Origin of the sequence: Scytonema hofmannii PCC 7110 (assembly GCF_000346485.2) — a bacterium.
GTDB lineage: Bacteria > Cyanobacteriota > Cyanobacteriia > Cyanobacteriales > Nostocaceae > Scytonema > Scytonema hofmannii.
In genome coordinates, this window is record NZ_KQ976354.1 from 10,658,423 (window position 1) to 10,773,765 (window position 115,343).

97 protein-coding genes, 1 tRNA gene and 1 pseudogene (2 of these 99 running past the window's edge) are annotated in these 115,343 nt (G+C 40.4%); 56 read left to right on the forward strand and 43 right to left on the reverse strand.

Annotated features, from left to right (window positions below; translation table 11 throughout):
- Positions 1-1,459, reverse strand: the 5' portion of a protein-coding gene (locus tag WA1_RS44930) for a sucrose synthase (protein WP_017744074.1). 962 nt of this gene lie to the left of the window's left edge; 1,459 of the gene's 2,421 nt are visible here — the first part of the coding sequence; it begins with the start codon at positions 1,457-1,459; its stop codon lies off the left edge, out of view.
- Positions 1,460-2,224: 765 nt separating this feature from the next.
- Positions 2,225-2,297, reverse strand: a tRNA-His gene (locus tag WA1_RS44935).
- A gap of 112 nt (positions 2,298-2,409) precedes the next feature.
- Between WA1_RS44935 and WA1_RS44940 the strand changes: the two genes are divergently transcribed.
- From WA1_RS44940 to cobA, 4 genes are all read left to right on the forward strand, one after another.
- Entirely contained in the window at positions 2,410-2,790 is a 381-nt protein-coding gene (locus WA1_RS44940; RefSeq protein ID WP_017744075.1) for a DUF4359 domain-containing protein, read from the forward strand.
- A gap of 203 nt (positions 2,791-2,993) precedes the next feature.
- Complete coding sequence (locus WA1_RS44945; protein ID WP_017744076.1) at positions 2,994-3,674, forward strand: manganese catalase family protein; 681 nt, start codon at positions 2,994-2,996, stop codon at positions 3,672-3,674.
- 114 nt (positions 3,675-3,788) lie between these two features.
- On the forward strand, positions 3,789-4,544 hold the full coding sequence (locus WA1_RS44950) for a sirohydrochlorin chelatase (protein WP_026134723.1): 756 nt from the start codon (positions 3,789-3,791) through the stop codon (positions 4,542-4,544).
- On the forward strand, positions 4,541-5,326 hold the full coding sequence (gene cobA / locus WA1_RS44955) for a uroporphyrinogen-III C-methyltransferase (protein ID WP_017744078.1): 786 nt from the start codon (positions 4,541-4,543) through the stop codon (positions 5,324-5,326). The genes WA1_RS44950 and cobA overlap by 4 nt, the downstream gene beginning before the upstream one ends.
- Positions 5,327-5,378: 52 nt before the next feature.
- On the opposite strand, the gene WA1_RS44960 is transcribed toward cobA, so the two are convergent.
- From WA1_RS44960 to WA1_RS44985, 7 genes are all read right to left on the reverse strand, one after another.
- Positions 5,379-7,262, reverse strand: coding sequence for a chemotaxis protein CheA (locus WA1_RS44960; protein WP_017744079.1), 1,884 nt, complete (start codon positions 7,260-7,262; stop codon positions 5,379-5,381).
- Between the two features lie 310 nt (positions 7,263-7,572).
- Entirely contained in the window at positions 7,573-8,463 is an 891-nt protein-coding gene (gene ylqF / locus WA1_RS44965; protein ID WP_017744080.1) for a ribosome biogenesis GTPase YlqF, read from the reverse strand.
- Between the two features lie 274 nt (positions 8,464-8,737).
- Positions 8,738-9,046, reverse strand: coding sequence for a hypothetical protein (locus WA1_RS54165; RefSeq protein ID WP_272819363.1), 309 nt, complete (start codon positions 9,044-9,046; stop codon positions 8,738-8,740).
- 173 nt (positions 9,047-9,219) lie between these two features.
- Positions 9,220-9,519, reverse strand: a complete 300-nt coding sequence (locus WA1_RS44975) for an ArsR/SmtB family transcription factor (RefSeq protein WP_017744082.1) — start codon at positions 9,517-9,519, stop codon at positions 9,220-9,222.
- Between the two features lie 95 nt (positions 9,520-9,614).
- Complete coding sequence (locus WA1_RS44980; protein ID WP_017744083.1) at positions 9,615-10,529, reverse strand: DUF1338 domain-containing protein; 915 nt, start codon at positions 10,527-10,529, stop codon at positions 9,615-9,617.
- 36 nt (positions 10,530-10,565) lie between these two features.
- Positions 10,566-10,766 carry a hypothetical protein gene (locus tag WA1_RS56225; RefSeq protein ID WP_148662896.1) on the reverse strand — a complete coding sequence of 67 codons (201 nt, stop codon included), beginning with the start codon at positions 10,764-10,766 and terminating at the stop codon, positions 10,566-10,568.
- Positions 10,767-10,823: 57 nt separating this feature from the next.
- Positions 10,824-12,182, reverse strand: coding sequence for an acetyl ornithine aminotransferase family protein (locus WA1_RS44985; protein ID WP_017744084.1), 1,359 nt, complete (start codon positions 12,180-12,182; stop codon positions 10,824-10,826).
- Positions 12,183-12,760: 578 nt separating this feature from the next.
- Here WA1_RS44985 and WA1_RS44990 point away from each other — a divergent pair.
- The 4 genes from WA1_RS44990 (at position 12,761) to WA1_RS45005 (ending at position 18,063) form a co-directional block, all read left to right on the forward strand.
- Positions 12,761-13,447, forward strand: a complete 687-nt coding sequence (locus tag WA1_RS44990) for a TetR/AcrR family transcriptional regulator (RefSeq protein ID WP_017744085.1) — start codon at positions 12,761-12,763, stop codon at positions 13,445-13,447.
- Between the two features lie 91 nt (positions 13,448-13,538).
- Entirely contained in the window at positions 13,539-14,801 is a 1,263-nt protein-coding gene (locus tag WA1_RS44995; RefSeq protein ID WP_017744086.1) for an HlyD family secretion protein, read from the forward strand.
- A gap of 93 nt (positions 14,802-14,894) precedes the next feature.
- Positions 14,895-16,904, forward strand: a complete 2,010-nt coding sequence (locus WA1_RS45000) for an ATP-binding cassette domain-containing protein (RefSeq protein WP_033335421.1) — start codon at positions 14,895-14,897, stop codon at positions 16,902-16,904.
- 58 nt (positions 16,905-16,962) lie between these two features.
- The gene (locus tag WA1_RS45005) at positions 16,963-18,063 is read left to right on the forward strand and encodes an ABC transporter permease (RefSeq protein WP_017744088.1); all 1,101 of its coding nucleotides are present in this window, start codon (positions 16,963-16,965) and stop codon (positions 18,061-18,063) included.
- A gap of 10 nt (positions 18,064-18,073) precedes the next feature.
- Here WA1_RS45005 and WA1_RS45010 read toward each other — a convergent pair whose 3' ends face one another.
- Both WA1_RS45010 and WA1_RS45015 read right to left on the reverse strand, forming a co-directional pair.
- Positions 18,074-18,328 (reverse strand): CopG family antitoxin, encoded by a 255-nt coding sequence (locus WA1_RS45010; RefSeq protein ID WP_026134725.1) that lies wholly within the window; start codon positions 18,326-18,328, stop codon positions 18,074-18,076.
- Positions 18,297-18,545, reverse strand: a pseudogene (locus WA1_RS45015) (BrnT family toxin); the annotation flags it as partial. The gene WA1_RS45010 and the pseudogene WA1_RS45015, both read right to left, overlap by 32 nt.
- A 149-nt stretch (positions 18,546-18,694) precedes the next feature.
- Between WA1_RS45015 and WA1_RS45020 the strand changes: the two are divergent.
- From WA1_RS45020 to WA1_RS45035, 4 genes are all read left to right on the forward strand, one after another.
- Positions 18,695-19,831 (forward strand): ABC transporter permease, encoded by a 1,137-nt coding sequence (locus WA1_RS45020; RefSeq protein WP_017744091.1) that lies wholly within the window; start codon positions 18,695-18,697, stop codon positions 19,829-19,831.
- A 265-nt stretch (positions 19,832-20,096) separates the two neighbouring features.
- Positions 20,097-20,294, forward strand: coding sequence for a hypothetical protein (locus WA1_RS45025; protein WP_017744092.1), 198 nt, complete (start codon positions 20,097-20,099; stop codon positions 20,292-20,294).
- A 9-nt stretch (positions 20,295-20,303) separates the two neighbouring features.
- Positions 20,304-20,726, forward strand: a complete 423-nt coding sequence (locus WA1_RS45030; RefSeq protein WP_017744093.1) for a hypothetical protein — start codon at positions 20,304-20,306, stop codon at positions 20,724-20,726.
- Positions 20,727-20,946: 220 nt separating this feature from the next.
- Positions 20,947-21,309 (forward strand): peptidase, encoded by a 363-nt coding sequence (locus WA1_RS45035; protein ID WP_148662897.1) that lies wholly within the window; start codon positions 20,947-20,949, stop codon positions 21,307-21,309.
- 37 nt (positions 21,310-21,346) lie between these two features.
- On the opposite strand, the gene WA1_RS45040 is transcribed toward WA1_RS45035, so the two are convergent.
- Entirely contained in the window at positions 21,347-21,979 is a 633-nt protein-coding gene (locus WA1_RS45040; RefSeq protein ID WP_017744095.1) for a type I restriction endonuclease, read from the reverse strand.
- A gap of 115 nt (positions 21,980-22,094) precedes the next feature.
- Here WA1_RS45040 and WA1_RS45045 point away from each other — a divergent pair, with 115 nt between their 5' ends.
- The 27 genes from WA1_RS45045 to WA1_RS45175 all read left to right on the forward strand — a co-directional run bounded on the left by WA1_RS45045 (position 22,095) and on the right by WA1_RS45175 (position 56,573).
- Complete coding sequence (locus tag WA1_RS45045) at positions 22,095-22,421, forward strand: hypothetical protein (RefSeq protein WP_017744096.1); 327 nt, start codon at positions 22,095-22,097, stop codon at positions 22,419-22,421.
- A 161-nt stretch (positions 22,422-22,582) separates the two neighbouring features.
- Complete coding sequence (locus WA1_RS45050) at positions 22,583-23,092, forward strand: hypothetical protein (protein WP_017744097.1); 510 nt, start codon at positions 22,583-22,585, stop codon at positions 23,090-23,092.
- A gap of 450 nt (positions 23,093-23,542) precedes the next feature.
- Complete coding sequence (locus WA1_RS45055) at positions 23,543-26,803, forward strand: putative Ig domain-containing protein (protein ID WP_066613282.1); 3,261 nt, start codon at positions 23,543-23,545, stop codon at positions 26,801-26,803.
- Between the two features lie 149 nt (positions 26,804-26,952).
- A complete protein-coding gene (locus WA1_RS45060) occupies positions 26,953-28,125 on the forward strand; it encodes an acyltransferase family protein (protein WP_017744099.1) in 1,173 nt (390 codons plus the stop codon).
- A gap of 1,472 nt (positions 28,126-29,597) precedes the next feature.
- On the forward strand, positions 29,598-30,908 hold the full coding sequence (locus tag WA1_RS45065; protein ID WP_017744101.1) for a glycosyltransferase family 4 protein: 1,311 nt from the start codon (positions 29,598-29,600) through the stop codon (positions 30,906-30,908).
- 247 nt (positions 30,909-31,155) lie between these two features.
- Positions 31,156-32,013 (forward strand): ABC transporter permease, encoded by an 858-nt coding sequence (locus tag WA1_RS45070; protein WP_017744102.1) that lies wholly within the window; start codon positions 31,156-31,158, stop codon positions 32,011-32,013.
- A 15-nt stretch (positions 32,014-32,028) separates the two neighbouring features.
- Entirely contained in the window at positions 32,029-33,285 is a 1,257-nt protein-coding gene (locus WA1_RS45075; RefSeq protein WP_017744103.1) for an ABC transporter ATP-binding protein, read from the forward strand.
- A gap of 68 nt (positions 33,286-33,353) precedes the next feature.
- Positions 33,354-34,136, forward strand: coding sequence for a class I SAM-dependent methyltransferase (locus WA1_RS45080; RefSeq protein ID WP_017744104.1), 783 nt, complete (start codon positions 33,354-33,356; stop codon positions 34,134-34,136).
- 18 nt (positions 34,137-34,154) lie between these two features.
- Positions 34,155-36,461, forward strand: a complete 2,307-nt coding sequence (locus WA1_RS45085; RefSeq protein ID WP_017744105.1) for a polysaccharide pyruvyl transferase family protein — start codon at positions 34,155-34,157, stop codon at positions 36,459-36,461.
- A 16-nt stretch (positions 36,462-36,477) separates the two neighbouring features.
- The gene (locus tag WA1_RS45090; RefSeq protein ID WP_017744106.1) at positions 36,478-37,773 is read left to right on the forward strand and encodes a glycosyltransferase family 4 protein; all 1,296 of its coding nucleotides are present in this window, start codon (positions 36,478-36,480) and stop codon (positions 37,771-37,773) included.
- Between the two features lie 73 nt (positions 37,774-37,846).
- Positions 37,847-38,884 (forward strand): glycosyltransferase family 2 protein, encoded by a 1,038-nt coding sequence (locus WA1_RS45095; RefSeq protein ID WP_017744107.1) that lies wholly within the window; start codon positions 37,847-37,849, stop codon positions 38,882-38,884.
- 42 nt (positions 38,885-38,926) lie between these two features.
- Positions 38,927-39,916 carry a glycosyltransferase family 2 protein gene (locus WA1_RS45100; protein ID WP_017744108.1) on the forward strand — a complete coding sequence of 330 codons (990 nt, stop codon included), beginning with the start codon at positions 38,927-38,929 and terminating at the stop codon, positions 39,914-39,916.
- 23 nt (positions 39,917-39,939) lie between these two features.
- Entirely contained in the window at positions 39,940-41,289 is a 1,350-nt protein-coding gene (locus tag WA1_RS45105; RefSeq protein WP_017744109.1) for a glycosyltransferase family 4 protein, read from the forward strand.
- A 14-nt stretch (positions 41,290-41,303) separates the two neighbouring features.
- Positions 41,304-42,152, forward strand: a complete 849-nt coding sequence (locus WA1_RS45110) for an FkbM family methyltransferase (protein ID WP_017744110.1) — start codon at positions 41,304-41,306, stop codon at positions 42,150-42,152.
- Positions 42,153-42,171: 19 nt separating this feature from the next.
- A complete protein-coding gene (locus WA1_RS45115; RefSeq protein ID WP_148663056.1) occupies positions 42,172-43,362 on the forward strand; it encodes a glycosyltransferase in 1,191 nt (396 codons plus the stop codon).
- Positions 43,363-43,619: 257 nt separating this feature from the next.
- Entirely contained in the window at positions 43,620-44,720 is a 1,101-nt protein-coding gene (locus WA1_RS45120; protein WP_017744112.1) for a glycosyltransferase family 2 protein, read from the forward strand.
- Complete coding sequence (locus tag WA1_RS45125; protein ID WP_017744113.1) at positions 44,717-45,403, forward strand: class I SAM-dependent methyltransferase; 687 nt, start codon at positions 44,717-44,719, stop codon at positions 45,401-45,403. The genes WA1_RS45120 and WA1_RS45125 overlap by 4 nt, the downstream gene beginning before the upstream one ends.
- A 19-nt stretch (positions 45,404-45,422) precedes the next feature.
- Complete coding sequence (locus tag WA1_RS45130; protein WP_017744114.1) at positions 45,423-46,454, forward strand: CgeB family protein; 1,032 nt, start codon at positions 45,423-45,425, stop codon at positions 46,452-46,454.
- A complete protein-coding gene (locus tag WA1_RS45135) occupies positions 46,451-47,632 on the forward strand; it encodes a glycosyltransferase family 4 protein (RefSeq protein WP_017744115.1) in 1,182 nt (393 codons plus the stop codon). The genes WA1_RS45130 and WA1_RS45135 overlap by 4 nt, the downstream gene beginning before the upstream one ends.
- 346 nt (positions 47,633-47,978) lie before the next feature.
- Positions 47,979-49,343, forward strand: coding sequence for a hypothetical protein (locus WA1_RS45140; protein WP_017744116.1), 1,365 nt, complete (start codon positions 47,979-47,981; stop codon positions 49,341-49,343).
- Between the two features lie 44 nt (positions 49,344-49,387).
- Positions 49,388-50,545: a glycosyltransferase gene (locus WA1_RS45145; RefSeq protein WP_017744117.1), complete on the forward strand. Its 1,158-nt coding sequence runs from the start codon at positions 49,388-49,390 to the stop codon at positions 50,543-50,545.
- 5 nt (positions 50,546-50,550) lie between these two features.
- A complete protein-coding gene (gene asnB / locus WA1_RS45150) occupies positions 50,551-52,350 on the forward strand; it encodes an asparagine synthase (glutamine-hydrolyzing) (protein ID WP_017744118.1) in 1,800 nt (599 codons plus the stop codon).
- Complete coding sequence (locus tag WA1_RS45155; protein WP_017744119.1) at positions 52,347-53,540, forward strand: glycosyltransferase; 1,194 nt, start codon at positions 52,347-52,349, stop codon at positions 53,538-53,540. The genes asnB and WA1_RS45155 overlap by 4 nt, the downstream gene beginning before the upstream one ends.
- Positions 53,541-53,573: 33 nt before the next feature.
- Entirely contained in the window at positions 53,574-54,374 is an 801-nt protein-coding gene (locus WA1_RS45160; protein WP_017744120.1) for a glycosyltransferase family 2 protein, read from the forward strand.
- A 48-nt stretch (positions 54,375-54,422) separates the two neighbouring features.
- Complete coding sequence (locus WA1_RS45165; RefSeq protein ID WP_017744121.1) at positions 54,423-55,019, forward strand: YdcF family protein; 597 nt, start codon at positions 54,423-54,425, stop codon at positions 55,017-55,019.
- A complete protein-coding gene (locus tag WA1_RS45170; protein WP_017744122.1) occupies positions 55,006-55,566 on the forward strand; it encodes a WcaF family extracellular polysaccharide biosynthesis acetyltransferase in 561 nt (186 codons plus the stop codon). The genes WA1_RS45165 and WA1_RS45170 overlap by 14 nt, the downstream gene beginning before the upstream one ends.
- Before the next feature lie 122 nt (positions 55,567-55,688).
- Complete coding sequence (locus WA1_RS45175; protein ID WP_017744123.1) at positions 55,689-56,573, forward strand: FkbM family methyltransferase; 885 nt, start codon at positions 55,689-55,691, stop codon at positions 56,571-56,573.
- A 245-nt stretch (positions 56,574-56,818) separates the two neighbouring features.
- On the opposite strand, the gene WA1_RS45180 is transcribed toward WA1_RS45175, so the two are convergent.
- From WA1_RS45180 to WA1_RS45205, 5 genes are all read right to left on the reverse strand, one after another.
- Positions 56,819-57,907, reverse strand: a complete 1,089-nt coding sequence (locus WA1_RS45180; RefSeq protein WP_017744124.1) for a glycosyltransferase family 4 protein — start codon at positions 57,905-57,907, stop codon at positions 56,819-56,821.
- A 653-nt stretch (positions 57,908-58,560) separates the two neighbouring features.
- On the reverse strand, positions 58,561-58,893 hold the full coding sequence (locus tag WA1_RS45185) for a hypothetical protein (protein WP_017744125.1): 333 nt from the start codon (positions 58,891-58,893) through the stop codon (positions 58,561-58,563).
- Positions 58,894-59,007: 114 nt separating this feature from the next.
- Positions 59,008-61,107 carry a GumC family protein gene (locus WA1_RS45190; protein WP_017744126.1) on the reverse strand — a complete coding sequence of 700 codons (2,100 nt, stop codon included), beginning with the start codon at positions 61,105-61,107 and terminating at the stop codon, positions 59,008-59,010.
- A 584-nt stretch (positions 61,108-61,691) separates the two neighbouring features.
- Positions 61,692-66,071 carry a DUF4347 domain-containing protein gene (locus WA1_RS45195; protein WP_017744127.1) on the reverse strand — a complete coding sequence of 1,460 codons (4,380 nt, stop codon included), beginning with the start codon at positions 66,069-66,071 and terminating at the stop codon, positions 61,692-61,694.
- A gap of 1,078 nt (positions 66,072-67,149) precedes the next feature.
- The gene (locus tag WA1_RS45205) at positions 67,150-67,617 is read right to left on the reverse strand and encodes a hypothetical protein (protein ID WP_017744129.1); all 468 of its coding nucleotides are present in this window, start codon (positions 67,615-67,617) and stop codon (positions 67,150-67,152) included.
- Positions 67,618-67,824: 207 nt separating this feature from the next.
- Here WA1_RS45205 and WA1_RS45210 point away from each other — a divergent pair, with 207 nt between their 5' ends.
- The 4 genes from WA1_RS45210 to WA1_RS45225 all read left to right on the forward strand — a co-directional run bounded on the left by WA1_RS45210 (position 67,825) and on the right by WA1_RS45225 (position 69,605).
- The gene (locus WA1_RS45210; RefSeq protein WP_017744130.1) at positions 67,825-68,361 is read left to right on the forward strand and encodes a DoxX family protein; all 537 of its coding nucleotides are present in this window, start codon (positions 67,825-67,827) and stop codon (positions 68,359-68,361) included.
- 231 nt (positions 68,362-68,592) lie between these two features.
- Positions 68,593-68,949, forward strand: a complete 357-nt coding sequence (locus WA1_RS45215) for a hypothetical protein (protein WP_201789167.1) — start codon at positions 68,593-68,595, stop codon at positions 68,947-68,949.
- Positions 68,950-69,075: 126 nt separating this feature from the next.
- Positions 69,076-69,312, forward strand: a complete 237-nt coding sequence (locus tag WA1_RS45220) for an addiction module protein (protein WP_017744132.1) — start codon at positions 69,076-69,078, stop codon at positions 69,310-69,312.
- Between the two features lie 2 nt (positions 69,313-69,314).
- Entirely contained in the window at positions 69,315-69,605 is a 291-nt protein-coding gene (locus WA1_RS45225) for a type II toxin-antitoxin system RelE/ParE family toxin (RefSeq protein WP_017744133.1), read from the forward strand.
- A gap of 9 nt (positions 69,606-69,614) precedes the next feature.
- Here the strand turns inward: WA1_RS45225 and WA1_RS45230 are convergent, their stop codons facing one another.
- The 5 genes from WA1_RS45230 to WA1_RS45250 are packed head-to-tail and all read right to left on the reverse strand — an operon-like array spanning position 69,615 to position 74,128.
- Positions 69,615-70,265 (reverse strand): Uma2 family endonuclease, encoded by a 651-nt coding sequence (locus tag WA1_RS45230; protein WP_017744134.1) that lies wholly within the window; start codon positions 70,263-70,265, stop codon positions 69,615-69,617.
- Positions 70,266-70,289: 24 nt separating this feature from the next.
- On the reverse strand, positions 70,290-70,499 hold the full coding sequence (locus WA1_RS45235; RefSeq protein WP_017744135.1) for a hypothetical protein: 210 nt from the start codon (positions 70,497-70,499) through the stop codon (positions 70,290-70,292).
- A complete protein-coding gene (locus WA1_RS45240) occupies positions 70,480-70,929 on the reverse strand; it encodes a type II toxin-antitoxin system VapC family toxin (RefSeq protein ID WP_017744136.1) in 450 nt (149 codons plus the stop codon). The genes WA1_RS45235 and WA1_RS45240 overlap by 20 nt, the downstream gene beginning before the upstream one ends.
- 49 nt (positions 70,930-70,978) lie before the next feature.
- Positions 70,979-71,272, reverse strand: a complete 294-nt coding sequence (locus tag WA1_RS45245) for a hypothetical protein (RefSeq protein ID WP_017744137.1) — start codon at positions 71,270-71,272, stop codon at positions 70,979-70,981.
- Between the two features lie 57 nt (positions 71,273-71,329).
- Complete coding sequence (locus tag WA1_RS45250) at positions 71,330-74,128, reverse strand: MHYT domain-containing protein (protein ID WP_148662898.1); 2,799 nt, start codon at positions 74,126-74,128, stop codon at positions 71,330-71,332.
- 919 nt (positions 74,129-75,047) lie between these two features.
- Here WA1_RS45250 and WA1_RS45255 point away from each other — a divergent pair.
- The 6 genes from WA1_RS45255 (at position 75,048) to WA1_RS45280 (ending at position 82,548) form a co-directional block, all read left to right on the forward strand.
- Complete coding sequence (locus WA1_RS45255) at positions 75,048-75,350, forward strand: type II toxin-antitoxin system TacA family antitoxin (RefSeq protein ID WP_017744139.1); 303 nt, start codon at positions 75,048-75,050, stop codon at positions 75,348-75,350.
- On the forward strand, positions 75,334-75,846 hold the full coding sequence (locus WA1_RS45260; RefSeq protein WP_017744140.1) for a GNAT family N-acetyltransferase: 513 nt from the start codon (positions 75,334-75,336) through the stop codon (positions 75,844-75,846). The genes WA1_RS45255 and WA1_RS45260 overlap by 17 nt, the downstream gene beginning before the upstream one ends.
- Positions 75,847-76,065: 219 nt before the next feature.
- Positions 76,066-77,460, forward strand: a complete 1,395-nt coding sequence (locus tag WA1_RS45265) for a 3' terminal RNA ribose 2'-O-methyltransferase Hen1 (RefSeq protein ID WP_017744141.1) — start codon at positions 76,066-76,068, stop codon at positions 77,458-77,460.
- A gap of 57 nt (positions 77,461-77,517) precedes the next feature.
- Positions 77,518-78,282 carry a tRNA(His) guanylyltransferase Thg1 family protein gene (locus WA1_RS45270; RefSeq protein ID WP_017744142.1) on the forward strand — a complete coding sequence of 255 codons (765 nt, stop codon included), beginning with the start codon at positions 77,518-77,520 and terminating at the stop codon, positions 78,280-78,282.
- Positions 78,283-78,594: 312 nt separating this feature from the next.
- On the forward strand, positions 78,595-79,635 hold the full coding sequence (locus WA1_RS45275; RefSeq protein ID WP_017744143.1) for an RpnC/YadD family protein: 1,041 nt from the start codon (positions 78,595-78,597) through the stop codon (positions 79,633-79,635).
- 357 nt (positions 79,636-79,992) lie between these two features.
- A complete protein-coding gene (locus WA1_RS45280; RefSeq protein ID WP_017744145.1) occupies positions 79,993-82,548 on the forward strand; it encodes a polynucleotide kinase-phosphatase in 2,556 nt (851 codons plus the stop codon).
- 68 nt (positions 82,549-82,616) lie between these two features.
- Here the strand turns inward: WA1_RS45280 and WA1_RS45285 are convergent, their stop codons facing one another.
- Positions 82,617-83,249: a hypothetical protein gene (locus WA1_RS45285; RefSeq protein ID WP_017744146.1), complete on the reverse strand. Its 633-nt coding sequence runs from the start codon at positions 83,247-83,249 to the stop codon at positions 82,617-82,619.
- 641 nt (positions 83,250-83,890) lie between these two features.
- Between WA1_RS45285 and WA1_RS45290 the strand changes: the two genes are divergently transcribed.
- Positions 83,891-84,982: a nucleotidyltransferase domain-containing protein gene (locus tag WA1_RS45290; protein ID WP_017744147.1), complete on the forward strand. Its 1,092-nt coding sequence runs from the start codon at positions 83,891-83,893 to the stop codon at positions 84,980-84,982.
- A gap of 242 nt (positions 84,983-85,224) precedes the next feature.
- Here the strand turns inward: WA1_RS45290 and WA1_RS45295 are convergent, their stop codons facing one another.
- From WA1_RS45295 to tftA, 6 genes are all read right to left on the reverse strand, one after another.
- Complete coding sequence (locus tag WA1_RS45295) at positions 85,225-85,539, reverse strand: DUF5615 family PIN-like protein (protein ID WP_017744148.1); 315 nt, start codon at positions 85,537-85,539, stop codon at positions 85,225-85,227.
- The gene (locus WA1_RS45300; RefSeq protein ID WP_017744149.1) at positions 85,520-85,747 is read right to left on the reverse strand and encodes a DUF433 domain-containing protein; all 228 of its coding nucleotides are present in this window, start codon (positions 85,745-85,747) and stop codon (positions 85,520-85,522) included. The genes WA1_RS45295 and WA1_RS45300 overlap by 20 nt, the downstream gene beginning before the upstream one ends.
- A gap of 312 nt (positions 85,748-86,059) precedes the next feature.
- Positions 86,060-86,335, reverse strand: a complete 276-nt coding sequence (locus WA1_RS45305; RefSeq protein WP_017744151.1) for a MoaD/ThiS family protein — start codon at positions 86,333-86,335, stop codon at positions 86,060-86,062.
- A gap of 161 nt (positions 86,336-86,496) precedes the next feature.
- Complete coding sequence (thrC, locus tag WA1_RS45310) at positions 86,497-87,801, reverse strand: threonine synthase (protein WP_017744152.1); 1,305 nt, start codon at positions 87,799-87,801, stop codon at positions 86,497-86,499.
- Between the two features lie 112 nt (positions 87,802-87,913).
- Positions 87,914-93,436: a trifunctional serine/threonine-protein kinase/ATP-binding protein/sensor histidine kinase gene (locus tag WA1_RS45315; RefSeq protein ID WP_017744153.1), complete on the reverse strand. Its 5,523-nt coding sequence runs from the start codon at positions 93,434-93,436 to the stop codon at positions 87,914-87,916.
- A gap of 462 nt (positions 93,437-93,898) precedes the next feature.
- On the reverse strand, positions 93,899-95,254 hold the full coding sequence (gene tftA, locus WA1_RS45320) for a hormogonium tapered terminus morphoprotein TftA (RefSeq protein WP_017744154.1): 1,356 nt from the start codon (positions 95,252-95,254) through the stop codon (positions 93,899-93,901).
- A gap of 158 nt (positions 95,255-95,412) precedes the next feature.
- Here tftA and dnaG point away from each other — a divergent pair, with 158 nt between their 5' ends.
- A complete protein-coding gene (gene dnaG, locus WA1_RS45325) occupies positions 95,413-97,371 on the forward strand; it encodes a DNA primase (protein WP_017744155.1) in 1,959 nt (652 codons plus the stop codon).
- Here dnaG and WA1_RS45330 read toward each other — a convergent pair.
- The 3 genes from WA1_RS45330 to WA1_RS45340 form a co-directional block, all read right to left on the reverse strand.
- A complete protein-coding gene (locus WA1_RS45330; RefSeq protein ID WP_017744156.1) occupies positions 97,357-97,554 on the reverse strand; it encodes a hypothetical protein in 198 nt (65 codons plus the stop codon). The two genes, dnaG and WA1_RS45330, sit on opposite strands and share 15 nt — an antisense overlap.
- A 200-nt stretch (positions 97,555-97,754) precedes the next feature.
- Complete coding sequence (locus WA1_RS45335) at positions 97,755-99,275, reverse strand: hybrid sensor histidine kinase/response regulator (protein WP_017744157.1); 1,521 nt, start codon at positions 99,273-99,275, stop codon at positions 97,755-97,757.
- The gene (locus WA1_RS45340) at positions 99,272-100,720 is read right to left on the reverse strand and encodes a sensor histidine kinase (protein ID WP_017744158.1); all 1,449 of its coding nucleotides are present in this window, start codon (positions 100,718-100,720) and stop codon (positions 99,272-99,274) included. Before WA1_RS45340 ends, WA1_RS45335 begins: the two co-directional genes overlap by 4 nt.
- A gap of 273 nt (positions 100,721-100,993) precedes the next feature.
- Here WA1_RS45340 and WA1_RS45345 point away from each other — a divergent pair, with 273 nt between their 5' ends.
- Positions 100,994-101,824, forward strand: coding sequence for a hypothetical protein (locus tag WA1_RS45345; RefSeq protein WP_026134728.1), 831 nt, complete (start codon positions 100,994-100,996; stop codon positions 101,822-101,824).
- A 67-nt stretch (positions 101,825-101,891) separates the two neighbouring features.
- Here WA1_RS45345 and WA1_RS45350 read toward each other — a convergent pair whose 3' ends face one another.
- From WA1_RS45350 to WA1_RS45365, 4 genes are all read right to left on the reverse strand, one after another.
- Positions 101,892-103,385, reverse strand: coding sequence for a multicopper oxidase family protein (locus WA1_RS45350; RefSeq protein WP_017744160.1), 1,494 nt, complete (start codon positions 103,383-103,385; stop codon positions 101,892-101,894).
- A 398-nt stretch (positions 103,386-103,783) separates the two neighbouring features.
- Positions 103,784-103,933 carry a hypothetical protein gene (locus tag WA1_RS59035; protein ID WP_201789169.1) on the reverse strand — a complete coding sequence of 50 codons (150 nt, stop codon included), beginning with the start codon at positions 103,931-103,933 and terminating at the stop codon, positions 103,784-103,786.
- Positions 103,934-104,245: 312 nt separating this feature from the next.
- Positions 104,246-106,189, reverse strand: coding sequence for an NACHT domain-containing protein (locus WA1_RS45360; RefSeq protein WP_017744162.1), 1,944 nt, complete (start codon positions 106,187-106,189; stop codon positions 104,246-104,248).
- Positions 106,190-106,436: 247 nt separating this feature from the next.
- The gene (locus WA1_RS45365) at positions 106,437-107,240 is read right to left on the reverse strand and encodes a glucosamine-6-phosphate deaminase (RefSeq protein WP_017744163.1); all 804 of its coding nucleotides are present in this window, start codon (positions 107,238-107,240) and stop codon (positions 106,437-106,439) included.
- Positions 107,241-107,456: 216 nt separating this feature from the next.
- Here WA1_RS45365 and WA1_RS45370 point away from each other — a divergent pair, with 216 nt between their 5' ends.
- Positions 107,457-108,134 (forward strand): HAD family hydrolase, encoded by a 678-nt coding sequence (locus WA1_RS45370; protein ID WP_017744164.1) that lies wholly within the window; start codon positions 107,457-107,459, stop codon positions 108,132-108,134.
- 184 nt (positions 108,135-108,318) lie between these two features.
- Here the strand turns inward: WA1_RS45370 and WA1_RS45375 are convergent, their stop codons facing one another.
- From WA1_RS45375 to WA1_RS45390, 4 genes are all read right to left on the reverse strand, one after another.
- The gene (locus WA1_RS45375) at positions 108,319-109,797 is read right to left on the reverse strand and encodes an ABC transporter substrate-binding protein (protein ID WP_017744165.1); all 1,479 of its coding nucleotides are present in this window, start codon (positions 109,795-109,797) and stop codon (positions 108,319-108,321) included.
- A gap of 61 nt (positions 109,798-109,858) precedes the next feature.
- A complete protein-coding gene (locus tag WA1_RS62010) occupies positions 109,859-111,232 on the reverse strand; it encodes a serine/threonine-protein kinase (RefSeq protein ID WP_026134729.1) in 1,374 nt (457 codons plus the stop codon).
- A 232-nt stretch (positions 111,233-111,464) separates the two neighbouring features.
- Entirely contained in the window at positions 111,465-111,848 is a 384-nt protein-coding gene (locus tag WA1_RS45385) for a toxin-antitoxin system TumE family protein (protein WP_017744167.1), read from the reverse strand.
- A complete protein-coding gene (locus WA1_RS45390) occupies positions 111,838-112,128 on the reverse strand; it encodes a hypothetical protein (RefSeq protein WP_026134730.1) in 291 nt (96 codons plus the stop codon). The genes WA1_RS45385 and WA1_RS45390 overlap by 11 nt, the downstream gene beginning before the upstream one ends.
- Positions 112,129-112,284: 156 nt before the next feature.
- Between WA1_RS45390 and WA1_RS45395 the strand changes: the two genes are divergently transcribed.
- Positions 112,285-113,325: a glutathione S-transferase family protein gene (locus WA1_RS45395; protein WP_026134731.1), complete on the forward strand. Its 1,041-nt coding sequence runs from the start codon at positions 112,285-112,287 to the stop codon at positions 113,323-113,325.
- A gap of 167 nt (positions 113,326-113,492) precedes the next feature.
- Here the strand turns inward: WA1_RS45395 and WA1_RS45400 are convergent, their stop codons facing one another.
- Complete coding sequence (locus WA1_RS45400; protein ID WP_017744170.1) at positions 113,493-114,119, reverse strand: hypothetical protein; 627 nt, start codon at positions 114,117-114,119, stop codon at positions 113,493-113,495.
- Between the two features lie 264 nt (positions 114,120-114,383).
- Here WA1_RS45400 and WA1_RS45405 point away from each other — a divergent pair, with 264 nt between their 5' ends.
- Positions 114,384-114,650, forward strand: coding sequence for a UPF0175 family protein (locus WA1_RS45405; RefSeq protein ID WP_017744171.1), 267 nt, complete (start codon positions 114,384-114,386; stop codon positions 114,648-114,650).
- Complete coding sequence (locus WA1_RS45410) at positions 114,647-115,117, forward strand: PIN domain-containing protein (protein WP_017744172.1); 471 nt, start codon at positions 114,647-114,649, stop codon at positions 115,115-115,117. Before WA1_RS45405 ends, WA1_RS45410 begins: the two co-directional genes overlap by 4 nt.
- Here WA1_RS45410 and WA1_RS60980 read toward each other — a convergent pair.
- Both WA1_RS60980 and WA1_RS57780 read right to left on the reverse strand, forming a co-directional pair.
- The gene (locus tag WA1_RS60980) at positions 115,100-115,270 is read right to left on the reverse strand and encodes a PIN domain-containing protein (RefSeq protein ID WP_017744173.1); all 171 of its coding nucleotides are present in this window, start codon (positions 115,268-115,270) and stop codon (positions 115,100-115,102) included. The genes WA1_RS45410 and WA1_RS60980 overlap by 18 nt on opposite strands.
- Positions 115,270-115,343, reverse strand: partial view of a hypothetical protein gene (locus WA1_RS57780; RefSeq protein ID WP_017744174.1) — the 3' portion only. 64 nt of this gene lie beyond the right edge of the window; 74 of the gene's 138 nt are visible here — the last part of the coding sequence; the start codon falls outside the window, past its right edge — the gene reads right to left on this strand; it ends in the stop codon at positions 115,270-115,272. Before WA1_RS57780 ends, WA1_RS60980 begins: the two co-directional genes overlap by 1 nt.

Sequence of the window (115,343 nt, forward strand, 5' to 3'; positions counted from 1 at the left end):
CTGAAGTTCCCACAATCTCTTGGTAAGTGCTGCTAATAATAAAGTTTGCAGCATTCATTGCCAACACATCAGCTGTGAATTGTAGCGAAAAATGATACTTATCTTCTAAATCTTGCCAGTAGAGGTTACTAAACAAGTACTTAGACTTTTCTATCGCGTGGGCAATGTTACATTGCGTCACACCCAAGCGACGGGATAGCAAAAATGCGATTAAATTACCATCAGTATAATTACCTACAACCAGATCGGGTCTACCCTGAAACTCTGCTCGCAGTTCTTTTTCTGCGTCAATCGCAAATGTTTCTAAATAAGGCCAAAACTCAAACCGCGAAATCCAGTTTTGGGTCATCTTGGGATTGAATTCCCGCAAAGGTACCCGTAAAATCCAGGCATTTTCTGTATCGTAGACCTTTTCCAGCCGTTGGTTACACAATGTACCATCACTGTTAGGAATCAGGCGGGTAAGAATGATAACCTTAGGCTTAACATTCAACCCACCCAAACCAGCTAACATGGCGTCTTCTTGCAATTGCTTCTCTAGATTCTTCGCTTGATCCAGAACGTAAACCACTTGACCGCCAGTGTCGGGACGCCCCAAAACTCCCTCTTGTCCGAACCAACCATGGGCGGACACGAGTACGATTCTAAAAATCATGGGGATGCGAGAAATGAAGGTTTCTAGAGCCTGAGGGTCAGGAGAATCCATAAGTTCATCCAGAATACCCAACGTTTCCCGAACTCGCATGGCGGTGTTTCCCCAACCCGGTTCAAAGCCCATGATCTGCAGGTCAAACCGGAATTCTTCATAGGGTTGTTCGTTGGGGCGATCGCTCACAAAAGCCAATGCTTTCTTCACTTGGTCTGAAAGTTGCTGTTGTGACTTAATGCGTTCGTTAATGAGCAGTTGCACGCCATTGTATTGGTGGAGGCGCAAAAAATTAAATAAGGAGTCCAGCCCTTGCTTGGCGTCCGCAAATAACTTACCTGAGAGATAGCGGTTGAGGAACTGTACCCCTTTGCCAATATTTTTCGGGTCGCGAATGATGGGTGAGTAGTCATAAAACGGACCAAAATCCAACTCTAGTAAGTCGCCTTCATTGGGATTGTATTTGTTGACTAGGCGATCGCGCAGATCCAACAGTTCCTGCACCGTTATTGACTCAATATTTAAATTTGCTGTCAGTCGGTAGACTTCTTGACTAGCTATTTTAGGGCGGATAATAAAACAGAGACTAGATTCCTCTTGAATAATTTCCTGAGTGTAATAGATTAACTTACCCAAGTGGGAGGCTTTGTAAAACCGTTCTGACTTTTCGTATTTCGAGCAATATTCACTGTACAAACTAAGGATGTCGTTTCGCAGCAGATATTTTTTTTCTTGCTGGCGTAACTCGCTTATCAAAGAACGCAAATCATTTTTCTCTTCACTATCCAAGATGGCTTGAAGTAATTCTGACATGGCAATTCTTGAGATAATTGTATATTTCCAATTGATCGTTTTTGACCGTCGTGACTAATAGCTAACAGCTATGACATTATTGCAAATCTTTTCAAAAATTAACAATTAGTTATAAATTAGTATTAGCCCTCAACTAGTTTACATTTTTACGGTTATCTTATTAACAAGTATTTTGTATTCTAACTAAAGACATAAATGTTGACCGGAGAAAATTTTGGTCAGATCCCCGGCTTCTCCAAGAAGTCGGGGATCTTGCAGATCTTTTAGAAGTCCTGAGAAAATAAACTTAGATAAATTAAAATCAAGTATCTTATTCTACAAAGAAAAATTCCTATTTAGTCATCTAGAATTACGATAGTAGTTTTGAATAAGGTCGGAACTCATATGAGCCAACCTACACACCCTACCGTTCATGACCGGAGCATAGGCAACATAATGATAATTTCTCTCCTTGCCTTGTGTGGTTTAACTTTCATCTTTCTGCTCGGAATTTTTTAGGAGGGCTTTAAAATTACCAATCTGTTTAATTTAACTCTAGATGACATTCCAAAAACTTTGGCAATGGATGTTGAGTATCAGCCTTCCTGAATAACTCGTTCATCCATTGCCATTTTTAGTTGATGAGATTTGCAATTTTCCTAAGGAATGTGAATTTAACAAAGTACAAGACTCTTGTGGGGTGGGCGTCCCCGCCCGCTCGTTCTCTGGAACGGGCAAGATGCCCATCCTACAAGAAATGTAATATATTTATTTTGTGTTTCTAAGGGCGAACGATGGGACTTGAACCCACGAGTGGAGGAACCACAATCCTCTGCCTTAACCACTTGGCTACGCTCGCCATGATGTTTTTTATTATAGCAGAACTATATTAAATGATCCACTCCTTTTTTTCAAGGAACGGGTTCAGTTAATCTAAAGTCTAATCTCTAAAGCTACTAGCAATTAGGAAAATGAGAGTTTTATCCATTATTGTGTGTGTGGGAGTCCTGGGGCTAGCAACTATAGGGTTAGCAATGGCAAGGACAAACCCCAAGCAGGAGCAGTATGAAGAATACGCAGTGGAACAGTTATCAGAATATGTGAAAGGCAATGTGTGCAAGAAGACGCCAAATATCTTCGAGAATATCATCAAGTTTAATTGCACTGAACTGGTAGAAGCAGCCAATCCACAGATACGGGAAATCATCGCGGTAAGAACAGAAAGGCAAGATTTCCTGATTTTTAGCGTTTACCGTACTGATTTAACGCTCAACAATTGGATACCTTCTTATAAATTTGAGACGGTGGGAGCGCTTGATAAATTTTATACTTACAGTATGGAGAAGCAATAATTTTCAGTGACCAGTGACCAGTGACTAAAGAGAGAACTGTTTTCAAGCACAAGTCTTTCTATAGAAACAGGTTGAAATTGATTAGTCTCTTTATGATTTTTATTAGGTGCAAATAAATTCTTGCTTGAGGCGATAAACACATTGAGAGACGTGTCTCCTTAAGTTAAGGCAATAAAGCAATAGAAAAATAAGGAGCGTGCATTGTGTTCTTGCATAAAAAAGAGACAATTCAACCTGTTAACGTTAGCGAACCAAACCCACGTTTTGCTCAACTGCTTTTAGAACAATTTGGTGGTGCAACAGGTGAATTAACAGCTGCTTTGCAATATTGGACGCAGTCTTTCCACTGCGAAAATGCTGGGATTCGTGATATGTTGCAAGATATTGCGCTCGAAGAGTTTAGCCATTTGGAAATGGTTGGCAGACTGATCGAGGCTCATACCAAAAATGTTGACCAAACCGAAGCTTACAAAAGCACGCTATTTGCTGTTCGGGGTGTAGGACCGCATTTGTTAGATAGTCAAGGACAAGCTTGGACAGCAGCCTATGTTAACGAAGGTGGTGATGTTGTCCGCGATTTACGAGCTAACATTGCTGCAGAAGCTGGGGCGCGTCAAACCTATGAAGCGTTAATTAAATTAGCTCCTGAAGAAGGCACAAAACAAACGCTTGTTCATCTTCTAACACGGGAAGTTTCTCATACCCAAATGTTTATGAAGGCGTTGGATTCTTTGGGTAAGTTAACAGACCCATTCTTTGGTAATATCCAACCAGACAGCACTGTGGATATTTACTACAACTTATCTAGCAATGGCAAAGACGAACGCGGTCCTTGGAATTCAGAGCCAGCTTTCCGCTACGTTGCCGACCCCCAGGCCAAATAATATATGATTGGTTAGTGGTTAGTTGTTAGTTGTTAGTGGTTGAACTATTAACCACCAACCCCTAACAACTATCCACTATCCACTATCCACTAACAACTATCTATTATTCAACCAATGCCATCTGCATATCTGCTAGTGTCTCACGGAAGTCACGATCCACGTCCGGAAATTGCTATGCAGCACTTAGCGGATATGTTGTATCATAAAATACAAAAATATTTGCCCAGTATTGTCAGTAGCGATATCGCATTTCTACCGGATAAATCTTTGGTGGGTACAGCATATTTAGAACTGAATCCCGAACCTCTACACGAACAAATAAGAAAGTTTGGCAAAAATGCTATCGCTTTAGGATGTGGTAGTTTAAAAATATTACCGTTGTTTCTTCTGTCTGGCGTTCATGTGATGGAGGATATTCCGGTTGAAGTCGCCTTGGCAGAACAGTCTTTGGGTCAGAAAATTAAGATATATTTACAACCATATTTAGGCAGTCATCCTGGGTTGAAGTTTTTATTGGCTCAGCAATTGGTTTCTATGGACGTCGAGGGGACGATTCTTTTAGCGCATGGTAGCCGTCGTCTCGGTTCTGAGTTACCAGTGGAAGCAATGGCGGCGTCTTTGGGCGCAGTAACGGCTTATTGGACACATCAGCCAAGTTTGGAATCGCGGGTACAGGAGTTAGTGACGGGTGGCGATCGCCGAATCGCTATTTTGCCATATTTCTTATTTACAGGTGGTATAACTGATGCGATCGCAGGATCGCAAGAGAAGCTAAAATTACTGTTTCCGGAGGTGAGTTTTCAACTGGCTGAGCCTTTGGGAGCAAGTGCGGAGTTAGCTGATTTGATTTGGGATTTGGTAGAAAAATGAACCGCGAAGACAAGAAAGGCGCGAAAGAAGAGATGGGTAGGAGTTTGGGAAAAGTTTATTTGGTGGGTGGAGGACCTGGAGATCCTGGGTTGATGACTCTAAAGGGTAAAGGTTTGCTGGAGTGTGCGGATGTGGTTGTTTATGATGCTTTGATTAGTCCGGCAATTTTGGCAATGATTAATCCTCAAGCTGAGAAGATTGATGCTGGTAAGCGGCGGGGGCGTCATTCTCTGTTGCAGGAGGAAACGACACAGTTGTTGATTGATAAGGTGCGGGATAATGCTGTTGTCGTGCGCTTGAAGGGGGGCGATCCTTTTATATTTGGTCGCGGTGGCGAGGAGATGGAGGAATTGCTTCAGGCTGGTGTATCGGTTGAGGTTGTGCCAGGTATTACATCGGGTATTGCAGCTCCTGCCTATGCTGGTATTCCTTTAACGCATCGATTGTATAGTTCCTCAGTGACTTTTGTTACCGGGCATGAGTCGGCTGGTAAGTATCGTCCCGCAGTCAATTGGAATGCGATCGCTCACGGTTCGGAAACCATTGTCATTTATATGGGCATTCACAATCTGCCTTACATTGTGGAACAGTTGAGAGCCGCTGGGTTAAGTTTGGAAACGCCTATTGCTTTGGTACGTTGGGGGACTCGACCAGACCAAGAAGAGTTAATTGGTGTATTGGGGACAATTGTACAGCAAGTGGAAGCTACGCAGTTTGCAGCACCTGCGATTGTTGTTATTGGTTCGGTAGTGAATCTGTACGCAACTCTCGGTAACCAGTGACCAGTGACCAGTGACCAGTGACCAGTGACCAGTGACCAGTGACCAGTGACGGTCACTGTCTGGGTACAGATAAGGTAAAGGTGGTTCCAATTCCCGGTCTGGTGTCAACTTTAATATCTCCACGCAGTTGTTTGAGGTTGTTGTGAACTACGTCTAAACCCATCCCTCGACCTGAAAGCATTGTGACTGTGTCAGAGGTACTAAATCCTGGCTCAAAAATTAGTGACAGCAGTTCTCGATCGGTTGCTTGTCTCAACAGGTTAGGTTCTAGCCCTATCAAGAAAGCACGGGCGCGAATCTTTTCGATAGAAATACCGCGTCCATCGTCTTTGATAGTTACAATCGTGCGATTTTCTTGGTGAATGGCTTTAATTTCTATCAATCCTTGTTCGGGCTTTCCACAAGCGCGGCGAGTGACCGGATCTTCAATAGCGTGGTCGAAGGCGTTTCGCACCAAATGTATCAAAGCCTCTCTCAAATTCTCTAAAATACGGCTTTCTATAAGAGTGTTTGCGCCTTCAATTTTTAATTGAACATTTTTACCATACTCAATACACAAATTACGTAAAGCAGTAGGAAAGGGTTCAACAATTTTAGATAGCGGGCGTAGCTGAATTTGAGTTAAGGATTTTTGCAGTTGTTGAGCCGTGTTGTTAAGTAAGCGGTTAACTAAGTTTGTATCATCAAGACTGAATTGAATTTCATGAGTGATTTTCTGAAGATTAACGATGGTTTCTATGCCAATTGATGACAGTAGATAAGCGTAGTTGTTATCCTTTATTTCTCTATTGGATTCAGAATTTGATAAAGATACGGTATCCAAGATTTGAGTGAACAAAATATCGTAGTTTTGACGAATTTCATAGCTTTTCTGCTCGAAATTTTTCACATGATTACTGAGATTCTGACTAAGATTGTGTAAACGTTCAATTTGAATTTGAAAGTCATGTTTTTGTAAATATATGTCTTCTCTGAAATTGTCAATAAGCTCTGCTTTTTTGCTGGATAATTGTATCGAGTCTTGTTGATAATTAATGCTATAATTAGCTGAAACGGTTTCTTGTAATAAAGGAACTAAATTAACAAGTTTTGAAGATTCTTCGGTAATACTCTGAAGAGATAATCCGATTTCCAATCTACTGATTTGCTTTGCTAAACTATCTTCATTAACAAGAATTTCTGATGGCACATTATGAAGTTGATGAGTTACGAGCGCTTGTTGCGATCGCCGCCAAGCTTGTAGTGCTAGTTGAGCAATTTCTGCAACTCTTTCAGTAGATTTTAATTGTTTCAAAATCGATTGACAAAGTTGAGTAAAAGCCTGTATTTGAAGCATTTGCCCCAAATCAGCTAACTCAGATGCCATCAGCATCAACTCTTCTCGCAAAACGGAATCTTTGCCAGATAGTATGAAAGATTCTAAACGTTGCAAATATTCTTCTATTTCTGTTTGAAAAAGTAGAGAAATAAAGTCTTGAAATCTTTTTTCTGGTAACACAAAACTGACATTATTTTCACAATTCTGTTTGTTTAAATGTTCTTGAATTTCTTGAAAAACTGGGTAACAAAAAGTAGTCAACCACTGTTCGTTTACAGCACGACCTTCTGAATATAGTTTGATGATTTGACGAAGCCAATCGACACCGGATAGTAGTAAATTCAGTAGATCGGGATCGATTTCTAAGCAGTTGTTTTGATTTTTGAGAAAAATTAAATAATCTTCCAAACAATGAGCTAAATGGCTGAGGACTCGAAATCCCGTAATACCAGCGCCGCCTTTTATGGAATGAACTGCTCTCAGTCCAGCATTGATTTTTGGTAAAGTGATTTGATGATTCAGTTTAACTTCAAATAATACAACTTCCAAAGTATTCAGATCGTCCGTAGCTTTCTCTAGAAATTGCATTTGAAGTTCTAGTTGTTTGTCTCGTAACATAATGTGTGTAATGCATTAAAAGTCATTGACGTTACAAAATTAATGGCAACGTCAATAACCTCATTGAGTTTACTTTATTGGTCTCGAAAAATCTCGATCGAATTCCAACTTGAAATAACACCTTCAATGTGAGGAGATGCATATTTGGTATAACCACTCATTGAAAAAGTATTGTACCTTTTCAATAGCATGATATATTTTGAAGCCAGAGAACAATTTAAAACTGCTCACTGTGAGCATTATTCCAAGAATAATTCTCAAAAGAGGAGTTTCGGGGTTGAAACGTCTAGGTGGCGTCTATTCTAATCTTTCATGTTTCGCAATCTGGTGGCAACTCCAAAAGAATTTCACCAAGTAACCCTTTGCGAAAATCTGTTAATAATTGCCTTGCGGTTCGTTCTACATCGCCTTTATATCGGTGTTCTGCCAAAGCTTGTAAATAAGCTTCTCCAGTAAAGGGCGTTGGGTCAAGTGCGTACCGGGCGTTTAAGGGTTTTTTTGGTAATAAATGTGGTACTGTAGCTTCCAAATCTTTTAGTAAGTCTACTAATATAGATGATACCAATTGTGTATCATAAGAGGCATCGCCAATATCATCACAAATAGCTAACTTTACCCCATTTTCTTGATTTTCCAATCTACTGGGAATCACACCAGGTGCATCTAACAATTCTATCTGTTCGGAAATTCTCACCCATCGCAATTGACGAGTTACACCGGGACGTGCAGCACTTTCCACAACTCGCCGTCCTAACAAACGATTAATCAACGCTGATTTGCCAACATTAGGAAAACCAATCACCACAGCACGCACTGGGCGGGGTAACATTCCACGATTTTTCCGACGTTCATTAATCGCCAAGCCAGCTACTTGCGCCGCTGTTGACACCGCAGCTACTCCTTGACCTTGCTGGGCATTAGTAAAGTAGGGAACTTCACCCTGTTGCTTGAACCATTCTATCCACAGTTGCCGTGCTTGAGGCAAAAGCATATCCACTCGGTTCAGTACCAACACCCGTGGTTTGCTTCCTATCCACTCACGGATTTGGGGATGGTGTGTTGCTAAAGGAATACGGGCGTCGCGTACTTCAAGAACCACATCTACAAGCTTGAGATGTTCTTTTAATGCTTTTTCCGCCTTAGCAATATGACCTGGATACCATTGGATCAGGTTTAACTTGTAGTTTTGAGTTAGTGCCATTTTGATTAAACCTGTAGGGAGAGGTGAAAATAATCAATTATCCCATCTTGTGGGATGGGCGTCCTCGCCCGTTCTGATATTTATTAGCTAACCGTTCTGATATTTATTAGGCTAACCGTCCTGATATTTATTAGGCTAACCCGCAAGATTTGCCCTCACCCTAGCCCTCTCCCTTTGGGAGAGGGGACAAGAATTCAACGCTCCCAACTCCGTTGAGGGAGTTGGGTTGGGGATGAGGGTAATTCATACTGTTATTCAGCAACGCCACTCATGTCTAGCCTAGAATCTCATGTGTAATTCTTTCTGTCCGATTACTTATCTGAGTAGGTTGTATGGATGCTGCTTTTTCAGTACTCGTAACGACTCTGCCTAAAATCTTTTGTGGAGTATATAATTGGTGCAATCCCAGCGTAAGCAATAAAACTCCTATTTGTACAACTGATGGAACTAAAATAAATCCCATCAATAACAATATGGCTCCAGCAAACACAACTGCAATGCGATAGACCTCTTCAGTTATCTTGAGTCCGAACCAAACACTACTTATACCGATAATTAGTAAGACAAAATAGATGAATATCATAGTTATTTCCTCAAAGATACCGTGAGTTAATCCCTGTCCCAAACCCACATGAGTTTGCAATAAGATAAAAGCATTTTAGAAATATGCAAATATCGAACTAATTCGATATAAACAGATAAGATAGATTAGAAACAATGGTATAAATACTGCTTATAAGCAGAAGTCGTAAAAATTTACAATTCCTTAGCTACAAGAGATGCAAACTTAGAAAATGCCTCTTCGTTACGTCGATAGTAAGTACATTGTTTCTGACGGGTAGCTATTACCAGCCCTGTAGCCTCTAACATAGATAAATAATGGGATACAGTGGACTGAGCCAACCCTGTTTTCTTTTGAATGCAACTAACACAGACTCCTACAGCATGAGGGTCTACATCTTGATCTGGAAAGTACTCCTCTGGCTCTTTCAACCAAAGGAGGATTCGGAGCCGAGTTTCATTTGAAAGGACTTTGAATATATCTTTAGTATCCATACCTATTATTTATTATATCGATGTTTTGCGATATGTCAAATTACACTTCGTCTTAATGGTTAGTAGTTAGTAGTTGTCCCACTAACCACTAACCATTAACCACTAACCAACTTTGTCATCTCAAACAACTGCTGGGCATTCTTTCCTAAAAAAGCATCAAAAAGTTCTTGCTTGCCTGGTTCCACTTCTACCATGTAACGCTGAGCAAGTTCGTAATAGGCGTAAGTCCAAGGAATTTGAAGTTCTGTATCTGTTGAATCATCAAGAACCGATACAATTTCAGTCACTGCTTGAGTTGCTGTTTGTCGTAATCCGCAGGTAACATCACCTTCAATTTGCTCCTTCATTGGTACATCTAAGCTAGCTAAAGCACGGACGGTGGTATCAATATCCGGATAGGCTACAGTATTTTGGCGGTTAACGTAGCCTGTAAAATGGTTGACTGCATAACCATGTAGCAATACCCAAGCACCATATTGAGTCACTTTGTTAACTTCTTCTACCACAGATCGTTTTGGAGGTTGCCAAGGAGTAGAAAAAACTCTTGAGAGTTCTTTAACAAGACGCTCGGCATTCTTGTCGAATGTATCAAAAAGTGCTGGAAAACTAAATAAATTTACACCTGCTACAGTTTGACGGATGAGTTGCACGGTATTTTCCGGTAACTCATCTACAATTAATTCACTCATAAACAGTTTGGGTAAATCAACTTCCTCTTGTTGGGGATGGCGATAGTGACGGGCGTAAAGATGGGTTTCAGGAAAAGAATATTCTCCTGCTACCTCGTAACCTAAAGCTTGGGCAAGTTGTTCTAAGTAATCAATCCCTAAGTTTACTCTACGCTGCGGACTATCCACAATCATGCGTAAAGACCTAAAAGCAATGTGGTCATTAGCAACAGTTCCACCTGCATTCTCAATCATTTGCGCGTAGGTGCGGGCATAAGTCACCCTGTTGCTATAGTCTTGCCAAAGTAAGTCCCAAAGATGACGGGCAATTTCGGGTTTCATAGAATTTTAGGATTGCATCATCAACCAATGATAACCTCACGCACTCGTCGCAAAAACGCTAAGGAACTCTACAGCAGTTGTCAGATTAATAGACCACATGGAGTGGTACGGGCGTCCTCGCCCGCCCTCTTTTATGTAACGGGCGCTCTTCTCTGTAACGGGCGCTCTTCTCTGTAACGGGCGCTCTTCTCTGTAACGGGCGCTCTTCTCTGTAACGGGCGGGGACGCCCGTACCACAAGAAACTACTGCAGTTCATTGACTTGAAAACTACTGTCTATAAAATTTCTCTAATGTTAAATAACTGCTAACACTTCAGCAAGAATGTCAAGAGCAATTTCAATCTGATTGCTATCGATCGCTAAAGGTGGACAGAAACGAATTGCTGCTTTACCACAGCCTAGTAATAATAAACCTTTTAAAAAAGCTTGTTGAATAATACGATCGCGCAACTGCGAATTATAATTGCCCTGATGGTCTAACAAATCAACTGCCACCATCAAACCTTTACCTCGTGGTGGTGAGACTTGCAGAAATTGTTGCGACAAACGATGCAAACCGGCTTGCAAGAGTTCTCCCATGGCGGTTGCATTTGCCATCAAACCGTTTTCTAGCAGTTTGAGTGTGGCAATAGCTGCTGCACAAGCAACTGGATTCCCTCCAAAGGTTGTTGCATGAGAACCAGGTTGCCAAGTCATAATTTCAGGGCGGGAAAGAATTGCTCCTAAAGGAAGACCACTGGCAATACCTTTAGCTGTGGTGATGATATCTGGCATCACACCCCAATGCTCGATCGCAAATAGACGACCAGTACGTCCCATACCCGATTGGACTTCATCGACTACCATCAGGATACCGTAGCGATCGCATATTTCCCTGATTCGCTGTAAAAACCCATCTTCTGGAACAATATAACCGCCTTCTCCTTGAATTGCTTCAACAACAATCGCTGCTACCTCTTTAGATGGAAGCATAGTTGGGAATAGCTGTTTTTCCAAGTAGTCCAAGCTAGCGTGAGTGCCATAGGGAATATGAGTCACACCTGGAACGAGAGGACCGAAATTTGCCCGTTGTACCGTCTTGGAACCAGTGAGGGACATTGCTCCATAAGTGCGTCCGTGAAATGCTCCCAAAAAGGCAATGATTAAAGAACGTCCCGTGTAGTATCTAGCGAGTTTGATGGCTCCTTCGTTAGATTCTGCTCCTGAATTTGTGAAAAACACTCTCGCAGGAAAAGAAGTTTTTCTTGTTCCCTCTCCAACAAGAGGTGGAAAGGGCGCACGGGAAGCTAATTTTTCCGCAAGTTCCACCATCGGTTCGTAGTAAAAATCAGTCCCTGACATATGTAGCAGGTTTGCTGCTTGCTCTTGAATAGCCCGGACAACTTCTGGATGGGAGTGTCCCGTTGCGGTGACAGCTATACCCGCAGTCATATCTAGAAATACGTTCCCATCGACATCTTCTACCATGCAACCTTCACCACGAGCCACGACTAACGGGTAGTCACGGGTATAGGAAGGGGAAGTGACAGCGCGATCGCGTTCTACAATATCGAGAGCTTTCGGTCCGGGTAAGGAAGTGACCAAATGAGGTGTACGAGGTAAAGATATTTTGGATTTTGGATTTTGGGTTTTGGATTGTGAAAGATTTAGCATAAAAAGACTGATATCTAAATAAGTTTTAATATTCTGCGATTGGAAGAGTCTTGTATGTATTTGATGATACAAATATTAGGGAATTGTGTCAGGGCATAATTACTGATAAAGTATTTGCTTTGTGTAAAGTATCCCACTATCAAACTCACCAACTTGTTTTTGCGATCGTCTTTTCCACTTAATACTCATTATTCGTGACCATAAATCATGTCAACCATTTTGAGAGAAGCTTGAGTTTTCAGTCAACTTTTTCTTATATTCTATATAAATTATACAAAATATGCCAATTTAAATGCGGTACATATACTGTAATAATCTAAAACAAAAAATACAATCAAAGATTTTTGTAGAATTCAATGGTTATATTACCAATCGGTTGCAATAGTACTCTCCTAAGCGGAAATTAGAACCCCGGTTTCTACAAGAAACCGGGGTTCTGACACCTCAATTATCGTATCCCTTGCAGTATTGGTGGGACTTCAATTTTGCGTAAGTTCTGAAGTTAAGAAAAGTTGATTTTTTTATTTTAAGGATTTAGGTGTGTTAATCTTTAATTGACCAATCAATCAACTGTAGTTATGCCTGCACGTGTCGAACAAGACTTTGAGAGTCGGCGACAGCAAATCATTGATGGTGCTTTGCAAGTCTTTTCCAGCAAGGGCTTTGAGAAGGCGACCAATAAGGATATTGCTGCGGCGGCTGGAATTGGCTCACCCGGATTGATATACCACTACTTTAAAGATAAAGCTGACTTGTTTCGCCAAGTGCTTGAACAACGTCTACCAGTACTGCAATTGCTGATTCACAATGAGGAAGAGATGATGAGCAAACCTCCTGAGGTTGTGCTGACCATCTTTGCTAAAGCTTTTCTCACAGTCTTGGATAATCCAACATCAATGGCGATGATGAAATTGCTATTTTCAGAAGCGTTTCGCCATCCTGCTATTGCTGAGATGGTCAACAAAATAGGACCCAGTCGTTCTATCTCTTTTTTGACTCGCTATTTGGAAAAGCAAATGGCTAGAGGGGTTTTCAAGCCAATGGACTCAGCCGCCGCAGCCCGTTGTTTTGTTGGTTCGTTTCTTGCCTACATTATTACACGTGAGGTATTTCTACAGCCTGATGCTCGGCAAATTAGCTTGGATACTATGGTGACAACTGCTGTTGAGGTGTTTTTGCAAGGTATACTTGTAACTTCAGAAAGACCGCAATATACAGTGCAAAGTTTACCGGACTCCAACGGAAGCTACAGCAAGCATTTTTAAAGAGAAATTTTTTTAGCTCAATATTGATTAATCAGTCAATCAAGTTTGTCACCGGTCACTGGTCACTGGTCACTGTTATTGCGAGGTTTTTATGACACAGACACCAACGGAACCTATTCATGATGCTAGAGATACAAATAGCAGCCCTGTGGAAGATAGGACACAAGTTTCTCAACTACAACCTTCTCCACAAAAACCTCGGCGACATATCCCCAAAGCAGTCTTGGTATTAGGAGCGATCGCACTCATTGCAGGAGCAGGATACACTGTGTATCGAGTTTTTATTTATCAACCAGAACCTGAAGGTTTATTTTTAAGCGGGCGCATAGAGGGTTATGAGACGGATGTATCAGCCAAAATAGGAGGTCGGATTGCCAGTGTAGCTGTGAGAGAAGGAGACTTGGTTAAGCCCGGTCAATCATTGGTGCAGATAGATGATTCAGAACTGCGTGCTCAATTTCAAGGTGCATCTGCCCGAGTTCGAGGAGCACAAGAAAGGTTAGAACGCAGTCGCCAGCAATTACCAGTCTTAGAAGCCCAACTCCAGCAAGCCAATCTTACTACACAACAAGCAAAACAAGAAAGTCAGGGTCGAGTCGAACAAGCAGAAAACGCACTAGCAGCAGCGCGATCGCAACTTGTGGAAGCCCAAGCTAATTTAGAATTATCACGTGTGAAACAAAAACGAAGCAATTACTTATATTCCCAAGGTGCAGTCTCAGCCCAGAGAAAAGATGAAGACGATGCGACCCTCAGCGTAAACCAAGCCCGAGTTGCTACAGCAAGACAACAGGTACAGTCAGCCCAAGGAACCCTCACCCAAGCCCAAGCAACACTTCGCAACACACCGATACGAGCTGCTGCTGCATTACAAATAGAAAAACAAATTGTTCAAGCCCGCACAGATATTACCGTAGCCCAACAAGAAGTCAAAAATGTCCAAGCCGCACAAGCCGAAGTTCAAGCAAACTTGAACTACTTAAAAGTTAATAGTCCCTTAACTGGTAGCATCATTACCCGTTCAGTAGAAACAGGCGAAGTTGTTGCAGTAGGCGCACCACTAGTCACAATCGTCAACTTAGATAACCTTTACCTGCGCGGCTTTATACCTGAAGGAGAACTAGGTAAAGTCAGAATAGGACAGTCCAGCCTAGTCTACTTAGATACATACCCCAACCAACCCCTGAAGGCAACAGTCACCCGAATAGATCCCAAAGCCAGCTTCACACCAGAAAATATCTACTTTAAAAAAGACAGAATCACGCAAGTCTTTGGAGTAGAACTCACCCTCAAAAACCCCCAAGGACTAGCAAAACCAGGAATGCCAGCTGATGGGAGGATTTTTGGATTTTAGATTTTGGATTTTGGATTTTGGATTTTGGATTTTCACTCCCTCTCTCCCCCTCAGCGCCCTCAGCGCCCTCAGCGCCTCTGCGGTTCAATCACTATGAAAAAAATAGATCGCACGCAACACCCCGTCATCACCATTCGGGACTTACAACACCGCTACAGCAAACAAACAGAAGCCGTAGCAGGTATAAACCTAGACATCTATCAAAGCGAAATCTTCGGACTTATAGGACCCGATGGAGCAGGCAAAACCACCACATTTCAGATTCTTTCAGGAGTCATGGAGCAAACAAGCGGCATTGTTGAAGTCTTCAGTTCCAAACCCTGGGACGTGCGCTTGCAAATGGGCTACCTCACCCAACGCTTTAGTTTATACCAAGACATGAGCATACAGGAAAATATACGTTATGCAGCAGGTTTGCGCGAAGTCAGCCAAGCAGCTTTAAAAACCCGCAGCGATCGCTACCTCCAATTACTAGACTTAGCCCAGTTTAAAGATCGTCTCGCCGGACGCCTTTCTGGAGGGATGAAACAAAAACTGGCTTTGTGTTGTGCGCTCATTCACCAACCCAAAATTTTGTTGCTAGATGAGCCAACAACAGGTGTAGATCCCGTATCCCGACGAGAATTCTGGGACATTTTAGCAGAACTGGCTGTGACAGAAGGGATGACTACAGTTGTTGCGACGCCGTACCTTGATGAAGCAGAACGCTGTTCGCGGATTGCTTTAATGTATGAGGGCAAAATTCAACAATGCGATACACCTGCTCGCATAAAAGCAAGCTTAGGTATGCAACGGTTGGAGGTTTATTTGCCAGTATCCCAGCTAGATAAAGCTGCTGATATCCTCAGTAAAAATGCTGACTTGCAAGAAGTAATTTTTGACGTACAACGCTTTGGCGATCGCTTGGATGTGCTCACAGCAGAACCGGGCGAAACCAAACAGAGAATTCAGTCTATTTTAGAACGGGAACAGATTCCAGGGGAAAACTTTGTCGTTGATACCCCTACTCTTGAGAACACCTTTGTCGCTCGATTGCGAGAACAAAAAGCAATTAGAACAATCCGTCCTGGAAAGTTTGCTCCGGAGGGAAACCCTCCTTGCAACTTTCCGCAAAATCCAAAATCTCAAGTCCAAAATAATCAGGCTATTTCAATCCAAAATCCAAAATCCAAAATCCAAAATGAAGAAACGGCCATTGGCGCACAAGATTTAAATAAAGTTTTTGGCAATTTTCACGCAGTTAAGAATATCAATTTAAATATTAAGTATGGTGAAGTTTTTGGTCTTTTAGGGGCAAATGGTGCAGGAAAAACAACAGTTATCAAAATGCTGTGTGGTTTCTTGCCTGCTAGTTCTGGAAAAGTTTCTTTAGTAGGAGAAACAGGTCAATTACGGAGTCCGACAGTGCGGCAAAAAATTGGCTATATGTCACAAAAATTTACTCTTTATGATGACTTAACTATTGGACAAAACCTAGAATTTTATTGTGGTGTTTATGGAGTTAAGCGCCGCCATCGACAAGCCAAGAAAAATTGGGTATTGCAAATCAGTGACCTTGTGGGTCAAGAGGATAAGTTAACCCGCGATTTACCGGGTGGTTGGAAACAGAGAGTTGCTTTTGGTGCAGCAGTGATGCACGAACCAAAAGTTTTGTTTCTAGATGAGCCAACCTCTGGCGTTGACCCTTTGGCAAGAAGAGAATTTTGGCGTTGGATTAACCAGTTTGCCAGAGAAGGGATGGCGATATTGGTAACAACTCACTATTTAGAAGAAGCAGAACAGTGTCACCGTTTGGGATTTATGGTTGCAGGGGAACTTGTGGCGCAAGGAACCCCGCGCCAAGTCAAACAGGAACAACCAGGGCGATTGGTGGAATGGGAATGCGAACCCTTGCAAACAGCATCGGATTTATTGAAGCAAAAGTTAAAACGCTCTTCAGTGTCGATTTTTGGTTCGCGCTTGCATACCGTCTTGGATGAACCGCGCTTGCAGATTCCTCAAGTTGAGAATTGGTTGCAAGAGGCTGGAGTCAAAGTGCAAAACTACAGAGAAATTGAGTTTTCTTTAGAAGACGTGTTTATTTCAGTAATCAGTGACCAGTGACCAATGACAACTAACAACTAACAACTAACAACTAACAACTAACAACTAACAACTAACAATGAAACGTATTTTTGCTCAAACTATAAAGGAATTATCGCAGTTGGGACGCGATCGCCTGACTTTGACGTTGGCTCTTTTTTTGCCTTTGATGCTGCTGCTGTTGTTTGGGTTTGCGGTATCTCTGGAGGTGAATAAGATTAATTTTGCGATTCAGGATTTGGATAGAACTCCTAATAGTCGGGAGTATATTGCGACTTTTGAACGGACAAATAAGTTTAATATAATTGCCTCTAGTCCGCAGGTGAATGTACCTCGGCTGTTAGATGGAGGTAGGATTGCTGCGGGTTTGATTATTCCTCCAGAGTTTGCTCGCGATCTACAGCGAAAAGGGGGTGGGGCTGAGGTGCAAATTTTAGTGGATGGTACTGATGCTAATACGGCTAATATTGTTAGGGGTTATACCAAAGCCACGACTAATGCTTTTATGGAAAATCTCCGGGGGAGCAAATCTCCTCTGGTGAATCTTCAGTTTCGCTTGTGGTATAATCCGGGTCTGGAAACTTTGAGATATATTGGCCCTGGTGCGATCGCAATTACTGTGACTCTGTTTCCTCCGTTACTTGCTGCTTTGGCAATAGCAAAAGAGTACGAACAGGGGACTATTCTCCAAGTTTACGCTTCTAGTTTGACGGGTACAGAATATTTGCTGGGGAAGGCTGCAGCATTCTGGCTGGTGGGTATGGCGGAGGTATTGTTTGTCAATGTGGAAGCATGGCTGTTTTTTGGATTGCGGTTTGTGGGCGATCCGACACCTATGATTTTCAGTTCGATGCTTTACATTGCTTGTGGTGTTTTTTGGGGTATTTTTGTGGGGAGTCAGACGAAAGTTCAAAGTGCTGCCATTCAAGCAGTTGCTTTTACTGCTTTTTTGCTCTCACTTCAATTATCTGGGTTTATTTACCCTATAGCAAATATTCCTCTTGGCATTCGTTGGATTTCTAACATCATCCCGGCTCGGTATTACATTGAGTTAAGTCGCGATGCTTATGCGCGTGGTGTGGGTTGGTTGGGTATTTGGTCTCAGGTGTTGGCTTTGTTTGGACTGGCTAGTTTGTTTTTCTTTTTGGCTTGGCGGAAGTTGCAGAGGATGAGAGTTTAGAGGCAAGATATCATGAGTTATTACTCAAAGACTTTTCTATTGCTCTTCGGATATACTTTTGGTAAGATATACCCTCTTCTTTAGCAACAGTTTTCACTTTTTCTAGTAATTCTTCAGAGACTCGCAAATTTACAGTTTTGTCTTTGGGCTTGAATTCAAAGCTAACAAATTTGAAGTTGTCTTTATGAAGATAGTCAGATAAATCTTGTTCTAACAAATTTTCTGCTTCTTCATCAGTTGTCATTTTGGGCAAGATTTTTTTCATATTGCTGTACCTCTTTGTCATGCATATATCGAGCACTAATTGGTCTAATAAGTTTTTCTTCTTGATTGTTACGGAAAGTGAAGACCACAAAAATATGTCTTCCCTTAGTTGATACCCCTACAGCCAAGAACCTCTCCTCTGCCTCAGAGTGCTTTATATCTGGAGCGATGGCTATTTTTGGATTAGAAAACAAAGATTCAATTTCTTCTATTGAAACCCCATGTTTTTGTCATTTTTGAATGTTGCCATTATCCCAATCAAAGCCAGTTACTTTTTCAGACATGATTTAAATATAGACTTTTGTATATACAAATGTCAATATAGCATGATTGGTAACTTGTAATACACGATATAGCGTATAGGATTATGTTTTTCAATTTAATTGACACAATTTTAGGAAGCCGTTTTTGGGCGCTGTTCCGAAAGGAGTTTGCTCAAATATTCCGCAATCGTCAGCTTGTGATTCAGCTACTTGTACCGCCAACTGTGTTTTTGATGCTGTTTGGTTTTGCTTTAAATCCGGAGGTGGAAAATCTCAAGGTTGGGATTACTGATTACAGTAACAGCAGTGCTTCGCGGGAATTTGTACAAATATTTGACCAGACGGATGCATTTGTGGTGAGTCGGTATTATTCTGACCAAAAAGAGATGATTGCGGATTTGGCAACGGGGAAACTGACGGTTGCTATGACGATTCCGCAAGAGTTTGCTGGCGATCTTGTCAAAAAGCGTCCTGTGGAGGTGCAGGCGTTATATGATGCTGTTGATGCAAATACGGCAAGTATTGCTTCGAGTTACATCAATCAATTGGTGAGTGATTATAACTCGCGACAGCAGAATAATGAGGGTTTGCGAAATAACCAGGTACAGGTTCAGATTTCGATTTTTTACAATCCTGGGTTGGAGAGTTCTTGGTTTATTGTGTCGGGAATGTTTGGCATTGTACTAACAGTGATTGGTTCTCAAGCTGCTGCATCTTTGGTGGTGAGGGAAAAGGAAGCAGGGACTATTGAGCAACTGATGATGACTCCTGCTTCTAGTACTGAGGTGATTTTGGCTAAGGTTTGTCCGTTATTGGTTTTGCTGACGTTGGATGTTTTGATTGCTCTTGGTGTTGCAAGGCTGGTATTTGGCGTGCCATTACGGGGTAATTTGTTGGTATTCCTGGCGATCGCTGTGCTTTATTTTTGGGTGGGTATTAGTATTGGGATTTTGATTGCGACTTACTCCAAGAGCGAACAGCAGACGCAGTTGACGGCTTTTTTTATTAATCCACCTTTGGTTCTGTTGTGTGGGGCGTTGACTCCCATTTCTTCAATGCCAACTTTTATACAATGGCTCTCTTATCTAGATCCTTTGCGCTATTTTATTGAGGTTTGCCGTGGGGTGTTGTTGAAGGGGGTGGGTGTGGAGACGCTTTGGCCTCAGGTGCTGATTTTGCTGGTTTTTGCTACGGTGCTGATGTCTTTAAGTATTCGACAGTTTCGCCAACAGTTGGGGTAATCACCTGACCAGTGACTAGTGACCAGTGGCTAAGCAATTCAAATGTACTACACTCAAGTAAGAACTGCTATAATTCGCTAACGCAGCTATCATACTGCAATTTTCGCTTGTTTTTGGATATTTTTCTAACAATTCCGATCAAAGAACAGCAGGTAATTGTAAATTTTAATCAGGTTAATGTAGAATACATTAGGTAACTGTAAAACAAGTACTAAACCACTAAGGTGTAGTAATCTAGGGTAACTAAGCGTATATTTGACTATTTATGCCTAACGCCCCTAAGAAAGATCGTCCCAGAGTGCAATTTGTATGCGACCAATGGGTTAAAGAATACCTAGACCAATGGGCGGGAGTGGAAAACCGCTCTACAAGTAACTTGATTGAAACTATCATTTTGGACGCAGTAACAACGAAACAAGCACAGGGAGAGTTGCCACCATCACCCAAGTCACCTAAAAAATAAGAAAAACTAATGACCAACGCAGAACAACCCAATCGGCTAGATCTTATAGAAGCACTTCTGTTGCAAACTGTACAGCAACAGCATGCTAACACAGCAACTATCTCACAAATAGCTCAGCAACAGCAGGCTAACACAGCAACTGTCTCACAAATAGCTCAGCAACAGCAGGCTAACACAGCAACTATCTCACAAATAGCTCAGCAACAGCAGGCTAACACAGCAACTATTTCACAACTAACTCAGCAACAAGCAGAACTCAAACAAGAATTGCAAGATAGCATTAGCCACTTAGTTAGTGTCATAGGTAACTTTGTTGAAGAAGCACAAAAAGATCGAGCGATTATCCAGGAACTTCAATCTGAAGTCAGGGGTATTCAAACTGAAAACCAACGAATTCTTCAATATCTGTTTGGGCGACAGGGGCAGGGGTAGCAAGTCCAGTTCTACCAAGTGAGTGGCGCTGCCAAATTCTAGATAGCGCTCTGCTTGTTTATATTTATAGCTAAAGGCATGGGGACTTCAACTCGTTTGGGTCGGAGGATGGCTGTGGAGCGATCTCCCGCGATTGGTTTTCATCGTATTCCATCACGCAATAGTTTTTTTCAGTATGCTCGTTCGAGCGAGTTTTTGATTGATTTTGTTAATATAGTATATGACACATTATTTTTCTATAATGGTAAAAAAATTAAAAGACCAATCTCTTGAATCTCTATATAAAGTCAAATATCAAGCTGAAGTGTTGGAATATTTGCTTGATAAGTCATATTTGACTAGTTTTCTATTAACAGCTTATGAAAAAATCAGAGAAATTTTTACAAATGAAGAATTGATTTTAAACATCTCCTTCGATCCTGAAATTATTGGTTGGAAAAAATTAACGCTCGCAATACATACCAATTTAGAAACGGATGAAGCTTATGATAAATTAAAGATTTTAGATAATAGTTGGTGGATAGATGCTTCATCTATTGTTGGTAATGATTTAGATATTTATATTACGTTTAATGAAATTTGATTGGTCTGAATATTTCTATTTTGCTTAATTGAGAGACTTAGGAAGTAGCAATTAACTCCCCCATGTGACGCATAATCTTTAATACCTCGTATAAATCTCCTTCATTGATGATGCTGAATTTACGAGATAATCCATAAATAGGGGATTGTTGCCTAACTAATTTAATAAATATAAAATCTTCGCCTCCTGTTAAAATACCAAATGTTGGTTTATCTACATCAGGATGACATAGCATATATGCAAGTGCTTGAGGTATTCCTAACGAGAGTGAAAATGTAGTCCGTTTGGCTTCAAGTACCCAAACCCAAAATTGATTTTGTAAAACTAAAGCGTCAATTCGTCCTTGCAAAATTTCCTCTTCAGTTTCTACCTGTAGTGTTACAGATGGCTCAAATCGTGTTTTGAAGGGCGTGTCGTAAAAACCTGCTATATCTAGGAGTGGACTTACTATCATCATTTTCACTCCACTCTCTAGCAGTGCTCCTTCATCAAGTTGGTAAAAGTAGCGAGAACGCACCTTGTCTAAAAAGATTTTATCGGCATCACTAATTTGTGATAAGTTTTCATACCACTCTGGAAAAAACTGCCGTTCGTCATTACGTTGCAAATTAAAATTTTGGCGTAGATATTTAAGTGTAGTTTGTTCTGAAATGGGAATGGTTTGAACCATAGATGTGCTCCGTTATTAAAACATTGTTTTAATTATATGGTCATTAGCGATCGCACATGAAATGCTAAAGCCTTAGTATAGAATTTGTCAATTGTAAATTTCAAGGAGAAGTATTGTGAGTCTTGAGCTACCTGTTATCCCAAAACCAGGAGAAGTATTTTTAGCTATAAACTTAAGTGCTGTTGAAAATATGACTGTGGCTGAAACCTTAAATTTGCTGGAGCAAATGGGCTATAGCCCGCAATTGCGCTATCGTCAAGCTAAAGATGGTAACGTTTCACTATATGCTCTTCTTAAGCATGAGCACGTAGAGCCAGAGATGCTAACGAATATAGATTATCTTGGAGATGAATTGGATACACTTGCAGAGGTTATTCAGCCAGCAGATGCTATTACGTCTCCTCGTGGGCTTTCTCCTGCAAAAAAAGCAGTCACAGCATAAATATTTTTTACTGATTAGAAGTTTAGCTGAATGTGAATTAAGAATCTAGGCGATCGCTAATTCACATTCAGCAGTTATTTCAACCTCTGGGTTGACGTTTTTTACCACTGGAATATTTAAGTTGTAAGTTGGTGAAAAAATGACACACTGGAGATCGAGTAATGAATTATCTTTTTGCAGTTTTACCGGATAGGGTTAAGGCTGAAGAAGCTTACACGGCTTTGGAAAAGGAAGGTTTACCCACCGATCGAATAGACATTTTGGGTCAGGGGTATAAGAGTGCTGATGAGTTTGGGTTAATTGACCCAAACAAGCAGGCAAAGAAAGGGTTTGCCCGTTTGAATTCTTGGCTGGTTCCTTTTGGTTTTGTGGCTGGGTACGCTTTTAACGCTTTGACGGGGATTGAGATATTGCCCATTGGAAATATTGGCAATCATATCATTGGTGGAATTTTCGGGGCTGCTGCTGGTGCTATGGGTGCATATTTTGTTGGGGGCGGAGTTGGTTTAGCTGTGGGGAGTGGGGATGCTCTACCTTATCGCAATCGTTTGAATGCGGGTAAGTATTTGATTGTTGTGAAGGGGACTGAAGAATTGACCAATCGAGCGACTAGCATTTTGCGCCAGTTTGAGCCGGAAAATTTGCAGGGATATGCTGAACCTGTCATGTAAGGCAACAGACATCTGATGACAAACAATGTAGAGACGCGCCATGGCGCGTCTTTAACTTTAGAAGCAAAGTTCCGTATATTTTCGCTTATCTTTTACTCGCTGCGGACAATATACCTGATCTATAGTGATTGGGAGTTTACGATTCACAATCTCAAACTGCTAAATTTAATGGGCATTTAATGTAGAACAGGCTAAAAATCTATGTCTTACTAAAAATATTTAGTAACAGTTACCTCATTCACTCCCTCTTTTATTTTCCCTCTCAAAACTTTGCCGAGAATACACGCTTTTCTTCTGTTTTAGGTCTTTAAAAGCCTGGAACTTACTGTCTTAAGCCGTGTTTATTTCTTACAAAACTTAACATATATTGGTTTTATTGTGTCGGCTGACTTACTGTGCAATTTCTTTTTTTCACAAACAAGTTCATTTTAAGTTAGAGAGCGACCTATCATGGCTTTAGTCAATCCTATAAATGCTGCACCTACCCTCACAGGAGATGCCACCTTAAGTGCTGTGCTGGAAGATTCCATAAATCCTTCTGGTCAATCTATTTCCGCTCTCTTTGATGGCAAGTTTAGCGATATAGATCAACCTACCATTTCTGGTGTTTCTGTGGTAAGTAACACTGCAGACGCTGTCACACAAGGAAAATGGCAATACTCTACTGATGGCAGCACTTGGTTTGATGTTGGTATCGTTGCTAATGGTGCCACTGCGTTGGCTCTTTCTGCAAACACTCGAGTCCGTTTTTTGTCTGCTCTCAACTATAATGGTAAACCACCAGGATTGGGGGTACGGGCGCTAGATAAGACTTACTTAAGTGGCTATACTTCTGGCAACAGTCGCATAAGTGTGAATACTGGTAGTCTATTAACAGCGATTTCTCCAGAGACACGATTTATCCTCACTGAAATCAACCCTGTAAACGATGCACCTACTGTCAGTGGTAAAATACCTGACCCATCCACACAAGCTGACTCACAATTTAATTTTCCAGTTTCAGCAAATATCTTTAGCGACCCAGATATCGGAGACACTCTCACGTATTCAGCGACCCTTGGTGATGGCAGCGTTTTACCTAGTTGGTTGAACTTTGATAAACAAAGCCTAACCTTCAGTGGTACTCCTACTAGTAGCAATGTGGGGAAGTTAAGTGTGAAAGTGACGGCTACAGATAACGGTGGTTTAGGTAAGAGTGCTAGCACCATCTTTACCATTGACATTACACCTCCAAAAGGAGGTATTGTTGGCACAGATGCTAATGAAAAGTTTGCTGTTGCTATTGGAAGTGATGTTATTGATGCCGGAGGTGGGGATGATACTATTAGTGCGTCTGTTGCCAATCTCCAACAAAATGACCTCCTCAATGGTGGTGTTGGCATAGATACTTTCATCCTGACTGGTGGCAGTACTTCGAGCACAGTAACCATAGATATAGGTAGTACTAGTAATCAGGTTCAAGGTATTGGTAGTGCCACAGTATTAAACTTTGAGAAGTTTGATGTCAAAGGTTTTGCTGGCTCTGTCAACATTACTGGCACTATTGGTAATGACGTTCTGTATGGCGGGGCTGGTAATGACACCCTCAATGGTGGAGCTGGCAATGATGCTCTTTCTGGTGGAGCTGGCGATGACACTATCTATGGTGAAGCTGGTATTGACTATCTAAATGGTGGAGCTGGCAACGATAAGCTTATTGGCGGTGATGGTGATGATACATACTTTGTTGATGTTGCTGGTGATACCGTTGAAGAAACAAGTACAGGTGGTCGCGATACCGTTGGTGCATATATCAACTACACCTTGGGTGATAACGTCGAAAACCTCTACCTTTTAGGTACTGCTCTTGAGGGTAAGGGGAACTCTGCCAACAATACTATCATAGGTAATATTAGTAACAATATCCTGTCTGGCGGTGATGGCAGCGATCTTCTGGATGGTGGTGCGGGTAATGACACTCTTGACGGTGGGGCTGGTAATGATACTCTTAAGGGTGGAGTTGGTGTTGATACTCTCATTGGTGGGGATGGTAATGATATCTACTATGTAGATGCTGAAGATATCATTCAGCCAGATACTGGTGGTATTGATACAGTCTTTGCATCCATGACTTTCACTTTAAGTGCTGACTTAGAGCATCTTACCCTCTTAGGAAGCAGTGCTATTAACGGTGTCGGTAATGCTACTAACAATAGCATTACGGGTAATAGTGCTAACAACGAGCTATCTGGCGGTGATGGCAATGACATTCTCAATGGTGGCGTTGGCTCTGATTCTCTTAAAGGCGAGGTTGGCAATGATAACCTCATTGGTGGTGATGGCGATGACACCCTAGATGGTGGGGTTGGCAATGATATTCTCAATGGTGGTCTGGGTGTTGATATTTTCACTGGTGGTGATGGCAATGACACCTACTATATTGATAACGTCAACGATGTTATCAATGCCGACACAAGTGGGATTGATACCGTTGATGCTTCTGTCACGTACTCTTTGGGTGCGAGTTTAGAAAACCTTTACCTTTCAGGTAGTGGTGCTATCAATGCTACAGGTAACGATGGGAATAACTCCATTAGGGGTAATGCGGCGGCTAACATTTTGTCTGGTGGTGCTGGTAACGACACTATCATTGGTGGGGCTGGCGATGACACTTTAGATGGGGGCGTTGGCAATGACATTCTCAACGGTGGTCTAGGTATTGATATTTTCACTGGTGGTGATGGTAATGATATCTATTACATTGATAACGTCAATGATGTTATCAATGCGGACACAAGTGGGATTGATACCGTTGATGCTTCTGTCACGTACTCTTTGGGTGTGAGTTTAGAAAACCTTTACCTTTCAGGTAGTGGTGCGATTAATGCCACAGGTAACGAGGGGAATAACTCCATCAGAGGTAATGCGGCGGCTAACATTTTGTTTGGTGGTGCTGGTAACGACACTATCACTGGTGGGGCTGGCGATGACACTTTAGATGGTGGTGCTGGCAATGACATTCTGAATGGTGGTCTAGGTGTTGATATTTTCACTGGTGGTGATGGCAATGACATCTACTATATTGATAACGTCAATGATGTTATCAATGCGGATACAAGTGGAATTGATAGCGTTGATGCTTCTGTCACGTACTCTTTGGGTGTGAGTTTAGAAAACCTTTACCTTTCAGGTAGTGGTGCGATTAATGCCACAGGTAACGAGGGGAATAACTCCATCAGAGGTAATGCGGCGGCTAACATTTTGTCTGGTGGTGCTGGTAACGATATTATCACTGGTGGAGCTGGCGATGACACTTTAGATGGGGGCGTTGGCAATGACACTCTCAATGGTGGTGCGGAAGGCGATCGCTTCCTTTTCGGTACAAATACTGCTTTTGCTACTAGTGTTGTTGGAATCGACACAATGATTGATTTCACTTCTGGCACAGACAAAATTGTTCTAGACAAAATCACTTTCACATCCCTGATTAGTTCCATAGGAATTGGTTTCAGTTTGGATAGTGAATTTGAAATTGTAGCCAGCGATATTGCTGCGGGATCAAGTAATGCCAAGATTGCTTACAACTCAGGTAATGGGAAGTTATTCTACAACCAAGATGGAGCAATTGCTGGTTTTGGGACAGGTGCTCAATTTGCCACACTTGCCAATAAAGTTTCTCTCACTGCAAGTGATTTTCTGATTGAGACTCAAAACCAAATTATTTTGGGCTAAACTTTTGAGTTGTAGTTGCACCTATTTGAAAATAGGTGCAACTACAACTATCTCACTTTCCGGTTTTTTCAAAAATTGTTTAGAGATATCCTAATAATATATTTATCTGCTAAAAAATACACTATAAAAAAATAAACAATGAATTATAAATGAAAACTGTTAAATTAGTTGAATTAAGGAGAGATAATAGAAGTACTGTACACTTAGATTTATTACGAGGTTTGGCAGCACTAGTAGTTCTAACAAATCATTTAAGAAATTTATTTTTTGTTGATTATGGACAAGTTATTCATAAAAACATTCTTGTAAATATTTTTTATTATTTTTCTTCTTTTGGATATCAAGCAGTTATTGTTTTTTTTGTTTTAAGTGGTTTTTGTATTTCCTTAACTGTTATTAAGTCTATTGAAAATTGGTCTTGGAAAATTTATTTTATTAATCGGTTGTCTCGTCTTTATGTTGTCTTAATTATTGCTCTTTTCTTAGGTCTTTTTTTAGATTATTTAGGAATTACAATTTGGGATAAAAATAGTATATATTATAGGAATTTTCTGGGTAGCAATATTATAGATAGCCCCGTTGTCAACAGATTAAAAATTTCAATTTTTATTGGTAATATTTTTTTTCTGCAAAACATACGTGTTACTACATTTGGAAGTAACGATCCTTTATGGAGCTTAAGTAGTGAGTTTTGGTATTATGTGCTTTTTCCTTGTATTTTACTTATTGTTTACCCTAAAATTAATCTAGTTACTAAATTTTTACATACTTTCATAGTCTTGACAATATTCAAGTTTATAGGAAACTCAATTGCAATATACTTTTTTATTTGGCTTTTAGGCACTCCTGTCTGTTTAACAGGAAATCTCAGAATTAAAAATCCAATATATAAATTTTTGTCAATATTGGTTTCATCGTTGATATTTTTATTAACATTATTGTTGATTAAGTTCAATATTTTAATGAATTCTTATCTGTCTGATTTTATCTTAGCAATAGTAACAGCAATTTTGATTTATTCTCTATTACAGGACAATCGAAAACAGCCTGTTGATTCTCATGCTTTCTGGTATAGTTATAAAATTATATCTCAAAAGCTAGCAGGCTTTTCCTATACTCTTTATTTAGTTCATATGCCAATTTTAGTGTTTATAAATGCTTGCTTATTAAAAGAGACTAGATGGCAACCAGATACATTTCATCTGCTTGTTGGTCTAATTTTACTCTTACTAGTTCTTGGCTATGCTTTTTCGATTTCTCTGTTTACAGAAGCAAAAACCGAGAAGCTTAGGGATTTTTTAAAATCATCCCTCCTTAAGTAAATCAATCAATATTAATAATTACACTTAGTTTGTAGTAACGCTTTATCGCTGTTCGCGGAGCTTAAAGTCAGCCATAGCGCTACTAAGATCCCGAATATAGGGGCAAAAATCTGGTTTCTTCCTAGAGACGCTTCAAACAGCGTGTCTCTACGCCTAAGAGATATCAAGCTTTCCGGCAAAGAGAAACCAGGTTTTTGTGATTACTGTATCGGCGCTCTAGGCGATTAGAAATTGCAGCTACACATTAGTCCGCGCAGGCAGACTAATGTGTAGCCGAGGCAGCTCGTTGCTCTGGTTACCACTAGTTGAAGCGCCTGCCGTCCAGAATTTTATTTTGAGAGCAATTGGCCAACTTGGGATGCTCCCATAGGTAGTCATCTGGGAGTTTTCCAAATGCGTAGAAAAGATTTGTTTAAAGCGTGTTTACAGAAGCTGTTTGTCAGACACATTTATCTTACAACAGTTTTCACCTAAATGAACCACACATGATTGTAAGGGCGCAATGCCTTACGCCCCTTAGATTGTGGTCTATTTATCTGAAAATGGCTGTAACCAAGGAATCTTGAGATTTTATTCTGAGGAAATTATAAAAACTGTAATTTGGAACCTTTTGACCCCTATGACAGACATTATAAATGAAGTTTCTGCTCATAACAACAAGAGCAAAACTGCTTTCCCTTCCTTACCTTATGCTTTTGTCTGTTTTCAATTCCAGTTTATTACTTACAGGAATGCTTAAGTTTAATACGTAAATTCTCTAAATTATTGTATATTTTAATACATTTATAAATTTTGAGAGTGATGTTTGATTCTGAGGTGATATTGATACAACGACCTAAAGCTGGCAAGTAGAAAATAAAATAGAAATTACAGAAAACAACCAAAAAAGAATCTATTTAGCTTTTAATTAATATCTAAAATTCGCTGAAATTAAGCGCTAAATCCTTTTTTCAAGCTTCCTTAGTCTGAGTAGTATCCAAAAAATCAGTACTTTTACTAATAGTCATACTGTGTAAAAAGAGTATCATATAGATGTTCATGTGAATTTGAAACCACAAGGAATAATACACATACCCTATCAGCAATCAATAAAATATTTGGTCTAATTAATCGATTGTTTTGTCTACTGAAGACTTAGAATTTTCCATTAACTAGAAAACCAGTGTTCTAGTTAATTATTTCAATTGGCTAAAGCTTATTGAGTACTCTATTGTACAAAAGTTTGTAAAGCTTCTAAAGCGAGGGTTGCTATAGATGTAATCCCCGCATTTTTTTGGCGATCGCAGCTATGTCATATAGAGCACTACGACTATATAAAATGTCCTAATTGAACTTAAAAGTCCATATTTCAATAAATTGGGACTTGTAACAGGAATTTTATTTCCTGGTGAAGTACTTACAGCAAAAGCATTAGCCCAAAAAGTGTTGTTCAAAAATGTATTAGAGTTTCCTTCTGCAACAGCATACCATTTATGACACAGAGTGAAAGACTACAGCAATTCGTTCAAAGCGACTATCAAATTTCCCAGCACATCAGCGTAAGTGATTTTTTGGGGATAGAGCGATTTATTAAATTGTCCGTTATTACTCAGTTTTTTCCCCCAGACTTCGCTGCAACTGGACAGTTGATTGATGAATTGGTTCGACAATTAGAAAAACAAGGAGTAGATATTGAAGTCTTCACTGGTCAACCAGGTTATGCATTTAAGTCCGATCGCGCTCCTGCAGTTGAACAGTCTGGTGGGTTAAAAATCCGGCGATCGCGTACTACTCAACTCTGTCCTCAGCGAATTCGTGGTAAAGCTATCAACGGTATTTTGTTTACCCTACGTGCTGCATTTTATCTGTTCAATGCTGCTCGACGTCGTAATGTTGCGTTATTAACAACAGCACCTCCATTCTTACCAGTCTTAGGGTATCTTGCACATATTTTTTTTGGGTTGTCTTATGTTTGTATACTCTATGACCTCTATCCAGATATTGCGATCGCTTTAAAGGTGATACCAAAACATCACTGGATAGCAAAATTCTGGCGGGCTGTGAATCAGCAAGTTTTGCGAAAAGCCAAGGGAATCATCGTTCTCAGTCCAGCAATGAAGCGGCAAGTAGCCTCTCATTGTCCGGAAGTTGCCCACAAAATTTCCGTCATTCACAGTTGGGCAAACCCAGATTTTATCGTACCTATTGAGAAAGAGAACAACTGGTTTGCTCACGAGCATGGAATGGTAAAAAAGTTTACTGTATTATACTCAGGCAACTTAGGTCGATGCCATGATATACACACTATGTTAGAGGCTGCCAAGTATTTGCAAGATGAGCCTATTCAATTTGTGTGTATTGGTGGCGGGGCTAAACGTGAAGAACTGATTGAGGAGGTTAATCAATTAGGGCTGAAAAACTTTCTGTTTCTTCCATATCAAGAAAAACGGATACTACCTTATTCCTTGACTGCGTGTGATTTGTCAATAGTTACAGTAGATCCTGGCATGGAAAGTCTAGTTGCACCTAGTAAACTATACCCTGCCCTAGCAACTGGACGACCTGTGGCTGTGATTTGTCCGGAGCATTCTTACCTGAAAAAACTGATTGCAGTAGGAAATTGTGGTGCCACTTTTGAAAATGCAGATAGTGTTGCTCTGGCCGAGTTTATCCGCTTGTTAAGTCGAGATAAAGCGTTAGCACAAAAGATGGGCAACGCGGCACGTGAGTATGTGGAAACTTACTTCACAGCTAAAGTGATATCGAAGCAGTATCTCAAGGTATTGCAAGAAGCTTTACTCTAAGGGTTTTAGTGTAAGAAGCTATTGCACTTTATCAACAGCTGTTGATAAAGTTGCTGAGCATAAGTGCAAGCGCCTTGTTGAAATGGAATGAATGCTTGACAAGGGAGGTGGAATTGCAGAGAGGGTGCGATCGCAATTAAAAAGTTTCTCAGCATCGAAATAGTTGTTGTCCAAATGGGAACCCTGATGTAGGAGAGCTTAAAAGCTCTCGCAAACATAGGTTACAGGTGTAAGGAGGATTTCAGATTTGTTAGATAAACCATTTGAAAGTCATCAAGAAATTATCAAGCAAGAGTTAATCCTTGAAGCCGGACGCACAGAAAGGCAGTATTGGAAGGACTTGTGGCGCTATCGTGAATTGTTCTATTTTCTGGCGTGGCGGGACATTCTTGTACGGTACAAACAGACTGTGATTGGTATTGCTTGGGCATTGATTCGTCCGTTTCTGACAATGGTGGTCTTCTCTGTAGTCTTTGGGCAATTAGCAAAGTTGCCCTCTCAGGGCGCTCCCTACCCAATTTTGGTCTTTGCTGCAATGTTACCTTGGCAGTTTTTTGCTAATTCTCTCTCTGAATGCAGTAATAGTCTTATCTCTAACTCCAACTTAATTTCAAAAGTTTATTTTCCACGGTTGATTGTACCCATAAGCACTGTAGTTGTCAGCTTTGTGGATTTTTTAGTTTCAGGAATGATTTTATTAGGGCTGATGGCTTGGTATAATTTTGTTCCTAGTTGGCGTATTCTTACACTACCATTGTTTATTGGGATTGCTGTTGCTGCTTCTATGGGAGCGGGATTGTGGTTAGCATCTTTAAATGTCCAGTATCGGGATTTTCGCTTCGTTGTTCCGTTTATTGTGCAGTTTGGTTTGTATATTTCGCCAGTAGGATTTAGCAGTAGCATTGTTCCTGAGAATTGGCGGTTGCTCTATTCATTGAATCCAATGGTAGGAGTAATTGATGGATTTCGTTGGGCTGTTTTAGGGGGAGAGAGACATCTGTATCTTCCGGGCTTTATATTGTCTTTGGGACTAGTTATTTTACTGCTCCTAAGTGGTATTTGGTATTTTCGCAAGATGGAACGAACTTTTGCAGATGTCATTTAAACAGGAGTGTCATAGGTGTCAGATACAGTTATTAAAGTTGAAAATCTTGGTAAAAAATACATCATTGCTCATCAACAGCAAGAGCGTTATACAGCCTTACGTGATGTCATAGCTCATCGCACCAAGACTTTGTTAAACCCATTTCAAAAAACAAAATCTAAAATTCAAAACTCTCAAGAAGAGTTTTGGGCGCTGAATGACGTATCCTTTGAGATTAAGCAAGGTGATAGAGTTGGCGTAATTGGAAGAAATGGTGCAGGTAAATCAACACTGTTAAAGATTTTAAGTCGAATTACAGAGCCAACTACAGGAAGAGTTTCGATTAACGGACGAATAGCTAGTTTATTGGAAGTTGGTACAGGATTTCATCCGGAATTAACGGGAAGGGAAAACATTTTTCTCAATGGTGCCATTTTAGGCATGAGCAAGACAGACATTAAAAAGAAGTTTGATGAGATTGTTGCCTTTGCTGAGGTTGAAAAATTTTTAGATACACCGGTCAAGCGTTACTCATCTGGAATGTATGTTCGTTTGGCATTTGCAGTAGCCGCACATTTAGAACCAGAGATTTTAGTTGTAGATGAGGTGTTAGCAGTGGGAGATGCAGCATTTCAAAAGAAGTGTTTGGGAAAAATGGAGGAGGTCGGTAAAGAGGGAAGAACAGTTTTATTTGTAAGCCACAGTATGGGGTCTATCTCTCAATTAACAACTAAATGTTTATTTTTGGCAAATGGTAAGAAAGTAGGGTATGGTTTAACTCAGGAAATAGTAACTAAATATATTGAATCTAGTTACAGCCAATTATGTCATAGTAATTTTTATTCTAAGGATAGTAAAAACTACGATCAAAACAAACTTATTGAATTTTCTCAAATCAAGATTGATTATCACAATAATAGTCTTGCGTGCGAAATTTCTTATATAGTCCGCGAAGCAGTAAAAAGTGTAGTTGCGGTTAAAGTTACTAACAGCCAAGGTATTACAGTCATAACAGTGAGGGATACCGATGACGATCCTAATTACTTTTCTAAACAGAAGGGAAATTATATGACTCAGTTTGTCTTACCTGTTGATAATTGGGTTCCCGGTCTCTATTTCTTAACCTTATCGTTAGCAGATATGGTAAGTAAACGATATGACTTTCTAGAAGAAATATTGTCATTTGAAGTCAGTTTAAATAATGATGACACAACACCGGGATGGTCTCGTGATGGTATCATATTTGATCGAACATTTTGGAAAACAATACAAAAAGTTCCTAGTGAAGTATAGGTAAAATTATAATTTCTTAAAATAGGACAATAAAAAGCAAGTCAATAAAATTAAGAACGATCAAATTTATGAATAGGATTGAGAATTTCTTTCCACGAATTACTAAAAAAATATCTATTTTGGTTTTAGGTAGTCATCCTAATAATACGATATTTTCATTTAATTACCACAATGTTTATCATATCAATAAATTTCTTTTACAATGCAAAGAAAAAATTAACTCCCCAGGACATATTCTTGTTGATATTGGTTCAGGTAGAAGTCCCTACTATTTAATTTTTTCTGACATAGTATCAAAATACATCGCAGTGGATTCGTCAGAAAGCTTACCTAAAAATGAATCACGAGCAATAGAACAGATACCAGGGATAGCTGAAACTGTTCCACTAACAGATGCCATAGCTGATATTGTCTTGTGCAATCAGGTACTAGAACATGTGAACGATCCTTCTAAAGCAGCTAATGAAATGTATCGTATATTAAAACCAGGTGGTAAATGCATTGGCTCAGTACCTCATGTTAGCCCAGTACATTTGGAACCATATGATTTTCGGCGTTATACAGATTTAGGTGTCAAACAGTTACTACAAAATGCTGGATTTGTAGAAATAACTGTTGAAGGGAATGGTGGAGTGCATTCAACAGCAGCTTTAATGATTGCTATGGATTGGATGTTGACACCAAGAAGAGAGGGAGAACCTCAGCGCTTCTCTTCAACGAAAGCGCTCTTGTTATCTCCTTTAGTCGGATTAATGAATACTATCGGTTTGATACTTGATTCTTGGCTTGGAAATAAACAAAGAACTCCTGCAAATTTGTGTTGGACAGCCATCAAACCTTTTCATGAATAAATTTTATTAGTTATTGCTATGTATAAATTCCTGAGAAATTACGTAAATTCGAGTTTAAGTGAGCAACGATCGCGCCAATTAAGAAAATTGCGAGCGCTCAGTCATCAAGCTATTGAAGAGGTCAGACAGACTTGGCTGAGTAACGTTTTTCCCATGAAGCCAACTACACTTAACTTGCTAGTCAACGATGTCTGTAACTCACGTTGTCAAATGTGCCTTATCTGGAAACAGCAAAAGGATAAAGAATTGAGTTCTGAGGAGTTAGCTAGAATATTGAGTGATGATTTATTTAGTGAATTAAAGTATGTAGGTGTTAGTGGCGGTGAACCAACTCTCAGATCCGATCTTCCTGAGTTATTTGAGGTGATATGTTCTAAGCAACCACGTATTGCTGGTACTGGAATTATTACAAACGGAATTATAGAAAACACAGTTAAGGAGAGAGTTTTAGCTGCTGCTGAAGTTTGTAAGGCTCACAGTGTACCCTTTAACGTTATGATCTCTCTGGACGGTTTAGGAGAAGTTCATGATACTGTCAGAGGACGTAAAAATAATTTTGGCTCGGCGATTTCTTTACTCAATTTCTTTCATAAAGAAACAGAGATACCAACATCATTTGGATGTACGATTAGTAAAACTAATGCATTATATGTTGATGAGTTACTAGAGTACGCACAGGCAGAAGGTTTATACGGTAGGTTTAGAATTGCTGAATTTATAGAACGTTTGTATAACAACGGACAAACAGAATTTATCAGAGCTTTTGATGACAAAACCCTGTACCATCTTGGATTATTTTTCTTCCGTGCCGAACGTGAATTTGAGCAAAATCCTATGTATCGGAAGACTTACAAAAATATTAGAGCTATGCTTGCTGAAGGTAAGCCCAGGAAAATGGGATGTCCTTACCAAGCTAAAGCAGCTGTGCTGACATCTTGCGGAGATCTACTTTATTGCGCTCCTAAATCTCCAATTCTTGGAAATACACTCCAAATCTCAGCCAGCAAAATTTATTTTTCCCATCTTTCTAAAAGAGAAGAAATTAAAAAGAAAGATTGTAGTACTTGCATTCATGACTATCATGTACCAGTTACTGTTCAAGAAAAATTATTTATATCTATAGAAAATCGCCGAAGACGCAAATATTCTTGCTCTCAACTAGTGCAAATATCATCCCAAGTCATTAAAGAGAAGAAAAGAGTTACCGATTTATCAAGCCTTAGGTCTAAAAAAGTTTTAATTGTAGGATGGTATGGTACTGAGACGGTGGGAGATAAAGCGATTCTTTGGGCAGTTGTCGAGCGATTAAGAACCCGTCCAAACCCTCCTGAAAAAATTTATCTTTCCAGCCTCTATCCTTTTATCTCTCAGTGGACTGTGAAAGAAATGAACCTTGGAACAATGACAATAGTAGAAACTTACTCTAGGGAATTTGAAAGAGTATGTCATGAAGTTGATGAAATTGTTGTTGGCGGGGGTCCACTTATGGATATTGAACCTCTCAACCATATACTTTATGCTTTTATTCAAGCTGCCAAACATAAGTCTTTTGCCAGAATTGAAGGATGCGGGATCGGACCGCTTGTCTCTCCAATCTACACTCAAGTTGTTTCGGAAATTTTGAGACTTTCCGATTGTGTTACCCTTCGAGATCGAGCTTCTGCCAATCGATGCCTCAAAGATTTTTCAGTGACTGACGTCACGATTGTACCCGATCCTGCTACTGACTATGTTCAGTCTGTAAAGACAAATACAGAAACATGGAAAGCTCTGGTTCCTCCTCTTGGGGAAGCTAAAAATGTTTCTTGTTTTTTAAGGGATTGGACTGAGGAGTACATTGGAGATTTTAATAAAGATGAGTTCGATACCATTAAGCGAGAGTTTGAAATACAATTAGCACAGTTGGTTCTATCTGTTGCCAGAGCTAAAGATTTAGAGATTCATCTGCTACCCATGCATACATTTTATGTTGGAGGAGATGATAGAGTTTTCAATCGTAGATTCTACAAGTCATTATCTAATGCTGCTTTAGAAAAGAAACTAGAACCTTCTATTCGTTTCGCTAAAAGCCCGGTTTCTCCTTTTGAAATTCTGCAAAGTATGTATCATGCAGAGTTGAATATTTGTATGCGCTTTCATTCTGTTCTGTTTGCTGAAACATTAGGTGTACCCTATCTTGCCATAGACTACACTGGCGGTGGCAAAATAAAAGCATTTTTGGAGAGCAAAGGTAAGTTGGAGCGATTACTCTCTCTTCAAGAGATTATTACAGGTGAATGGAAGGCGAAATTAGAAACTATATATAGTTTCGCATCAAAAATTTAAATTGTTGAGGTGATAAGTGAAAGTTCTGCACATCAACCAATCTGATACTTGTGGAGGAGCTGCGATCGCAGGTTATAGGCTGCATCAAGGCTTGCTCTCACAAGGCCTTGATTCATCACTACTGGTAAGCACTGTTGAGACAAGCAGCAAGTTTGTAGCTCCTATTACTCGCAAGTATCGAATAGAAAGCCACATTGGTCGCTTGACTTCTTATCTTGGTTTTAACTACCTCAACCTCGTTAGCACTTTTGATATTCCCAAACATCCCTTTTACAAACAGGCAGATATTCTCAACTTTCACAATCTTCATAATGGTTACTTTAACTATCTGGGAATTCCATTGTTAACGAAAAACAAGCCAGCGGTTTTCACACTTCACGATATGTGGAGCTTTACGGGTCATTGTACCTATAGCTATGATTGCGATCGCTGGAAAACAGGGTGTGGTGAGTGTCCGTACTTAAATACTTATCCCGGTGTTTCTCGAGATAATACTTTTTTAGAGTGGAAGCTAAAAGATTGGATTTACAGCAAAGCTAACTTAACGATTGTAACCCTCAGTCATTGGCTAACCGAGCAAGTTAAACAAAGTATACTCAACCGCTTCCCCATCCATCATATTCCCAATGGGATTGATACAGAAGTTTATAGACCCCTTGAGGTTGAGCAGTGCCGTTCCTTGCTTAGAATTCCCTCTGGTAAAAAAGTGTTGATGTTTGGAGCACAGAATTTAAGAGATACTCGTAAGGGAGGTAACTTGCTGCTGTTGGCGCTGCAAAATTTACCCTCATCCCTAAAAGCTGAAACTATGCTTTTAACTGTAGGTCACGGAGGGGAAGCAATTTCTGAGGAAGTGGGAATACCTACTCTAAATCTTGGTTATGTTAGCAGCGATCTTTTAAAGTCAATAGCTTATTCTGCTGCCGATTTATTCATTTTTCCGACCCTTGCTGATAACCTTCCCTTGATGCTACAGGAAAGTATGGCTTGCGGCACTCCTATGGTTTCGTTCAAAGTCGGTGGTGTTCCCGATCTTGTACGTCCGGGTGTGACTGGTTACTTAGCAGCAACAGGGGGTGCTGATGATTTTTGTAAAGGAATCGTGGAGTTGTTAGAGGATGATAGCTTACGCGATCGCATGAAGCAAAATTGTCGAGTGATCGCCCTAGCTGAATACAGCTTAGAACTACAGACTCAGCGATACATCCAACTATATCACCAAGTTTTGGGTATACCAAAGAGCGATTTTCCTTTAGAGACGCTACGTAAAGGCAAGTCTACACAAGAAAATTATTCTGTTGCTATTGGTTAACAGGGGTTGGCAAACGCTACTTACCATAGGTTATCTTCAATTGATTTAGCTATTTTTAGTAAAACTCTCACTTATGTCTATCATTACTAGAGCATTGACCTTAGAAGATTTACCTCCACCTCCACCAGGAAAAAGTGGCTGGCCTTGGACTGAGCAAAGCGAACCACTGCCTGACCGGATGCCAAATGGTTATGAATGGCCCCGCATCAGCGTTGTGACACCAAATTACAACTACGGTCACTTTCTTGAGGAAACCATTCGGTCAGTTTTGCTACAAGGGTATCCAAATTTGGAATACATCATTACTGATGGCGGCTCAACTGATGGCTCACTAGAAGTTATTGAAAAGTATGCTCAATGGCTTGCCTATTACGTGAGTGAAAAAGATAAGGGACAGTCTGATGCAATAAACAAGGGTTTTTATAAAGCCACAGGAGAGATTTATGCTTGGCTAAATTCTGATGATGTGTTCTGTCAAACAACTTTACCGGAAATTGGATATTTTTGGAGAGATAATAGCAACTGTCATTTTCTCACTGGAGATGGATATTTTTTTATTACAGAGAAGTCAGCAGAAAAAATAGAATATTACATAAAACCGCAAAATTACTCGCTTCAAGATTTACTCCAGTATCATCATGATAAATATTTACCCCAACCTTCGGTCTTTTTTAGTCAACATATATTTCATCAGCTAAATGGGTTAGATATTTCACTATCATACGCAATGGATTTAGACTACTGGTTGCGTATTAGAATGTTACATCCTCTGCACTACATACCTAAGTGTTTTTCCAAGCTGAGACATCACACTGATGCTAAAACTTGGAAAAGCAATGTTGTTGCAATGGCAGAAGTCAAAGAAGTTATCGAAAAGTACGATAAACACCTTCAACTATTTACCAGACTTAGAAATAAGTTAAGCTTGAGATTATTTTACGCTTCTGTCATGCTTAGGCGTGGATTATTTGAATATTCAATTGGAAATAAGCTCGAATCAACAAAATGGTGGTGTAAATCAGCACTATTCTGCCCCAGCATTATTTGCTTTGTTAATTATTGGAAATTAATTATTAAAATTTTATTGATACAAAAACCTACTAAAGCATGATGTTTTTGTTCAAAAAATTATTATATTGAGTGATAAGTTATCATGCTCAAATTTCCCTTAATATCAGTCATCATTCCTTGCTATAATGCAGCACGCTTTTTAGACGCAACCCTAGAAAGTGTTTTTGCACAAACATTTAAAAATTTTGAAGTTATTGTCATTGATGATGGTTCAACTGATGAGACAGCAACTTTGATTCGCTCTTTTGGCTCAAAACTAAGAGCAGAATTCACTCCCAATCAAGGTGCTAGTGCAGCGCGTAACCTCGGTACTGCGTTAGCACAAGGTCAGTTTTTTCAATATTTAGATGCAGACGATCTTTTACGACCTGATGCTTTGGAAAAACGAGTCAATGCATTGATAGCTCATGATGCTGATGTAGCATACTCTGACTGGCAACGGCTAGAGGAAGGTGAAGATGGCAAATTTCATCTGGGAGCTATTGTAGCTAGGCGTATTGAAGAGGTTCATCCCGATCCACAAATTGCATTATTTACTAATTTTTGGGCTCCACCTGCAGCTTTACTTTACAACCATCGTATTGTAAACAAGATTGGTACCTGGAATAAGTCTCTACTTTTTATCCAGGATGCTCGCTTCTGCCTAGATGCCGCTTTGATGGGGGGTAAATTTATCCACGTACCTGGCGTACAAGCAGATTATCGAGTACTGGCAAGTCGTACTAGTTTATCAAAACGTGACCCTACTGGCTTTATGAATGATTGCTTTATCAATGCCTGTCAGGTAGAAGAAATTTGGACAGTTCATGGGGGCATAACTTCAGAACGACGTATTGCCCTGGAGAAAATCTACGGTCATATAGCCCGATTCTACTTTGAACGTAACCGCTTGAAGTTTTCTGAAGTGCTTGCCAAAATTCACCGATTGAATCCAAACTATATTCCTTCAAATCCAAAAGCATTGCACCAGTTATCTCAGTGGGTGGGATATGAGCAAGCTGAGGCAATTTCACTAACCTATCGTCGCACGAAAAAACAACTACACCGATTAGTACAAAAATTCTCTTTTTAGAACTATGTTCTACTAACAGTGGCATGAAAATTATTCACGTCCCCTTCTGTTTTTATCCCCATCCTGTAGGTGGTACTGAAGTTTATGTAGAAGCATTATCACGGCATCTACAACAGCAAGGATTGCAAATTTTAATTGCCGCACCGGGAAATGTTAACGAGTCCTACTTTCACAATCGCTTACCTGTACGTCGCTTTGCTGTATCTAATCAAGTTAAAAGACTTCAAGAGGTGTATGGGGAAGGGGATCGGCAGAGCGCAATTGAATTTGGCAAACTCTTGGATGAGGAACAACCCGATCTCGTTCACTTACACGCATTTACAAGAGGTGTTTCTTTACGACTTGTCCGCGTTGCCAAGCAAAGAAAAATTCCAGTTATTTTTACTTATCACACCCCTACTGTAAGTTGCCAAAGAGGAAGTCTCATGCGTTGGGGTACACAAGTTTGTGATGGAAAAGTGGATTTACGTACTTGTTCTCAATGCACATTACAGGGACTGGGATTAAACTGGATAAGCGCAAGTGCGATCAGTAATTTACCTCCTATAATTGGGCATTCTTTAAGAGCGCTTAATCTCCATGGAGGTATTTGGACTGCTCTCCGCATGACCGAATTAGCAAGTTACCGCTATTCTGCCTTGCAAGGTTTGTTATCTGAGGTTGACCATGTTGTTGCAGTCTGCGATTGGGTGAAAGATATTTTAATCCGCAATCACGTATCTTGCGAGAACATCACTGTCAGTCGTCAGGGATTGTGTCAAGAAATACTATCAGCTAAAACTAGCCAATTAGGAAACAATACTACTGAGAATAATTCATTTCTCAAGATTGCTTTTTTAGGACGAATTGAACCTATAAAGGGAATAGATATCTTGCTGAAAGCTTTCCAAACCACTCCGCAACTGGCTGCTACCTTAGATATTTATGGCATCTCTCAAAATTCAGCAAGTGATGCTTATCAAACACAATTATTGAACTTGGTAAAACAAGACACAAGAATTTCTTTCAAATCTCCTGTTTCTCCAACACAAGTTGTAAACTTACTAACAGACTATGACTTGCTTGCAGTACCATCTCAATGGTTGGAAACAGGACCATTGGTGGTTCTTGAAGCATTCGCTGCTGGGATTCCTGTCATTGGTTCTAATCTAGGAGGAATTGCAGAATTAGTTCAGCATGGAGTTAATGGCATACTTGTGGAGCCTGCTTCTGTTGATGCATGGATTCGAGAACTTCAAAGACTCAGCCAAGAGCAGGATTTACTCACTCATTTGCGTCGTGGTGTTCGTCCACCCCGACACATGGAAACAGTTGCGGAAGAAATGTTATCTCTCTACAATTACATACTGCAAAAAAGTAATAAGGTACTTTAGAAAAAGTGAACAGCATGACAAAAGATTTATCAATAACTGCTAATAAGATTAACTTCTATTCACAATTGCTTGAAATTCGTCCAGCACAACTGGGCGCTTTAGTGAAGCAGATCCTGCTGATTAAACGGCAGTACATAACATCCTCAACAGGTCATAAATTTTGGGCAGATCCAGTCTCTATTTTTGGCTTGCATTTGTTACGCACAAGTGTTCATGAGCCACAAATGACAAAGTTACTAGAGTTAGTTTTACAACCTTCTGATACTTTTGTAGACCTTGGTGGTAACGAGGGGTATTTTTCTGTCATTGCTTCATCATTAGTTGGCGATGGAAAGGTTCACTGTATTGAGCCTCAAAGCCGACTTAACTCTATTATTCAAGAAAACATTCGTGTTAATTCTGCTACTTCTATTGTTATTCATCGAATAGCTATTTCCAATAAAGAAGGAGAAGTTACTCTCTTTCTAAGACCATCAACAATTACAGGCTCTAGCAGTATATTTCGTCATTGGAAAATAGGCTCAAAGCAAGAAACAGTTAAAACTATTACGCTAGACCAGTTTTTTAAAAATAACTGTTTAGAGAGGGTACGATTACTCAAAGTAGATTGTGAAGGAGCAGAACATTTAGTTATTGCTGGTGGACAAGAAGTTGTTAAGCAACAGTTAATTGATTTTATTGCAATGGAGTACCATCCTGCAATTTGTGGAATTGAAAAATGTGTTGAAATTCATAAGAATTTGAAAGCTGCTGGTTATAGGCTAACCAAAGTTTTTGGCCAGTGTATTTACCATCTGCCTGGTCTTGAAGATAAACTTCAGCCTTTAGGCGAACTACGTACCAATTGTGATTGGAATGAATGAACAAAAAAAATCAAACATTATGCGCCGCACTCTATACGTACAGTATACAAATCCCGCCGGTTATCCGCCTCTTGAACACAGTTCTCGCATATTAGCAAACGATGGCTGGGAGGTACTTTTCCTTGGGACTGGTTCTCTGGGTTCAAATTCTCTGTGCTTTCCACTCCACAATGGGATTACAGTACGGCAACTACCTTTTTGTCCTGGGGGTTGGAGGCAGAAGTTACATTATCTCTGGTTTTGCCTTTGGGTCATTTATTGGGCTTTCCGTTTTTCACCACAATGGGTTTATGCTTCTGATTTCTTATCTTGCCCAATTGCTTTATTGTTAAGTACATTACCAGGGGTAAAGCTGATATATCACGAACATGACTCACCAAACGCATTAGAGCCTAGTAGTGCTTTTATTCGCTTATGTATGAAGACGCGAAAGTGGGTAGCGCAACGAGCACAAATATGTATTTTGCCCAATCAACAAAGGATTGAACGCTTTATTCAAGACACCAAACCAACAGGTGATGTTCTTTGTGTCTGGAATTGTCCTGCTCAAGAAGAAATCTCACCACCTCGCTTACCCTATAAAAATAATGAAGTTTCAATACTGTATCATGGTTCTATTGGGCCATCGAGACTACCTCCATCCATACTAGTTGCTCTTGCTCAACTACCTGTAACCGTAAAATTGCGCGTCATTGGTTATGAAACAAAAGGGAGTCAGGGCTATGTTGAACAACTTAAAGAACTAGCTCACGAATTGGTAATCAGTGAACGAATAGAATTTTTAGGACCAATGCCAAGAAAAGAGCTTTTTAAGTGGTGTCAGAAATCTGATATTGGTTTAGCTTTCATGCCTCTCAACAGCAAAGATATCAACATGGAATATATGGTCGGTGCTTCTAATAAAGCTTTTGATTACCTTGCTTGTGGACTGGCAATAATAGTATCTAATTTACAAGATTGGCGTAAAATGTACGTAGAAACTGGATATGGGCTTTGCTGTCAACCTGACAATGCAGACAGTATTTCAACTACCCTCAATTGGTTTTTAGAGAATCCCGAACAGATGCGACAAATGGGAGAAAGTGGCAGAAGGCAAATTTTTGAGCAGTGGAATTACGAGCAACAATTTATAGAAATTTATAAAATCATGTGTCTGTTGCCAACTAAACGTACAGTTCTTTCATTAGGAGAATTAACACAAAGCAACTAAAAAAACGTAACTAAAGAAACCAATTGTTCTCGTTTCTGGGAGAAGCTTGGGAACGGCAGTGTCTAAATAGATCGCCTGTACTAAAGTATTTGAAAGTTTTAGCATTCTGAAAATGCGAGAATGCCCGCCTCACAAGAAAATAATGGATTTCTGAGAAATCCCTGGTCGCAAAAACAAAAATAATTGTTCGTTTAGGGTCAAATTTGGGAATACTTTATAAGGCTGGGCTTAAAAGGATAAACCGTAGGTAAATTTACATGGAAGTTAGCCGTATTCTTGTGGAGAAACCTTTCTTCTCAATTTGCATTCCTCAATACAACAGAACTTCATTTCTAATCGAAGCCTGTAAGGTGTTAGCATCGCAAACCTTTAAAAACTTTGAGGTTTGCATTTCTGACGATCGCTCAAATGATGGCAGAGAGCAAGAGTTAATTGACTATTTGCAGAATTCGGGCTTTTCTTTTGTATACCAACGACAGGAAAAAAACTTAAGATACGATGGCAATATTCGTGCCAGTATTGCCCTAGCACGAGGTCGCTACTGCCTTCTTCACGGAAATGATGACTGCTTGGCTTCTACCACAACACTCGATCTTCTGTACGAAGAAATCGAAAAATATGATTCCGTTGGAGTAGTCATTCCAAACTTTGAAGATTGGTCAACACGGCAGGTTACAAGGCGTATTCGGAAATCTGACCTCATTGGTTCTGGACCCGAAATTGCTGCTACTCATTTTCGTAACGTTGCTTTTGTGACCGGAGTTATTCTAGATCGAGTTCAAGCACAGAGCCATAGCACAGATAAGTGGGATGGTTCAGAAATGTATCAAATGTTTATTATGGCAAGAATCCTTGCCAGTGGAAGCTCTTTACTGGAGTTAGATATCTCAGCAGTACGAAAAGATATTCAAATCACGAACGAAAGCGTAGATAGCTATGCTGCAAAGCCCAAGCTTAACCCGTGTCCAATTGTTGAAAGGAAACTTCCTTTTATGCATATTGGTCGGTTAATAGCTGATGCGATCGCGCCTTATCTGACTCCTGCAAATAAGTCCAAGATTATAGAAAAAATATTTCTTCAACTTTACTTGTTTACTTACCCATTTTGGATTATAGAATATCGTCGCGTTCAATCTTGGAACTACGCAATAGGTATTTGTCTTGGTATAAAGCCAAAGAACGTCTTTTTCGAGCTTGATTTTGGAATTCTCAGAAAAATCAGACTTTGTATTCTTTACTTCGCTATCTGTCTTTTCGGGTTAAGTATACCTGTAGGATTTTTTGAGAAGATTAAACCTTTCGTTTACTCGATTTCTAAATCCTTATTCTTTAAAATCAATACAAGGTATAGTTCATGATAACAACTAATCAGAAATTAGAAGAGCGAATTCTCTTAAATTTAGGATGCGGTCAAACTCGTCCTTTAGGATGGCTCAACACTGATTCTTCACTTAATAGCTTATTTCAAAAGTATCCACTGATTAAACGACTGACGAGGAAGATATACAAGTCCATAGAATATAATACATCTAATGTTATGTTTATGGATTTACGATATGTATGGAACTTTAAGGATTGCAGTGTTGATGTTGTTTACGCATGTCATGTTTTTGAACATCTAACGTTAAAAACATCACAGTTATTTATGAGTGAAGCTTTTAGAGTACTCCGTCCTAATGGCATTCTAAGAATAGTTGTTCCTGACCTTTATCAACTAGCTAAAAATTATGTTTATCGCTATGAACAGGGTGATGAGGTAGCCAGTCAAGAATTCTTAGAGGTTGCCAATCTTCACCAAGAAGGAACATACTCTAAAAACCGGAATATTCTTGTTAAAACTCTGAATTTTTTACAGAATTATCCACATCAGCATAAATATATGTATGATGCTAGTTCTATTAAAAAGATTATGCAAGCTAATGGCTTTGTTGATATATGCGAATCTGCTTATGGAGAAAGCAAGTATATATCGGAAATTAATCAAGTAGAGTATACCAAAGAAGGAGTTCCATCTATTTATATAGAAAGCAAAAAAAGTTAAAGTGTTGTAAAAAGATGCTATGAAAATTATCATAACTGGCGGAACGGGTGGTACAAATGTTGGTGATGCTTTGTTCAAAGCTGCACTCAATTCCAATCTGAAGCCTGTGTTTGTCAATATGCAATCAGCATTTGAGGCTTCAAAATTAATTAAGTCTATAAATTGGCATCTACGGGGAAGATATCCATCTCGACTGCAAGCTTTTAGTCAGAATATTGTTCAAAGGTGTTTGGCGCAACAAACTGAGGTTCTCATGACAACAGGTATTGCTCCTATCTCTCACCAAGCATTATCTGAACTTAGCGATCGCGGAATTAAGAAAATTAACTTTCTCACTGACGATCCTTGGAATCCAGTACTTTACTCTCCTTGGTTTCTCAAAGCACTGCCCTATTACGATATAGTTTTTTCTCCCCGTCGTGACAATATCAACGATCTTCTGCAACTTGGATGTTCTCATGTTCAATATTTACCCTTTGGGTTTAATGAAGAGTTATTTTATCCGGAAACGTCAATAACTCTAGAAGAAAAATATCAGTATGATTGTGATGTTATTTTTGTAGGCGGTGCTGACAGCGATCGCAGACCCTGGATAAACGCACTCATTTGCGCTGGTCTGAAAGTCAATCTTTACGGTGCTTACTGGGAACGCTACCCAGAAACCAAATCAAGTTTGCGAGGATATGCCAATCCACGGACACTTAGGTTAGCCACTCGCACAGCTAAAGTAGCACTCTGTTTGGTAAGAAAATCCAATCGTGATGGTCACGTCATGAGAAGCTTTGAAATTCCAGCCATTGGTGGTTGTATGTTGACCGAAGACACTCAAGAACATCGAGAGATTTTTGGAGACGAAGGCAAAGCAGTTGTTTATTTCAGAACTATTCCAGAGATGGTAGAAAAAGCTCAGTGGTTGTTAAATCACGATACCGAACGCCATCGCCTTGCTCAAAATGCTCATTTGTTGATCGCTCAAGGTAGACACACATACAAAGACCGCTTAAAAACTATGTTGTCTTTGGAAGAATATCATCTGCAACTCCAATCATGAAACTTAAAATTGCCATTGTTGTTCATGGGCGCTTTCATTCTTTTGACTTGGCGCGAGAGCTGATTAATCAAGGTCACGATCTGACTTTGTTTACTAATTATCCCAAAAAGGTTGTAGAAAAATTTGGAATTCCTCAAAAGTGTGTTCAAAGTTTTTTACTACATGGTGTTTTAAGCCGTGTTGTTCATCGATTGCATGAAATCTTGGGTACTTCCGACTTTGAAGCTTTTCTTCATTCCAAATTCTCTAACTGGGCTGCTCGGTCTTTAGTTAAACAGGACTATCAAGTTGTCTATGTCTTTAGTGGCATTGCTGAAGAAATTTTTCAGGTTTTGTCCGAGCAACCTATACATAAAACGCTGGTCAGAGGTTCTTCTCATATTCGGACTCAATTTCAGCTTTTATTGGAGGAGGAAAAACGAACTGGTAAAACTGTAGAAAAGCCAAGTGAGTGGATAATTGCTCGAGAAGAGCGAGAATATCAATTGGCTGATACAGTGATATGTCTGTCAGCTTTTGCCCAACAATCTTTTATTCATCGCAATATAAGCAAAGATAAACTTAAAGTTCTTAGCCTTGGTACTCAATTAGAGAAATTTCGCCCTGATGAGAAGCTTATTGAAGCTCGATATAACAGAATACTTTCCGGACAACGTCTTAATATTTTGATGGTCGGAACCTTTTCTTTTCGTAAAGGAGTTTATGATTTTGTTAAAATAGCATCACTGGCAAAGGATTTTGCTTCGTTTCAATTTGTTGGATCTATTGCTGATGAAGCCCTAGATTTACAAAAAAGTAGCGAATTTATTGAATTTATTCCCCGGCAACCCCAGTTTGAGTTACCAAAGTTTTATGCAAAGGCGGATATTTTTATCTTCACTACGCTTGAAGATGGTTACGCCGTTGTTTTATCTCAAGCTCAAGCTGCTGGATTACCAATTTTAACTACAACAAATTGCTCCGGTCCGGATATTCTTTTAGAAGATTGGACGGGTTGGGTTTTTCCAATTCGCAGCCCTAAGAGTTTTGTAGAGAGGCTAAAGTGGTGTCATGAAAATCGACAAGACTTGGCACAAATGGTGTGGAGAGTTTATCATGGCTACAAACCCAGGGATTGGGCAGAGGTAGCAGCAAATTTTATTAGTATTCATACAAACTTGCTTGTGGGAGGAGGTTAGTAAAAGTTATGGAAAACTAATATTTTTTATCTGAAATCAATTGCGCTACATCTAATATCTAGTTAAAAGTCTGCATAAGTTTCTGACAGAATTACAATATAAAACGAATATGAATTGTTTCCCAAAAAAAACAAGGCATCTATTTATCATCTATCAATCTATCCAATCAAAATTCTTAGCGCTGAAGGGCAACTACGAGCTTAAAAGCATCTTACTGCTACCCAAAAAATGTGGCATAAATGTTACAGAGAGATTATGATGACTTCATCCCAAAAGACTGGGTAAAAAGAACAGCAACCTTTGCTGCTATTTATAAAGATTTGTTAAGACCAAGAGGTACGTCATAATGATTACAGAAGATCACCTATGGTTAATGTTGTGGTTGTTTATTTGGCTGATGGTTGTCCATTTAGTCGTTCGCAACCAGTGGAATCAAAAAAGAGCAAGTGCGGGGTTACCACTAATTTATTTGCTAAGCCTATCCATGATTCATTGGTTTGGGGCTTTAATTTATGCATTTCCTTGGTATATTCCTACTTCCGCTTATTTAATGAGTCAAGATGTTTCTATTGCTCACGTCTTAGCAGGCTTTCATCAAAGTGTTTACGGTGTTATTGGGTTTGGAATTGGTAGCACTCTTTTAGCACCTTGGGTACTTAAAGAGCTTAAACCAGCTTGGCTGTCTGAAGTTTCTCGCCCGCCTGACTTGAAGCTTCCTAAGACCTACATTTCTATAGGTCTTTTTATATGTGTGGCAATCGCTCCTATTTTGCTTGGGGTTCCTGGTTTATCTGCCATAACGACATCAGGTGTGTCTCTCTTTATTGTGGGCTTGTGTCTTGCTTGTTGGAAATCCTGGTATGTGGGTGATAGTAAAGCCTTTCTGACGTGGCTGATTCTTGCCTGTAGTATGCCACTCATAACAGTGTTAACTTTAGGGTTTATTGGGTACGGAGCCGTTGCATCCTTAGTTGTACTCATTTTTGTTTTTAACTTCTACCGCCCGCGATGGAAAGTTGTTATTACGGGGTTACTTCTGCTTGTATTAGGACTATCCGTCTTCGTCAACTATATGCGCGATCGCGTTGAAATTCGAGCGACCGTTTGGGGTGGTCAAAGCGGACAAACAAGAATTGAGCGATTGTGGCAAACGGTTACTACCTTTGAACTTTTCGATCCATTTAAACAAGAACATTTAGAAGCGATTGACGCTCGACTTAACCAGAATACTTTGGTAGGTCAGACTGTTAATCACATTTCTGCAGGTTTTGTTGATTATGCTCATGGCGGAACGCTAGAACAAGCGGCAATTGCAGCCATTCCTCGTCTTCTTTGGCCAGATAAACCAGTACGCGCTGGTAGCCCTGAAATTGTCAGCCGTTACACGGGTATAGAGTTTGCTGATAGAACAAGTGTAGGAGTTGGGCAAGTTATGGAATTTTATATCAACTTTGGTTCGATAGGTGTGTTCTTGGGCTTTCTTGTTTATGGTACTTTACTACGAATTATCGATATATCAGCTGGACAAAAGTTAATCAATGGAAATTGGTCAGGATTTGCTTCATGGTTTCTGCCCGGATTGGGTTTAATTCAACCTGGTGGCTCCTTAGTAGAAGTGGTAGCCAGCACATCAGCTTCCGTCGTCTTGGTGTATTTTCTCAATAAATTTTATCAGTCAAAAACAAAGCCAGGACAAGTACTGTCCCATTAATCACATCCCTATTGCTACCAATGAAAGGACGGTAACTCAGAACCATGCATCAAACTCAAAATCGATTCCACTGTCATCTCTGGTTACCTGACTTATTTGACTCTACAGGGGGCATCCAACGTTATTCTTCTTTCTGTGTTCGGGCTTTTCAAACCGTTTATCCTGACTTTAATTACGATATTTTTATCAAGCACGATATTCACTTACCTCCTGTTTCCCCTTATTTACGCTTTCATGCGTCTGGTCACTTGCCTTTGTCTCTACGTACCCCTGCTTTTGCTGCTCAATTGCTCGGCTTTGGTCTTTGGCAACGTCCAAATCTAATTTTTTCCACTCATCTCAACTTTAGTGTTGCTGCTTATCAATTAAAACAACTTGCTAAAATACCCTACTGCACTATTGCTCACGGTATCGAAGCTTGGGATATAAAAAAATCTTCTATCAAAACGGCTCTACATCATGCAGACCTTATTCTAGCAGTGAGCAGCTATACCCGCGATCGCTTACTCAAAGAACAAAATCTCGATCCCGATAAAGTTGCTCTTCTACCAAACACATTCGATGCAAGTCGCTTCAAACCTTCGCTAAAACCTGCTTATTTACTAGAAAAATATAAACTGACTTCAACACAGCCGATCGTCTTGACTGTTGCAAGATTGGCAAAAGGCGAACAGTACAAAGGATATGACAAAGTTCTGCAAGCTCTGCCATTGATTCGCAAAGTCATTCCCGATATTCACTACATCCTTATTGGTAAGGGAGATGATAGACCCAGAATTGAGCAAATCATAACTCAACTCGAACTACAAGACTGTGTAACCCTTGCTGGCTTTGTACCAGATGAGCATTTGTGCGATTACTATAACCTTTGCGATGTCTATGCCATGCCTAGCAAAGGAGAAGGGTTTGGCATAGTCTACTTAGAAGCATTAGCTTGTGGCAAACCCGTCTTAGCAGGTAATCAAGATGGGGCAATTGATGCGCTTTGTCATGGCAAACTGGGAGCACTCGTTAATCCTGATGATATCGGCGAAATTACTCAAGCCTTGATTAAAATTTTACGCTATGTTTATCCCAATCCTTTAATTTATCAGCCTGAAGCTTTACGCCAGAAAGTCATTCATACTTTTGGGTTTGAACGTTTTCAACAGAATCTTGCAAATCTTATGGGTGAGTATTTTAAGTTAATGACAAGGAGATAATTTTTATGTGTGGCATCTCAGGAATTCTGACCGTCGATCGATATCAGGATGCCTTAGAAACAATTATTCGGCGGATGCAGATAGCGATAAAACATCGCGGTCCTGATGATGCTGGTATTTATATTTCACCTGACAGACAAGCCGCCCTTGCTCATACCCGTTTGTCAATTCTCGACCTCAGCCCTGCGGGACATCAACCCATGTCCGCATCGAATGGACGGTACTGGATTACTTTTAATGGTGAGATTTATAATTTTCAACAACTGCGGCAAAATCTCATCTCCCAAGGAGAGCAGTTTTATTCACAAACAGACACAGAAGTTATCCTCAAACTTTATCAGAGAATGGGGCATAACTGTGTTAAGCATTTACGGGGAATGTTTGCTTTTGCTATCTGGGATAACCTGGAAAAAACGTGTTTTTTAGCTCGCGATCCTCTAGGAATCAAACCGTTATATTATTGGCAATCTGGTTCAACTCTGATTTTTGCCTCAGAACTCAGATCTGTTCTTGCCTCTAGGTTGCCAGAGGTTAAGATGAGCAAATCGGGATTATATGGCTATTTGGTGACTGGTTCAGTCCCAGAACCATACACTCTTATAGAAGATATTTACTGTTTGCCAGCTGGTCATTGGTTGTATTGGCAATCTACTGGTGTCAGAAAACAGCAATACTGGCAAATTAACTTTACTCCCGAACAAATTTCACCCCAAGAAGCTCAAGAAAAAACTCATGCTGCTTTGGTTGACTCAATTCAACATCACTTTATCAGTGATGTGCCTGTAGGAATCTTTTTAAGTGGTGGTATCGACTCAACTACTGTTCTCGCCCTGGCTAGTCAGACACAGAAAGAACAATTGAGTACCTACTCCATCGCTTTTGAAGAAACGCAGTGGAATGAAGGGGAGATTGCCAAACGAATTGCTAAGGAATTTGGTGCAAAACACACGGAATATAAAGTCACAGCATCAGCTGCTAAAGAGTTATTACCTAAATTTTTAGAAGCGATCGATCAACCCAGTATCGATGGTTTTAATACTTTTTGTGTGTCAAAAGTTGCTCGTGAAAGCGGTACTAAAGTTGTACTCTCAGGGCTTGGTGGAGATGAGTTATTTGCAGGGTATCAGTCTTTTGTGAAAATTCCACAAATGGTAGCAAAAAGCAAGCAGTTGAAAGCAATTCCTATGCTTGCTACTAGCGCAGGAATGGCTTTGGCTCATTGGGGTGTGCCGCCAAAAATGAAGCGCTTGGGTGATTTTCTTCAAGGCTCTCCTAGTTCATCTGCAGCTTATCGCAGTTTTCGAGGAATTTTCTCTCATACAGAAGCTTGTGTACTTGCCCATCAATATGTTGAATCTCCTCCAACTTCCTTTCATTGGGAAAATCATTTAAATACTCAACAACAAACTCTTACCTTAGAAGATGAAGTTAGTTTTTTAGAACTCAGTTGTTATATGCGGAATCAATTACTCCGCGACAGCGATGTCATGAGTATGGCTTGGGGGCTAGAATTACGCGTTCCTCTGGTTGATAGCAGTTTGTTAGAAGCAGTTGCGCCAATCCCCAGTCATATTCGTTTAGCCTTTGGAAAAAAATTATTGATTGCATCCGTTCCTGATTTACCTGATTGGGTTATCAACCGTCCCAAACGAGGCTTTTTCTTTCCCTATGAGCAGTGGATGGCAGGTGAATGGCGGGATTACTTCAGCAATATAACTGCCCCAAATAACATACCCCTTAAACCCTGGTATCGTCGGTGGAGTCTGGCAGTTCTTAAATATTGGTGGGAGCAGGTAACAAAATGAAAGTCCTTCATGTGATTCCCTCTGTTGCTCCAGTTCGAGGTGGTCCGAGTCTCGCAGCGATCGAAATGGTCAAGGCACTACAAGATAGGGGTGTTGAAGCTGAGATTGCGACGACAAATGATAACGGACCAGATTTGCTAGATATACCTCTTGGGCAACGCACCGAGTACCATGAAGTACCAATTTGGTTCTTTTCTCGATTTTCCCCTAACTCCCATGCTGTACGTGAGTTTGCTTTTTCCAGTCAGTTAACTGCTTGGTTGTGGCAAGAAATTCACCAATATGACCTGCTACACATCCATGCTATCTTTTCTTACCCCTCTACAGTAGCGATGGCGATTGCCCGTCAAAAACAGGTTCCTTATATAGTTCGCCCTTTAGGACAATTGTGCCAGTGGTCTCTTCAACAAAGTGCTCGCAAAAAGCAAATTTATCTCCAACTTATAGAAACAGCGAATCTTAAAGGTAGTCAAGCACTTCACCTGACCTCTAAGCAAGAACAGCAAGAAGTTTCTTTGTTAAGTTTAAATACCCCTAATTTTATTTTGCCTCACGGTTTGTCAATCCCGCCTACCATTCCTGATGCTCGTCAGCGTTTGCGCCAATATCTCAATATTCCGCTAGATGAACCCGTCATTTTATTTTTGTCTCGCCTGCATCCTAAAAAAGGTTTAGATTATCTAATTCCAGCACTAGGGAAACTCAATAATTACCGCTTTACCTTTGTCTTAGCAGGTAATGGCTCACCAGAATGTGAAAAACACGTAGAATCACTGATTTTTTCTCATGGCATTCGCACTCATACGCATATTACCGGATTTGTTGAAGGAGAAAGAAAGAATATATTGATGCAAGGAGCAGACTTGTTTGCTCTCACTTCCCACTCAGAAAATTTTGGAGTCGCAGTTTTAGAAGCTCTTGCTGTTGGTCTTCCCGTGCTGGTAACTCCTGGTGTTGCCTTAGCTGACTTGGTGAAAGAGGAGCGTTTGGGTTATGTTCCTGAACTGGATGTGACTGCGATCGCATCTCTTTTAAAACAAGCTTTAGAACATCCTCAAGAAGCAAAGAGTATGGGTAAGTATGCCAGGAAACTGATTTCAGAGAAATACACTTGGAGGAACATATCTAGCAATCTTATCGAGATTTACACCAAAATTATCAACCAAAATGAGTTGCGTTCAATGCAATAGAGAAAATTTTATTATTAGCAACATATAAAAATAATGGAACAAGTTACACCTCTTTTACTCACCTATAACGAAGCGCCAAATATTGAGCGCACGTTACAGGGTCTTTCTTGGGCAAAGAAGATTATTGTAATTGACAGCTACAGTACCGATGGAACTCTGGAAATTTTAACCTCCTATCCACAAGTTCAGGTCTTTAAGCGAAAATTTGACACCCATACAACACAATGGAATTATGGTCTAGAAAAAGTTACAACCGAATGGGTACTCTCTCTAGATGCAGACTACATCGTTACAGATGAACTCTTTACAGAAATTCAATCTATACCTTTAAACTCCTCCATAGATGGCTACTTTGTTCGGTTTAAATACTGTGTGTTTGGCAAACCACTGCATAGCGCTTTATTACCACCACGGCAAGTCCTTTTCAAAAAAAACAAAGCAAAATATATTGATGATGGACATACTCAACTGTTACAGGTAGACGGTCAATCTAGTTATCTTTCTGCCTATATTTATCATGACGATCGCAAGTCTCTAAACCGTTGGTTGTGGGCGCAAGACCGCTACATGGTGATTGAGGCACGGAAATTAACAGAAACTCCTAGCGAGCAACTTAGTTTGGGCGATCGCATTCGCAAACAAAAAGTTTTAGCTCCTTTTATCATCTTGTTCTACTGTCTCATCTTAAAAAGAGGCATTTTTGATGGTTGGCATGGATGGTACTATGCCTTTCAAAGAGTTTTGGCAGAAGTTTTACTTTCCATTCACTTAATTGAATATGAAAAAATGCAAAAGCAGAATATTGAGACTTTTGTGTTAAAAACGCTTAGTTAAATTTAACACTATTAATTGAACAGTACAGCAAATTGGTGGATACGATCGGTGAGGCAATTACAGCGCTATCTCAAAAAATATTGGTTTTTTACAGTGGTAGGTCTGTTCGTCGTTGTCCTGAGTATTATTCCCATACGGTTAGCGATCGCCTCCTACCAAGCCCCTTTTCCACAAGGAATTTTCACTCTAGGTGGTGGTTCAGACAGAGAAGAATTCACTGCTCAATTTGCCCAACACTTTCCCAATTTAGATATTTGGGTTTCCACTGGTACAAGCCCAGATATAGCCCGTTCTATCTTTCAAACCATCGGTATTCCAAATCACCGCCTCCACCTTGACTATCGTGCTGTTGATACTGTAACCAATTTCACCAGTCTGGTATCCGAATTCAAACAACGCCGAATACAGCACCTCTATCTAATTACTTCTGATTTTCATATGCCACGAGCAAAAGCAATAGCCACCCTAGTTTTTGGCAGCCAAGGTATTTCCTTCACCCCTATTTCAGTTCCCTCTAATCGACCTCACGAATCTCTCCTGCATATCCTTCGCGACTGTAGTCGCTCACTACTTTGGATTTTTACAGGTCGCACAGGAGCTAGCTTAAATTCTCTTGTTACTCATTCGTCATATGCGTTTAGATAATTATACTTTAGGAACCTACAATTCAGGTGCTCCCTTCTGGAAACAACTGTTGTGGTATTTTTTAGGATCGCCTTTAGTACAAAATTACTGGTTTCCTGTGTCTTCTTTCAAGGTTTGGATTCTCCGCTTATTTGGCGCAACCATTGGTCAGAAAGTCCGTATCAAACCTGGAGTCCGGGTAAAGTTTCCTTGGCGGTTAACAGTTGGTGATTATGTTTGGATTGGTGAAGATACTTGGTTAGATAACATTGCCCCTATTACTATTCAAAGCCATGTTTGTTTGTCTCAAGGCGTTTACTTATGCACGGGGAATCATGACTGGAACCATCCTGATTTTCAGTTAATTGCTGCTCCCATTTATCTAGAAGAAAGTAGTTGGATTGCTGCGAAAGCAGTGATCGGTCCAGGCGTTACTGTAGGAGCAGGAGCAGTGCTGACATTAGGCGGAGTGACAGGGCATTCTTTAGAACCAATGACGATTTACGCAGGTAATCCGGCTCAGCCTCTTAAAAAGAGAGGAATCAAGGAACATGCGGTAGTGTGTTAAAACAATTCTCTTAGTAAACTTTACGTTAAAAAACTCCTTCTAGAATGATGATTTACAGATCTATCAAATCGGTATTTTTTTTACTACATCTTGCTATATCAAAGTCAAGTCTTCTTACAAAAATGTATATTAGTTTACTAAGCTTATTGTTTAGAGAGATCCCTATACCCGATAAATTAAAACAAAAAGTAACTCAAAGAATCCTCAATAGTATAAACTCTATTAATTGGTTAAATGTAGAATTAAAACCGTTGACTGTAGAACTTGGTTCAAATAAGACACAATTTAAAATTATTCCTCATTTTCATGAATTTGATTTTGAGGCTGTGTTCAATAAATCTATTAGTTATGAAAGAGAAGTAATATCTTGTTTAGAATTATATCTGAGTAAATATAATACTATTATTGAAATAGGTGCAAATGTAGGTGTATTTTCCATTTTTTTTAATTCTTACTTCCAAGATAAAAAAATGAAACCAGATATATTTGTATTTGAACCTTCTAGAGAAGCTTATTTAAGGTTATTAAAAAATATTAATTTAAATTCAAATTGTGTTAAAAATATTCACGTATTTAATTGTGCTATTAGCGATGAATTTGGATTTTGTGATTTCTTTGAACCAAAAGACCATCTTACCAATGGATCTCTCAATTATGATTTTGCAAAGGTTTTTAGCACCTCTATCAGCATCAGTAAGATGTTAGCAATTGATGGCAAAAGCCTGACCTTTCTTCTGAAGCCAAAAGAGAGAACTTTAATGAAAATAGATACAGAAGGGGCAGAGTATCCTATACTTTTGTCTTTGAAAGATATTCTTTTACATTATCAAGTAGATTTAGTCATAGAAGTTTTGTCAAATTACCAAGATAAATTAAATAGCTTAGACTTTTTATTTGATAAAGGCTATTTGTTCTTCAACATTACAGATAGAGGACTAGTGAAGCAGGACAAATTTGTGGCTAATAACAGATTCAGAGACTATCTTCTCTTGTCACCAGAAAATTAATTTTTGTATGGCTATTGATTTACAATACAAAAAAAGAAGTAAAAGCGTTGTAGTGCTTATACTCACCGCGTAGCGACTTCTAAAATCACTCACTTTCAGTCTGGTAAAAAGTCAGTCAAAGGTCAATACGGTTCAGTTAAGGGTCGAGAGGAGAGCACCACACCCGGTATCTCCAAGATACCGTGTTTCTAAATAACTGCTTAACTGAACTGTATTGAGTCAAAGGTAGATTTTACCTAATTGTTTTAAACGCGACCGTTGCTTGCAATAACCGACTTACGGAATTGTCCTACACTCATAGCAAACTTATCTGCTATAAGTTGCCGATACACTGCTTCATATCCATCAGTCATCGCCTGATAGCTAAAACGGTTGAAGACATATTCTCGACAAGTTGTGCGGTCTAGTTCAGCTACTTGACTAACAGCAGCGACACATTCATCGACACTATCACAGAGGAATCCTGTCTTTCCATGAGCAATCACCTCTTGCGTAGATCCCAGCCTCATCGCGATCACGGGAGTACCAGATGCCATGGATTCAACCATCACTAAACCAAACGGTTCTCGCCAAGTGATGGGGAACAAAGTTGCGACTGCGCCACCCATCAATATATTCTTCTGCTCGTGGTTGGCTTCACCCAGGTACTGAATTTGCTTGCCGTCGATGAGGGGTTTAATTTCCTTTTCATAATACTCTACATCAACGATATCTACCTTACCTGCCATCTTCAAGCGCCAACCTGTTCTCTTAGCTATCTCTATTGCATGATGCGGTCCCTTTTCAGGAGATATGCGACCTAAGAAGGCTAAATATGGTTCTTCATCAGGTTGAGGATAGAACTTATAACTGCTGACATCAATACCGTTGTAAACCGTTGCAGCATAGTTCAACCCCAGCCTTGGTTCCCTCTGTGCATCAGAGATACTAATGTATGGTTGTTTTCTACCATACCTATACATCTTTTCATTATCAGGAGTAAAAATACCGTGCAATGTATGAACGGTAGGTGTTTTCACCAGATTGGCATAGGGTATGACAGAATAACCCATATGAGAGTGAATAACGTCAAATTCTTCTGCCATTTCATACACCCGACTGAGTTGTAACGTTTCATAGACGTTAGACTCCTTCACGCTCTTATCAAGTCTTAGGGCTTGAGGATGAACTGACACAAGCTTTGCCAAACTGATAGAGTCTCCCGATGCAAAGAGGGTTACTTCGTGTCCGCGACGGACTAATTCATCAGTCAGTAACCCCACTACCAACTCTACGCCACCATAGGCTGGGGGCGGTACTCTCTCCCATAATGGAGCAACCTGAGCAATCCGCACAAATAACCTCCTAAAAAGTTAATTTATAAAAGTGCAGACCTTCTTACTAATGCATCATTTGAAGCTACCCTGTCTGCATGAGAGCTCGGTGAAAAGAAAAACTTTAGTAAGAGTCATATATAAACTATATGGGTTTCTCTCGATATTTTCTGTCTATCCTAGGTAGGGAAATCATTCTCTACCCAATCAAATACAAACTTGTTATTTATTAATATTCATTCCTTATTTATTATTTCTATAGAACGTTTCCAAAACTATCAAAATATGCTTTAGTAGAATTTCCCATCCCGAAAGAATATTACCTTAGTTAGAGAAATACATTGGTTATTCTAATATTAGGCATTGTCAACCGCCTAAAATGCAGATAAACTTTATTTTTTCACTTCATGAAGATATATAAAGCCTTATAACCCTGTCAAATTATTCTACTCTTGCTACAATAATAGCCTAATTTCTGAGCGATTTTTTTGAATCAGGTCAATAGAAAAGGTTTGACTGTGTTCAGATCTCCGACTTCTTTAAGAAGTCGGAGATCTAACTTTTCCCAAATGATTTAGGACTGCTGTATGTGAATTAGCGATCGCCTAAGATTGTTTATACAGGATTTAAGATTTCAGTAAAAACCAGGTTTCTCTCTAAGAGGTAAAACGTATTTATGCTATTACTGGTTTTTTAGCAGGAGAAAGCCCACGGGGCGACGTAATAGCATCTGCTGGTTGAATAACTTCTGCAAGTGCGTCCAATTCATCCCCAAGATAATCTAAGTTTATCAGCATCTCTGGCTCTACGTGCTCGTGCTTAAGAAGAGCATATAGTGAAACGTTACTGTTACCATCTTGAGCTTGGCGATAGCGTAATTGCGGGCTATAACCCATTTGTTCCAACAAATTTAAAGTTTCAGCCACAGTCATATTTTCAACAACACTTAAGTTTATAGCTAAAAATACTTCTCCTGGTTTTGGGATAACGGGTAGCTCAAGACTCATAATACTTCTCCTTGAAACTTACATTCGTAACGTTTTCCTTTGCCAACTTTCCTCGGCTGACCTACTAATTTTACTAATGTGCCACTACTAACTGTAGCTTGCTCAGCCTTAGCATTACACCCTAGCTGCACTCACACCATACGTAGCAGTTTGATTTTGGGTGGCATTAATAGCCACACCTAAAACGTGCTGACCAGCTTTTTCCAGCAGTTCTTTAGACAGCTCGATATTGGCAGAATCAGCTACTCCTGGTCGAACAACAAACAAGATGCCATTGGATATCTTACCTAAAATAGTTGCATCAGCAGCCACAGTTAACGGTGGAGTATCGATAATCACAAAATCATAGTTTTGTGCGACTTGCGCTACTAATACAGCCATTTGGCTGGAATCAAGCAATGCAACTGGATTGCGAGTTGCAACACCCGCAGTCAGCACTTGTAAATTGGGCTGAACTTCAGTGATAGAATCCTCTAAATAAGATTCACTTGTGAGAAGACTGCTCAAACCACGTTCATTTGGAATTTCCCAGATCTTATGTTGGCTTGGATGGCGTAAATCCCCATCTATCAGTAAGACTTTACGCCCTAGCTGAGACATAGCAACAGCCAAATTCACAGCGACAGTAGATTTCCCTTCTTTAGGTACAGAACTTGTTACCACTATGACTTTGACGGGTCTATCTGAATTAAAAAATCTCAGATTAGTTTGAAGCATCTGAAAAGATTCACTGACAGGCGAATCTGGATTGTTTCTGACAATGACTTCTGGAACAGAGTGAATAAGATTGCGATGTGGAAAGGGAGGAATAATAGCTAGTACGGGATAACTTCCTAACAAGCCTCTAGCCGATTTAGAAGTTTTGACAGTACCGTCAACTTTCTCCAACAACCAAGCAGCAGCGCTACCCAAGAGCATTCCACCAATCAAACCTTGCAGCAAGTTTATGTACTGGCGGCTTTTAATTGGCTGTCCTGGAACGACTGCTGGTGTAATAATTCGAGCATTACCAACTTGTTGATTTTCTGCTACCTGAAGTTCCTGATACCTATCTAACAAGTTTTTATAACTTGTTTCAGTAGCAGCTATTTCACGTTCTAACTGTCGCTGTTCTAATTCAAGTTGAGGTAAAGTATTAGCTCTTTGTCTGTAAGAGTTGATAACTCCACCCAAAGCTTTGAGTCTCACTTGCAAACTCAACCGTTCAGCTTCAGCATTTGCATAGTTGTTAAGAAGACCTTGCTGTAAACCCAAAGTTCTTAACTGCACAATTTTCTCTGGATCTTTGGTTTGATTAAAACGACCTGCTTTACCAATAAAACTTTGTTCTATCCGTCGTTTGAGTTCTTTATTAAGAATTTTGACTTGTTCTTTTAAGTTCATCACCGTTGGGTGAGCATCAGTTAAGCGGAGCCTTGCAACTTCAAGCTTTTGTTGAGCCTCTTGTAACTGTCCGAGAACAGAAATAGTTGTTGGAGACTCTCCTACAAAACCCGCAATAACAGCTTCTTGGGAACTCACACCAAACATACTTTGAATTGATTGCTTACGAGCAGTTTGAGCCGCAAATTCAGACCGAGTACTAGCAACTTGTTTATCTAATTCACTCAGAATTGCCACACTGGAGGCAGCTTCTGCTTTGAGATCTAAGACTCTGTTACGTTGTTTAAATTTTTGTAAATTTTCTTCAGATGCTTGTAATGCTGCTTTTCTTAAAGGCAATTGTTCTGCAATAAAGTCTCTAGCAGATCTAGTTTGAGCACGATTGGCATTGATGTCATTTTCTAGATAAATGTTCATTAAAGTATTGACAACTAGTGCAGCCTTCTTCGGATCTGTGCTTATATAAGACAAATCCAAGATGTCAGTTCCTTTGATATTAGAAACTTGTAACTCTTTTACCAAAACCTGAGCGTTATAAGGTAGTTTTAAAGCAGCGATAGTTCTTTCAGCTAAGGGGAAAGAGCGCAAAATTGCAGCTTCGTTTTCCAAAGGATTACCACGCACAGAAGTTTCTAACTGCCCTAGTTGGCTTCCTACGCCTGTCAGGGAAGAGGTCGTATTCTTTTTAAACAAAAGTTGACCAGTTGTCTGATAAATAGGTGTTTCCTGCATCGTTTTCACGACACTTAATAGTAATACGGCAAAAAACACAATAGATGCTGGTAGCCATCTACGTCTTAGAATAAACCAAATTTGTAGGTAATCTTCCATGGTATTGTTGTATGTGAAGCAGTTTTTACTCTATGTGATTGTTGAACAGTAAAATACACCCCCACTGAATTAAAGCCCGATTGCTGAAATAACCTATTAAATTCATTTTTAGGCTTTTGTCTAGTTTGATAACGTTAAATTAGTTGTGCTTAATAAAAACTCCTTAAAGTATAAAAGCCATCTCTGGGAATTCTAATAGCAGAATTACGGAAAATTTCTACTGATATTTTTAAGACTTTGCAGTTTTATCAGGATAATTACAGTTGACAATTTGAGAAGACAAGGCATGAGAACGTATCTGGTAACAAAACAGCAAGTATGCGATCGCTCACCATAAACGTATTTCTACTATAGGACTCCTATTTGATTTTTGAACTTTAGGCAGGGTGGGCAATGCTAGCCCTGTCAAGGTGGGTGAAAACTTCAGGAAATTAATAGCCCTCTCACCTCTTACCTCTGTGTACTCTGCGCCTCGGCGGTTAAATAAATGACTTTGAAACGTATAAAGACGCGGTTGCTCGCGTCTTTACGATCAAAAATGCCAAATTTACAACTGAAAGTTATTACCTAACTTTTTTTAGTTATTAACCACTTACAGAGGTAAAATCATTCTCATTAATCAAGCTAGAATTGATGCTAATTAAAGTTGCTAAAACTTCATTAGTAGAAGTAACGCGAATAGAAGTATTACCGCCACTGTAAGTAATAGTCAAAGCCCCGTAAGTTAAAGCACCAGATAAGCCAAGTTTATCAACACTATCCTCAAAGCTATAGATATTATCAGTTCCATTACCAGAGACGAGAACAAAGGTATCTGCACCTGCGTCACCGTATAATTTGTCAAAGCCCGCACCACCATTGAGCAAATCATCACCCACACCACCAGACAAGGTATCATTGCCAGCATCGCCTTTAAGGGTGTCATTGCCATTTTGACCGTAAAGGAAGTCATGGCTTGCACCACCAGTGAGAATATCTTTTCCATCACCACCTACAAGTGTGACATCACCTAAAGTGAATGCCGACGCATTTATCGTATTGTCACCAATACCACCAGTGAGTTTTACTTGTTCAATGTTGCTAATACTATGGTTTCCAAGACCAACCAGTTGAGTGTTCGTGAGGGTAAAATTAACATTTGCTGATTCATTTAACAAGTCCTTGCCACTGTCACCGTCAATAGTATCGTTGCCTGCACTACTATTGAAAGTATCATTACCAGCGCCACCGTTCAGAACATCATTACCAGCGCCACCGTTCAGAATATCATTACCAGCACCACCGTTCAGAATATCATTACCAGCACCACCGGAAAGTGTGACACTTGTCAAAGTGAATGCTGATGCGTCTAAGACGTTATTGTCAGTACCGCCAGTTAGCGTGACTTGTTCAATGTTGCTAAAAGTATCGTTTCCAAGACCAACCAGCTGAGTGTTGGTGAGAGTAAAGTTAACATCTGCTGATTCACTTAACGTATCATTACCAGTGCCACCATCAATAGTATCATTACCCTCACCACCGGATAGAGTGTCATTAAGCGTTCCACCAATCAGGATATCATTTCCTTCACCACCAAACAGCGAGACATTACCCAAAGAAAAGGCTGATGCATTTATAGTGTTATTACTGATACCGCCAGTTAGCTTTGCTTGTTCAATATTGCTAAAAGTATCGTTTCCAAGACCAGTCAGTTGAGTGTTTGTGAGAGTGAAGTCAAGGTCTCCCGATTCGCTCAACGTATCTGTGCCACTACCACCGTTAATGTTATCATCACCGCCACCACCAGACAAAGTATCATTGCTCGCACAAGCGATAAGAGTATCGTTTCCTTCACCGCCAGAAAGCGTAACACTACCGAGAGTGAATGCTGATGCATCTAGAGTATTATTACTGATACCACCCGTAAGTGATGCCTGTTCAATACTGACAAGAGTATCAATGCCAGCACCTATAAGTTGGGAGTTTGTGAGAGTAAAATTAACATCTGCTGCATCACTTACTGTGTCAGTACCAATACCCCCCTCGATAATATCATTACCAGCACCACCAGATAGAGTGTCATTGCTAGAAGTTCCTTTAAGGGTATCGTTACCTGCAGCACCAAAGAGGAAAACACCCCCCAAAGTAAATGCTGAGGCATCCAGAATATTGTCACTCACACCACCAGTTAGTGATGCTTGTTCAATACTATTTAAGGTATCGATACCAGCGCCTATGAGTTGAGTATTTGTAAGGCTAAAGTTAGTATCTGCCGCATCGCTGACAGTATCAGTACCATTGCCACCCTCAATAATGTCATTGCCTGCACCGCCAGACAAAGTGTCATTTCCCAAACTGCCTTTCAGTATATCGTTACCTGCATCACCAAAAAGCGAAACACTACCTAAGGTAAAAGCGGATGCGTCTATAGTATTGTTGCTGATACCGCCAGTTAACCTTACTTGTTCAATACTGTTAAGAACATCGCTTCCAAGACCTGTTAATTGGGTATTTGTGAGGGTAAAGTTGACATCTCCTGATTCACTTAACGTATCAAAGCCTTTTCCACCATCGATAATATCGTTACCCGTACCACCAGATAAATTATCGTTCTTAATACTGCCCTTAAGAGTATCATTTCCGGCAACACCATAAAGCCAGACTGTCCCTAAAGAGAACGTTGATGCATCTAAAGTGTTGTCGCCGTTCCCACCAGACAACATGACTTGTTCGATGTTGGTGAAGATATCTTTCCCAAGACCTATAAGTTCGGTATTTGTCAGAGTGAAGTTAACATCTGCCGTTTCTCTTAACGTATCAATGCCATAACCACCGTCAATAACATTATCTCCACCATCACCAGAAATGTTGTCATGACCAGCATTGCCGTTGATGGTATCGTTCCCAGAACCGCCAGAAATGCTGTCATGGCTTGTACCACCTTTAATGACATCGTTTCCTGCACCACCAAAAAGCGAGACAGTTCCTAAAGTGAAAGCAGATGCATCTATAGTGTTATCACCGTTACCACCAGCCAGCTTTGCTTGTTCGATACTACTGAGGGTATCATTTCCAGTGCCAGTTAATTGAGAATTGGTAAGAATGAAATTCACATTTGCTGTTTCACTTAGCAAATCAATACCATCGCCACCATCAATAGTATCATTCCCCATACCACCAGATACAGTGTCATTGCCTGCACCACCGGATACAGTGTCATTACCTGCACCGCCAGATACAGTGTCATTACCTGCACCGCCAGAAAGTGAAACGTTGCCCAAAGTGAATGTTGATGCATTGATGATATTGTCACTATTACCACCTACCAGCGTTACCTGTTCAATATTGCTGAGGGTATCCGCACTAATACCAATCAGTTGGGTATTTGTCAGGGTAAAGTTAACATCTGCTGTTTCACTGACAGTGTCAATGCCATCACCACCATCAAGAGTGTCATCACCTGCACTGCCTTTTATGACATCGTTGCCTCCTCCACCAGAAAGCCAGACACGACCCAAAGTAAACGCTGAGGCATCTATGGTGTTGTTGCTGTTACCACCGTTTAACACCACCTGTTCAATGTTGCTAAGGGTATCTGGTCCAATACCAGTGAGTTGAGTATTTTTTAGGATAAAGTTGACATCGGCTGTTTCACTTAGCGTATCAATGCCATCACCACCATCAAAATTGTCATCACCCGCACCACCAGACAAGTAATCATTTCCAGCACCACCAGATAAAATATCTTTTTTTGCGCTACCAATGAGGGTATCGTTACCTGCACCGCCATAAAGCCAGACACGGCCTAAAGTGAACGCTGATGCATCTAAAGTGTTATTACCATTACCACCAGCCAATATTGCCTGTTCAATATTGATAAAAGTATCACTTCCTAACCCAACAAGTTGAGTGTTAGTGAGGGTGAAATTAACATCTGCTGTTTCTCTTAATACATCTATACCGTCACCACCATCAATGGTATCGTCGCCCCCATTACCGGACAAATTATCATTACCAGCACCTCCTTGAATAATATCATTATCCGTACCGCCAGAGAGGTTGTCATGACTTGCACCACCTTTAAGCGTATCATTACCAGCACCGCCGAACAGCGAGACGCTACCTAAAGTGAACTCTGATGCATCTAGAGTGTTATCACCATTACCACCAGCTAGCCTTGCTTGTTCAATGTTTCTAAGAGTGTCGCTTCCTAAACCAATCAGTTGAGTATTCGTTAGGGTGAAGTTGACATCTGCCGTTTCATTCAGCATATCAATACCATCGCCACCATCAATGGTATCGTCTCCTGCACCACCAAATATAGTGTCAGCACCACTACCACCGTTTAGAATATCATTTCCACCCCGCCCATACAGGGAATCGTTTCCTTCATAACCGTTAATCTCATCTGCTGCTGCACTACCAGTTAGCGTATCGTTTGCAGATGTACCATTAATAATGTTAGTATTTAATAGCCCAATTTCTGAAGCAGTAGAGGACAGTGCCACAGAAGTATTAATTTCACCAACTTTAACTTCCAGTTCCCAGTCTCCCCCAAGAATGCTGCTGCCAGTCAAGTCATTAGAAGCAGCAATGTTAGCACCAGTCAAAGAATGCAATCGCTTAAGAAAATTTTGTCCATCATTGCTTGCACCAACATTACAGCCGTAGAGGAAGAGATTAGGCAATTGGGGAGAATTGGAGGATTGGGAAAACCAAGCTTTTAATTGTTCGGTATAGTGTTCTAACGTACCGAGACTCAACTGAGTGTTGCCCAAGTAAAGCGTACCAGGAGAACCATGCGAAACGATATGAACATTTTCAATTCCACGGCATTGCAGTAAAACCTGCGTGATTTGTTCTACCCCATTCTGTTTGGAGTCAAGAACAACTACCTCAATTTCTGGTGCTACTCCCTTCAACAAGAGTTCGTAATTTTTTACTGATGAGTCTATAAAAAGAACACTTGTAGCTTTAGTATTCATAACTTTAACGTGGATATTCCTTGAAAAATTTGTTTATATATTGGTCAAAAAAGAGTAAAGAACCAGAAATTCCTTACCTAACTCTTTTGGAGATATTGGTTACTTCTAAGCAGGTTTTTACTAAAAAAACTTATAAATACCTCTTACTTAAACTATATTGCCCGATCTCTACTATCGGTTACCTTGAGGAAAATGCTGAAATTCGACCGAAGAAATTTAAATCTTTGCTTCATATAAAAAAATGAATATATTTAAATTACTTGATTTCAGATAAAAAGTTTTTTATAAGATAAAATCTTTATAAAGTAAGGATTAGCTACTTAAGTATTAACCTGATTAGTTATCAAAAAAATTACGAAGATATTTAATTTTAGAAAAAATTTGTATGTATGGATTTCTCTCAAGCACACGATTTTTTAATGTTTACTATAACAATATGAGACACTAATCTTAAAATAGGTTAAAATGGCAAATTTACCACTAACTCTACCCGTTCTCTAAACTTACACTTTTGTCTCGGCAATACCGAGTACTTAGGGCCGCAAAACAATTCCTATCCGGTTCAATACAAACAACTCTGTTTGCAAGCTGCTTAAAGACCCAGGTTTTGTCACCATGATTAGCTCCGATATCGAACACCGTATCAAGATTTGTGCCCAAAGCATCTCTATAGAAAGCTAAGTCATTATTGAGTGCCTTAATATAAGCAGGGTTCTTGTACTTCAGTAACCAATAATAAAATGTAGAGTATCTAAAACTGTTATAGATGCCAAATTGTAAGAAAGTTTTCTTCAAAAATGATTTTATTGTCATAAATTTTGCTTGCGATCGGCGTACTTTAATATTAAAGGGACTTGACGTATTCAGGCGAGCGCCACCTCCTGAAGCCACTTTATCATTCCGCACATCCCGTAAGCCTGTCAACCCGAGGGACAGAGGAAAGCTCATAATAATGAGATAGACTGAAGTTATGCTTCTTGATGCAAAAAATATATTGCATATCTCGTTGATTCAACATCCCAAGATTCTATTAGGCACTTCACTGTAAGCATAAAAAAGATCTCAAAAGTTGTTGCACTCAACTAGTTCTACTAATAAGCGTGGCAACCGTGTTGGTTTGAGTCACAACGAGTTTGGTAAGTTCACCAATATTAAGTGCTTGCTGCTTAGCTACTTCTAGATGACCATTCACGGCGCTAGTAAGTTCACTAATGCGGTCAGCCAGTCTATCAATTTTGTCACCCAACCGCTCGATTTTGATATCGATCGCAGTGAGATGCTCGGACATTAATCCAACCTGGATCTCAATCCGGTCAGCAGACTGCCGCATCCCCAACACGGCATCGTTAACTTGACGTTCAATTCGGTCTGTAGTCTGCTGCATCCCTTCTAAAGCACGGTCAACATTCTGACCCATACGGTCAACATTCTGAGTAGTTTGCTCTACTGTCGCAACCAACGCACTAAGTTGACGGTCTGTCACCTCACGACTGGCAGCGATCGCATCCATAACGCGGTTAATTACATTACTACTAGATTCAGTCACTTACTTTTCCTTATATTTTACCCCAGGATCTTCTTGAGAAAATCATAGCCTAAAAAACTTAAGAAGATTACTGTATTGACGCTTCAAATACTGTTGCCCTAAGTGCGATCGCTACATCGGTCACAACTACTCATTTACATTTCTTTATGTTTTTGTTAATTTTTTTAATATGTCCTCATAAAATCGCTCATCATTAACATTGCAAACATGAAAACCACTGCCCTTCTGACCGACATCTTCAAACCCAACTTCAATCCCAGTGTTGCTTCTCAAACAGCTTGGGCGATTCTGAGAGTCGTCGTTGGCATCATCATGATCCACAACGGGTTAGACAAACTAGGTAACATCGAAAGCTTCTCCCAAGCCTACGTCGAGGTCATTGGTTTACCCTTTCCCCTGTTTTTCAGCTACCTAGCAGCATTCACCGAACTCCTAGGCGCACCATTAGTCGCCATTGGTTTGTTTACCCGTGTAGCATCACTGGGTTTGTTCTCAACCATGTGTGTTGCTATATACCATCACATTCTAGTTGCTGGCTTAAACATTTCCTACCTAGAACTGTCTTTAATTTATGCAACTTGCTTTCTCTTCCTCACCATCAATGGTGCAGGTCTATTTTCCACCGACGCCTTAATTGCCAACTGGCTAGATGCCAATTCCCTATCCATCCAAGCCAAGCAAATCATGCGTCTGGAGAAGTCTTATCAAGCAGCAAGCGCTGAGCCAGTAAGCAGTAACCAGTAACCAGTGACCAAATAATTCGTAATTGAAGCCAATAATTACGAATTACTAATGACTAATTATTTTGTGGGAAGGTTGTCCCCTCAGGGTTTGCTAAGCCGATAATTCCATAACTAGCACAGCCTTAGTAAACCTAATTCTCGTGGGGTGGGCGTCCTCGCCCGCCCTTTTGTGCAAATTCAAAGTTTTCTATAATGAGATAGCTGTTACCGCTTCATGGGAGATGTCAGTGTTATGGAAACAATTTATAGAATTGACAGGCAAAACTCATCATACTGTTATCCTCTAATAGAAACATCCGATTTAGAGGAAACATTTATACAACTAGCAGAACAATGGCGACGGGAGACAGGGATGATTTCTTTAGTGACCAAAATGGTCATGCACCCAGCTTACCAACGAATTATTGGCATGGGACACCCTGTGGTTCCGCTAATTTTGCGCGAACTTGAAAATGAACCTGACCATTGGTTTTGGGCATTACAATCAATCACAGGTGCGAATCCCGTTCCGCCTGAACAACGCGGTAATTTAAAGCAAATGGCAACGGTGTGGATACAATGGGGCAAGGAGCATGGCTACAGATGTTGAATCCTCCCTAAACTAAAGCCACAGGGAAGATGTCAAGTGTATTCCACAAATTACACGGGATTGCTATAGTACGACAAAAAATAGAATATTATGATAAACGATTTCAAAACTTTAGGAAAGTGAAGTATGGTTAATGCAACTTATGACGACATCTTTGGTGCAGCCCTTGCTTTGCCACCAGGACTAAGAGCAATGCTAGCTGAACATTTGCTTAAAAGCTTGGATGCAGACAAGCAGATGGAATTGGATGAGCTTTGGGCAGAAGAGGTAGAAAAGAGAGTTCAAGAAATTGAACAAGGTGTTGTAACTCCAGTAGCAGGAGCGCAAATTTTGCACGAACTAAGATCGAGACAAAAGAAATAATTATGGCATATGACTTTCATCCTGAGGCTAAACGTGAGTTAGAGAATGCGGTTGCTTATTATGACAATATCAATACCGAATTAGGTGATACCTTATTAAACGAAGTTGAACAAAGTTTAGAGCGAATTGTTAAATTTCCAGAAGCTTGGTCTAAGTTATCAAAGAATACAAGACGTTGCCGATTAGTAGGCTTCCCTTATGGAATTGTCTACCAAGTGGTGAATGAACGAGTTTTGGTACTTGCCTTCATGCATCTTCAACAAAAACCTAACTACTGGATGGATCGAATATAAACAAACAATCTAGCCATTTTCTTCCTCATCTGATGCCAAAGAACTGCGTAATTCACGGATAGCTACACCTGTGCCGCGATCGCTTGCTGCTTTTAAGCATTGAGTGATAAGAGTTCTTAAATCCACATTAGGGAAGTAGCGGCTGGTTGGTTGCAGTTGGTATTCATTTTCCTGCAAACCATAAATTGACAATCGATCGCGTTTGAATAGCCAAACCTCTGGGATACGATAAGGGGTATAATCGTTGAAATCGGTATATGAAGTGACATCAATTTCAATTGCTAAATCGGGTGATGGGTCAGTGTCCCAGTCCAATCTATCTCGTCCCACCACTGCTTGCCAATTATCGATATAAAAGCAATAATCTGGCTCAATGCCACTTTCAGAAGGCAATTGCATTGTAATAGGAGTAAATGCTTCGTAATTGCGGTTTTGGGCATCAAGTAAAACTTTAACAACATCTGCCAAAATATTAGCCTCACGTCCATGTTTGGGCAGTGGTGACATGAGTAAAATTTCTCCAGTGCGGTACTTAATACGTGGAATAGAGGAATCGCCTCGACTATCGCAAAGGGTACGATACAGTTGCCAGGAACCGGGCATTCGCACCAACGTTCCGGAGGGTAGCTGAATTTTTTCGCTCGAAATTACGGCGTACATAGTTTTGATGATAAAATAGCAATATTAACCTTGCTCTTCATATTTTTTAATTTTTTCATACAAACTATCGACAGTTTCATCGGCAAAAAGTTGCTCTTTCAATTTGAGATAATCGCCCTCACTCAGCTTACAAGCAGCCCAGAAGCGCAAGACTTTTGATGGTTCTAAATGTGTCATTAACACTTGCATAGCTTCTTGTAAGATCTGCTGTTCGTCATGTACCTTGATAGTCATCTTCTACCTCTAAAATAAAATTGGTTGGATTTATGACTCGAAAAGTTAATTTTTGGCAGCGATTGATTAATCTTTTATCAGAGGTGATAAGATAATTAGTCCCAGAAGCTTCCGCGCAGGCAACATGAAGAGCATCAATTGCTTTCAATCCTTGTTGTTCAAGTTGTTTAGCTCTTTGTTTAATCGTTTCATCTGCTTGTTGTCTGACAGTAGCCATTTGTAAGTATTGCTGCATTGCTTGTTGTTTAAGAGGAAATGGGTTTCGGCTATTTTCATACTCTAAAACTGAAGAACTCACTAATTCAATTGATTTGCCCTCAATCATTTGTAAAATTAAAATAACTGCTTGTGTCTCCAAAAATATCTTTGGCTGTGTCTGGTCATCAAAAGGACGATTATAAATACTTGTATCTAAATAAACTCTGGTCATGAGGGAGTTTCTACTATTCTATCTATCAAGCTTGGGAGCGATCGCTCTGTTATAGAGTTTTGGGTAAATATGGAACGGTTGGCGGTATCCACCCTACAGTACTGAGATTCACAACATCTGCCAAAATATTAGCTTCACGTCCATGTTTGGGCAGTGGAGACATGAGTAAAATTTCTCCAGTGCGGTACTTAATACGTGGAATAGAAGAATTGCCTCGACTATCGCAAAGGGTACGATACAGTTGCCAAGAACCGGGCATTCGCACCAACGTTCCGGAGGGTAGCTGAATTTTTTCGCTCGAAATTACGGCGTACATAGTTTTGATGGGGCGTTGTATCCCCATAATAAACAATTTAGCCCCCTCGCCCGTGGGAGAGGGGGTTGGGGGTGAGGGCAAAACTTACAACTTCACAGAAAACTTCCCATTGCCATTCTGAATCACCACAGAATCCCCAACAGTATACCTACGAGTATCCATCACCTCCACAGCCCTAGGGTCACCAATCGCACTTTCCTTCTTCTCAGAAGTCTTAAACACTGCAACCGAATCCTGCAATTGCCGAGCCACATCCACAGTTTGCTCCAACGAACTAGAAACCAAGCGAGAGAATTCACTCGTATGGAAAGAATCATTAGCAATCTGCTTCATCAACGATGCCACAAGTTGTGAAGTTTGCGCTTGCGACACCGTTGCATCAGAAATTAACTGCACCAACTCATCAATCTGGCGAGACACATCTAAAATTTCCCCAAGCTGCATCTTAGCATCTCTCACCAAATCCGTACCTTCCACCACCTGTATCATTCCCTCTTCCACAGCTTTCACCACTTCCGTGGTTTCTAACTGGATATTATCCACAATTTGCTCAATTTCTTGAGTTGCTTGTGCCGACTGGGCTGCTAATAGACTCACTTCTTCTGCCACCACACCAAAAGCCCGACCTTCCTCACCTGCCTTTGCTGCTTCAATACTGGTATTTATTGCAATAATATTAGTCTGCACAGCAATTTGCTTAATCAAAGCCACCACTTTGTAAATCTCTTGGGAAGTTTCACCCAAACGATTCACCTTCCTAGCCGCTTCTGCCATGGTTAAACGCAGATTCATAATGCTATTAACCGTCAGATCCATGGAAGTCTTCCCAAATTCAGCAGTTGTGGATGCGGTGCGAGCCATGATAGCGGCTTGGTGGGCGCTATCTGCTACAGCTTGAATTGAAAGCACCATTGCATCGAGGGACTGTAAAGTGTTGGTAATTTCCTCCGCTTGTTTGAGGGCATCATCAGCCAACAAACGCATTGCCTCTGAGTTTTCCCCAACGTAAACATTTACCTGTTCGGCGGTGTGCTTTACCTGAGCCACAATGTGCCGCAAATTTTTAATAATGGCATTGAAAAAATCAGCCACAACCCCAATTTCACCCATAGAAATTTCCGCACACACAGTCAGGTTACCCTTGGAGACTTCCTGCACATCATTGAGCAATGCCAGCACTTGCTGTTGCAACGTTTCCTTACTGTGCCGCAACATTTCTTGTGTCTGCATTTTCTCCGTAATATCCGATAGTATGCCGATAAAATTAATGACCTTTTCCGAAGCATCCCGTACTGGTGAAATCGTCAACTGATTCCAAAAAGGAGTCCCATCTTTACGATAATTCTTAATCGCAACCTGGCAATCACGCTCTTCCCTAACAGCATCCTGTATCTCTTTAACCGTTGCAGGATCTGTCTCCAGTCCTTGCAAGAAACACCAGTTTTGCCCCAGTGCTTCTTCTTGTGAGTAGCCAGTTATTGTTTCAAATGCCGCATTGCAAAAGATAATGGGGTTATTTGCCTGACGCGGATCTGTTATTGCAATACCATTGCTAGCTGCAGCAATAGCGCGATCACGCAACCGTAAAACTTCCTGTGCTTGCTGCAATTCGTGCAACAGATTTGCCTGTTCTAAAGCAATCCCCACCTGAATTGCCAATTGGCGGAATAACTCAACCTCCGTCTTTTGCCAAACCCGAAAACTGCAGCACTGATGACAAAACAGCAAGCCATGAAGCTGATTGTTAATCAAAATAGGCGCAGCCATATAAGCCTTAATCTGAAAGCGTTCTAGAATCTCCAGATGAGTTTGAGCAAAACCAACATCGTAAATGTTGTTAGTTACCCAAACTCGACCACCGTTGTGAGTTTCAAGATAACGTTCCCAAAAAGAATCATTCACCGTATACCCTACAAGATGATTCCAATTTGACGCTACCGCCTCAGCAATAATCGTCCCACTCCAGTCAGGATTAAACTTGTAAATAATAACTCGGTCTGCATCCAAAGCTTGCTGCACTTCATTCACAGCCGTGTTCAGAACATCATCCAACTTTAAAGAACGGCGAATGCGGAGAGTCATTTCTGTAAATTGCTGCGCCCGCAAAACTTCCGCTTCTTGCTGTCTCAACAGTATAGCTTGCGCTGACATCCGTCGGTCGATAAAAGATGTCAGCAGCGTAAATCCCAAAATAATCAGGGTAGACACCCCAATACCAGCCGCTAGCAGGGTTAAAGAGGAATTTGCCTGACTTGCCAACACCGAACCCACAACCTGAGTTGGCTGGAAAGAAGCAGCTGCCATCCCTGTATAATGCGTACCAGCGATCGCACTCCCCATCACCAGCGCACTTAATATCCGCGATGACCTTTCCGTGCGGCTCGTTTGCATCCGCTTGTGAAAAGCAATCCACAAAGCGGCGATCGCTGCTGCGATCGCAATCCCCACTGACAGTAAAAACAGCACGGGATTGTAATGAATATGCGCCTCTATCCGCATTGCCGCCATCCCAATATAGTGCATGGCAGCAATCCCCAGACCCATTAACACACCCCCAAACAACAAGCGCCGCCAACTCAAAAATTGGCGACTGGCAAGGAATAGCGCTCCTCCTGAAGCTACTATCACAGGCAGTGTTGAGAAAATCACCGTTCCCACATCATAGGCAATCGGTACTGGCAAATGAAAAGCAAGCATAGCAACAAAGTGCATCGACCAGATACCAAGCCCCATCGTGATGCTACCACCAATCAACCAAGCCAACCTGACCCTTTTCTCCGTAGCCGTCACTCGCCCTGCTAGGTCTAAAGCCGTGTAAGATGCCAGTACTGCGATCGCTATAGATAGCGCTATTAAGCCCTGGTCGTAGGTGCTACTCATCATTGCCGCATTCCCCTGGTGTTCTAAAACAATCTTTTTGAAATAGTTTATTGAACTCTTTTTTTGTATCTTGTATTACCAGTAACCTAGAAATACAAACAGACATACGAATAAATTCGGTAGTGCTTTTAGTGAGCGATCGTCATTTTTCATAAGAGACATTCTTGCACAAAAAAAAAAATTGCAAAAGCTCTCCTACATAAATTTTATTTAATAAATAAAAATTCCAAAAATAAAAGCCGTAAGCAAGATATACTCGCGCTCACGGCTGAACCGCTATTATCCCCATTTGAACTCTCTATATCTTTATTTAAACCATAGAAACTGCATTTTTGTCCAGTAGGAAAAGTAGGTTACTTACTGTATTTTCAAAATAAATTTCATATAAAAAGTAGGAAAAGGCTTCAAGAGAAACATATTTGAATGTATTCAAAATATATAGCAATCCCAAATCATTTGTAAAAGGCGAGAAATCCGGTATCTCAAAGATACATAGGTTTCTGGGGTTTCGCAATTATGACAAATCAAATAAGATTGCTATCTATAATATCCAGCTATTTTTTTATGAAAAAATATTATTTTCTCAGTTACTATCATCTCAAAGAAGTGTTTTTCAATTCATAAATTGAAAATTGAAAATAGGAAGTAGGGTAAGCTTCCAGCCTGCGGAGTTTCAAGGACAGGCAGGATGCCCGTTCCACAAGAACAAGGATATGATACCCATCTCTCGTTCCCAAGCTTCGCTTGGGAATGACTGCACGGAAAGCAACGCCAGACGAAATGAAGTCGAGGTAGTCGCGATGAAAAAATTTCATCACCAATCATGAAAATCCCTCTTCCGCATTCCCTACTCCCCACTCCCTTTTTCAAGACAGTCATTTTGCCGCATATAATTAGAGATATGGATTTATGAGGATGTTTTATGATTTCCGCTAATACGCCGCAACCAATGGTTCAATTGGAAGCTAGCGTTGCTCCAGAGATAAAAGCCCTGTGGCAAAAAGCGGCTGATTTGGAGGGGGTCACCTTAACAGATTTTGTCATCGCTAGCGCTCAAGCAGCAGCTTGTAAGATTATTGAGCAGTATCAAACGCTGAAACTGAGTTTAGAAAACAGCGAGGCTCTTGTGGAAGCGCTTTTAAATCCGCCTCAACCCTCAGATGCTCTCATCGCTGCAGCTTCACGTTACAAGCAAGTGATGCAAAATCATGACACTAACGATTGAGTTGCTTGATACCAAAAAGCATAATCGCGCTTTGTTTTCTTGTGGAAATGACAGTTTAGATGATTACATACGCAAGCGAGCATCCCAAGACCTGAAGAAAAAGGTTGCCGCAGTGTTTGTTTTAATTAATGCACCCAGTAATGATATTGTTGCTTACTACACTCTTTCTGTGTATACCCTAGAAATAAAAGAAGTAGATGAGACTTTAGCTAAAGGTTTACCACGCTATCCATTACTACCTTCGACCTTACTAGGTCGCCTTGCTGTTGACCGCACCTGTCAAGGTCAAGGTATAGGTGAATTGGTTCTTTTTGATGCTCTTAAGCGCTCGCTAGAAGCTACAGAGCAGGTTGCATCAGTAGCTGTAGTCGTGGAGGCTATAGATGAAAATGCAGTTCGCTTCTATCAAAAATATGGTTTTCGGCAATTTAAGGAACATCTTTTCAAGCTTTATCTGCCCATGAAATCAATTGCTGAATCCTTACCAAAATCTTGATATCTTACTCCCTCCCCTCTGAAAAATAACACAGGACGGGCAGGATGCCCGTTCCACAAGAACAAAGATATGATACCGACAAACGAGAACCTGGTCACTGGTCACTGGTCACTGGTCACTGGTCACTGGTCACTGGTCACTGGTCACTGTTATTTGACTCGTAGATATCCAAAGGAAATATTTTGTAGTATAATTGTAATATCAGTTTTCCGAAAAAGAATGCTCCTCACCATCACTACCACACACAACCCGACAACTGATTTGGGTTATCTTCTGCACAAACACCCAGATCGCTGCCAATCCTTTTCCCTTTCCTTTGGACAAGCACACGTCTTTTACCCAGAGGTTAGCGAAGACAGATGCACGGCGGCGCTGTTATTAGATATTGACCAGATAAAGTTGGTGCGGAGACGTGGTGTAACTTTGGCAGAGTATGTGAGCGATCGCCCTTATGTGGCTTCTTCATTTTTTAGTGTTGCGATCGCTCAAGTTTTTAGTACAGCCCTTGCGGGTCGGTGTAAAGACCGACCGGAAATGGTACAAACGCCCATACCCGTAGTCGCCAAATTGAGTGTTTTACCATGTCGGGGTGGTGAAGTATTCTTGCGGCAGTTATTTGAACCATTGGGTTATACTGTCAGCGCTGAAAGTCACCTATTAGACGAGGAATTTCCCGATTGGGGACAAAGCCAGTATTACACCGTAGAATTGCAGCATACTTTACCTCTGACCGATCTACTCAGTCATCTCTACGTACTCATTCCTGTTTTAGATGATGAGAAGCACTACTGGGTTAGTGATGAAGAAGTGGAAAAGCTGTTGCGTCATGGAGAGGGATGGTTAACAACACATCCTGTAAGACAAGAAATTACCCGTCGCTACTTAAAACGGCAGCACCGTCTCACGCGTACTGCTTTAGCAAAATTAGCAGAAGAAGATCAACCCGATCCAGATTCCATCCAAGAAAGCCATGCTGAGGAAGAAGCAGAGGTAGAAAAACCCATTAGCTTAAATCAGCAGAGGTTAAATGCGGTTGTCACTACCTTAAAAGAAAACAGTGCAAAGCGAGTCATCGATTTAGGCTGCGGTCAGGGCAGTTTAATGCGGACGCTACTCCAAGACAGCTTTTTTGAACAAATTACAGGTGTAGATGTGTCCTATCGCTCCCTAGAGGTTGCCCAAGAAAGATTAGACCGCCTGCGGTTACCCAAAAACCAATGGAACCGGATGCAACTCTTTCAAAGTGCGCTCACCTACCAAGATAAGCGTTTTACCGGACACGATGCAGCCACTGTCATTGAAGTCATAGAGCATCTTGATTTACCCCGACTTGCAGCCTTCGAGCGAGTGTTATTCGAGTTTGCCCAGCCAAAAATAATTATAGTGACCACTCCCAATATTGAATACAACATCAAATTTGAGAACTTACCAGCAGGGAAATTGCGCCATAAAGACCATCGTTTTGAGTGGACGCGTCAAGAATTTCAAACTTGGGCAAATTCCGTAGCAGAACGTTTTGGTTACAAACTCAAATTTCAATCAATTGGACTAGACGATCCAGAAGTAGGTTCACCCACACAAATGGCAGTGTTTACAGTGACCAGTGACCAGTGACCAGTAACCATCCAACTAACGACTAACGACTAACGACTAACCACTAACAATTAACAAATGAAATTTGATGAACTCGATCGCAAAATGCGGGTGTTTGAGACAGCACATGACCATTGCGTGCTGCCTGGACTTTATATAGTGGCAAGATTAGATGGACGTGGATTTACTCGACTGACTAAGGAAGTTCATCAATTTGAAGCTCCTTACGACGAAAAATTTCGCGACATGATGCTAACAACAACTGAATATTTAATGAATTGTGGAATAGATATTGTATATGGTTATAATCAAAGTGATGAAATTTCTTTACTATTTGCGCTGAATGAATGTACTTTTGGTCGGAAATTAAGAAAACTCAATTCGGTTTTAGCTGGAGAAGCCAGTGCCAAATTTTCTCTACTCCTTGGCGATATTGGTGCTTTTGATTGTCGGATATCTCAACTTCCGAATGTAGAGGAAGTTGTTAATTATTTTCGTTGGCGACATGAAGACGCTCATAGAAATTCCCTAAACTCTCATTGTTACTGGAGTTTGCGACGAAATGGTCATAATGCTACTCAAGCTACTAAAAGACTTGAGAAAATGTCTGTTGCTGATAAAAACGAACTTCTATTCCAGTACGGTATTAATTTCAATCAATTACCCAACTGGCAAAAACGGGGTGTAGGAATGTATTGGGAAGAATATGAAAAGTTGGGTTACAATCCCATGAATGGTGAAGTTGTTCCCACCATACGACGGCGCATTCATTATGATTTTAATTTGCCGATGAAGGATGAATATAGTGAGTTTTTACAAAAGTTGATAGTAGCTAATAGCTAATCTTTGTTTCTACACCCGTCTCCTGTCGCATCTTGAGGAACAACAGATAGTATCTTCTCGCGCTTATAACAATTTATGAAACGCACGATCGATGTACATTGGTTGTAGGGGCGCAAGGCGTTGCGCCCTTACCAAAGCATTTGTATCTTCAAAAAAGTGAAATGTTATTAATATTGCGTTCGACATAAACAATGATGAGTGGGTTACAGAAAAACTGTGTGTCAATATTTATTTTTTTTATGAACAAATATTTTTTTACTATCATTTTAATATATTTAAATTGAAGACAAAATAAGAGTTTTTTTTACTTCCGTGACTGATACCAGTAATAATGAAAACGTCAAAAATAGCGAGAACAAAACTAAAAAAGCATCAACTAAATATGATTCTCCGTGGAAAGATATTTTACAAACATATTTTAAAGAATTTATGCAGTTCTTTTTTCCTGCTGGACACGACCTAATTGATTGGACAAAAAAAATTGAATTTCTCGACAAAGAACTTGAAGAAGTCACTAAAGACGCGGAAATCGGACGTCGTTTTGCAGATAAGTTGGTAAAACTATATTTAAAGAATGGTGAAGAAGAGTGGCTGTTAGTACATGTCGAAGTTCAATCTCAAGAAGAGTCAGACTTCGCCGCACGGATATACACTTATAACTATCGGATCTACGATAGATATAAAAAGACCGTAGTTTCCCTAGCAGTCCTTGGTGACAGCAACCCAAATTGGAAACCCTCACAGTTTGGTTACAGTTTATTTGGCTGTACATTGAATTTTCAATTTCCAGTTGTTAAATTAGTAGATTATCAGCAAAGATTATCCGAGCTTGAAAAAGACAATAATCCCTTTGCTACCGTAGTTATGGCACACCTGGCAGCACTAAATACTATCAGTGACCGTAACGAGCGTAAAGTACAAAAACTAGCTTTGGTACGGAGATTATACGAACAAGGGTTACAAGAACAAGATGTTATTAATTTATTTGCTTTTATTGATTGGATGATGACGTTACCACCAAATCTGGAAGTAGAGTTTAATAAAGAAGTACAACAACTAGAGGCAAGGCAAAGTATGAAATACATCACTTCTATTGAACGCAATGCAAGAGAAGAAGGTAAAAAGGAAGGCAAAGAAGAAGGCAAAGAAGAAGGTAAAAAGGAAACCCTAATAAAGGGTATATCTTTAGGATTAAGGCTGAAGTTTGGCAACAGTGGTCGAGATTTATTACCGGAAATTGAAGCGATCGAGGACGTTAATATTTTAGATGCCATCTTAGAAGCGATAGAAACTGTAGCAACATTAGATGAATTGCGACAAATCTATCAGCTAACGAATGAAGATAAAGCTTAGCATGAAATACGTAACTTCTTGGAAGCAAAATGTAAGTAATTAGCGATCGCTATTTGTAACAAATGGGTGCAAAATGGGGGCTAATGGCTAATTCTTGATTTGGTGGGCAATACCCATGCTATTAACTAATCCCCAATCCAATACTACTTGAATAAGAATTTTTGTGGGTTGGGAGCACTATGGAGAAACTCAACAAATGCCTGTAAATGTTGGGTTTCGTTCCTCAACCCAACCTACGTATTTTCGTATTTTTACGCTTAACTGATGAGTTGGGTTTCGTTCCTCAACCCAACCTACGTATTTTCGTATTTTTACGCTTAACTGAGGAGTATCGATCCCCAATCCCTAATCCCTAACATGAAAATAACACTCCCTGAATTATCTCTTGTCGTTCTTATCGGAGCTTCTGGTTCTGGTAAATCAACATTTGCTCGTAGAAACTTTCAGCCTTTTGAGATATTGTCTTCTGATTTTTGTCGAGGGCTAGTATCTGATGACGAAAACAATCAGGCTGCAAGTTCTGATGCTTTTGATGTGTTGTACTATATTGCGGCTAAGCGATTGGCTGTGGGTAAACTCACTGTTATAGATGCTACTAATGTTTACCCAGAAGACCGCAAAAAATTACTGGCACTAGCACGAGAATATCATTTTTTATCTGTCGCGATCGCTTTTAATCTCCCACAGGAACTTTGTCACCAACGCAACCAACAACGACTAGACCGTCAGTTTGGTCTTCATGTCGTGCGCCGTCACACTCAGTTTATGAAGCGATCACTACGAGGTTTGGAAAAAGAAGGTTTCCGCTATGTCTACATTTTTGATTCTGTTGAGGAAATAGAATCTGTAGAAATTGAGCGCCAACCACTTTGGAACAACCGCAAACACGAATTTGGTCCTTTTGATATCATTGGCGATCTTCACGGTTGCTGTGACGAACTTGAAGCGCTATTGCAAAAGTTGGGCTATGAGAAAGACTTGGGGGATTTCCCCACGTACTACCACCCTGAAGGACGCAAAGCAGTTTTTTTAGGCGACCTTGTAGACAGGGGATCTCGGATATTGGATACTGTAAAACTCGTGCGGAACATGGTTGTCGCGGGAACGGGTTTTTGTATTCTTGGCAATCATGAAAACAAATTATTGCGGAAATTACGGGGTAAAAATGTTAAGGTGAATCATGGGTTGGAGCAAACTTTGGCAGAAATTGAAGCTTTGCCAGAAGATGTGCGTCAACCATTTACAAAAGAGTTGTGTGAGTTCCTTGATTCCCTGATCGGTCATTATGTTTTGGACAAGGGACAGTTAGTGGTTGCTCATGCGGGCTTAAAACAGGAAATGCAAGGACGGGGTTCTAGGGCTGTACGGGAGTTTGCTATATACGGTGAAACGACGGGGGAAATTGATGAGTTTGGTTTGCCTGTTCGTTACAATTGGGCGGCTGATTATCGCGGTGCGGCGATGGTTGTTTACGGACATACTCCTGTTCCAGAAGCTGAATGGTTGAATAATACTATTGATATTGATACGGGTTGCGTTTTTGGTGGAAAACTGACTGCATTGAGGTATCCGGAAAAGGAACTGGTTAGCGTTCCTGCTTTGCACACGTATTGCGAACCCGTTAAACCAATTGGAGGGCGGAATAGTGCGTCTTTGCAGCAGGAATATGATGATGTGCTGAATATTGAGGATGTCCTTGGCAAGCGCCTCATCAATACCCAACTCAAGCGTAACATTACTATTCGCGAAGAAAATGCGATCGCCGCCCTGGAGGTGATGAGCCGTTTTGCGGCTAATCCCAAATGGCTGATTTACTTACCACCTACTATGTCTCCTGTAGAAACATCTGAAGAACCGGGTTATTTAGAACACCCGATTCCAGCCTTTACCTATTATCAAAACCATGGAATTACTGAAGTAGTTTGCGAAGAAAAACACATGGGTTCTCGTGCGATCGCGATCGTCTGTCGAGATGAGACAGCAGCGAGAAAACAATTTGGTGTAGTGGATGAGGGGATTGGAATTTGCTATACCCGGACGGGAAGAAAATTTTTTGATAATTCACACCTAGAGACAGAATTTTTGACCCGGTTAAATGCTGCTCTTTCCCACAGTGGTTTTTGGGAAACCTTTAATACAGAATGGGTTTGCTTGGATTGCGAACTGATGCCTTGGTCTGCCAAAGCCCAAGGATTGCTAAAGCAACAGTATGCACCTGTTGGAATTGCATCGCGCCTTTCTTTAACTGATGCTGTAACCTTGTTACAACAAGCAAGTCAACGGGGTGTAGATGTCAGCAACCAACTCAGTTCTTATCAAGAACGAGTCAACATGGCACATCAGTACGTCAATACTTACCGCCGCTACTGCTGGTCAGTCAATGATATTTCTAACCTCAAACTTGCTCCCTTCCACATACTAGCAACAGAGGGCACTGCCCATACCGATAAAGACCATCTCTGGCACATGGAACAAATCGCCAAAATTTGCCAGTCCGACCCTAACCTGCTTCTGGCAACAAACTACAAGACGATCGATTTAACTGACGCCAACAGCCAAGCAGAGGGAGTGCGTTGGTGGGAAGAACTAACAAATGCAGGAGGTGAAGGTATGGTCGTCAAGCCAATGCAATTTATAGTCAAAGGAAATCGCGGTATCGTGCAGCCTGCAATTAAGTGTCGCGGACGGGAATATCTACGGATTATCTACGGACTCGAATACTCAAAAACCGAAAATTTAGAACGCTTGCGTCACCGGGGACTCTCCCTCAAACGGTCCCTTGCCATGCGAGAATTTGCCCTAGGTGTTGAAGCATTAGAGCGGTTTGTTGCTCGTGCGCCCCTACGCCGCATCCATGAATGCGTTTTTGGTATTTTAGCGCTAGAAAGTGAGCCTGTAGATCCACGGTTGTAAAGTTTCCTTATCTGCTAAGGCACAAATTCATCAGCGTGCATCCGCGTTCATCGGCGGTTAATTCTTCCTCATGTGCTAATCACCAATTGACTGAGGCGTTTTAAAATCCGCAAGACATCGTACAATTCATTTCCACGATTGCGAATATCAAAAATATCAGATGTACCGTACTGTGGTATTTCCCCTTTCACTAATTTGATAAAGATGAAACTTCCTCCCGTCGTAATCATGCCATAACTCGGTTTATCGGAATAAGGAGTACCTAACATATAAGCAAGAATCTGTGCTAATCCTTCCTCGATAGAAAAAGCCGCTTTTTTTGACTCGATAACCATAACCCAGAATTGGTCTTTTAACACTAATGTGTCTATTCTTCCTTTGATAATGACTTCTTCATCTTCTACCGCAATATCTATTGATTCCTCTGATTTGACATAAAAAGGAGCTAAATAAAAATCTCCAATAAACAAGATGGGGTCAAGAATTGACATTCTGACGACATCTTCTAGAAGCGGGGGATAGTTAAGGAGATTAAAATAACCCGCTTTCACTTTGTCTAAAAGGAGTTTATCTAAATCTGTGATTTCTGGTAAATTTTCTTGCCACTCTAGAAAGAATTGGTCATCTTGAATTAGCTGAAGACCAAAGTTATCAATGAGGTAGCGTAGGTCTATATCTTTTGCTTGAACTATCTGTACCATAGTAGGATTTGGAGCCGTCAGCAGTTCATTTTATCATCCTATCTCCCTTTTTAAGGCTACGGTGTACACACAAGCAATTAATACAGCCTTGGCGATTGGAAATCGCGGCTATACAAGCAAAACCCACCTACGTGGGTTTTAATATCTTGATTTTCTGTTAGTCCGTGCAGACGCACTTGGTTTGTATAGTAGCGAATTTTATTCGCCCAAATCTTTTCAAACATCCTCTTAGTCCCCCCGTATGGATTGGGGGGAGATCAATAAGTGCCTAAAATCATAGCCAACCACTTTTCAAACACCCTCTAAGAGTTGGAAATAAGGACAAATTCAGAAAAATATACTACAATATAATACAAACATTGCTGGTCGAAATGCGATACGGCTAAAGCCATAACCGGCTTATCGCATACCCACCAGTCACAGCAAGTTGAAAAAAGAATGCGACAGATAGGAGTATAAAATTTCCTCTAAGCAAAGCTTTTTGGCGTTGCATATTTGGGGGATGATTTTATTTTCTCTGTAAGTTGAAAAACTTAATTCTTGGCGCTCTTGGCGTCTTGGCGGTTCATTTTTCATCCCTGTTTTATGCAACGCCAGCTTTTTTAATCCAAAATCTAAAATCTAAAATCTAAAATTCTCATATGGAAAGAATAGAAGTAGAAAAAAGAACAATTTTAATCGGGTTAGCAGGTAGTCATGGATATGGGTTAAACAGACCCGATTCAGATTATGACTATCGAGGTGTATTTGTAGCAACCAAAAATTACTATCTAGGCTTTGACATCATCGAACAAAAAGATGCTGGATGGGATGAACCAGGAATCTTTCCATTTTTAGATGGAAATAAAGATACGGTCATATATGAAATCCGGAAAATGATACAGTTACTAGCAGGAGCAAATCCCAATATTTTGGAATTATTGTGGTTAGAAAAATATCCTGTTTTAACAACAGTTGGTCAAGAATTACTCAATCACAAAAAAATCTTTTTAACTAAGAAAGTCAAGCACACTTATTCTGGTTATGCTTTTGCCCAAATTAAGAAGATGGAAACTCATCGCAAGTGGCTGCTCAATCCACCACAAAAGAAACCATTACCAGCTGATTATGGAATAGGAGATGAAGCACCACTCACAAAAGATGAGTTACACGCTTTTCTAGAGTATCTTTATCATTTAATTAGAGGAAAAATTGAATTTCTAGAAGAAGCAGAACAATTGTATAAGCTGCTGACAGCAGATATAGATTTTAAAGGTGTGCTCAAACAGTATCCCTTAGCTGAGGAAGCGTTGGAATACACGCAAAAATTAACAAACAGCCATAAGGATTTTATTCGCTTGTTGAAAAAAAGCCAAACTTATCAAGTGGCTTTGAGAGAATGGAAAGCTTACCTATCATGGCAGGAAAATCGAAATCCGGCTAGGGCAGAAATGGAACGAAAATCGGGTTACGATCTCAAACATGGAATGCACTGCATCAGGTTGTTACGGAGTGGACTAGAAATCTTGCAAAAAGGAGAGGTAATTGTAGACCGGAAAATTGCTGGTGATGCGGAGGATTTAAAAGCGATTCTCAGGGGAGATTATTCCTACGAACAAGTCATGAAAATGGCAGAGGATTTGGTTGCTAACATGGACAAGGTGTACGAAGTGTCTACTTTGCCCGAACGACCTAATTTAGAACCAATTAATGAATTGTGTATGGAACTTGTTGAAATGCAAGGATGGAGTTAGAAGTTCATAGGACTTAAGCATAACCCCCCTTTTTCAGCTACGGTGTACACAGATCTCTAGATCGTTATCAGAGCAACACATTGAGTGCTTGGAAAGGGGGCTAGAGCGGTGGTACAGTAGTCAAAAAGGGCGCAAAAACCCGGTTTCTCTCTACCGGAAAGCTTGGTATCTCATATGCTCAACGATAAAGTTACCGGGTTTTTGGGATTACTGTAGCGATGCTCTAGAGATTTTACATTTCGTTATAGAGATATTTGCACGTACATTCCCAACGACACACTTTCAACCTCTGCTAAAATCTTATCGATAAGAGTTTCTAATACCTTTAATCGATTTGTGGGAAGCTCAATAATCGCTACTCTTCGTCCAGTCAAGTTTTGCTGATATTTCAAGTTCTTGTCTGATGTGAGAAAAACATTATACACTCCATCAATCCTTGCAATTAATTCACCATTCTTAATCCCAGCCCATCCCTGTTCCTGAACAGTAGTTATTTCGTAAGCAGAGAAATAGCGCTTTAAAGCTTTTGGTAAATTCTCATCCAGAATAATTTTCATATTGAAATTGCTCGCGAGCCAGTTTTAGAAAATTTACCGCATCTGTACGATTGACAGAAGGAAAATTCTCTAAAAACTCTGGAAGAGAAAATCCATCGTCTAAATACTCCAATAATGATTGGGCAGGAACTCTAGTATTTTTGAATACTAACGTACCGCCCATAACTTCTGGGTCGGAACTTACTGGGCTTTGGACTAAAGTAATCATAATATTTGTTATCTTAAGTTATGACGATTTTTCTTCTAGTATATCTAAGAGGTGATTTATCAAGTAAACTTACCTGCAAAAACTACTCCCTTCCTGCCAGAAGATTTTGAAGATGCTAAAAACGATACTAAAATACCTTGGGAGCAAGTACAAAAGGAATTAGGATTGTGACTTATCAAGTCGAAGTTACTAAAAGATGAGAGTTAGGGGAGTAGGGAGAATTTATGCAATTACCTAGTAGTTACAACACAAGCGGGCGAGGACGCCCGCACCACAAAAGTGTTGAATTTTATGAAGGTAATCTATTAGCCATTAACCACCAGCTACTGCAGGGACAATACTCACTTCATCACCATCTTTTAATGGTGTAGCTGTTCCATCCAAAAAGCGGATATCTTCGCTGTTGACATATAAATTCAAGAATCGGCGCGGTTGTCCGCTGTCGTCACATAACCGAGATTTGATACCGGGACAGTTTTTTTCTAAAGAATCGAACAGTTCGGCAACGGTGCTGCCATTACAGTCTAAGGCAGCTTGGTTATTTGTAAATTTCTGAAGGGCAGTAGGAACTAAAACTTTGACAGACATGGTTAATTGTTAGCGGTTAGTTGTTAGTTGTTAGTTGTTAGTGGTGTAGGATAGGCGTCTCGCCTGTCATCGTTAGTTGTTAGTGGTGTAGGATAGGCGTCTCGCCTGTCATCGTTAGTTGTTCATTGGTGTTCTACTAACCACTAACCACTCACTCATAACTAGACAAGAACTTGTTGCCATTCGAGGCGATCGAGTGTCCGAGAACGCTCTAGTGCTCTTTCAAAGCTGTCGAGCTTCGCCTCAATGGTCAAGGGTTCTCCAATGTAGCCCTGTACGGCTTCTTGGGTTTTCAAACCATTTCCGGTAATGTATACCACGGTGGTTTCATCGGGGTCAATCTTGCCTGCTTCTACCAATTTCTTCAGCACGGCAACGGTTGTCCCTCCTGCAGTTTCTGTGAAGATACCTTCTGTCTCAGCAAGCAGCTTGATGCCTTCGATGATTTCGGGATCTGTCACAGACTCAATATTACCACCAGTTTTGTGCGCTATATCCATAGCATATACACCATCTGCAGGGTTGCCGATCGCAATGGATTTGGCGATGGTATTTGGTTTGACTGGTTTGATAAAGTCGCGTCCTTCTCTATATGCTTGAGCTATGGGCGAACATCCTTCTGCTTGTGCGCCGCTAAACTTAACATTCTTGCCTTCCACCAAACCCAGTTCTACAAATTCTTGGAAGCCTTTGTAAATTTTTGTATATAACGAACCAGATGCTAGAGGTGCAACAATATGGTCGGGTAACTCCCAACCCAGTTGTTCTGCAACTTCAAAGCCTAGTGTTTTGGAACCTTCGGAGTAATATGGACGCAAGTTTATATTGACAAATCCCCATCCATGTGTATTGGCTACTTCAGAACAGAGACGGTTGACTTGGTCGTAATTACCTTTAACAGCCATGAGGGTTGGGCTGTAGATTAGGCTACCCAAAATCTTTCCGGCTTCCAAGTCAGCAGGAATGAACACGCAGCAATCTAAACCGGCATATGCTGCGATCGCTGCAGTAGAATTAGCCAAGTTCCCGGTACTAGCGCAAGAAACTGTGGAAAAACCTAATTCTCGTGCTCTGGTCAGAGCAACCGACACCACCCTATCTTTAAAGCTGAGGGTTGGCATATTGACGGCATCATTTTTGATATACAGTTTATTCAGACCAAGGCGACGTGCCAAGCGGTGGGAACGAACCAGTGGGGTCATACCAGTTCCCACATCAATGGGGTTTTCACTGGCGACTGGCAAAAAGTGACGGTAGCGCCAAATGGAGTTGGGACCTGCTTGAATTGTTTCACGGGTGACCTTAGACCGCAGGGCGCTGTAGTCATAGGTAACTTCCAACGGACCGAAACAGAACTCGCACACGTGGAGGGCTTTGAGTTCGTACTCCGCACTACATTCCTTACACTTCAAGGATTTAAAAGTGCCCGCGCTTGTTTGGGTATGAGTGGTTGTCGCCTGTGTCATAAGTCAGCTTTCCCTGGATGTCCGTCAACTGTGGTTTTGATAGTAACACGAGTGAAAATACCCGTCAAACATACCCGACAAAATTTGTCGGGATTAAAATCAATGCTTCTGGTCACTGGTCACTGGTCACTGGTTGCCGAACTGGCACGCGGATGATAAACTCTGCTCCCTGTCCAAGTTCTGACTTACACAAAAGTGACCCCCCGTGTTTTTCCGTCACAATTTGATAGCTAATCGATAAGCCCATACCCGTTCCTTTGCCCACAGGTTTTGTCGTGAAGAAGAGATCGAACAGGCGTTGTCGAACAGACTCTGGCATACCTGGTCCATTATCTGCAATGCGGATTTCAACTTGATAATTATCGACTTGTTCGGTGTGAATAGTAATGGTTGGGGTTGTCAAAAGTTTTTGATTGTTCAATAATGACTGTTCTAAAGCATTGATTGTGCCGCTTGATTCCAAAGAATCAATCGCATTACTCAACACATTCATAAACACCTGATTCAATTGCCCTGCATAGCATTCGACTAAAGGCAAATTACCGTAGTGTTTGATCACTTCAATCCCAGGACGGTCTGACTTTGCTTTAAAGCGATATTGCAAAATCATTAAAGTACTCTCAATCCCTTCATGAAGATTAACGGTTTTCATCTCAGCTTCGTCCATGCGAGAGAAAGTCCGTAGAGAAGCAACAATTTTTTGAATTCGTTCTGCGCCAATTCGCATGGAGGACAGTAACTTGGGTAGGTCTTGAAGTAGAAATTCAAGGTCGATGGCTTGTGCTTCTTCTTGAATCTCTGGGTCGGGAAATGGGTCATGTTTCTGATAAAGTTCCAGCAGTCTCAGCACATCTTGAGTGTATTCCTTGGCATGGGTCAAGTTGCCAAAGATAAAATTGACTGGATTGTTGATTTCATGGGCAACTCCTGCTACCAATTGCCCTAAGCTTGACATTTTCTCGGTCTGCACGAGTTGGGCTTGGGTTTGTTGCAGTTTGTGCAGAGATTGTTCGAGTTGAGAGGCTTTTTCTCGCTCTCGCGTTTCGGATGCGTGCAAAGCTGTGTTTTTAGCTTCGAGTTCTTGTGAGTAATTTTGTAGATCGGTGTAGAGACGGGCGTTATCAATTGCTATGGAAATTTGTGCTGTCAATAAATTCAGCACGTTTACCCGTTCTGGGGTAAAAGCACCAGGAATAAGATTATTTTCTAGGTAAAGAATACCAGTAAACTTGCCAGAATGAATGAGCGGTAAACACAAAATTGATTTAGATTGGCGATCGGTGATATAAGCATCAATTGCAAAACGGGCGTCTTTAACAGCATTGTCTAAAACTAGATTTTCTCTGGTTCTTTCGATATAGTTGCATAAGGCAACTGGCAGTAAGAGTGAATCTGTTGATTTCTCCAAGTTAACAACAACACTGATGTCTTTCCCTTTAACCATTCCCGCCGCTTCTAGCATCCATTGATGCTCGTGCTTGGCAATAAAGTAACCTTGGACAGCGCCAGCATTTTCGATCGCAATTTTCATCATTTTTTCCAGCAGGCGACTCAGCACTATTTCTTCTGACAGCACCTGTGAAGCTTTCATCACCGTCATCATGTCAAGAATGTAAGAGCCTCCGGTAACCGTGGAGTTTGTCTGAGTCAGTTCCAAGTAATTCGTTTCTGGCTTTTTTGTGTTTAACGGCGTAATGAATTGTGGGTATTTTGATTCTAAATCTTTAACTTTAGCAATAGCCCCCCAATTGTTATAAGCATAGTAAGCATTGGTCATGTAGGTTCGGGCAATTGTTTCTTTACCCCATGATAGATAGAATTTGGCCGCGAGTTCGTGGGCGAGTGCTTCTTCGTTGATGTATTCATTTTCTTTAGCAAGAGCGATCGCTCGATCGTACATCTCTATTGCTTCTAGTTTTTGGTTTAAAACTCGATGCCGTTCTGCCTCTACTAGATAAAATTTGTGCAGATGATTCATTGGGGCATGATGCGCCCATTTGAGCATTTTTTCTTGATTAGCTTGTACGCGAGCGAGAATACCCTGCTGCTCAGACTCTAGTCGCTCGCCATACACCGCCAGATGTATTAAAGAATCGTAGAAATGGAAGATAACAAAAACTACCTGCCCTGTAGCTGCACCCAAATAATTTTCTGCTTGATTGAGATTTTCCAGTGCTTGGGAGTAGTTTTCAAATCGGTAACAAAGCTCCAATTTGTGAAAGTAGAAAAATTGAATTGCGACTTGGTCATTAGTTGAGTGGTGTAGGGGTAGCATTTTCTGCTCGTCATAAGCTTCACCCCTTAAAATGCAGGGATTTTGGCTTTTGCCCATTATATTTAAGACAGCTTGCCAATGGATTTCCTGATAATGAAGCGCTGTTTCTTGCTTGATTTTACTAATGGCATTCCAGTAAGTTACCATTTCTTTTTCAACGAAAGTTAGTTGCTTGCCAACCAAATATAGTTGATAGCAGTATTCAAATGCACCATAAGCAGCATATTCTAAATCTCCAGTTTCCAACCCTCTAGAGTAATTTGACCGCATTGGTTCTAAGGTATTCTTGACGTGTTCTTTCCAATGCCGAATCAATATATTTACTATTTGGTACGTTTTGGTGCTGACTTCTTTGGCATTTAATTTTGAAACCAAACTTAAAGCTAATTGACCGAACTGATAGCCCCGCTCAATGTCTCCCACAACTCCACACAGAAGAAAACCATAAAGGGCGTATGTATAGGGAGACACGGAAGCATTACCATATTGGACACATAAATTGACTTGTTTACATACCACTAGGGGTACTATTTCCGGAGCGCCCAAGTAGGTGGCAATAAATAGACTTGACAGTAGCTTTAACGCTGCTAACCTATCGGGGTTGGTCATTTGAGGTAAGTAAAGCAAGTCCAAGGGTTCTTTCCCACTCAAAATGGATGCGGTTTCCTCTAATGCTTGCCCAATATCTGAAGGTTTCACTGTTTTAGGAAACTCCACCCCCAAAAGCTGTAAGACTTGTAGCGCCGTATTAATTGCTTCGAGTAATTTGTTCTGCGCCATATAAGCTTGAATCTGGACTTCATATACCTTCACTTTGTCCACTAGCGAGGTGGCGCGATTTTGCACTACCGCAACAAATCTCTGCATTTCATCAAAATCACCGCTTAAAAATGCTGTCTCTGCTGCTTGCTCATACAGCGCTAATGTCAGTTCATACTGGCTCTCCCAACTATCTACCGCTAGAACAGATAAACCAACTTGTAAATATTTGATCGCCGACTCATAAGCTGTAGCTGCTTTTGCTTTTTGACCTGCAATCAAGTTCAGTTCTGCTAACTCGGATTTTTCCGACTCAGATATCAGTAAGTCAGCCCCATAATTCAGTTGGTTAACCAGCGCGAAAACATTTTCTTTGCGTTGTTCAGGTGTTGTATTTTGCAAAAGCAATTGACCAATTTTGAGGTGCGTTTCTTTTTTCTGTTCATTGGGAATGAGAGAATATGCTGCTTGCTGTACGCGATCGTGTAAAAACTTGTAGTCAACTTTGACATCAGTTAAAGTAATACCACCATGTTCTTCCTGACTAAATACTAAAGGAATTTTATAGTCCTGAGTTAATGGCAGAATTAACCCAGCTTGAAGCGCAGACCACAATTTCGCCGCAGTCGTTAGAGAAGAGGTTTCGTTAACGATCGCCAAAACTTCTAAGTTAAAAGTGTTACCAATACAAGCAGCTAACTTTAGTACTTTTTGTGTTTCTAGTGACAGTTTGCGAATGTTTCTTGCCGTCAGTTCAACAACATTCAGATCGGTGATGCCAATTGCTTGAATATCTTGAATATCCCACTGCCATGCCCCAGATTGGAAGTTATACGTTAACAAGTCTTCTTGATGCAGAGTTTTCAGGAGTTGCGTTAAAAAGAAGGGGTTCCCTCCAGTTTTATGGAAGAGTAATTCTGCCAGTGGCTTGCTGCATTCTGTTTCATTCAACGTATCCCCAATTAACGCCAACACATCCGTTAACTGCAACGGTGACAGGACGATGTTATTGACAACCGCAGCCGAGGACTGAATTTTGGACAAACTCAGCATGAGTGGATGGGTGGGCGAGACTTCGTTATCGCGGTACGCTCCGATCAATAATAAATAATTGCGATCGCGATCCGTCATCAATAGCTCAATTAAGTTCAGCGATGCTGAATCTGCCCACTGTAAGTCATCCAGAAAGACCACCAGGGGATGGTCTTGATTCGTAAATACCCCAATAAATTGTCCAAAGACGCGATGGAAGCGATTTTGAGATTCTGCTGCACCCAGTTGTGGCAAAGGTGGTTGCTTACCAATAATCAGTTCCACTTCCGGAATCACATCAATAATAACTTGCCCGTTTTCCCCTAATGCAGTTAACAGTTTTTCTTTCCAAGCTTCAATTTGGGCAACGTTTTCGGTAAGTAACTGCTGAATTAAAGATTGGAAAGCCTGAATCAATGATGCATAGGGAATATTACGCTTGAACTGGTCAAACTTGCCCGCAATAAAATAACCCCTCGCCCTGACAATCGGTTTATGAACTTCATTCACGACACTTGTTTTGCCAATCCCAGAATAACCAGAGACAAGCATCAGTTCGCTGCTACCAGCTGCCACACGTTCAAAAGCCGCCATTAACCTTGTGACTTCGGCTTCCCGTCCGTAAAGCTTTTGCCCAATCAAAAATTGCCCGGATTTGTCCCTTCTTCCCGGTACAAAGTTTTCTATCTTTCCAGTCGCCTGAAATTGAAATAAACATTCCTCTAAATCTGCTTTCAGTCCCCAAGCACTTTGATACCGCTCTTCTGCTGTTTTCGCTAACAATTTCAAAATAATCGCACTCATCGCCTCTGGCACTTCTTCTGTAACGCGACAAACAGTTTCTTGACAGGGGGAAGGTGGTGTTTTGGCAATGTGACAGTGTATCAACTCCATCGGGTCGATAGCATGAAACGGCAAAGTACCCGTCAGCATTTCATACAAAGTCACACCCAACGAATAAAAGTCAGTCCGATAGTCGATCGCTCGGTTCATTCTACCCGTTTGTTCGGGCGACATATAAGCAAGAGTCCCTTCGAGCAAATTTGGATTGCTGAAGGTAGGATTTTCTTTATCGAGGCGCGAGGAGATACTGAAATCAATTAATTTGACTTCACAAGAGTCAGGGTTAATCAGAATATTGTGTGGTTTAATATCTTTATGGATAATTCGTTGGACGTGCAGTTCCCCTAAAATCTGTGCCAGATTAATTGCTACCTTCAGGAAAGCTATCAAGCTTGTTGTTGGAGTCGCGATAAGCCGGGTACGGCTTGCGCCAAAGGCGATCGCATCAATGAGCGAGCAACCCGGAACGTCTTCCAAAACCAAAGCCAGACCGTGCTGATAATTCTTTAACTCGTAGGGTTTGACAATGCCAGGAATTTGCAGAGGCTGAAGAATTTGATATTCGTGGCGCAGTCGCGCAATTTCCTCCAAGGATGGATGTTCGCAGAGGAGAGTTTTGACAATAACCGACACATTATCAGTTTCTCTCCGTCCCCGATAAATGACGGTTTTACTGCCAGAGTGAACGGTTTCTTTGAGTTGATAACCTGATAAAGTAGCTGTCATTGTCTTTCTCGTGCAGTATAAACATTCTTACTATGCCCATATCGGTTCGTATTCGTAATGTACGAGACAAAAATATACATATCATCACACGATTTTACTGAAGAAGGGAATGGGTGCCATACATTAAATAATCAAGGAACCGCAGATGAACGCAGATGAACACAGATAAATCTGTACTTTATTCAAGTGAGAACCGCTATCTAGCAGTCCTAAATCATTTGTGAGAAACTAGATCCCCGACAACATATGCGAAGTTGGGGATCTAAGCCTTTCAATTCTTACAAATTAGATAGGATTGCTATAGAAATCATAAATGATTTGTGAAAAACTTTAAGTACCGTAGCAATGCCCACCAACTAAAGCTTGCGGTGGGCATTGCCCACCCTACGGATATTTCAAAAATCAAATAGGATTGCTATATAACCATAAATATACAGATACTCCCGCAACATCGCTCAACACTTACAGTAACCCTGCTGATTCATAAAGTCGTTTGAGCATAGCCGTAATCTTATTCCCGTACTCTAAATCTGCTGACCACCTTCCTGATAGCTGGTTAATCGTTGAAGCAATACCTCTTGTCACAAACTGAAATCGCGGATCTACGACTTCTTGTACTAGGGGTTCCAAACTTGCGTAGGCTTTCAAATGTTGGATATGCGCCCGGACACCAATTCTTGCACTCTCAAATGAAGCGGCTTCTGTACCTCCCCCTATAGTACCCAACCCGGCAAAATTATTTTGTTCGGCTCTTATATCACCACCAAATTGTAAAAACTCAGTTTCCAAACACATTTGGCAAAAAGCAGTATCATAATTCACTCCTTCGAGCGCTGCTTCTTCCCTATAAAGTTTTGGTAAGTCGGGAAACTGCACGATGGCATTGTCATTGTTATTTCTTAAAAATATTTGCAACTGCACTTCTGACGCATTACCATGTGACATAATTCTGTCGATTTGAGCGGGACAAATTTGCAAAATTGAGCGCAAGGATAAAGTGCGGCGGCTGGCTTCCCAAGAAATTGAAATACTAAACTCCCGCAGTTCAACAGCTTTTACATAAACAACTCGGCGATAAGTTACACGACGGACATTGGGTGCTTTGGACAAATCAATTCGCAAACGATCAACTAAATCGATGGGAATGTAAGCATTACTATTGATGAGTATTCCTTGCTCTGAGTAATTTTGTCCGTTAATATTGATATTAATCGCTTGATAAGTCGCTGGTTCTTGTCCGGTGTCTGTACCAGAGTCAACTTCCCGACACCAAGAAACCAGCCCTTCAGCAATTCCTGCTGCAAAATCACGACGGCGAGTTTGCAGCAAAGTGCGATCGTCTGGACTAGAGAGAAAACCAACTTGGATCGATAAAGAAGGAACAGATGTTTGCCGACAAAATGTCAAACTTCCCATGGACGACATTGCATCTGACTTGACTCCCCTGTTAGGCAATTGAGGAACGCGACGCAGTAGCCCTACAAGCAATAATTCCGCATGACTCTTGCGGTCTTCATTATTAGTGATATAGAATACACTAGCCCCACGCACAGAGGGATTGCTAGCTGTATCGCAATGAATTTCTAAAGCAACATCTTTTTGACGAGCACGGGAATTGATCCAAGCGATCGTCTGTGGAGCACTCAAATCATCGGGAACTGTAAAAACTTCAAAATTACGTGCTCTTAGTTCCGAAACAATCAGATCTCGCAGGAGAATCATCTCCTTGGCTTCATTGGTACCCCCGGCGATTGAACCCGGATCGATACCGGATGCTTCTTTACCGCCATGAGCTGCTGACAGAAAAATACGTCCCATAATTAGTTATTGTCCTATATAACGATATTTTCTTATTTGTACCAAGCGCAGTTCCGCACCAATGAATATAATATCGATCGTGACCAGTGACCAGTGACCAGTGACCAGTGACCAGTGACCAGTGACCAGTGACCAGTGACCAGTGACCAGTGACCAATATGCACATTCCCCGCTTGCACCCAGATACAATTGATGAAGTTAAGCACAGAGCTGATATCTATGATGTCGTATCAGAACACGTTGTCTTACGCAAGCGCGGGAAAGACTATGTAGGTTTGTGTCCCTTCCACTCAGAAAAAAGCCCTAGCTTCACTGTCAGCCAAACGAAACAAATGTACTACTGTTTTGGTTGTCACGCGGGAGGAAATGCCATTAAGTTTCTGATGGACTTGGAAAAGCGCTCCTTTGCTGAAGTGGTGCTGGATTTAGCACGGCGTTACCAAGTCCCAGTCAAAACTCAAGAACCCGAACAATGGCAAGAATTGCAACGTCAGGTTTCTCTGCGAGAGCAACTGTATGAAGTCCTTGCTGTAGCAGCACAATTCTATCAACACGCTCTCAAGCGCAGTGGAGAGAATGCAATGCACTATTTGCAATCCAAACGCCAACTGAGAGCAGAAACAATTCAACACTTTGGTTTTGGATACGCGCCTGCAGGTTGGGAAACTCTTCACCGTTATTTGGTCAACGATAAAAATTATCCCGTACCACTGGTAGAAAAAGCAGGTTTGATTAAACCTCGCAAGGAAGGAAATGGTTATTATGACGTGTTTCGCGATCGCATCATGATTCCCATTTGCGATGTACTCGGGCGCGTCATTGGTTTTGGTGGTAGAACTTTAGGAGATGACCAACCAAAGTATTTAAATTCCCCAGAAACAGAAGTCTTTCTCAAAGGGAAAACTTTATTTGCTCTAGACAAAGCCAAAGCAGCCATTTCCCAACTAGATCGAGTTGTAGTCGTAGAGGGATATTTTGATGCGATCGCGCTTCATGCTGCAGGTATTACCAACGCTGTTGCTTCCCTCGGTACAGCCCTGAGTTTAGAACAAGTTCGCGCCTGCTTGCGTTATACAGAATCCAAACAATTAATACTGAATTTTGATGCTGATACTGCGGGGACAAATGCTGCAGAAAAAGCCATAGGAGAAATTGCAGCGTTAGCATACAGTGGCGAAGTTCAGTTAAGAATTCTCAACATACCTGATGGCAAAGACGCCGACGAATACTTACTCAAAAGTAGCCCGGAAGACTACAAACAACTCTTAGCCAATGCTCCTCTTTGGCTGGATTGGCAAATTCAGCAAATGACAAAAGACCGAGACTTAAAGAAAGCGACTGACTTTCAGCAAGTGTCGCAGCAGATGGTAAAATTACTAAAAAATATTGGTAATACTGATACACTAAACCATTATGTCTCTTCTTGTGCAGAAATTCTAGCTCAAGGAGATGCCAGATTAGTACCGCTAAGAGTAGAAAATCTACTGTCTCAAATTCCAGCTTTATCCAGAAAAAAAGCAGTAGCACCTAAATTATACAAACCGCAATACAAACAGACACAGCGATCGCATCAACAAGAAAGTGCAGATACACAGGACAACGTCTCTATTGCTTTAACTCCAGAACAAATTCTTCTAGAACAAGCAGAAGCTTTGTTGCTTCAAATATACTTGCACTATAAAGAATATCGTCAAGCGATCGTTGCAGCACTAGAAGAAAGGGATTTACAATTTAGCCTTTCCCATCACCGATTCCTATGGCAACAAATTTTGGAAATTTCAGATGAAATGGAACCCGATTTATTATCAACTGTGCAAGATAGATGTCTGGAATTTCCTGAAGAAACAGAATTAGTAGCTCACTTATTTCATTTAAATGAGAAAACTCAAAAAGAAATATTACTACGCCATGACAAATTGATTCAGGCTGCAACGGCGTCTATGGAAGCTGTGATGAGAGAGAAGCGCTATCGTTACTTCCGGGAACTTTTTGATCGAACCGATCCTAAAGTGGAACCAGAAAAATGGCAGTCATATTACCAAGCTTTTTATGCTGAAAAAATGCGGCTTCAAGAATTAGACCGCCAGCGTCAATTTTCCATATCAGATTTGTTGTGATTTGAGTTGAATTAGTGATAAAAATTCTGCTAGTTCAACTAATCCTTCTGCTTCTTGTTGTTCTGTCAAAGTCAATTCTTCACCTGCATCCTGGCGAGCCAAAAGATATTGAAGTCTCTGCTGAACAGCATCAGGTAGCTTAAAGCAAGTCAGTTCTGCGGGTATTGCAATCATTTCAGCCATATTAAATCAGCCTTGAACCTAATATGAGAAGTTTCCTTAAATATAACCTTATTATGGAAAATTGATTGTTTATTTAAACCCCCTACTTTCAACTATAAAAACTCACTGGTCACTGATTACTGGTCACTGGTCACTGATTACTGGTCACTGATTACTGGTCACTGATTACTGGTCACTGATTACTGGTCACTGGTCACTGATTACTGGTCACTGGTCACTGCCAAATTGCTCAATTTCAAAGTAAAAGTTGTCCATCCATCAAAACTTTCAACTTCAATAGTCCCTTGCAATTGTTCGATCAGCTTTTGTGCTAAAGCTAGCCCTAAACCAGTACCAGGTTGTCTTCTAAATTCGGGGCTGCGAACCCGGTAGAACTTCTCAAAAATCTTTGCTAAGGCTGTGGGGGAAATTTCTGTTGAATTACTAATACTAATAATAGTACTGGACTGAGAAATATCGTTCCGAACACTGACAGCAATTTCACCACCAGTAGCAGTATATTTACAAGCATTATTCAATAATTCTCCCACAATTCTTGTTAAACAAGCGTTATCAGAAATTAAGGGTGGTATCTCAGAGGGAATGTTCAGCCGGAAAGTTTGCTGATGTTCCTGAATACGAGCGGAGAAACCATCAACAATGTTTGGCAACCAAGCTTGTAATTCTAATGGTTCGGGATTTAAATGACGATCTGTTCCTGATTCGGCTTTTTGCAAATCTAGCAAATCGTTGATTAAAGTCATCTCGCGATCGCACTCTGCTTTTAGAATATTGATATATTGCTGACCGTGCTCGGCAATACCCGTATTTTGCAGTAATTGAATTGCCATTCTAATATTAGATAGAGGCGCACGCAATTCGTGTGACACAATAGATAAAAATTCGTCTTTAATTTGATTAATTTCTGATAATTTCGCTAAGACTTGCTCTTGTTCGAGTTGCTTTTGGCTTGCAACACTTGCCAAATTACGCTCTGTCATATCTCGAAACACGACAATTGCGCCAATAATATTGCCTAGATCATTTTTTATTGATGCCGTACAATATTCAATTTGTATTTCTTGACTATCTTGAGAAATTAGAACTGTTTCTTCCGATAAAACAGATTTTTCATCTTGGATAAATTTTGTTATCGTGGTGTTTAAATCGTGAGGTTTTGTCGGAACAATTTTAAATATTTCTGATATTTTTTTCCCAAATGCTTCTTCCTGTTGCCATCCCGTAATTTTCTCTGCAATGGGATTGATAAACGTGATTAACTCTTGGCGATCGCAAACAATCACGCCATCACTTATCCTAGTTACAGCAGTCACTAGTCCTTTTTGATTTTCCTTTAGTTGCCTTTCTTTCTTATGCTTGCTCAGAGCTATTTCAATGGTCGTGTGTAATTCTTTTTCTTTAAAAGGTTTGAGTACATAACCAAATGGTTCTGTTAGACGTGCTCTTTCCAATGTGTTGTCGTCCGCATAAGCGGTAAGATAGATGATTGGAATATCAAGATGAGTTTGAATTTCTTTAGCTGCTTCAATGCCATCTATATTTCCTTTTAATCTAATATCCATTAATATTAGATCGGGATTGATTTTTTCAGCTATTTGGATCGCTTCTTTTCCTGAAGAAGCAATAGCAGGTACATGATAGCTCAGTTTGACCAGACGTTTCTGTAAGTCTTTAGCAACTATACCCTCATCTTCCACAACTAAAATTGTTTTCATTGTCATTTTTTTCTCCAATTTAAATTTTTATCCAACACAGGAAATGCAATTTTTACCTCGACCCCATTAGTGTAATTTATTATAATATCACCTGATAACTGATTTGTTAAAGCGTCTACTAACTGCAATCCTAATGATGTTGTATTTTTTAAATCAAATTCTGAGGGTAACCCAATACCATTATCACTAACTCTCAAGTTCAACATATTATTATTTTCTGCCCGAAGTTCAATCGCAATTTCTCCCATTCTACCTTTAGGAAACGCGTATTTTAGGGAATTGGAAACAAGTTCCGTGATAATTAAGCCACAAGGGATCGCTGCATCTAAGCTTAATAAGACACGCTCGACATTGACTGTGAGCGAAATCACATTTGTGTTCACTTCGTAAGAACTAAATAGACTTGCTACTAAATCTCGAATGTACTCACTAAAGTCAATTCTCGCAAGGTCTTGCGATTGGTACAATTTTTGGTGAATCAAAGCCATGGATTCAATTCGCATTTGGCTTTGTTGGAATATTTCTAAATCATCTTTATCCTTAATATACTCTGATTGAAGATTAAGTAGACTGGAAATAACTTGTAAATTATTTTTAACTCTATGGTAAATTTCCTTTAAAAGAACTTCTTTTTCTAATAAAGATGCTTGGATCTGTTCTTCTGCCTGCTTGTGTTCGGTAATATCAACGCAAGAGCCAATATAGCCGACAAATGTGTTATTTTCAGTATATTGTGGGATACCTGTATCTAATATCCAACGGTACTCACCATCCATTCGTCTCAGGCGGTACTCCATTTTAAAGCTTTGCCGAGCATCAAAAGCTGTAGTACGGGTAAGAAAACAGCGCTCTTTATCCTCTGGATGAATTGATTCCAACCAGCCATGACCGATTTCTTGTTGAATTGTTCTTCCAGTGAACTCCAGCCAAACTTTATTGAAGTAATTGCAGAGCTGCTCGATATCAGAGACCCAAATCATCACAGGGGCTGTGTACGCTATGAGGCGAAACCGTGCTTCACTTTCCTGCAAAACTGCAACTTGCTGCTTGCATTCAGTAATTTCTGCCTGCAGCGATTTGTTAATTTCTGTTAAATCAGATTTTTGTTTTTGGAATCTTGTTTCTAGTTCATCACTGACTTCTTGCCAAGCAACATTCGCTGCTTCTAGTTGAGATGGATCGCAGGAAGTCTGGGGTTTAGGTAATATAGGACTTACGCAGAAACCGGGTTTCTCTAACAAAAAATTTCGTTTCAGCCATGAGCTTCTGCACAGAAACCAGGTTTCTGTCGTGTGAGTGCGTAAGCCTTGTAATAAAGAGACTAACCGTACAATCATAACAACTGAAATGCTAGCAGTCAAGATTTTGAGAAAACTTGAGAGCCAAGAGCTAGGATGCCATAGTATCCATACTTCTATTAGATATGATGAACCAAAAGCGATCGTAAACATACCAAATTGCACAGCCGAAACAAACTCCTAACTAAATGTAAAAACAGCATTAAGTTTAGAAACAAAGTGCTATAAATAAATGTTCGAGAATGGTAACCTATGAATTTTCATCTTTTCTTGGTCTCATGGAAAGCGTAAGAATACTGATACCAAAGCCTCGCCTTAAATCATGGCTAAGTTATCCTACGGTTACTGAAATTAGGGAGTGAGGGAGTGAGGGAGCAGAGGCGATCGCTGATACCCAATGACAAATGACAAATGACAAAATTCTTTATGAAATATTACTTAACAAGAATTGCTGCGATCGCGGTTTTATTACTAACTTCTGCTTGTGGTTCTTCTGTCAAATCTGGAGATTCATCTCATAGCGGACATTCAACGGAACAGACGCATCATGGAGAAAGCTCCACAACTCAGGCAAAATTAACGGCTCCTAAAAATCTGGCTCAGAATCAGTCTATTTCTTTAGCGATTGATGTTCAAGACTCTCAAGGAAAAGCCGTTACAAATTTTGACACTTTTCAAGAAAAAACCATGCACTTGATTGTAGTCAGGGATGACTTACAATCTTTCAATCATGTTCACCCCAAATATAAAGGAAATGGACGCTTCGAGGTTAATACAACTTTTCCCACAGCAGGTGAGTATAAGATTTTTAGTGATTACAAACCATCCGGACAAAAAGAACAAGTTTCCCTCATGACCCTGAACATTCCCGGTTCAGTTCCACTTCCCAAGGAATTAGAGAAGTTTAACACAACTAAAATCTTAAATGATACTAAAATAAATCTTAAATTATCTGAACCTACTCCCAAGACTGGTCAAGAAGTGACCTTAACGTTTGATGTTAAGCAAGCTGCAAACAATCAACCAGTTCAGGGCTTACAACCGTATTTAGGAGAAAAAGGGCATTTAGTCATTTTAAAAAGTTCATACCCACTCACAACAACAGATTATATCCATGCTCATGCTCTCAAAGAGACTGGTGATGGACAGATAGCTTTTAAGACAAGTTTTCCGCAGCCAGGAACATACAAACTTTGGGTTCAGTTTAATCGCAATGGCAAAGTTAATACTGCTGACTTTTGGGTGAATGTTTCATAAAGAAGTATGAAGTGTAAAGGATAAACAATAAAACATTCATACTTCATCTTTATCCGACCTACTGAATTTAAAGGGGTGGTGCGGGAAGCGGTTGCGCTGGGGCTGACATAGGATTTATCCCACCTTGTCCCACTTGAAATTGACTCATCATATCGTGGTCTTCGTGAACCATGTTGTGGCAGTGGTACATATACTTACCTAGGTGAGGTCTAAATCTGCCAATGATTCGTACTGTTTCGTTTTCACCAACATAGAACACATCTTTCAAACCACGTTCGTAAGGAAAGGGTGCTTGACCATTGCGATCGAGAATTTGAGCATCAATGAGGTGAAGGTGAACTGGATGAAACCACAAACCTGAAGGATTATGCAGTCTCCAAATTTCCACCTCTTCTAGTTGTGGATTAGCATCAACTCTGTTTGAGTTCCAACCGTTCCCGTTGATAACCCACACACTATTCACATGGTCAAATGTGAAGTCGCGGCTTCGGACTGCTGAAGATTCTGACAGAAATTGAATATTGCGTAGCGTACTGGGAATTAAACTGTTATCACTTTCAGAACGCACCACATCAAAGCGCATGATGACATTCGTGTTTCCAAAATTATCGTTGTTGGGAAGCCCAAGATTTTGCAGTATAACCTGAGACCCAATGGGATATTTAGAAAAATCAATGACTATGTCATATCTTTCTGCCATTGCAAGACGCATATTCTGAGTATTTACTGGTGCTGTCATCAATCCAGCATCCGTACCAATGACAGTAAAGTCATCACCTGTACTCAGAGCAAGTCTGTAAGAACGAGAAATTGATGCGTTTAATACTCGAAAACGGTATTTATAGTTTGCAACTTCCATACGAGGCCAAGGGACTCCGTTGACTGTAATCACTTCTCCCATTAGGCTATGCTGTCCTTGGTCGTCAAAAATTAGCGAACCATCGGAGGCGAATTGTTTATCGTGAATAATCAGAGGAATATCGCGATCGCCTCTAGGGAGTGGCAAACTCAGCTCTTCATTATCTTGGACAATATACATTCCAGCCAAACCCATATAGACATTTCGAGAAGTTTGACCGAGGGCGTGGTCGTGGTACCACAAAATAGCAGAGCTAGGATTGGGATAGACATAATCCTTGTAGTACCCCGGAGGAATCAAATCTTCAGCATAACCATCGTACTGAGGTAACGATGGCATACCATGCAAGTGAACTGAGGTATCTACATCAAGATTGTTGATATACCTAATAATTGATTGTCGATTTCTACTTTGTCTAATTGTGGGACCGGGAAACGTAGCGTTGTAACCCCAAATCTCTGTTGTTCTCCCTGGTAGGACTCCTACTTGAGCCTTCTGCATCGCAATTTGATAATAGTCAGTCGTAGAATCACTGCGTACAGGGTTTAAAACTGGTGGTGTACGGAAGGGAAGTGTAAACGGCTCAACCCTCTCATCAGTTCTTTGAGCATATCCCCGATACTGAAGCCCCACGGGAAGCAAAATAGAACCCCCCGCAAGCGCTGCAATCTTCAGCGCTTCACGCCTGCTTATTTTTTTCATGGTTAAATATTCCCTGGTTAATTCAAGGTTGTATACTAAATGAGCGCTGGTTAGGAGGTGGTAACAATTTGCTCAACTAACAAGCGGTCAGAAATTTTGTGTAATGTAATTATTTCAGAAAAAATATAATCTTATGCTTAAGTAAGTTTAAGTAATAGTTCTAAATATTACGTCTTACTTAAGAAATAATAAAGAGCAAATGTGAAGACAAGTAGGTTGGGTTGAGGAACGAAACCCAACATTTGAATATGGACGCGAACGTTGAAAATGGTTTTCATAATTTTCATTCAATTTTCTCTTTTAATAAAAGAAATTTAAATTATATAAAGAATTATTAGATGTACAATGTCTTTGATATTTTTACGTTTTATGAATTGTTTGTTGTCAATACAGCAATCCTAAATCAGCCGTGAAAAATTTTTCAACTTGTAACAAACCCAGTTGCCAACACCTTGAATTGTTTTGATTTCTTTAACGGTTTTAGCAGTTGCAAAGTGTTGATGCAGTACGGTTGTCCCCTGAGTGTATCGCTCTCTAATGCAACTCAAAGAATTCCCCCTGATTTCACCAGTGGTCGAATTAGGTATAGTTCTCAAAGTCTGAGAAACTGCTATTCCATCAGTTGCTATGTGTCAAGCGCGCTCGCGTGACACATAGCAATGAAGAGCGATCGTAGAAAATGGCAAAGAAACCGGGTTTCTGAAGCCAAGAGAGCTGCAAAGGCTGCTTCTTAACAGCCGTGCAATGGCAAAGTTACTACTGCTGATTTTTGGGTAAATATTTCCTAAAAAAGAATGAAGTAAGAATTTTTAATGAAAATGAACATTTCACCAAGCTAAACGCTAACAGGTTCAAGGATTTTACTTGGGATGTTTAACCTCAAGCTCCATCTGAGCAAAGTGGTCTTGCAGCATTTTGTGAATAAAGCAATAGCGACCACCGACACGTTGGAGGAATGAGCGCTCTGTGCAGTAGTTGAGAAAACGAGCGTAGTTCCAGGGGCTGTAGCCGTTGCTATGAAGAATGAGGCGGAGGGTGAAGTGTTGGATGCAAGCTACACCACCAAAAATTAGCCCACCAAAAAATCCATAATAGACTTCATAATATAGCCATGAAATCAACGAATATCTATTGAATAGACCTCCAATGAACCATAAAAACCACCCTAGAATTAATCCGAGAATGACAGCATTTACTGCTGAAAACCAAATACCTTGATTGGGAATTTTTTTGGTTTCTATAGCTGGACTAATTTGCCCAATAATCAGCCCGAATATCACTCCCATACCTAAGCCAAAGAATAGCTCACCGAACAGCCCGCTAATTATCCCAATAATTAGCCCATCTCTCAACCCGACTAACACTCCCATAACTAATCCAAAGATTAGCCCAATAAACAGACCCCATTTTAGCCAACTTTGAGCTTTTTTACTAGAAAACTTGAAAATTTCAACAGGTTTTATCTCTCTATACCTTCTAAAAATTAGCTCAAAAAACAGATTTTTGATTAGCCCATTACCCAGTCCAATGATTAGCGCTAAAATCCAATCATGATTCTGCCAAGCATCGAATACACCTATAATCAGCGCGAAACTCAATACAACGGTCGTCCTAAGAATCAATTTATACGTTTTTTGAGCACGATTTTTTAACCAGAATGGCTGTAGTCCTTCAATTAAAAATTCCTTTTGTGTTGTTCTTTTTAACTGCTGTGCTAACCAAATAAGCCACAATTGAGTTTGTTGAGAATGAGGCGCTTTCTTCTTGCATATCCTACTGTGAATATCTCGTGTCAGCATTTGAAGTACATAAGCATTTAGCAAATACTGAATACGGGATTCTGTAGAAGTCAGTTGTTGCCAACGCTCAATAGAGATTTCTGAAGCAGCTAGGACAGCAACATTAAGTAATAAAGGTGTTTTAACTAAGTCTAATAAATCTGAGTCACGATTGATTGTTTCCCATAAATCGGCGTGATTAACTTCAACAAGATAATTATGAATTTGGTTATTCGTTAACAATTTTAAGTAAATAGCTCCATTAAGAGCAAGGTTATTTGTATAGTTATCAGACTCTTCGCTCCGGCTACAAACCACCAGAGATTGAGGGCAAAATTCTCTTTCTAGCAGTTGATTAATAGCATTAACACAAGGTTCTTGACGGTTTGATTCCACCTCGTCTAAGCCATCAAGTAAAGGTATAAGTAGCCGATTTTCTAACCATTTTTTCCCAAGCTTAACTGAAACACCGTATTTGAATTTGAGTTCAGTTATTAACCAATGAATTAATGGTTGACGCTCACCTTTCCAAGAGGATAGGTTAAACAACACAGGAATAGGATAATCAGGTTGTTCTTCCGCTCTTTGAATAAGAGATTGTGTCAATTCTAGCAGAGTAGTCGTCTTGCCACTCCCTGGCATTCCCGAAATTAACAACCTACCTGCAATTTCTTCAGAATCAAAAACTGACAAAATGCTAGTATTTTCTGGAATAAGTTCAGCTGGCTTGGAACCAATTTTGACTTCTGCATCCCAAAGACGTTTCAGCTGTTGAGGTTGCGATTCTATCCCTGAAGTTACCAGCACCGCATTGTGTAGGGATTGTTGCAATCTTGACTCAACTTCCTGCTTGACATCTGCAAGCAGCAACCTTTGGTTATATTCTCGCGCTGGATTGCCTATTGGTGCTAGCTGCTCCCCAAAGAACAAATTCCAGATATCGCCTCTTATCTGTTGAGCGTTAGTTGTGTTAGCATTCACAACTCTACTTGCATCCTGGGAATTGCGTAAGTTGTTGTTGGTCACCTTTTTCGGGTTGGTTTGCACACTAATAATAATTTGGGTATTATATGAAAAAATAATGAAAAAAACATGAGATTCTTCTTATAAGGTATAAAAAAATTGCGGAGCTTAGTTAGCTCCACATAGGAGACGGAGCCTCTCAAGATGGCATTCCCAGGCGGAGCCACCGGATCGAGTTGAGCGGTCTGGTTTCTTACGAAACAGGGGAGTAGGGAATAGGGAGTAGGGAGTAGGGGAAAGAGTGTTTCTTTCAGTCGTCGCGGGTGGTGCGCCGCCCGTGGGATGCTCCTAAAGCATCAGAATCTACATCCAAAAATAATGTTGCTCGATTGCACGTGCGAAGAATAGAAGCAGGACAATCATGTGTCACATCACCATACAACATCCGTTGCACGATTTTCTCTTTGCGTTTTCCTTGTGCAAGACAGATAATTTTTTGAGCAGAACAAATCAACGGGATAGTTACGGTAAAAGCGTACTGAGGGACAGCTTCTAATTTTGAGAAATAACCCGTATTGACTTGTTGTTGGCGGTTTACATCATCTAGCTTCACAAGTTTTACGGCGTAAGAATCTTGAAAATCAGCGACTGCAGGATCGTTAAAAGCAAGATGTCCGTTTTCACCAACACCAAGACAGCACAAGTCTATGGGTTGTGCTTGCAGTAATTTGGTGTAGCGATCGCACTCTATCAAAGGTTGCATGGTATCACCTTCAATATAGTGAAATATTTTAGGATTCACTCGATTTTCAACACGTTCTTGTAAATAGTAGCGGAAACTAGCAGAATGGTCAGATGAAATACCCAAGTATTCATCTAAATGAAACAAGATAATTCGCGACCAATCTATCCCACCATTCGCTATCAAAGCATCAAGAAATTTAAGTTGAGAGTTCCCTGTTGCTAATAACAAAGCAGCCGTTTCTTTCTCTAGGAGGATGTTTTGTAAATACTGTTGTGTTATTTCTGCAACATCCTGCGCCAGTTCGACTTCAGAGTTGTAAACCTGCACTTGTAAAGCATCGACACGAAAAGATTTTTTTGCGGTTGGCATTGGACTATACAGAAAATCTTGGACTTTAACTCAAGAAAAGGAAACGAGTAAGGGTATACTTACCGGACATCCCCTACTCGTATCTACCATAGGTTGTCAGAATTTGATGATTAATTATAGTTTTTTCTTCTCAATAAATGGTGTTAAATAACAAAGCTGGAAAAAAGAGTGTAAACTATTTAAAGAAACTTTACAAGAGTTTACACGGTAAAAACCATGCTGGCAGCAATTCTTTTTGACCTAGATGGAACTATTGCCAATACTGACCCGATACACTACCAAGCGTGGCGGGAAATGCTTACAGATTATGGTATGGACATTGACGAAACATTTTATAAATCCCGAATAAGCGGGCGGACAAATCCACAAATTATCGAAGACTTGCTACCACAATTATCATCGAAAGAAAGTGCAAGGTTTGCAGACGAAAAAGAGGAACGTTTCCGGCAAAAAGCCAGAGAAATTCTAAAACCCATGAATGGATTTGCAGAACTCATCGCATGGACAGATACACATAAACTCAAACGTGCTTTAGTCACGAATGCGCCAAAACTCAACGTACAATTTATGTTAGAAGTTTTGGATATTCAGTTCGTCTTTGATACAGTTGTCTTAGGAGAAGATTGCATAGCAGGCAAACCAGACCCTGCACCTTACCAAGTCTCGCTGGATCTGTTAGGTATCACAGCAGAACAAGCTATTGCTCTTGAAGACTCACCCTCTGGAATTCGTTCTGCTGTTGGTGCTAATATCCCTACTATTGGTGTGACTTCTACTCACGATCCGAAGGTTCTCTTAGCAATTGGGGCATTTATGACAATTCCAGATTTTACCGATCTGCAGTTGTGGACGCATTTGAATTCACTGGTATCGTTAGTGGTTAATAGCTACTAACAACTAACAACCAACAACTAATTTTGGCGTTGTTGAATCAAGGTATGAACCTAGTTAAACCTTTAAGATTTACCCTCACCCTAGCCCTCTCCCAAAGGGAGAGGGGACAAGAATTCTAGCTCCCTTCTCCCAAGGGGAGAAGGGTTGGGGATGAGGGGAATTCATACTGTTATTCAGCAACCCCCTAATTTTTTATCAAATCAAAACGGAGTTGAGCGTTGGGGTCACAACCCCTACCTGAAGTACAGGGTTCAACTCTGACTAGAAAAACTCCTCCCTCGCGATCGCGAACACCATCTGGTGAAAACTTAATTCTTCCTGCTGCACCAAAAGCTACGAAGTTAGGTTGAGACAGTGTTTTTTGTAATCCCTCACGAGTACTGTCTTTTCTCAAGCCAGTAATAATTGCTTGAAGTGCGTCATACACGATCGCAGTGCGCGGGCTAACTTCGCCACCCCAGAGACGGGAAGCTTCTGTGGAGAAGGGATTGTCTGGATTTGCATCCCGATGCCAAGGTACCGCTAAAACCATTTTGTTTAGGTTCTCTCTTCCATACTTCAACATTCTGCTGTTGTACATATTTTGAGAACCGAACAGTGGTAGTTCCCCTTGTTTTTTATTTTCTCGTATGAACTCGAAAAACTTTGAATTTGGATTGTTAATTGAGCGGTAACTAGGGAATAACAGCAAGCCTTCCGCTCCATCTGTTTTGGCTCGTCTTAAAATATCACTTATCGGAGTACTGTCACCAAAATCACAATTTGTATCAGTGACTTTACCTTCATACTTACTACTTTTAATAGAGTCTTGGTGTAGCTTTATGAGGGTCTCTCTACTGACACTTGGCTCTCTCGATCTGTCCTGTGTTTGTTGTGCTGATGAATCTTTACAAATAGCAATATTTTTTATGCCAGTTCTTTTAACTATATATTCAGCTAGCTTATCACTAAAAGTATCAGGACTGGGAGTCGCGTAAAATACATAGTTTTGCCCCTGAAATGATTGTCTGGAATTTAAATTGCCAGTTGAAACCATCACCAACTGGCGATCGTTATAAATTGATGGATCGCGAGCAAACCCTACTAAGGCTAAAATATTTGGATCGTCAATCAACTGACGATTTATATTTTCAATAGCCTGAGTGTCTCTAAAATTTGAAATGGCAGCAATTTGAAGTTGCAACCAAGCCCCATTAATTTTGTCACGGCTGTTATTGAGTGCATCTTGAGCTTGAGCTAACCCGCGTAAAGTCTCTTCTGCTTGGTCTACTGTTCCTAGCGTCAAAATTACACCAACTTTGATGGGTTTTGTATTACTTTTATTTAATTCGGCGTTAGCGTTATTCAAATAAATTAATGTCTCAGGGTCGTTACGATTTTTGTTTAGAGATGCAGTAAATTGCTTGACAGCAGTTGCAAAATCGCCTTTAGCGAAGGCTTTACTCCCTTCTGCTTTCTCAGTAGACTTGTTCTTAGTAATAAAAATTTCCTCACCCAAACTCATGTTGTCATTTGAGGATGCATTTATCGAGCCTGAATCTGGTAATTGATTGTTCGTTTGTTTTGGACTAACAAATCTACCCAATGACCACAAAATACCTGCTATTAGCGCACCAGCTATCAAAAAAGAAGCAAGCAGCCTGATGTTTTCTTTCTCATTCATATAATAAACCTAAACTAAAATAAAATGGGGAGTAGGAAAGAGGGTTTTTCATATATTTAGTTTAAAAATAATTAGAAATCAATTTATTTAAAAGCTGTGACAAATTGATAAGAGCAAAAGATAATAATCCAGCAAGAAGAACTAGCAGTACAAAAACTCCCAGTCCATTTAGACCAGATAGGATAAGATTGGGAACCGACAGGCTTTGGTAAACAAAGAAAATAAATAACGTTGTAATTGCAGAAACAATAAATAAATAGGTCTTTTCTGAAATTGAGAGAGCTTGAAAAAAGATAATAGCTGCCAAAAGTAGCAACCAGATTCCAGAACTCATCCAAACTGTTTCTAAAAAACTCAGAAGGATCAGAGCCAAAAATGAGCTTCCCGCTCCAGCAATAACTGCTGATGGCAATAGTTTCTTGAGAGGCAAAGATGGGTCTGGTGGTTGAGTGTATGAGGGGATTGTTGAGGGCTGGTGCCGTGATAGTATTGTTGAAAATGAGCTGACTTGTGATGTGGAAGAATATTGTTGTGGTAGTAGGTTAAAATTTAAATCTTGTAAAACAGCCTTTGCTGATTGATAACGCTCTTGGTGATGAACTTGCAACAACTTATCCAGAATATGCGCTAATTCCTGACTGATGGGTTGTTGTACGTATTGTCGCCATCTAGAAACCCAGCCATAACCCTCTCTCAACCATAGGTCTATGGGATGAGCATTAGTTAACAGATGAAAGCAGGTACCTCCTAAGCTATAAAGATCGCTAGCTGGATAAGCCTCACCCTTTTGCATTTGCTCAAGCGGTGCATAACCAAAAGAACCAATATATGTTCCCGGTTGATGGTTTGTGGTTGTTGTAATTGTCTTCTGCTTTGCTACCCCAAAATCAATCAGCACCAATCTACCATCACTTTCCCTGCGAAGGATATTTTCTGGTTTGATATCTCGGTGAATCACCTGTTGCTGATGTACTGCTGCTACAACTGGTAACAAATCATATAAAAAACCTCGGATTTTTACTTCGTCAAACACCCCCTGCTGCTTTAACTCTTCCAACAGATTTTGCCCGTTGATAAACTGCTGCACTAAGTACAAGTAGTCATCTTGCTTGAAATAGGCATATAGGTGAGGAATTTGAGGATGCTCTCCCAAATGTTGCAACCGTTTTGCTTCTTGCTGAAATAACTCTGTTGCTTTTTTCAGTGACCAGCTACCTTGAACTTGTGGTGCTAGTTGTTTGACCACACAATGCTCATCCAGCTTATCTATATCCTCTGCAAGATAAGTACGAGCAAATCCGCCCCCTCCCAATGGCTTAATAACGCGATAACGATTTCTCAGTAGAGACACCAATTCTGCTCCGCAATTGACGCAGAACTTTGTTCCATCTGGATTTATAGGCTGAGAGCACTCAGGGTTTAGGCAGCAAAGCATACTATAATATTAATTTTTATTACAGAATATACATGAGAGTGTCTTAAGTGTTATCTAAGTAGATGTAACAAATAATTGAGTCTATAAAACGGTAACTCTATTATAGACTGGCAAAAAAACAGTTTTTCTTCTTGAAATGATACCCATTGCCCCATTTTTCACAAATCATTTATGATTTCTATATGTTAGCTCGCGATAAGCCGGGTACAGCTTGCCCTAAGAGCGCTCGTACTTATGCTTGTATTTTCTCTATTTCCTTAAGTACATCAGCTAAAAAAGGAGCATCTGAGCTAACTACGTTATCCTCTCTGCCATCGTGTTTATGATGAGGAAAGGTAGGAAGATTTAGTTTTCGATGATGTTCGGTGTTGTCGTAGCGAAAAATTAAATTATTCTCAGCATCCATGTATTGATAACTATACATTTTTCTATCTATAGTGATTTCAAGATAGAGAAATTCTCGGAAATGCAGTAAGGAATCATCTTTGAAGTGAATAATTCCTCGGATAAAACCTTCATATAGTCCTCTTTTTTCGTATTCTAAATTAAATAATTTTACCATTTCAAAGGATTGAATTAAATTATGAATTTCTTGGACATAAAGTTCAATTAACAAACTTAACCTCCTCTATGGCTTCTTTTGTCTTTCGTAAATGTACCAACATTCGAGATTCCCCTATCCATTCATCAAAGTCAAAACTGTGGGGGAATTCATCATTATTAAAGCGGATGATGAATTCTTCAGTAGCTAATTGATACTTGGCTTCAAATTCCTGAAGACGTGCTTCTGTTTGTTTAATCCCAGCTTCAATACTATGTAATCTTTCTGACAAAGCACTCTGAATAATTTGTCTGAGAGAGTCTGGATATTTTGAGCTTAGTTTTAGTTCAGCCATGGTTTTTTCTCGATAGTTTAAATATTTTCGGAATTTGTAGGTAAAATTGTAGCTGGCTGAGATTGTCATGTCCAGGGTAGGTTCAGGGTCAGCGGGTCTCAAACGCTATGCACGAAACTATTTCTGTTGAAATTTGTATGTTTGGGGGCGATCGCGATGAAAGTAGAGAGGACTAATAACAAAAGAAAGTCACTTCCACCAAAGCTCATAATTAAGCTAGGGAAGTTTGTTTGGGTCACTCTCTGGCATATGATGATGTCAAAGCTTGCTCCCCGCAACACCTCAGGAGAATACATTCGTCCAAGCAGTTATTTCCGGAAGTTTGTTCGCATAGAGGTTGACAGTCAATACCAAGCTGTAGCAAATCGCTACAGCTTGATAGTAGGAATGGGTTGTCCTTGGGCGCACCGTACTCTTGTTGTTCGAGCACTCAAAGGGCTGGAAAAAATTCTACAAGTGACTGTTGTTTCTCCTTCTCCAATAGAAGGGGGTTGGATCTTTAACCAGGATTATGTTGGTTGTCGCACGCTTGCTGAACTGTACCAGCTAGCTGAAGCGGGTTATACTGGACGGTGTACGGTTCCAGTTTTATGGGATAACCAGACTAAAACCATCGTTAACAATGAGAGTGCAGAAGTGATCGTCATGCTGAACTCGGAGTTCAACGAGTTTGCACAAAATCCGACTTTAGATTTGTACCCAAAGGAACTCAAACAGAAAATTGATGACTGGAATGATTTGATTTATACAAGTGTTAATAATGGTGTCTATCGTTGCGGTTTTGCTCAAACTCAGGAGGCTTACGATAAAGTTTGCAATGAACTCTTTACAACTTTAGATAAAATTGAGGATGTGCTTAGTTCAAATCGATACTTGTGTGGAAATACTGTAACATTGGCAGATGTCCGTCTGTTCACTACACTATTTCGTTTTGATAGTGTATACTACGGTCTTTTTAAGTGCAATCGTAGAAGAATTAAAGACTACCAAAATCTCAGCGCTTACCTGCGTGACTTGTATCAACTTCCTGGTGTTGCTGACACTTGTGATGTTGAAAGTGTAAAGCAGGATTACTACGGCAATCTTTTTCCCCTCAATCCGGGCGGTATTATACCATTAGGTCCTGATATGGCTTACCTTTATGAACCACACGATCGCGATCGCTCCTACACTAGAAGTGTAGGGCTATACAAATAAAGCCCGCCTGCGCGGGCTAGATTAAGTGAACTTCACCAGCATTTATTATAGGTAGGAGTGTTTGCAATACTGCTCGGATAAGCGAAAATTAGAACCCCGGTTTCTTCAAGAAACCGGGGTTCTGGCACCTTGACTATCGTTAACCGAGTAGTATTGGGAGTGTTTTTTTACTGTTCGCGAATCCAAAGTGCTAACCCACCTCCACGACCACGGGCTGCAATGAAGTTTTCTGTAACTAAGAAGAAGGCGAAAAAGGGTAGTTTAGCAATGGGTTGGTTGTAAAAATTTTCAGCCTGAACTTTACCACCTCTTACATTTCCACTGTAAATGGTTCGACCAAACAGTTGCAGTTGCACGCGAGTGAAATCAAATGCAAGCAGGTTCTTTTTTCCTAAGTACTGCGCCAATCCCTCAAATTTTAAGAATATTGGACTTAATTGAACGGAATTAGTAATTGCTCCTTTGCCTAAATTGCTGTCTTCTTGAGAAGCCGCACTAAAGGAAATATGGGCTGGAGTTAACTTAGGCATATAAAAGCCTTTACCCAAAACAATTCCTCCTCGCTTTCTCAATTTCTTTGTTCCAGTGGTAAAACACAGCCGCCATTTACCTAAAAGCAGTTCAAATGCATAAGTCAGTCTTTGTTGTTTGGCAGTTTTTTCTGCTTGTAGCAATGCATCGACAACGGATTCAGCAGAAGGACGTTGGTTTGTTTGTCCTTGATAGAAAGCAACTGCTTCAGAAAGCACGCTCAGAAAATCTGGGGAAACTTTTGATGTTAAATCAGTGGTCATAAAAATTTTTACCTGTTTTCTTTTCAACAAAGCTGACCAGACAAATTAGTTGTAAGAAGGCTGGGTGAAGCATCTTATCTAACTAATAACTTACCTTGACTAGATGCTGCTGATATATGTCTTTCTGTTTGTGGGTTCATGCGCGAACCCACACACATTGACATTGCCTGCATCCCCTCTTCCTGCAGGTCGGTTATCAGATGTACTTACTCAGCAAGATTTTAGAGCGCTAGAATAAAACTATTGCTATCGCTGGAATACTCTATGCAAATCACGGTTGAAATTCCTGATGAAATTGCCAAGCGATTAGACCAAGCACGGGGCGGTCTTTCTCGTCGGCTGTTAGAAGTGATTGTCGCAGATGCTTACCGTTGCAGGGAAATTAGTACATCTGAAGTCCGACAAATACTCCAGTTAGGGTCTCGTTTAAAAACCCATGCCTTCTTGAAACGGATGGGTGTTTATCTTAATTATGATGAGACTGAATTAGAAAAAGATATTCAAACCCTTAAAGAGTTCAGAGTGAAATGATTATTGTCTCTGACACTTCACCAATTTGTTACTTGTTGCTAATCGACCATATCAACATATTGAAAGAACTCTACTGTGTAGTCATAATTCCCCAAGTTGTAGCTGATGAGCTAAATGCTCCTGAGTCACCGCCTGTTGTCCGGAATTGGATTGCTAATCCTCCTGATTGGCTACAAATTCAGACTGTGGAAGCACGCAAAATTTTAGGATTGGAAAAACTTGACCCTGGTGAACGAGAAGCAATTTTATTAGCAGAGCAAATCAAAGCTGAATTGGTCATTTTAGATGACAAAGCAGCAAGACACATAGCTATGGAAAGAGGTTTAAAAATTATTGGACTGTTGGGTATTTTGAAGGATGCTGCTAGCTTTGGGCTGCTAGATTTAACAACTACTTTTGAAAGACTACAAGAAGCTGGCTTTTGGGTAGCACCAAATCTGCTTAAACAATTACTGAAGAAGGATTAAAGTTAGGTCCAACCAACCACGCATTTGTTCTTCAACTGTAATCACAGTTATAGCAATTGCCTCTGTTTTTACATTATTTACACGCTGTTTCACCAGAGAATGTTGTTTTTGAAAAAGTGTAAGAGTATCTGTATCTAGTATCCACAAACTCATTAAATCTTATCCTCTGTACCCATTTCTGTATCAAGTTCGCGCCGGTAAGCTTCGATATTTAATACTACCTCAT

What these genes read in the sequence shown, in the direction of transcription:
- WA1_RS44940 (WP_017744075.1), top strand. Translation starts at nt 2,410, where the DNA reads ATGAGAGTTTTATCCATTATTGTGTGTGTGGGAGTCCTGGGGCTAGCA.
- WA1_RS44950 (WP_026134723.1), top strand. Translation starts at nt 3,789, where the DNA reads ATGCCATCTGCATATCTGCTAGTGTCTCACGGAAGTCACGATCCACGT.
- cobA (WP_017744078.1), top strand. Translation starts at nt 4,541, where the DNA reads ATGAACCGCGAAGACAAGAAAGGCGCGAAAGAAGAGATGGGTAGGAGT.
- WA1_RS44960 (WP_017744079.1), bottom strand. Translation starts at nt 7,262, where the DNA reads ATGTTACGAGACAAACAACTAGAACTTCAAATGCAATTTCTAGAGAAA.
- ylqF (WP_017744080.1), bottom strand. Translation starts at nt 8,463, where the DNA reads ATGGCACTAACTCAAAACTACAAGTTAAACCTGATCCAATGGTATCCA.
- WA1_RS54165 (WP_272819363.1), bottom strand. Translation starts at nt 9,046, where the DNA reads ATGATATTCATCTATTTTGTCTTACTAATTATCGGTATAAGTAGTGTT.
- WA1_RS44975 (WP_017744082.1), bottom strand. Translation starts at nt 9,519, where the DNA reads ATGGATACTAAAGATATATTCAAAGTCCTTTCAAATGAAACTCGGCTC.
- WA1_RS44980 (WP_017744083.1), bottom strand. Translation starts at nt 10,529, where the DNA reads ATGAAACCCGAAATTGCCCGTCATCTTTGGGACTTACTTTGGCAAGAC.
- WA1_RS44985 (WP_017744084.1), bottom strand. Translation starts at nt 12,182, where the DNA reads ATGCTAAATCTTTCACAATCCAAAACCCAAAATCCAAAATCCAAAATA.
- WA1_RS44990 (WP_017744085.1), top strand. Translation starts at nt 12,761, where the DNA reads ATGCCTGCACGTGTCGAACAAGACTTTGAGAGTCGGCGACAGCAAATC.
- WA1_RS44995 (WP_017744086.1), top strand. Translation starts at nt 13,539, where the DNA reads ATGACACAGACACCAACGGAACCTATTCATGATGCTAGAGATACAAAT.
- WA1_RS45000 (WP_033335421.1), top strand. Translation starts at nt 14,895, where the DNA reads ATGAAAAAAATAGATCGCACGCAACACCCCGTCATCACCATTCGGGAC.
- WA1_RS45005 (WP_017744088.1), top strand. Translation starts at nt 16,963, where the DNA reads ATGAAACGTATTTTTGCTCAAACTATAAAGGAATTATCGCAGTTGGGA.
- WA1_RS45010 (WP_026134725.1), bottom strand. Translation starts at nt 18,328, where the DNA reads ATGAAAAAAATCTTGCCCAAAATGACAACTGATGAAGAAGCAGAAAAT.
- WA1_RS45020 (WP_017744091.1), top strand. Translation starts at nt 18,695, where the DNA reads ATGTTTTTCAATTTAATTGACACAATTTTAGGAAGCCGTTTTTGGGCG.
- WA1_RS45025 (WP_017744092.1), top strand. Translation starts at nt 20,097, where the DNA reads ATGCCTAACGCCCCTAAGAAAGATCGTCCCAGAGTGCAATTTGTATGC.
- WA1_RS45030 (WP_017744093.1), top strand. Translation starts at nt 20,304, where the DNA reads ATGACCAACGCAGAACAACCCAATCGGCTAGATCTTATAGAAGCACTT.
- WA1_RS45035 (WP_148662897.1), top strand. Translation starts at nt 20,947, where the DNA reads ATGACACATTATTTTTCTATAATGGTAAAAAAATTAAAAGACCAATCT.
- WA1_RS45040 (WP_017744095.1), bottom strand. Translation starts at nt 21,979, where the DNA reads ATGGTTCAAACCATTCCCATTTCAGAACAAACTACACTTAAATATCTA.
- WA1_RS45050 (WP_017744097.1), top strand. Translation starts at nt 22,583, where the DNA reads ATGAATTATCTTTTTGCAGTTTTACCGGATAGGGTTAAGGCTGAAGAA.
- WA1_RS45055 (WP_066613282.1), top strand. Translation starts at nt 23,543, where the DNA reads ATGGCTTTAGTCAATCCTATAAATGCTGCACCTACCCTCACAGGAGAT.
- WA1_RS45060 (WP_017744099.1), top strand. Translation starts at nt 26,953, where the DNA reads ATGAAAACTGTTAAATTAGTTGAATTAAGGAGAGATAATAGAAGTACT.
- WA1_RS45065 (WP_017744101.1), top strand. Translation starts at nt 29,598, where the DNA reads ATGACACAGAGTGAAAGACTACAGCAATTCGTTCAAAGCGACTATCAA.
- WA1_RS45080 (WP_017744104.1), top strand. Translation starts at nt 33,354, where the DNA reads ATGAATAGGATTGAGAATTTCTTTCCACGAATTACTAAAAAAATATCT.
- WA1_RS45085 (WP_017744105.1), top strand. Translation starts at nt 34,155, where the DNA reads ATGTATAAATTCCTGAGAAATTACGTAAATTCGAGTTTAAGTGAGCAA.
- WA1_RS45095 (WP_017744107.1), top strand. Translation starts at nt 37,847, where the DNA reads ATGTCTATCATTACTAGAGCATTGACCTTAGAAGATTTACCTCCACCT.
- WA1_RS45100 (WP_017744108.1), top strand. Translation starts at nt 38,927, where the DNA reads ATGCTCAAATTTCCCTTAATATCAGTCATCATTCCTTGCTATAATGCA.
- WA1_RS45105 (WP_017744109.1), top strand. Translation starts at nt 39,940, where the DNA reads ATGAAAATTATTCACGTCCCCTTCTGTTTTTATCCCCATCCTGTAGGT.
- WA1_RS45110 (WP_017744110.1), top strand. Translation starts at nt 41,304, where the DNA reads ATGACAAAAGATTTATCAATAACTGCTAATAAGATTAACTTCTATTCA.
- WA1_RS45115 (WP_148663056.1), top strand. Translation starts at nt 42,172, where the DNA reads ATGCGCCGCACTCTATACGTACAGTATACAAATCCCGCCGGTTATCCG.
- WA1_RS45120 (WP_017744112.1), top strand. Translation starts at nt 43,620, where the DNA reads ATGGAAGTTAGCCGTATTCTTGTGGAGAAACCTTTCTTCTCAATTTGC.
- WA1_RS45125 (WP_017744113.1), top strand. Translation starts at nt 44,717, where the DNA reads ATGATAACAACTAATCAGAAATTAGAAGAGCGAATTCTCTTAAATTTA.
- WA1_RS45130 (WP_017744114.1), top strand. Translation starts at nt 45,423, where the DNA reads ATGAAAATTATCATAACTGGCGGAACGGGTGGTACAAATGTTGGTGAT.
- WA1_RS45135 (WP_017744115.1), top strand. Translation starts at nt 46,451, where the DNA reads ATGAAACTTAAAATTGCCATTGTTGTTCATGGGCGCTTTCATTCTTTT.
- WA1_RS45140 (WP_017744116.1), top strand. Translation starts at nt 47,979, where the DNA reads ATGATTACAGAAGATCACCTATGGTTAATGTTGTGGTTGTTTATTTGG.
- WA1_RS45145 (WP_017744117.1), top strand. Translation starts at nt 49,388, where the DNA reads ATGCATCAAACTCAAAATCGATTCCACTGTCATCTCTGGTTACCTGAC.
- asnB (WP_017744118.1), top strand. Translation starts at nt 50,551, where the DNA reads ATGTGTGGCATCTCAGGAATTCTGACCGTCGATCGATATCAGGATGCC.
- WA1_RS45155 (WP_017744119.1), top strand. Translation starts at nt 52,347, where the DNA reads ATGAAAGTCCTTCATGTGATTCCCTCTGTTGCTCCAGTTCGAGGTGGT.
- WA1_RS45160 (WP_017744120.1), top strand. Translation starts at nt 53,574, where the DNA reads ATGGAACAAGTTACACCTCTTTTACTCACCTATAACGAAGCGCCAAAT.
- WA1_RS45170 (WP_017744122.1), top strand. Translation starts at nt 55,006, where the DNA reads ATGCGTTTAGATAATTATACTTTAGGAACCTACAATTCAGGTGCTCCC.
- WA1_RS45175 (WP_017744123.1), top strand. Translation starts at nt 55,689, where the DNA reads ATGTATATTAGTTTACTAAGCTTATTGTTTAGAGAGATCCCTATACCC.
- WA1_RS45185 (WP_017744125.1), bottom strand. Translation starts at nt 58,893, where the DNA reads ATGAGTCTTGAGCTACCCGTTATCCCAAAACCAGGAGAAGTATTTTTA.
- WA1_RS45190 (WP_017744126.1), bottom strand. Translation starts at nt 61,107, where the DNA reads ATGGAAGATTACCTACAAATTTGGTTTATTCTAAGACGTAGATGGCTA.
- WA1_RS45195 (WP_017744127.1), bottom strand. Translation starts at nt 66,071, where the DNA reads ATGAATACTAAAGCTACAAGTGTTCTTTTTATAGACTCATCAGTAAAA.
- WA1_RS45210 (WP_017744130.1), top strand. Translation starts at nt 67,825, where the DNA reads ATGAAAACCACTGCCCTTCTGACCGACATCTTCAAACCCAACTTCAAT.
- WA1_RS45215 (WP_201789167.1), top strand. Translation starts at nt 68,593, where the DNA reads ATGGAAACAATTTATAGAATTGACAGGCAAAACTCATCATACTGTTAT.
- WA1_RS45220 (WP_017744132.1), top strand. Translation starts at nt 69,076, where the DNA reads ATGGTTAATGCAACTTATGACGACATCTTTGGTGCAGCCCTTGCTTTG.
- WA1_RS45225 (WP_017744133.1), top strand. Translation starts at nt 69,315, where the DNA reads ATGGCATATGACTTTCATCCTGAGGCTAAACGTGAGTTAGAGAATGCG.
- WA1_RS45230 (WP_017744134.1), bottom strand. Translation starts at nt 70,265, where the DNA reads ATGTACGCCGTAATTTCGAGCGAAAAAATTCAGCTACCCTCCGGAACG.
- WA1_RS45235 (WP_017744135.1), bottom strand. Translation starts at nt 70,499, where the DNA reads ATGACTATCAAGGTACATGACGAACAGCAGATCTTACAAGAAGCTATG.
- WA1_RS45240 (WP_017744136.1), bottom strand. Translation starts at nt 70,929, where the DNA reads ATGACCAGAGTTTATTTAGATACAAGTATTTATAATCGTCCTTTTGAT.
- WA1_RS45245 (WP_017744137.1), bottom strand. Translation starts at nt 71,272, where the DNA reads ATGGGGATACAACGCCCCATCAAAACTATGTACGCCGTAATTTCGAGC.
- WA1_RS45250 (WP_148662898.1), bottom strand. Translation starts at nt 74,128, where the DNA reads ATGATGAGTAGCACCTACGACCAGGGCTTAATAGCGCTATCTATAGCG.
- WA1_RS45255 (WP_017744139.1), top strand. Translation starts at nt 75,048, where the DNA reads ATGATTTCCGCTAATACGCCGCAACCAATGGTTCAATTGGAAGCTAGC.
- WA1_RS45260 (WP_017744140.1), top strand. Translation starts at nt 75,334, where the DNA reads ATGACACTAACGATTGAGTTGCTTGATACCAAAAAGCATAATCGCGCT.
- WA1_RS45265 (WP_017744141.1), top strand. Translation starts at nt 76,066, where the DNA reads ATGCTCCTCACCATCACTACCACACACAACCCGACAACTGATTTGGGT.
- WA1_RS45270 (WP_017744142.1), top strand. Translation starts at nt 77,518, where the DNA reads ATGAAATTTGATGAACTCGATCGCAAAATGCGGGTGTTTGAGACAGCA.
- WA1_RS45280 (WP_017744145.1), top strand. Translation starts at nt 79,993, where the DNA reads ATGAAAATAACACTCCCTGAATTATCTCTTGTCGTTCTTATCGGAGCT.
- WA1_RS45285 (WP_017744146.1), bottom strand. Translation starts at nt 83,249, where the DNA reads ATGGTACAGATAGTTCAAGCAAAAGATATAGACCTACGCTACCTCATT.
- WA1_RS45290 (WP_017744147.1), top strand. Translation starts at nt 83,891, where the DNA reads ATGGAAAGAATAGAAGTAGAAAAAAGAACAATTTTAATCGGGTTAGCA.
- WA1_RS45295 (WP_017744148.1), bottom strand. Translation starts at nt 85,539, where the DNA reads ATGAAAATTATTCTGGATGAGAATTTACCAAAAGCTTTAAAGCGCTAT.
- WA1_RS45300 (WP_017744149.1), bottom strand. Translation starts at nt 85,747, where the DNA reads ATGATTACTTTAGTCCAAAGCCCAGTAAGTTCCGACCCAGAAGTTATG.
- WA1_RS45305 (WP_017744151.1), bottom strand. Translation starts at nt 86,335, where the DNA reads ATGTCTGTCAAAGTTTTAGTTCCTACTGCCCTTCAGAAATTTACAAAT.
- thrC (WP_017744152.1), bottom strand. Translation starts at nt 87,801, where the DNA reads ATGACACAGGCGACAACCACTCATACCCAAACAAGCGCGGGCACTTTT.
- WA1_RS45315 (WP_017744153.1), bottom strand. Translation starts at nt 93,436, where the DNA reads ATGACAGCTACTTTATCAGGTTATCAACTCAAAGAAACCGTTCACTCT.
- tftA (WP_017744154.1), bottom strand. Translation starts at nt 95,254, where the DNA reads ATGGGACGTATTTTTCTGTCAGCAGCTCATGGCGGTAAAGAAGCATCC.
- dnaG (WP_017744155.1), top strand. Translation starts at nt 95,413, where the DNA reads ATGCACATTCCCCGCTTGCACCCAGATACAATTGATGAAGTTAAGCAC.
- WA1_RS45330 (WP_017744156.1), bottom strand. Translation starts at nt 97,554, where the DNA reads ATGGCTGAAATGATTGCAATACCCGCAGAACTGACTTGCTTTAAGCTA.
- WA1_RS45335 (WP_017744157.1), bottom strand. Translation starts at nt 99,275, where the DNA reads ATGACAATGAAAACAATTTTAGTTGTGGAAGATGAGGGTATAGTTGCT.
- WA1_RS45340 (WP_017744158.1), bottom strand. Translation starts at nt 100,720, where the DNA reads ATGTTTACGATCGCTTTTGGTTCATCATATCTAATAGAAGTATGGATA.
- WA1_RS45345 (WP_026134728.1), top strand. Translation starts at nt 100,994, where the DNA reads ATGAAATATTACTTAACAAGAATTGCTGCGATCGCGGTTTTATTACTA.
- WA1_RS45350 (WP_017744160.1), bottom strand. Translation starts at nt 103,385, where the DNA reads ATGAAAAAAATAAGCAGGCGTGAAGCGCTGAAGATTGCAGCGCTTGCG.
- WA1_RS45365 (WP_017744163.1), bottom strand. Translation starts at nt 107,240, where the DNA reads ATGCCAACCGCAAAAAAATCTTTTCGTGTCGATGCTTTACAAGTGCAG.
- WA1_RS45370 (WP_017744164.1), top strand. Translation starts at nt 107,457, where the DNA reads ATGCTGGCAGCAATTCTTTTTGACCTAGATGGAACTATTGCCAATACT.
- WA1_RS45375 (WP_017744165.1), bottom strand. Translation starts at nt 109,797, where the DNA reads ATGAATGAGAAAGAAAACATCAGGCTGCTTGCTTCTTTTTTGATAGCT.
- WA1_RS62010 (WP_026134729.1), bottom strand. Translation starts at nt 111,232, where the DNA reads ATGCTTTGCTGCCTAAACCCTGAGTGCTCTCAGCCTATAAATCCAGAT.
- WA1_RS45390 (WP_026134730.1), bottom strand. Translation starts at nt 112,128, where the DNA reads ATGGCTGAACTAAAACTAAGCTCAAAATATCCAGACTCTCTCAGACAA.
- WA1_RS45395 (WP_026134731.1), top strand. Translation starts at nt 112,285, where the DNA reads ATGAAAGTAGAGAGGACTAATAACAAAAGAAAGTCACTTCCACCAAAG.
- WA1_RS45400 (WP_017744170.1), bottom strand. Translation starts at nt 114,119, where the DNA reads ATGACCACTGATTTAACATCAAAAGTTTCCCCAGATTTTCTGAGCGTG.
- WA1_RS45405 (WP_017744171.1), top strand. Translation starts at nt 114,384, where the DNA reads ATGCAAATCACGGTTGAAATTCCTGATGAAATTGCCAAGCGATTAGAC.
- WA1_RS45410 (WP_017744172.1), top strand. Translation starts at nt 114,647, where the DNA reads ATGATTATTGTCTCTGACACTTCACCAATTTGTTACTTGTTGCTAATC.
- WA1_RS60980 (WP_017744173.1), bottom strand. Translation starts at nt 115,270, where the DNA reads ATGAGTTTGTGGATACTAGATACAGATACTCTTACACTTTTTCAAAAA.